The organism is Streptomyces sp. NPDC028722 (assembly GCF_040637655.1).
In the GTDB taxonomy this organism is placed as follows: Bacteria; Actinomycetota; Actinomycetes; order Streptomycetales; family Streptomycetaceae; genus Streptomyces.
In genome coordinates, this window is the sequence record NZ_JBEZWU010000009.1 from 1 (window position 1) to 113149 (window position 113149).

General features: G+C 71.9%; 108 protein-coding genes, 1 pseudogene and 1 riboswitch (1 of these 110 cut by a window edge). Of the genes and pseudogenes, 78 read left to right on the forward strand and 31 right to left on the reverse strand.

The genetic code is table 11. The annotated features are described in order from the left end of the window. Positions 1–118: 118 nt before the first annotated feature. From AB0F03_RS16140 to AB0F03_RS16180, 9 genes are all read left to right on the forward strand, one after another. Entirely contained in the window at positions 119–763 is a 645-nt protein-coding gene (locus AB0F03_RS16140) for an HAD family hydrolase (RefSeq protein ID WP_361991548.1), read from the forward strand. A 93-nt stretch (positions 764–856) separates the two neighbouring features. Then, positions 857–1570 (forward strand): VC0807 family protein, encoded by a 714-nt coding sequence (locus AB0F03_RS16145; RefSeq protein WP_361991551.1) that lies wholly within the window; start codon positions 857–859, stop codon positions 1568–1570. A gap of 89 nt (positions 1571–1659) precedes the next feature. Next, on the forward strand, positions 1660–2898 hold the full coding sequence (locus AB0F03_RS16150) for an MFS transporter (protein WP_361991554.1): 1239 nt from the start codon (positions 1660–1662) through the stop codon (positions 2896–2898). After that, on the forward strand, positions 2849–4021 hold the full coding sequence (locus tag AB0F03_RS16155) for an acetoin utilization protein AcuC (RefSeq protein ID WP_361991557.1): 1173 nt from the start codon (positions 2849–2851) through the stop codon (positions 4019–4021). Before AB0F03_RS16150 ends, AB0F03_RS16155 begins: the two co-directional genes overlap by 50 nt. A 612-nt stretch (positions 4022–4633) precedes the next feature. After that, positions 4634–5449: a phosphatase gene (locus tag AB0F03_RS16160; RefSeq protein ID WP_361991560.1), complete on the forward strand. Its 816-nt coding sequence runs from the start codon at positions 4634–4636 to the stop codon at positions 5447–5449. Positions 5450–5577: 128 nt separating this feature from the next. Then, positions 5578–5790, forward strand: a complete 213-nt coding sequence (locus tag AB0F03_RS16165) for a helix-turn-helix domain-containing protein (protein ID WP_121791081.1) — start codon at positions 5578–5580, stop codon at positions 5788–5790. Between the two features lie 135 nt (positions 5791–5925). Further along, complete coding sequence (locus AB0F03_RS16170) at positions 5926–6024, forward strand: AURKAIP1/COX24 domain-containing protein (RefSeq protein ID WP_003948845.1); 99 nt, start codon at positions 5926–5928, stop codon at positions 6022–6024. Between the two features lie 184 nt (positions 6025–6208). Beyond that, on the forward strand, positions 6209–7270 hold the full coding sequence (locus AB0F03_RS16175) for an NAD-dependent epimerase/dehydratase family protein (protein WP_361991563.1): 1062 nt from the start codon (positions 6209–6211) through the stop codon (positions 7268–7270). A gap of 14 nt (positions 7271–7284) precedes the next feature. Beyond that, positions 7285–8352 carry a lysophospholipid acyltransferase family protein gene (locus AB0F03_RS16180; RefSeq protein ID WP_361991566.1) on the forward strand — a complete coding sequence of 356 codons (1068 nt, stop codon included), beginning with the start codon at positions 7285–7287 and terminating at the stop codon, positions 8350–8352. An 86-nt stretch (positions 8353–8438) separates the two neighbouring features. On the opposite strand, the gene AB0F03_RS16185 is transcribed toward AB0F03_RS16180, so the two are convergent. From AB0F03_RS16185 to AB0F03_RS16195, 3 genes are all read right to left on the reverse strand, one after another. Beyond that, positions 8439–9668, reverse strand: a complete 1230-nt coding sequence (locus AB0F03_RS16185) for a DUF5667 domain-containing protein (RefSeq protein ID WP_361991569.1) — start codon at positions 9666–9668, stop codon at positions 8439–8441. A gap of 234 nt (positions 9669–9902) precedes the next feature. Further along, on the reverse strand, positions 9903–10682 hold the full coding sequence (locus AB0F03_RS16190) for an ECF subfamily RNA polymerase sigma factor, BldN family (RefSeq protein WP_361991572.1): 780 nt from the start codon (positions 10680–10682) through the stop codon (positions 9903–9905). A 399-nt stretch (positions 10683–11081) separates the two neighbouring features. Next, the gene (locus AB0F03_RS16195) at positions 11082–12011 is read right to left on the reverse strand and encodes an HAD-IB family hydrolase (protein WP_361991576.1); all 930 of its coding nucleotides are present in this window, start codon (positions 12009–12011) and stop codon (positions 11082–11084) included. 126 nt (positions 12012–12137) lie between these two features. Between AB0F03_RS16195 and AB0F03_RS16200 the strand changes: the two genes are divergently transcribed. From AB0F03_RS16200 to hemB, 6 genes are all read left to right on the forward strand, one after another. Beyond that, a complete protein-coding gene (locus tag AB0F03_RS16200; protein ID WP_361991579.1) occupies positions 12138–12410 on the forward strand; it encodes a glutaredoxin family protein in 273 nt (90 codons plus the stop codon). 281 nt (positions 12411–12691) lie between these two features. Next, a complete protein-coding gene (locus tag AB0F03_RS16205; protein WP_361991582.1) occupies positions 12692–13456 on the forward strand; it encodes a redox-sensing transcriptional repressor Rex in 765 nt (254 codons plus the stop codon). Further along, positions 13453–15156, forward strand: coding sequence for a glutamyl-tRNA reductase (locus AB0F03_RS16210; RefSeq protein ID WP_361991585.1), 1704 nt, complete (start codon positions 13453–13455; stop codon positions 15154–15156). The genes AB0F03_RS16205 and AB0F03_RS16210 overlap by 4 nt, the downstream gene beginning before the upstream one ends. Beyond that, the gene (gene hemC / locus AB0F03_RS16215) at positions 15153–16160 is read left to right on the forward strand and encodes a hydroxymethylbilane synthase (protein WP_361991588.1); all 1008 of its coding nucleotides are present in this window, start codon (positions 15153–15155) and stop codon (positions 16158–16160) included. The genes AB0F03_RS16210 and hemC overlap by 4 nt, the downstream gene beginning before the upstream one ends. After that, entirely contained in the window at positions 16157–17866 is a 1710-nt protein-coding gene (locus tag AB0F03_RS16220; protein ID WP_361991591.1) for a uroporphyrinogen-III synthase, read from the forward strand. The genes hemC and AB0F03_RS16220 overlap by 4 nt, the downstream gene beginning before the upstream one ends. 129 nt (positions 17867–17995) lie before the next feature. After that, positions 17996–19015, forward strand: coding sequence for a porphobilinogen synthase (gene hemB, locus AB0F03_RS16225; RefSeq protein ID WP_361991594.1), 1020 nt, complete (start codon positions 17996–17998; stop codon positions 19013–19015). On the opposite strand, the gene AB0F03_RS16230 is transcribed toward hemB, so the two are convergent. Further along, entirely contained in the window at positions 19002–19721 is a 720-nt protein-coding gene (locus AB0F03_RS16230) for a DUF4232 domain-containing protein (RefSeq protein WP_361991596.1), read from the reverse strand. The two genes, hemB and AB0F03_RS16230, sit on opposite strands and share 14 nt — an antisense overlap. 196 nt (positions 19722–19917) lie before the next feature. Here AB0F03_RS16230 and AB0F03_RS16235 point away from each other — a divergent pair, with 196 nt between their 5' ends. Beyond that, on the forward strand, positions 19918–21333 hold the full coding sequence (locus AB0F03_RS16235; protein WP_361991599.1) for a helix-turn-helix transcriptional regulator: 1416 nt from the start codon (positions 19918–19920) through the stop codon (positions 21331–21333). Positions 21334–21349: 16 nt separating this feature from the next. Here AB0F03_RS16235 and AB0F03_RS16240 read toward each other — a convergent pair whose 3' ends face one another. Together AB0F03_RS16240 and AB0F03_RS16245 are read right to left on the reverse strand one after the other, a co-directional pair. After that, positions 21350–22174: a DUF4253 domain-containing protein gene (locus AB0F03_RS16240; RefSeq protein ID WP_361991601.1), complete on the reverse strand. Its 825-nt coding sequence runs from the start codon at positions 22172–22174 to the stop codon at positions 21350–21352. A gap of 47 nt (positions 22175–22221) precedes the next feature. After that, positions 22222–22611, reverse strand: coding sequence for a VOC family protein (locus AB0F03_RS16245; RefSeq protein ID WP_361991603.1), 390 nt, complete (start codon positions 22609–22611; stop codon positions 22222–22224). A gap of 72 nt (positions 22612–22683) precedes the next feature. Between AB0F03_RS16245 and AB0F03_RS16250 the strand changes: the two genes are divergently transcribed. Next, positions 22684–23631: a YafY family protein gene (locus tag AB0F03_RS16250; RefSeq protein WP_361991606.1), complete on the forward strand. Its 948-nt coding sequence runs from the start codon at positions 22684–22686 to the stop codon at positions 23629–23631. 10 nt (positions 23632–23641) lie between these two features. Here the strand turns inward: AB0F03_RS16250 and argS are convergent, their stop codons facing one another. Further along, a complete protein-coding gene (gene argS / locus AB0F03_RS16255) occupies positions 23642–25405 on the reverse strand; it encodes an arginine--tRNA ligase (protein ID WP_361991609.1) in 1764 nt (587 codons plus the stop codon). Between the two features lie 126 nt (positions 25406–25531). On the opposite strand from argS, the gene lysS reads away from it, so the two are divergent. Then, entirely contained in the window at positions 25532–27295 is a 1764-nt protein-coding gene (gene lysS / locus AB0F03_RS16260) for a lysine--tRNA ligase (protein ID WP_361991612.1), read from the forward strand. Positions 27296–27393: 98 nt separating this feature from the next. On the opposite strand, the gene AB0F03_RS16265 is transcribed toward lysS, so the two are convergent. The 3 genes from AB0F03_RS16265 to AB0F03_RS16275 form a co-directional block, all read right to left on the reverse strand. Then, positions 27394–28629: a DUF2637 domain-containing protein gene (locus AB0F03_RS16265; RefSeq protein ID WP_361991615.1), complete on the reverse strand. Its 1236-nt coding sequence runs from the start codon at positions 28627–28629 to the stop codon at positions 27394–27396. Positions 28630–28752: 123 nt separating this feature from the next. Next, a complete protein-coding gene (locus AB0F03_RS16270) occupies positions 28753–29715 on the reverse strand; it encodes a DUF3558 family protein (protein ID WP_361991618.1) in 963 nt (320 codons plus the stop codon). 126 nt (positions 29716–29841) lie between these two features. Next, on the reverse strand, positions 29842–30681 hold the full coding sequence (locus AB0F03_RS16275) for a DUF3558 domain-containing protein (RefSeq protein WP_361991621.1): 840 nt from the start codon (positions 30679–30681) through the stop codon (positions 29842–29844). A gap of 211 nt (positions 30682–30892) precedes the next feature. On the opposite strand from AB0F03_RS16275, the gene AB0F03_RS16280 reads away from it, so the two are divergent. Then, positions 30893–32086, forward strand: a complete 1194-nt coding sequence (locus AB0F03_RS16280; protein ID WP_361991623.1) for an RtcB family protein — start codon at positions 30893–30895, stop codon at positions 32084–32086. Here AB0F03_RS16280 and AB0F03_RS16285 read toward each other — a convergent pair whose 3' ends face one another. Continuing rightward, positions 32087–32704, reverse strand: a complete 618-nt coding sequence (locus tag AB0F03_RS16285; RefSeq protein WP_361991626.1) for a TetR/AcrR family transcriptional regulator — start codon at positions 32702–32704, stop codon at positions 32087–32089. A 70-nt stretch (positions 32705–32774) separates the two neighbouring features. Here AB0F03_RS16285 and AB0F03_RS16290 point away from each other — a divergent pair, with 70 nt between their 5' ends. Next, on the forward strand, positions 32775–33620 hold the full coding sequence (locus AB0F03_RS16290; RefSeq protein ID WP_361991628.1) for an NAD(P)H-binding protein: 846 nt from the start codon (positions 32775–32777) through the stop codon (positions 33618–33620). Between the two features lie 21 nt (positions 33621–33641). Here the strand turns inward: AB0F03_RS16290 and AB0F03_RS16295 are convergent, their stop codons facing one another. Genes AB0F03_RS16295 through AB0F03_RS16305 form a run of 3 tightly spaced genes read right to left on the reverse strand, consistent with a single transcriptional unit; the run spans position 33642 to position 34980 of the window. Next, a complete protein-coding gene (locus tag AB0F03_RS16295) occupies positions 33642–33815 on the reverse strand; it encodes a hypothetical protein (RefSeq protein ID WP_361991631.1) in 174 nt (57 codons plus the stop codon). Then, positions 33812–34588: an SDR family NAD(P)-dependent oxidoreductase gene (locus tag AB0F03_RS16300; RefSeq protein WP_361991634.1), complete on the reverse strand. Its 777-nt coding sequence runs from the start codon at positions 34586–34588 to the stop codon at positions 33812–33814. The genes AB0F03_RS16295 and AB0F03_RS16300 overlap by 4 nt, the downstream gene beginning before the upstream one ends. A gap of 53 nt (positions 34589–34641) precedes the next feature. Beyond that, positions 34642–34980, reverse strand: a complete 339-nt coding sequence (locus AB0F03_RS16305; RefSeq protein ID WP_361991637.1) for a YnfA family protein — start codon at positions 34978–34980, stop codon at positions 34642–34644. A 121-nt stretch (positions 34981–35101) separates the two neighbouring features. Here AB0F03_RS16305 and AB0F03_RS16310 point away from each other — a divergent pair, with 121 nt between their 5' ends. The 5 genes from AB0F03_RS16310 to AB0F03_RS16330 all read left to right on the forward strand — a co-directional run bounded on the left by AB0F03_RS16310 (position 35102) and on the right by AB0F03_RS16330 (position 39811). Beyond that, the gene (locus AB0F03_RS16310; RefSeq protein ID WP_361991640.1) at positions 35102–35578 is read left to right on the forward strand and encodes a hypothetical protein; all 477 of its coding nucleotides are present in this window, start codon (positions 35102–35104) and stop codon (positions 35576–35578) included. A gap of 100 nt (positions 35579–35678) precedes the next feature. Continuing rightward, positions 35679–36764, forward strand: a complete 1086-nt coding sequence (locus AB0F03_RS16315; protein ID WP_361991643.1) for an LLM class flavin-dependent oxidoreductase — start codon at positions 35679–35681, stop codon at positions 36762–36764. Continuing rightward, entirely contained in the window at positions 36761–37396 is a 636-nt protein-coding gene (locus tag AB0F03_RS16320) for an FMN reductase (protein ID WP_361991646.1), read from the forward strand. The genes AB0F03_RS16315 and AB0F03_RS16320 overlap by 4 nt, the downstream gene beginning before the upstream one ends. Positions 37397–37585: 189 nt before the next feature. Continuing rightward, positions 37586–38374 carry a response regulator transcription factor gene (locus AB0F03_RS16325; RefSeq protein WP_361991649.1) on the forward strand — a complete coding sequence of 263 codons (789 nt, stop codon included), beginning with the start codon at positions 37586–37588 and terminating at the stop codon, positions 38372–38374. Next, positions 38375–39811 carry a HAMP domain-containing sensor histidine kinase gene (locus AB0F03_RS16330; protein ID WP_361991653.1) on the forward strand — a complete coding sequence of 479 codons (1437 nt, stop codon included), beginning with the start codon at positions 38375–38377 and terminating at the stop codon, positions 39809–39811. A 106-nt stretch (positions 39812–39917) separates the two neighbouring features. Here the strand turns inward: AB0F03_RS16330 and AB0F03_RS16335 are convergent, their stop codons facing one another. Then, complete coding sequence (locus tag AB0F03_RS16335; protein WP_361991655.1) at positions 39918–40190, reverse strand: hypothetical protein; 273 nt, start codon at positions 40188–40190, stop codon at positions 39918–39920. Positions 40191–40279: 89 nt separating this feature from the next. Here AB0F03_RS16335 and AB0F03_RS16340 point away from each other — a divergent pair. Beyond that, positions 40280–40730 (forward strand): annotated as a pseudogene (locus AB0F03_RS16340) (M55 family metallopeptidase). 83 nt (positions 40731–40813) lie between these two features. Here AB0F03_RS16340 and AB0F03_RS16345 read toward each other — a convergent pair. Beyond that, on the reverse strand, positions 40814–42226 hold the full coding sequence (locus tag AB0F03_RS16345) for an MFS transporter (protein WP_361991657.1): 1413 nt from the start codon (positions 42224–42226) through the stop codon (positions 40814–40816). A 227-nt stretch (positions 42227–42453) separates the two neighbouring features. Between AB0F03_RS16345 and AB0F03_RS16350 the strand changes: the two genes are divergently transcribed. Genes AB0F03_RS16350 through AB0F03_RS16365 form a run of 4 tightly spaced genes read left to right on the forward strand, consistent with a single transcriptional unit; the run spans position 42454 to position 46306 of the window. Then, entirely contained in the window at positions 42454–43341 is an 888-nt protein-coding gene (locus AB0F03_RS16350; protein WP_361991660.1) for a helix-turn-helix transcriptional regulator, read from the forward strand. Positions 43342–43393: 52 nt separating this feature from the next. Continuing rightward, positions 43394–43927 (forward strand): hypothetical protein, encoded by a 534-nt coding sequence (locus tag AB0F03_RS16355; protein ID WP_361991663.1) that lies wholly within the window; start codon positions 43394–43396, stop codon positions 43925–43927. A 12-nt stretch (positions 43928–43939) separates the two neighbouring features. Beyond that, on the forward strand, positions 43940–44950 hold the full coding sequence (locus AB0F03_RS16360; protein ID WP_361991664.1) for a hypothetical protein: 1011 nt from the start codon (positions 43940–43942) through the stop codon (positions 44948–44950). Positions 44951–44971: 21 nt separating this feature from the next. Further along, positions 44972–46306 (forward strand): Dyp-type peroxidase, encoded by a 1335-nt coding sequence (locus AB0F03_RS16365; protein WP_361991667.1) that lies wholly within the window; start codon positions 44972–44974, stop codon positions 46304–46306. 208 nt (positions 46307–46514) lie between these two features. Here the strand turns inward: AB0F03_RS16365 and AB0F03_RS16370 are convergent, their stop codons facing one another. Continuing rightward, entirely contained in the window at positions 46515–46952 is a 438-nt protein-coding gene (locus AB0F03_RS16370) for a hypothetical protein (protein WP_003974483.1), read from the reverse strand. A gap of 768 nt (positions 46953–47720) precedes the next feature. On the opposite strand from AB0F03_RS16370, the gene hemL reads away from it, so the two are divergent. The 8 genes from hemL (at position 47721) to AB0F03_RS16410 (ending at position 55973) form a co-directional block, all read left to right on the forward strand. Further along, the gene (gene hemL, locus AB0F03_RS16375; RefSeq protein WP_361992188.1) at positions 47721–49040 is read left to right on the forward strand and encodes a glutamate-1-semialdehyde 2,1-aminomutase; all 1320 of its coding nucleotides are present in this window, start codon (positions 47721–47723) and stop codon (positions 49038–49040) included. After that, a complete protein-coding gene (locus AB0F03_RS16380; RefSeq protein WP_361991670.1) occupies positions 49037–49732 on the forward strand; it encodes a histidine phosphatase family protein in 696 nt (231 codons plus the stop codon). Before hemL ends, AB0F03_RS16380 begins: the two co-directional genes overlap by 4 nt. A gap of 200 nt (positions 49733–49932) precedes the next feature. Continuing rightward, positions 49933–51225, forward strand: coding sequence for a hypothetical protein (locus AB0F03_RS16385; protein ID WP_361991672.1), 1293 nt, complete (start codon positions 49933–49935; stop codon positions 51223–51225). Positions 51226–51342: 117 nt separating this feature from the next. Then, entirely contained in the window at positions 51343–51933 is a 591-nt protein-coding gene (locus AB0F03_RS16390) for a TlpA disulfide reductase family protein (RefSeq protein ID WP_361991675.1), read from the forward strand. Between the two features lies 1 nt (position 51934). Continuing rightward, the gene (locus AB0F03_RS16395) at positions 51935–52714 is read left to right on the forward strand and encodes a cytochrome c biogenesis protein CcdA (RefSeq protein WP_361991678.1); all 780 of its coding nucleotides are present in this window, start codon (positions 51935–51937) and stop codon (positions 52712–52714) included. 3 nt (positions 52715–52717) lie between these two features. Then, positions 52718–54418, forward strand: a complete 1701-nt coding sequence (locus AB0F03_RS16400) for a cytochrome c biogenesis protein ResB (RefSeq protein ID WP_361991681.1) — start codon at positions 52718–52720, stop codon at positions 54416–54418. Beyond that, positions 54415–55494, forward strand: a complete 1080-nt coding sequence (gene ccsB / locus AB0F03_RS16405; RefSeq protein ID WP_361991683.1) for a c-type cytochrome biogenesis protein CcsB — start codon at positions 54415–54417, stop codon at positions 55492–55494. Before AB0F03_RS16400 ends, ccsB begins: the two co-directional genes overlap by 4 nt. 62 nt (positions 55495–55556) lie before the next feature. After that, on the forward strand, positions 55557–55973 hold the full coding sequence (locus tag AB0F03_RS16410; protein WP_361991686.1) for an SRPBCC domain-containing protein: 417 nt from the start codon (positions 55557–55559) through the stop codon (positions 55971–55973). 27 nt (positions 55974–56000) lie between these two features. Here AB0F03_RS16410 and AB0F03_RS16415 read toward each other — a convergent pair whose 3' ends face one another. From AB0F03_RS16415 to AB0F03_RS16430, 4 genes are all read right to left on the reverse strand, one after another. Next, positions 56001–57548: a hypothetical protein gene (locus tag AB0F03_RS16415; RefSeq protein WP_361991688.1), complete on the reverse strand. Its 1548-nt coding sequence runs from the start codon at positions 57546–57548 to the stop codon at positions 56001–56003. Next, on the reverse strand, positions 57548–59713 hold the full coding sequence (locus AB0F03_RS16420) for a hypothetical protein (protein WP_361991690.1): 2166 nt from the start codon (positions 59711–59713) through the stop codon (positions 57548–57550). The genes AB0F03_RS16415 and AB0F03_RS16420 overlap by 1 nt, the downstream gene beginning before the upstream one ends. 71 nt (positions 59714–59784) lie before the next feature. Continuing rightward, positions 59785–61200: a condensation domain-containing protein gene (locus AB0F03_RS16425; protein ID WP_361991693.1), complete on the reverse strand. Its 1416-nt coding sequence runs from the start codon at positions 61198–61200 to the stop codon at positions 59785–59787. A gap of 179 nt (positions 61201–61379) precedes the next feature. Further along, entirely contained in the window at positions 61380–61706 is a 327-nt protein-coding gene (locus tag AB0F03_RS16430; RefSeq protein WP_361991696.1) for a PLD nuclease N-terminal domain-containing protein, read from the reverse strand. A 76-nt stretch (positions 61707–61782) separates the two neighbouring features. Between AB0F03_RS16430 and AB0F03_RS16435 the strand changes: the two genes are divergently transcribed. The 9 genes from AB0F03_RS16435 (at position 61783) to AB0F03_RS16475 (ending at position 68875) form a co-directional block, all read left to right on the forward strand. After that, positions 61783–63234: a menaquinone biosynthesis decarboxylase gene (locus tag AB0F03_RS16435; RefSeq protein ID WP_361991699.1), complete on the forward strand. Its 1452-nt coding sequence runs from the start codon at positions 61783–61785 to the stop codon at positions 63232–63234. After that, positions 63231–64133: a menaquinone biosynthesis prenyltransferase MqnP gene (gene mqnP, locus AB0F03_RS16440; protein ID WP_361991701.1), complete on the forward strand. Its 903-nt coding sequence runs from the start codon at positions 63231–63233 to the stop codon at positions 64131–64133. The genes AB0F03_RS16435 and mqnP overlap by 4 nt, the downstream gene beginning before the upstream one ends. An 80-nt stretch (positions 64134–64213) precedes the next feature. Beyond that, positions 64214–64864, forward strand: coding sequence for a UbiX family flavin prenyltransferase (locus tag AB0F03_RS16445; RefSeq protein ID WP_361991704.1), 651 nt, complete (start codon positions 64214–64216; stop codon positions 64862–64864). 56 nt (positions 64865–64920) lie between these two features. Then, positions 64921–65376, forward strand: a complete 456-nt coding sequence (locus tag AB0F03_RS16450; protein ID WP_356823992.1) for an Lrp/AsnC family transcriptional regulator — start codon at positions 64921–64923, stop codon at positions 65374–65376. A gap of 38 nt (positions 65377–65414) precedes the next feature. Further along, complete coding sequence (gene mqnE / locus AB0F03_RS16455) at positions 65415–66578, forward strand: aminofutalosine synthase MqnE (protein ID WP_361991707.1); 1164 nt, start codon at positions 65415–65417, stop codon at positions 66576–66578. A 46-nt stretch (positions 66579–66624) separates the two neighbouring features. Then, positions 66625–67284 carry a UdgX family uracil-DNA binding protein gene (locus tag AB0F03_RS16460; RefSeq protein ID WP_361991709.1) on the forward strand — a complete coding sequence of 220 codons (660 nt, stop codon included), beginning with the start codon at positions 66625–66627 and terminating at the stop codon, positions 67282–67284. Positions 67285–67300: 16 nt separating this feature from the next. Beyond that, positions 67301–67825, forward strand: coding sequence for a GNAT family N-acetyltransferase (locus AB0F03_RS16465; protein WP_361991712.1), 525 nt, complete (start codon positions 67301–67303; stop codon positions 67823–67825). An 80-nt stretch (positions 67826–67905) separates the two neighbouring features. Next, positions 67906–68214, forward strand: coding sequence for a DUF4229 domain-containing protein (locus tag AB0F03_RS16470; RefSeq protein WP_361992190.1), 309 nt, complete (start codon positions 67906–67908; stop codon positions 68212–68214). A gap of 10 nt (positions 68215–68224) precedes the next feature. After that, a complete protein-coding gene (locus AB0F03_RS16475) occupies positions 68225–68875 on the forward strand; it encodes a TetR/AcrR family transcriptional regulator (protein WP_361991714.1) in 651 nt (216 codons plus the stop codon). Between the two features lie 159 nt (positions 68876–69034). Here AB0F03_RS16475 and AB0F03_RS16480 read toward each other — a convergent pair whose 3' ends face one another. Further along, positions 69035–69898, reverse strand: a complete 864-nt coding sequence (locus tag AB0F03_RS16480; RefSeq protein WP_361992193.1) for a MaoC/PaaZ C-terminal domain-containing protein — start codon at positions 69896–69898, stop codon at positions 69035–69037. Between the two features lie 270 nt (positions 69899–70168). On the opposite strand from AB0F03_RS16480, the gene AB0F03_RS16485 reads away from it, so the two are divergent. Beyond that, complete coding sequence (locus AB0F03_RS16485; protein ID WP_361991717.1) at positions 70169–72109, forward strand: AMP-dependent synthetase/ligase; 1941 nt, start codon at positions 70169–70171, stop codon at positions 72107–72109. Here AB0F03_RS16485 and AB0F03_RS16490 read toward each other — a convergent pair. Then, a complete protein-coding gene (locus AB0F03_RS16490) occupies positions 72030–72524 on the reverse strand; it encodes an ATP-binding protein (protein ID WP_361991720.1) in 495 nt (164 codons plus the stop codon). The two genes, AB0F03_RS16485 and AB0F03_RS16490, sit on opposite strands and share 80 nt — an antisense overlap. Positions 72525–72632: 108 nt before the next feature. On the opposite strand from AB0F03_RS16490, the gene AB0F03_RS16495 reads away from it, so the two are divergent. Together AB0F03_RS16495 and AB0F03_RS16500 are read left to right on the forward strand one after the other, a co-directional pair. Further along, positions 72633–73493, forward strand: a complete 861-nt coding sequence (locus AB0F03_RS16495) for a helix-turn-helix transcriptional regulator (protein WP_361991723.1) — start codon at positions 72633–72635, stop codon at positions 73491–73493. Continuing rightward, entirely contained in the window at positions 73490–73744 is a 255-nt protein-coding gene (locus AB0F03_RS16500; RefSeq protein ID WP_361991726.1) for a DUF397 domain-containing protein, read from the forward strand. Before AB0F03_RS16495 ends, AB0F03_RS16500 begins: the two co-directional genes overlap by 4 nt. Here the strand turns inward: AB0F03_RS16500 and AB0F03_RS16505 are convergent. After that, entirely contained in the window at positions 73703–74350 is a 648-nt protein-coding gene (locus AB0F03_RS16505; protein WP_361991729.1) for a methyltransferase domain-containing protein, read from the reverse strand. The genes AB0F03_RS16500 and AB0F03_RS16505 overlap by 42 nt on opposite strands. Before the next feature lie 129 nt (positions 74351–74479). Continuing rightward, complete coding sequence (locus AB0F03_RS16510; protein ID WP_073499902.1) at positions 74480–74683, reverse strand: cold-shock protein; 204 nt, start codon at positions 74681–74683, stop codon at positions 74480–74482. Positions 74684–74969: 286 nt separating this feature from the next. Here AB0F03_RS16510 and AB0F03_RS16515 point away from each other — a divergent pair, with 286 nt between their 5' ends. From AB0F03_RS16515 to AB0F03_RS16535, 5 genes are all read left to right on the forward strand, one after another. Further along, positions 74970–75818: a menaquinone biosynthesis protein gene (locus tag AB0F03_RS16515; RefSeq protein WP_361991733.1), complete on the forward strand. Its 849-nt coding sequence runs from the start codon at positions 74970–74972 to the stop codon at positions 75816–75818. Between the two features lie 94 nt (positions 75819–75912). Next, positions 75913–76653, forward strand: coding sequence for an A24 family peptidase (locus AB0F03_RS16520; RefSeq protein WP_361992196.1), 741 nt, complete (start codon positions 75913–75915; stop codon positions 76651–76653). A gap of 80 nt (positions 76654–76733) precedes the next feature. Next, positions 76734–77933 carry a cyclic dehypoxanthinyl futalosine synthase gene (mqnC, locus tag AB0F03_RS16525; protein ID WP_361991736.1) on the forward strand — a complete coding sequence of 400 codons (1200 nt, stop codon included), beginning with the start codon at positions 76734–76736 and terminating at the stop codon, positions 77931–77933. 7 nt (positions 77934–77940) lie between these two features. Beyond that, positions 77941–78591 carry a hypothetical protein gene (locus tag AB0F03_RS16530; protein WP_361991739.1) on the forward strand — a complete coding sequence of 217 codons (651 nt, stop codon included), beginning with the start codon at positions 77941–77943 and terminating at the stop codon, positions 78589–78591. A 71-nt stretch (positions 78592–78662) separates the two neighbouring features. Continuing rightward, positions 78663–79358: a demethylmenaquinone methyltransferase gene (locus tag AB0F03_RS16535; protein WP_361991742.1), complete on the forward strand. Its 696-nt coding sequence runs from the start codon at positions 78663–78665 to the stop codon at positions 79356–79358. 16 nt (positions 79359–79374) lie between these two features. Here the strand turns inward: AB0F03_RS16535 and AB0F03_RS16540 are convergent, their stop codons facing one another. Together AB0F03_RS16540 and AB0F03_RS16545 are read right to left on the reverse strand one after the other, a co-directional pair. Continuing rightward, entirely contained in the window at positions 79375–79683 is a 309-nt protein-coding gene (locus AB0F03_RS16540; RefSeq protein WP_361991745.1) for a PASTA domain-containing protein, read from the reverse strand. 109 nt (positions 79684–79792) lie between these two features. Then, complete coding sequence (locus AB0F03_RS16545; protein ID WP_361991748.1) at positions 79793–80311, reverse strand: GNAT family N-acetyltransferase; 519 nt, start codon at positions 80309–80311, stop codon at positions 79793–79795. A 99-nt stretch (positions 80312–80410) separates the two neighbouring features. On the opposite strand from AB0F03_RS16545, the gene AB0F03_RS16550 reads away from it, so the two are divergent. Beyond that, positions 80411–81694: a geranylgeranyl reductase family protein gene (locus tag AB0F03_RS16550; protein ID WP_361991751.1), complete on the forward strand. Its 1284-nt coding sequence runs from the start codon at positions 80411–80413 to the stop codon at positions 81692–81694. A 105-nt stretch (positions 81695–81799) separates the two neighbouring features. Here the strand turns inward: AB0F03_RS16550 and AB0F03_RS16555 are convergent, their stop codons facing one another. Beyond that, the gene (locus AB0F03_RS16555; RefSeq protein WP_361991754.1) at positions 81800–82654 is read right to left on the reverse strand and encodes a C40 family peptidase; all 855 of its coding nucleotides are present in this window, start codon (positions 82652–82654) and stop codon (positions 81800–81802) included. Between the two features lie 745 nt (positions 82655–83399). Between AB0F03_RS16555 and AB0F03_RS16560 the strand changes: the two genes are divergently transcribed. The 15 genes from AB0F03_RS16560 to recQ all read left to right on the forward strand — a co-directional run bounded on the left by AB0F03_RS16560 (position 83400) and on the right by recQ (position 101801). After that, complete coding sequence (locus tag AB0F03_RS16560) at positions 83400–83759, forward strand: NADH-quinone oxidoreductase subunit A (RefSeq protein ID WP_003992243.1); 360 nt, start codon at positions 83400–83402, stop codon at positions 83757–83759. Positions 83760–83774: 15 nt separating this feature from the next. Further along, the gene (locus AB0F03_RS16565; RefSeq protein WP_318201968.1) at positions 83775–84329 is read left to right on the forward strand and encodes an NADH-quinone oxidoreductase subunit B family protein; all 555 of its coding nucleotides are present in this window, start codon (positions 83775–83777) and stop codon (positions 84327–84329) included. Continuing rightward, entirely contained in the window at positions 84326–85117 is a 792-nt protein-coding gene (locus AB0F03_RS16570) for an NADH-quinone oxidoreductase subunit C (RefSeq protein ID WP_361991758.1), read from the forward strand. The genes AB0F03_RS16565 and AB0F03_RS16570 overlap by 4 nt, the downstream gene beginning before the upstream one ends. Continuing rightward, the gene (locus AB0F03_RS16575) at positions 85114–86454 is read left to right on the forward strand and encodes an NADH-quinone oxidoreductase subunit D (RefSeq protein WP_361991760.1); all 1341 of its coding nucleotides are present in this window, start codon (positions 85114–85116) and stop codon (positions 86452–86454) included. Before AB0F03_RS16570 ends, AB0F03_RS16575 begins: the two co-directional genes overlap by 4 nt. After that, positions 86451–87338: an NADH-quinone oxidoreductase subunit NuoE gene (gene nuoE, locus AB0F03_RS16580; RefSeq protein WP_361991762.1), complete on the forward strand. Its 888-nt coding sequence runs from the start codon at positions 86451–86453 to the stop codon at positions 87336–87338. Before AB0F03_RS16575 ends, nuoE begins: the two co-directional genes overlap by 4 nt. Further along, positions 87335–88684 (forward strand): NADH-quinone oxidoreductase subunit NuoF, encoded by a 1350-nt coding sequence (nuoF, locus tag AB0F03_RS16585; RefSeq protein WP_361991765.1) that lies wholly within the window; start codon positions 87335–87337, stop codon positions 88682–88684. Before nuoE ends, nuoF begins: the two co-directional genes overlap by 4 nt. After that, on the forward strand, positions 88681–91185 hold the full coding sequence (locus AB0F03_RS16590) for an NADH-quinone oxidoreductase subunit G (RefSeq protein ID WP_361991768.1): 2505 nt from the start codon (positions 88681–88683) through the stop codon (positions 91183–91185). The genes nuoF and AB0F03_RS16590 overlap by 4 nt, the downstream gene beginning before the upstream one ends. Further along, the gene (gene nuoH / locus AB0F03_RS16595) at positions 91182–92546 is read left to right on the forward strand and encodes an NADH-quinone oxidoreductase subunit NuoH (protein WP_361991770.1); all 1365 of its coding nucleotides are present in this window, start codon (positions 91182–91184) and stop codon (positions 92544–92546) included. The genes AB0F03_RS16590 and nuoH overlap by 4 nt, the downstream gene beginning before the upstream one ends. Beyond that, positions 92539–93189 (forward strand): NADH-quinone oxidoreductase subunit NuoI, encoded by a 651-nt coding sequence (nuoI, locus tag AB0F03_RS16600; RefSeq protein WP_361991773.1) that lies wholly within the window; start codon positions 92539–92541, stop codon positions 93187–93189. The genes nuoH and nuoI overlap by 8 nt, the downstream gene beginning before the upstream one ends. After that, positions 93186–94031, forward strand: a complete 846-nt coding sequence (locus AB0F03_RS16605; RefSeq protein ID WP_361991776.1) for an NADH-quinone oxidoreductase subunit J — start codon at positions 93186–93188, stop codon at positions 94029–94031. The genes nuoI and AB0F03_RS16605 overlap by 4 nt, the downstream gene beginning before the upstream one ends. Then, positions 94028–94327, forward strand: a complete 300-nt coding sequence (gene nuoK, locus AB0F03_RS16610; protein WP_073901863.1) for an NADH-quinone oxidoreductase subunit NuoK — start codon at positions 94028–94030, stop codon at positions 94325–94327. Before AB0F03_RS16605 ends, nuoK begins: the two co-directional genes overlap by 4 nt. 15 nt (positions 94328–94342) lie before the next feature. Further along, positions 94343–96289: an NADH-quinone oxidoreductase subunit L gene (gene nuoL / locus AB0F03_RS16615; protein ID WP_361991779.1), complete on the forward strand. Its 1947-nt coding sequence runs from the start codon at positions 94343–94345 to the stop codon at positions 96287–96289. A 5-nt stretch (positions 96290–96294) separates the two neighbouring features. Then, entirely contained in the window at positions 96295–97866 is a 1572-nt protein-coding gene (locus AB0F03_RS16620) for an NADH-quinone oxidoreductase subunit M (protein ID WP_361991782.1), read from the forward strand. Further along, complete coding sequence (gene nuoN, locus AB0F03_RS16625; RefSeq protein ID WP_361991785.1) at positions 97863–99512, forward strand: NADH-quinone oxidoreductase subunit NuoN; 1650 nt, start codon at positions 97863–97865, stop codon at positions 99510–99512. The genes AB0F03_RS16620 and nuoN overlap by 4 nt, the downstream gene beginning before the upstream one ends. 192 nt (positions 99513–99704) lie before the next feature. Next, positions 99705–101801: a DNA helicase RecQ gene (recQ, locus tag AB0F03_RS16630; RefSeq protein ID WP_361991788.1), complete on the forward strand. Its 2097-nt coding sequence runs from the start codon at positions 99705–99707 to the stop codon at positions 101799–101801. Between the two features lie 120 nt (positions 101802–101921). Here recQ and AB0F03_RS16635 read toward each other — a convergent pair whose 3' ends face one another. After that, positions 101922–102860, reverse strand: coding sequence for a M56 family metallopeptidase (locus AB0F03_RS16635; RefSeq protein WP_361991791.1), 939 nt, complete (start codon positions 102858–102860; stop codon positions 101922–101924). Between the two features lie 280 nt (positions 102861–103140). Then, complete coding sequence (gene fahA, locus AB0F03_RS16640) at positions 103141–104358, reverse strand: fumarylacetoacetase (RefSeq protein ID WP_361991794.1); 1218 nt, start codon at positions 104356–104358, stop codon at positions 103141–103143. 250 nt (positions 104359–104608) lie between these two features. Between fahA and AB0F03_RS16645 the strand changes: the two genes are divergently transcribed. From AB0F03_RS16645 to AB0F03_RS16655, 3 genes are all read left to right on the forward strand, one after another. Then, a complete protein-coding gene (locus tag AB0F03_RS16645) occupies positions 104609–105892 on the forward strand; it encodes an ATP-grasp domain-containing protein (RefSeq protein WP_361992199.1) in 1284 nt (427 codons plus the stop codon). A 96-nt stretch (positions 105893–105988) separates the two neighbouring features. Beyond that, on the forward strand, positions 105989–107191 hold the full coding sequence (locus tag AB0F03_RS16650; protein ID WP_361991797.1) for an FAD-dependent oxidoreductase: 1203 nt from the start codon (positions 105989–105991) through the stop codon (positions 107189–107191). A 184-nt stretch (positions 107192–107375) separates the two neighbouring features. Further along, positions 107376–108188 carry an HAD-IIB family hydrolase gene (locus AB0F03_RS16655; RefSeq protein ID WP_361991799.1) on the forward strand — a complete coding sequence of 271 codons (813 nt, stop codon included), beginning with the start codon at positions 107376–107378 and terminating at the stop codon, positions 108186–108188. A gap of 34 nt (positions 108189–108222) precedes the next feature. On the opposite strand, the gene AB0F03_RS16660 is transcribed toward AB0F03_RS16655, so the two are convergent. Beyond that, the gene (locus tag AB0F03_RS16660) at positions 108223–108711 is read right to left on the reverse strand and encodes a transglycosylase SLT domain-containing protein (RefSeq protein WP_361991801.1); all 489 of its coding nucleotides are present in this window, start codon (positions 108709–108711) and stop codon (positions 108223–108225) included. Between the two features lie 3 nt (positions 108712–108714). After that, a riboswitch (cyclic di-AMP (ydaO/yuaA leader) is annotated at positions 108715–108897 on the reverse strand. Positions 108898–109417: 520 nt separating this feature from the next. On the opposite strand from AB0F03_RS16660, the gene AB0F03_RS16665 reads away from it, so the two are divergent. The 4 genes from AB0F03_RS16665 to AB0F03_RS16680 form a co-directional block, all read left to right on the forward strand. Beyond that, complete coding sequence (locus AB0F03_RS16665) at positions 109418–110428, forward strand: polyprenyl synthetase family protein (protein ID WP_361991804.1); 1011 nt, start codon at positions 109418–109420, stop codon at positions 110426–110428. A 246-nt stretch (positions 110429–110674) separates the two neighbouring features. Beyond that, positions 110675–111925, forward strand: coding sequence for a DUF2092 domain-containing protein (locus AB0F03_RS16670; RefSeq protein WP_361991807.1), 1251 nt, complete (start codon positions 110675–110677; stop codon positions 111923–111925). Positions 111926–111958: 33 nt separating this feature from the next. Next, positions 111959–112957, forward strand: a complete 999-nt coding sequence (locus AB0F03_RS16675; RefSeq protein WP_361991809.1) for an ABC transporter ATP-binding protein — start codon at positions 111959–111961, stop codon at positions 112955–112957. Beyond that, a protein-coding gene (locus AB0F03_RS16680) for an ABC transporter permease (RefSeq protein WP_361991812.1) crosses the window boundary here: on the forward strand, positions 112944–113149 show its start. Its footprint extends 670 nt past the window's final position; 206 of the gene's 876 nt are visible here — the first part of the coding sequence; the start codon lies at positions 112944–112946; the stop codon falls past the right edge of the window. The genes AB0F03_RS16675 and AB0F03_RS16680 overlap by 14 nt, the downstream gene beginning before the upstream one ends.

Below are 113149 nucleotides of genomic sequence, written 5' to 3' on the forward strand. Positions count from 1 at the left end.
ATGGTACTGCAGGGGGGACCCTGTGGGAGAGTAGGACACCGCCGAACAATCTTTGGGAAAACCCCCGCATCTTCGATGCGGGGGTTTTCTGCGTTGTGGGTCCTTTAGTGTCGGTGCCATGCGCTATGAACTCGTCATCTTCGACAACGACGGTGTCCTCGTCGACAGCGAGCCGATATCCAACCGGCACCTGGCCGCCTATCTGACCGAGCTGGGCCATCCCACCTCGTACGCGGACTCCGTCCGGGACTACATGGGGTCGGCGATGCACCGGATCCATGAGCTGGTCCTGGAGCGGACGGGACAGCGGCTGCCGGACGACTTCGACGACGTCTTCCACGCCCGGGTCTTCGCCGCGTTCGAGCGGGAGCTCCAGCCCGTGGCCGGGGTGGCCGACGTGCTGGAGAAGCTGGCCGCGGAGGAGGTGCCGTACTGCGTGGCCTCCTCCGGGAGCCATGCGCGGATCCGGGTGGGGCACCGGGTGACCGGGCTCGACCGGTGGTTCGAGGAGAGCAGGATCTTCAGCTCACAGGACGTGGGGCGCGGGAAACCGGCACCCGACCTGTTTCTGCACGCCGCCGAGCGGATGGGTGTGAACCCCGGGCGGTGTGTGGTCGTGGAGGACTCCCCGCTGGGCGTGCAGGCCGCCGTCGCGGCCGGTATGGACGTGTACGGGTTCACCGCCATGACGCCGGCGGAGCGGCTCGCGGGCGCGCAGCGGCTCTTCACCGACATGGGCGAGCTGGCTGACCTGCTGATATGACCGCCGCCATCGGCCCGCACCTGACATCTGTCATGCGGACCACCGGACGATCGGTTCTACTGCCGGACCCCTCCCGGCGGCGAAGCTGAGGGCATGACGAAGAAGACGGGGAACCAGGTCCAGAACCCGAGCGTGCTGGACAACTTCAAGCCGCTGCTCATCGACGTGGCGGTGCCGCTCGGCTCGTACTACGTCTTCAAGGACGCCTTCGGGATGAGCACGTTCGCGGCGCTCGCCTGGAGCAGCGTGGTGCCGGCGGTGCGGACCGGGTGGAGCCTGGTCAGGGACGGCAGGACCAACGGCCTGGCGGGTCTCATCCTCGTCGTGAACGTGGTCTCGCTGCTGCTGAGTTTCGTCTCGGGCGATCCGCGGCTGATGCTCGCCAAGGACAGCGGTGTCAGCAGCACGGTGGCCATCGGCATCCTGGTCTCCGTGGCCCTGGGGAAGCCCATGATGACCGCGGGGATGAAGCCCTTCCTCGTCAAGGGCGACGCGGTCAAGGAAGCGGCCTGGCAGCGGCTGGCGTCCGGCGCGGCGGCCGGGTCTGCGGACTTCCGCCGTAAGGAGAAGGCGTTCTCGGTCGTCTGGGGTGTGGTGCTGCTCGCGGAGTGCGTCGCGCGGTTCGTGGGCGCCTACACCATCCCGGTGGACACGATGGTGTGGCTCGGCGGTGTCTTCCTGATGGTCGCCATGGTGATCGGCTTCGTGGTCAGCGGTGGGCTGGCGGTCGGGCCGATGGAGCGGATGCTCGCGGACGAGGTGGCCGCCGGCCGAGCCGAGCGTCCCGCGGTGACCGTCGCCGCCTGACCACCGGCCGGGTGGACAGGCGAAGTTGAGGGAAACTCACCTTTGGCTGGATCTACCCACGGGTAGCCCGGGGCCCTACGCTCGCCGCCATGACTGATGTGCTGCGGCGCGGCAGGGCCTCGCTGGCGTTCGGGTTCTTCGCCCAGGGTGTCGCCTTCGCCCTGCTCGTGACGCGCATCCCGGCAGTCCAGGACCGGTACGGCGTCTCCGACGCGCTGCTGCCGCTGTTCCTGGCCGCCGTACCGGTGCTCGCCGGAGCCGGCAGCGTGGCCACCGAGCATCTGGTGAAGCGGGTGCCGCCCAGCCGGCTGTTGCGCTGGTCCCAGCCGGTGGTGCTGCTGGGGCTGCTCGGTGTCGGGGCGGGCGGGGTGGGACAGCTGGCCGCGCTGGCGGTGGCGCTGGGCGTCTTCGGCCTGGCGGTGGGGGCGCTGGACGCTTCCATGAACATGCTCGGGGTCAGCCTCCAGCGCTCGTACGGGCGGAGCATCATGCTCAGCTTCCACGCCGCGTACAGCCTGGGCGGGATCGTCGGGGCGTCGCTGGCGTGGGCGGGCGCGCACTGGCATCTCGCGTTGTGGGTGTCGTACCTGCCGGTCGTGGCCGTCCTGCTGCCGGCGGTGCTGGTGGGGAGCCGCTGGTACGTCGACGCGGGCGACGCGGGTGCCACGGGTGCCGTGCCCGGCGGGGGTGAGGCGGCGGGCGGGGGCGGGACGCTCGTATTCCGGCTGCTGCTGCCGCTGTGTCTGGTGATGACCTTCGCCTATATCGGGGACTCGACGGTCTCCAACTGGAGCGCGAAGTATCTGAAGGACGTGCTGGGCAGCTCCGAGCAGCTGGCGACGGTGCCGTACAACGTGTACATGGTGACGACGCTGCTGGGGCGGACCATCGGGGACTTCGGGGTACGGCGGTTCGGGGCCGCGGCGGTCGTACGGCTCGGGGCGGTGGTGGCGGCCGGCGGGTTCGCGGTGGTGGCCTCGGCGTCCGGGGCGTGGGCCGGGATGCTCGGGTTCACCCTGCTGGGGCTGGGTCTGTGTGTCCTGGTGCCGCAGACGTTCGCGGCGGCCGGGCGGTTGTTCTCGGGGGCCTCGGACGCGGCGGTCGCCCGGCTGAACGTCTTCAACTACGTGGGTTTCCTTGTCGGTTCGCCGTTGGTGGGCGCGCTCGGGGACGCGTGGAGCTACCGGGGTGCCATGCTCGTGCCGATGGTGTTGGTACTGGTGACGCTCGGGTACGCCAGGTCGTTCGCGGCTCAACCGGACCGATACGGTGGCGGGCATGAGCGGCCGCGCACAGCTGATGTGGGACGAGGCAGTAACGGGCTATGACTTCGGCCCGGGTCATCCGATGGATCCGGTCCGGCTGGCGCTGACCCGGAAACTGGTCGGCGCCTTCGGGCTCGACCGGGAGCTGGAGATCGTCGCGGCCAAGCCGGCCGGCGAGTCGACGCTCCGGCTGGTCCACCGGGAGGACTACATCGAGGCCGTGAAGGCCGTGTCCGCGGATCCGGACGGGGCCGACGGGTCGTACGGGCTCGGTACGCCCGACGATCCCGCGTTCGCCGGGATGCACGAGGTCTCCGCGCTGATCGCCGGGCAGTCGGTCGGGGCGGCGGAGGCGGTGTGGCGCGGCGACGCCGACCACGCCGTGAACTTCGCGGGCGGCCTGCACCACGCGATGCCGGGCGGCGCGTCCGGGTTCTGCATCTACAACGACGCCTCGCTGGCGATCGCGCGGCTGCTGGAACTGGGCGCCGAGCGGGTCGCCTACGTGGACGTGGACGTGCATCACGGGGACGGGGTGCAGGCCGCGTTCTGGGAGGACCCGCGGGTGCTGACCATCTCGCTGCACGAGCATCCCCGGACGCTGTTCCCGCAGACCGGGTGGCCCGAGGAGACCGGGGCGGGCGCGGGCGAGGGGACCGCGGTGAACGTGGCGCTGCCGGCCGGGACCGGGGACGCGGGGTGGGTGCGCGCGTTCCACGCGGTGGTGCCGGAGCTGGTGGCCGGGTTCCGGCCGCAGGTGATCGTCTCCCAGCACGGGGCCGACACGCACTTCGAGGATCCGCTGGCGCACCTCGCCGTCTCGCTGGACGCCCAGCGGGCCGTGCAGACGGCGTGTCACGAGCTGGCGCACCGTCACGCGGACGGCAAGTGGGTCGCGCTCGGTGGGGGCGGGTACGCGGTGGTGGACGTCGTACCGCGGTCGTGGACGCACCTGGTGGGGATCGCCGCCGGCAAGCCGGTGGCCCCGGAGGCGATGATTCCCGAGGAATGGCGGCAGGACGTGTTCGCGCGGACGCGGCAGTCGGGGCCGCGGCGGATGACGGACGGGCTGTGGCCGGTGGGATACGGCGACTGGGAGGCGGGCTACGACCCCGCCGACCGCGTCGACCAGGCGGTACTGGCGACCCGGCGAGCGGTCTTCCCCCTCCGGGGCCTCCTGCCCTGACCGGACCGCCGGAGTGCCGCCCCGGCGCCCCTGAGGGCCCCCGGCCAACGCCCCGACAGGCCCCCGGAGGGGGCGCCTGCCGCTTCGGGAAGGCGCGGGGAGTGAGCCGGCCCGCCACCCCTGAGAGGGCCCGGCACCTCCGCCCGGCCGCCGTCCCCGGGACGGCGCCGGAGACTGTGCCTGCCCGCCGTTCCTGGAAGCGCCCTGGGGTGCGCCCGCCCGCCTCGCCGGGGAGCGCGCGCCGCGCGGTTCGCTCGGTTGCCCGCCCCCTGGGAGGGCCCGGAGTTCCGCCCGGCCACCGCTCCTCCGGGAGAGCCCGGAGGCTCCGCCTTCCTGCTCCCTCCCTGGAAGGCCGCTGCCCGGGTCGCCCGGTCGGTCGCCGGAGCTGTGGCCGGGCGTCGCCCCCTCTGACGGACCCGGCGGCTTCGCCCGGTCGCCGCTGCCGGGAGGACCCGGGGGCTTCGCTCGGCCGTCCCCCTGCGCGGGTGGCGCGGGGTTCGCCTGCTCCCTCGTCACGGGGAGGCGGCGGAGGTCGGCTCCGGCTTGGGCCGAGTGTGCGGAGTTCGTCGGTTCTCGTCCGCGCCGGGTCCCCGATGCGTCACCATCGCACCCGTGTCGACCTCTGCCCGCCTCCGTGCGCATCTGCTGGCCGTCCGGCTGGCCGGGGTGGTGGCCACCTCGCGGGAGAACAGCCTGCGGAGCTACCGGTTGTTCGCCGCCCGGGACCCGCGGGTGCTGATCGGACTCGTCCCCGAGGGGGCCTGGGGGCAGCGGGACGTGCTCGCGCTGATGGCGGAGAAGTGCGGGGTGTGCGCCGACCCCCGGCACACGTCCGGGCCGGACGTGATCGACCCGGAGCGGACGCTGGCCGCGCTGGACGCCTTCGCGGGCCGGCTCGGGGAGGCGGCCCGGCGGGGCGCGCCCGTGCTGTTCGGCACCGGGCACCCGCAGCGGCTGCTCGGTTTCTACGCCGCGCTGGCGGACGCTCTCTCGGCGGCGGGATGTGAGGTACTCACCCCGGCGCAGGGTCGCTGTGTCGACATATTGACCCGGTTCGGTCTACGCACCCATCGTCTCGACTACGTACGAGGGGTTGCCCTGGTGCGGGAACCGGCGGGCGAGCGCCCCGGTGGTGAGCCGGGTGTCCACAGCCACTCCCCGCTCCCGGTTCGGGTCGCGCTGGAGGCCGCCGCGGAGGCCGGCGGGCCGCTGCCCGAACTGGTCGTCGGGGACCACGGATGGGTCTGCGGCGCTGGTCAACTGGGGTTCGAGGCCATCGGACTGGCCGACACCGACGATCCCGCGCTGTTCGTGGGGGAGGCCGAGGGGCGGGTGTCCGTCGCCGTTCCGGTTGACGACGCCGTACGGTCTGCTCACTACCGGCCGCTGACCCGCTACGTACTCAATCGGGCATGTCTGTCACAGTAGCCGCCGATGGGTGCACCTCTTCCCCACTCGCATCACCCGCCCCTAGTCTGGGGAGTGAGCACGCAGCGACGAAGAGTCACCGGAAGGGGAAGCCGGTGACCGTCGAGTGCGGAAGGTGCAGGTGTGTCATGGCCGCAGCTGGCGAGAGGCCTCTGAACGAGGTCCAGTTCCTTACCGTGGCGGAGGTCGCCTCGGTGATGCGAGTGTCGAAGATGACCGTGTACCGTCTGGTGCACAGTGGTCATCTGCCCGCGATCAGGGTGGGGCGGTCCTTCCGCGTCCCCGAACAAGCGGTACACGAGTACCTCCGCGACAGCTACGTGGGGGTGGAGACGGCCTGACGGCGACGCCCGGGTGTGATGCCCGGGAACCCTCGATTACGACCTCGGCGCTCGGTTGGGTAGGCTGGCCCCTCGTAGGTCGTGTGGGCCCATGGCGCCCAACAACCGAGTCATGAGAAGTGAGCGAGGGTAGTCGTGGGCTCTGTTATCAAGAAGCGGCGCAAGCGGATGGCCAAGAAGAAGCACCGCAAGCTGCTGAAGCGCACGCGTGTGCAGCGTCGCAACAAGAAGTAGGCGACGCGCGAGAGCGTGACTCTGTGGCCCCCCATCAGTCCTGGTGGGGGGCCACAGGCGTCCGCGGACGGGGGAAAATCCGTCACCTCGCGCATCGGGGGTCGTCACAGCGCGACCATGACCCGCTAGGTTGGCCGCACGGGGGAACGCGGGATACCGGTACGCGGGAAGGAAGGCGCTGATCTTGGGAAAGGTCGTGCTCGTCACCGGAGTCGCCCGGCAACTGGGCGGCCGGTTCGTGCGGCGCGTCCAGCGGGACCCGGAGGTCGACCGGGTGATCGCCGTGGACGCGGTACCGCCGGCGCACCATCTGGGCGGAGCCGACTTCATCCAGGCCGACATCCGGCAGCCGACCATCGCCCGCGTGCTCGCCGAGACGGGCGCCGACACGGTCGTCCATCTGGACGTGACCGGCACGGCCCTGGGCGGCGGCAACCGGGCCACGGTCAAGGAGACCAACGTCATCGGCACCATGCAGCTGCTCGGCGCCTGCCAGAAGTCGCCGGCCGTGCAGCGCCTGGTGGTGAAGTCCAGTACGAACGTGTACGGGTCCGCGCCCCGGGACCCGGCCGTCTCCACCGAGACGACTCCGCCCAAGTCGCTGCCCAGCGGCGGCTTCGCCAAGGACGCCGTCGAGGTCGAGGGGTACGTGCGCGGGTTCGCGCGGCGGCGGCCGGACGTCGCCGTGTGCGTGCTGCGGTTCGCCAACATCCTCGGGCCGGCCGCGGACACCCCGCTCGCCTCGTACTTCGGACTGCCGGTGCTGCCGACGGTGTTCGGCTACGACCCGCGGCTCCAGTTCGCGCACGAGGACGACGTCATCGAGGTGCTGCGGATGGCCTCGCACGAACCGCGCCGGGGCACCCTCAACAGCGGCACGTTCAACATCGCCGGGGACGGCGTGCTGCTGCTCTCGCAGTGTTCGCGGCGGCTCGGGCGGCCCACCGTGCCGCTGCTGCTGCCCGCGGTCACCTGGGCCGGCTCCCTCGTCCGTACGCTGGGCATGACGGACTTCTCGCCGGAGCAGATCCGGCTGCTCACCCACGGGCGGGTGGTCGACACCGTCCAGATGCGCGAGACGCTGGGCTTCACGCCCCGGTACACGACGGCCGAGACGTTCGCGGACTTCGCGCGCGGCCAGGGCTCCGGGCTGCTGCCGCCGGAGGCCCTCGCGGGAGCGGTCGACCGGATCGCCGCGCTGACCGTGAGGGCGGGCGGCCACCTCCAGACGCACAGCGCCAACTGAGGAGCGCGACAACGATGGCGGACGCCAAGGTCATTCCGTTCGACGACGACCGGTCCCGCGGGGGCGCCGCGCAACGCCCGGCGCGGCGCCGCAGCGGGGCCGGCCGGCGCGGCACGCTCGGCGAGGCGGGCGGCGAGATCGGTGAGGTCCAGCCGCTGCCGGGCCGGGCACGGAAGCGGGACGACGGCCCTGTGAGCCCCGTGGAGGAGCCGGCCGAGCCGTCGGTCGGCGAGGGGCGGGACGGCGGCCTGGAGCGGCGTGTGGCGGCCGGACTGGCCTTTCTGCGGCGCCGGCTGACGGGGGAGTACGAGGTCGACGACTTCGGCTACGACGAGGAGCTGACCGACCAGGTCCTGATGTCGCTGCTGCGGCCCGTGTACGACAAGTACTTCCGGGTCGAGGTGAAGGGCATCGAGAACATCCCGGCCGAGGGCGGGGCGCTGATCGTCGCCAACCACTCCGGGACGCTGCCGCTCGACGGGCTGATGATGCAGGTCGCCGTGCACGACCACCACCCGGCCAACCGTCATCTGCGGCTCCTCGCCGCGGATCTGGTGTTCGTCCTGCCGGTGGTCAACGAGCTGGCCCGCAAGCTGGGGCACACGCTCGCCTGCGCGGAGGACGCGGAGCGGCTGCTGACGCAGGGCGAGCTGGTCGGGGTGATGCCGGAGGGCTTCAAGGGCATCGGCAAGCCGTTCAGCGAGCGGTACAAGCTCCAGCGGTTCGGCCGCGGCGGCTTCGTCTCCACCGCGCTGCGCCAGGGCGCGCCGATCATCCCCTGCTCGATCGTCGGGGCCGAGGAGATCTACCCGATGATCGGCAACGCCAGGACCCTGGCCAGGCTGCTGGGCATCCCGTACTTCCCGCTGACGCCGACGTTCCCCTGGCTGGGCCCGCTGGGCGCGGTCCCGCTCCCCACCAAGTGGACGATCCAGTTCGGCGAGCCGATCCCTACGGACGGCTATCCGCCGGAGGCCGCCGAGGACCCGATGCTGATGTTCAACCTGACCGACCAGGTCCGCGAACAGATCCAGCACACGCTCTACAAGCTTCTGGTGCAGCGCCGGTCGGTCTTCTTCTGACGGCGTTCTTCCGACATGCGGGTGGCCACGGTGGCGAGGGCGTCCCGCTCGGGAGGGACGCCCCCGCCACCGTGGCCGGGGAGGGGCTAGTCGGCGTTGCCGTTCTCGATGCCCAGGTCGGGCAGGAGACCCGGCAGGAGCGGGGGGATGGTGACGTCGGGGGCGCTGGTCGGCGGGGTGACGCTGGGCAGGGTGGTGCCGCCGGTCCCGGTCCTCGGCGGGTCGAGCAGTCCGCCCGTGTCGCCACCGATGAGGCCGTCGCCGCTGCTGCTGGCGGAGCCGCTCGGGGTGCCGGTGCGGGCGTGCTTGCCGGTGGACGGGGTGGTGCCGGTGGAGCTGGGCGCCGTCGACCGGTGACTGCCGGAGGAGCCGGTGGCTGCCGGGCCGGAGCCGTGCCGCCGCTTGCCGGTGCCGGGCTCGGCGGGCGGCTGCGGAAGCAGGGACTGGAGCGGCGCGACTTCCTGGTCTATGGCGTCGAAGACCGACGACACCTCCTGTTTGACGTCCCCGAGCTGCACGGGCAGCCTGTCGCTGAGCGCGGTCCAGACCTCGCGGTGGGACCGGGAGAACGTGGACAGTGCCTGGATCGGGCCGAGGGATCCGGGATCGGCCTCGTACGCCGCGTGGAGCAGGCGATGCCCCTCGGTGACGTCGTGCCGCATCCCGGACAGGGTGCGCCGGATCTCGCCGATGGACTCGTGGTCGAGATGGCCGCCCCGGCCGCGCTCCAGCAGCCGTCTGGCTTCGCCGAGCCGCGTGGAGGCCTGGTCGAGGTAGGTCTGGCCGCGCTGGTCGTTGCCGTCGGCCAGATAGTTGAGCTGGAAGTCCTCGATGCCGCGTTTCAGGCCGTACAGCGAGTCGCCGGGCAGGGCGTCGGAGCTGGCGGCGGCGACGCCGCCGAAGGCCCCGGCGGCCACGCCGACGCTCAGTCCGCCCGCCGCGAGGCCCTTGGTCAGTCTCGTACGCGGGCGGAGCTTGCCCAGTGGGCTCGCCCGGTGGGCGCCCTGGGCCCGGTGGGAGCGCTGTTCCGGTACCGACGCGTCCGCCCCGGTGCCCTCCTGGAGCATGGCCTCCATCGCGGCCACCAACTGGGCCCGTTGGACGACCTTGACCTCGGGGTCGAGCTGGGGCTTGGGCAGCGCGCCGAGACCCGCCGCCAGGGCCAGCAGCCGGCCCTGGTCGGTCTGTTCCTCGGCGGCCGGCGGTGTTTCCGCCGGTGCTGCGGACTGCTCGGCCGCCGTGTCCTGGTCGGACTGCTCCTCCACGGCCTGGGCGAAGGCGTTCGCCCGCCGGTGCGCCGATACGTTCGCGATCACTGGCGGCACCTCCTCTCGTCATGACGGTCGACTCCCCAGGGGGTCCTGAGGGTGCACGTCCGCGACCACATTCACGCGATCGAGCGATCAGGTGGGCCAGGACGTGACCACAGGGAGCCTGTATCCCGCACAACGACTGGCGCGGCACTTGGGTTACGGACGGCGGATGATCGGATCAGAAAGGCAACGCTCCTTCACGGACCGTGAGTTGAGCATCGCCCGGCCTGGCACGGCTCAGCGGGCGTCGTCCGGCAGCAGCCGGGCGAGGGTGCGGACGGCGCGGTACTGGAGGGTCTTGATCGCGCCCTCGTTCTTGCCCATGACGCGGGCGGTCTCGGCGACCGACAGGCCCTGGAGGAAGCGGAGCGTCACGCACTCCTGCTGCTGGGGGTTGAGCCGCCGTACGGCGTCGAGCAGGGCGGCATTGGACAGGGACTCCAGGACGGAGTCCTCCGGGGAGCGCTCGACCTCGTTGGCGTCGAGCATCTCGCCGGTGGTGATCTCCAGCCGGAAGCGGCTGGACTTGAAGTGGTCGGCGACGAGGTTCCGGGCGATCGTGACCAGCCAGGCGCCGAAGTCGCGGCCCTGCCAGGTGAACGTGCCGATCCTGCGCAGCGCCCGCAGAAAGGTCTCACTGGTGAGGTCCTCCGCGGTCGCCCGGCCGCCGACGCGGTAGTAGATGTACCGGTAGACGGTGTCGCTGTACTGGTCGTACAGCCGTCCGAAGGCCTCGGCCTCCCCGGCCTGGGCGCGTTCGACCAGGTCCATCATCCGGGCGCTGTCGCTGTCGGCGGCAGGGCGGCGGGCGGTGGCCGCGCCGGTGGCACGCCCTCGTCTGCCGACGGCGGCGCCGCCGTCGGCCAGTGCGTAGCACGGGCCCAGGGGCGCGGCGGCGGCGAAGGCGGGGACGGCGTACGCGGTGGGGACATGGCCGCGCAGCGTCTCTTTGACCGTCGCGATCATTGCGCGCAGCGTAGCCAGGCCCGAGGCGTCAACCCCGACGTGTGGGTACACGGGACTCCCAGAGGCAGAGCTTCCATCACGTGCAGTGCGGGACCGTTCACCCGTCGTAGCGACGGAGGGGTACCGGATTGCGTCTGAGGAGAATAACGCTTCGTACAGGCCCTGCTACACCGAGTTGCTCAAACTATCGATTGCGTTGCTTCCGTAACCGATTGACGCCCTATCGCGTGCCACAGAGTGATCGGTTCATGAACGGATCGGGGTGCATTCTGGTGAAGTACGGGACGAGTTGAAGTGGCCGCGGCATAATCCTGGGCGCGCGGGACCGCGGCTCGCGGGGCCCTCGGACGGGGCGGCATGGCGTGACCGGCCTGGTGGGGACCGTGGCCGGGGCGGGCGGCGCTGCTGCCGCGGCGCCGTGGAGGTGCCGTGCGCCCCGCGGGGGCGTGGTTATCGGCGCCGTCGGCTCAGAGCGATCGCGGCGGCGGTACCGCCGGCGACCGCGCCGACGCCGGCCGCGGCCGGGATGCCGACCTTGGCCGCCTTGCGGCCCGTGCGGTAGTCGCGCAGGCGCCAGTCCTGCTCGCGGGCGTGCCTGCGGAGCTTGGCGTCCGGGTTGATGGCGTAGGGGTGGCCCACCAGGGACAGCATCGGGATGTCGTTGTGGCTGTCGCTGTAGGCGGCGCAGCGGGTGAGGTCCAGGCCCTCCGCCGAGGCCAGCGCGCGCACCGCCTCCGCCTTGGCCGGGCCGTGCAGCGGCTCGCCGACCAGCTTGCCGGTGTAGACGCCGTCGACCGACTCCGCGACCGTGCCGAGCGCGCCGGTCAGGCCGAGGCGCCGGGCGATGACCTGGGCGATCTCGACGGGGGCCGCGGTGACCAGCCACACCTTCTGGCCGGCGTCCAGGTGGGCCTGGGCGAGGGCGCGGGTGCCGGGCCAGATGCGGTCGGCCATGTACTCGTCGTAGATCTCCTCGCCGATCGTCTCCAGCTCGGCGACCCGGTGGCCCTTGACGATGGACAGGGCCGAGTCGCGGGCCTCCTGCATGTGCTCGGGGTCCTCGACGCCGGCCAGCCGGAACCACGCCTGCTGCCAGGCGAACCTGGCCAGGTCGCGGGTCTCGAAGAACTTCCGCTTGTACAGCCCCCGGCCGAAGTGGAACAGGGCGGCGCCCTGCATCACCGTGTTGTCGAGGTCGAAGAAGGCGGCGGCCTTGTCGTCGCCGATGACCGGGAACACCGGTTCCTCCGGCGCGGCCCGCGCGATCCCCTGGGCTTCCTGCGTGGACTTGCGGGCAGCCTCCGCCGAGGCCTCGCCTGCCAACACGCTCCGCGCCGTGGCGGAGCGCCTACGGGAAGTGAGCCATCCGAGAGCGGCCATGACGTGAGCATAGCCAGTCCGTTCGGCGGTTCCGGAGCGGAGCGGGTGGGGGCGGGTGAACTCTGCGCGACCGGGCCGTGCGCCGGGCGATCCGGAACGGGCGCGGAGCGAGCGAGAATGGCCCGTATGAGCGCCCTTTTCCGACGTAGGACAGAACCCCGTGAGCGGCGGGTGACCCTCGTCCGCAAGCCCGGCTGCCATCTGTGCGACGACGCGCAGCTGGTGGTCGAGAAGGTGTGCGGCGAGCTGGGCGTGCCGTGGGAGTCCAGGGACATCACCGGGGACGCGGAGCTGCACGCCCGGTACTGGGAGCAGATCCCGGTCGTCCTGATCGACGGTGAACAGCACACCTTCTGGCGGGTGGACGAGGAGCGGCTGCGCCGGGCACTGACCGGGTAGTCCGAAGTGGCCGAAAAGTTCGCTTAGGATCGATGGCGGTCTGGTCTCGGGGGCGGGATTCGTGAGGAGAGTGTGCGGTTTTGCCCCCAGTAACGAAGGAACGTCGGTGCGTGTGCGCCGGTTCCCGGCGAGGGCGTGAGGGGCGCGTGACCCCGGTCACTTCTGCCGGGCAAATCGGACACCATCTTTGTGCACGCGTTCACAAAGACATAGCCTGCTGTCGACGGGGCGGTCTGGTGACGTATGACCGCCTACAGCCCCGCTCTACCCGCAGGAGCACCGTGGCAACTGGCCGAACACACCGACCGGCGACCCGTAGCCGAGGGATTCCCGAGGCCACCGTCGCCCGGCTTCCGCTGTACCTCCGAGCGCTGACCGGACTGTCGGAGCGCTCGGTCCCCACGGTCTCCTCCGAGGAGCTGGCCGCGGCGGCGGGGGTCAACTCCGCCAAGCTGCGCAAGGACTTCTCGTACCTGGGCTCCTACGGAACGCGCGGTGTCGGTTACGACGTGGAGTATCTCGTCTACCAGATCTCCCGCGAACTCGGCCTCACCCAGGACTGGCCGGTTGTCATCGTCGGCATCGGTAACCTCGGCGCCGCCCTCGCCAACTACGGCGGCTTCGCCTCCCGCGGCTTCCGGGTGGCCGCGCTCATCGACGCCGACCCGGCGATGGCCGGAAAGCCGGTGGCGGGCATCCCGGTGCAGCACACCGACGAGCTCGAGAAGATCATCAAGGACAACGGGGTCTCCATCGGCGTCATCGCCACCCCGGCCGGCGCCGCCCAGCAGGTCTGCGACCGGCTCGTGGCCGCCGGCGTCACGTCCATCCTGAACTTCGCGCCGACCGTGCTGTCCGTCCCGGACGGCGTCGACGTGCGCAAGGTCGACCTCTCCATCGAGCTTCAGATCCTCGCCTTCCACGAGCAGCGCAAGGCCGGCGAGGAGACCGCCGCCGGCGACGGCGCCCGGCCCGCCGCCACCACCCGTGACGCTTCCGCCGACCAGGGGCCCGACGGGGACGTACCCGCCGTGATGCCGGCATGAGTCTGCTCGTCGTCGGGCTGAGCCACCGCAGCGCCCCGGTCAGCGTCCTCGAACGGGCCGCGCTGAGCACGGACGCCCAGGTGAAGCTCTTGCAGGACACGGTGGCCGCCGAACCGGCCACCGAGGCCGCGGTGCTCGCCACCTGCAACCGCATCGAGCTGTACGCCGACGTGGACAAGTTCCACGCCGGTGTCGCCGAGCTGTCCACGCTGCTCGCCCAGCACAGCGGCGTCGGCCTGGAGGAACTGACCCCCTACCTCTACGTGCACTACGAGGACCGGGCCGTCCACCACCTGTTCTCGGTGGCCTGCGGCCTGGACTCGATGGTCGTCGGCGAGGGGCAGATCCTCGGCCAGATCAAGGACTCCCTGGCCCGCGCCCAGGACCTGCACACCGCCGGCAGGCTGCTGAACGACCTGTTCCAGCAGGCCCTGCGGGTCGGCAAGCGCGCCCACTCCGAGACCGGCATCGACCGCGCCGGGCAGTCCCTGGTCACCTTCGGCCTGGAGCAGCTGGCCGCGGGCGGTGCCGTGCCGGACTGGGCGGCGGGCCGCAGGGCGCTGGTCATCGGCGCCGGGTCGATGTCCTCGCTGGCCGCCGCCACGCTCGCGCGCGCCGGAGTCGCCGAGATCGTCGTCGCCAACCGCACCCTCGAGCGCGCCGAGCGGCTCGCGCTCCTGCTCGCGGAGCACCACGGACAGCGCCCCAGCGGGGGCGAGGCCGCCGTGACGACGCGCGCGGTGCCGATGGAGGCCGTACGGGACGAGCTGACACGTGCCGACGTCGTCGTCTCCTGTACCGGGGCGACGGGTCTGGTGCTCACGGCGGAGACGGTCGCGCAGGCGGTCGAGGGACGCACCGGGCAGCCGGCCGTCGCCCACACCGCCCACCCGGCCGGGAAGGCCGGCAACGCCAGGGTCTCGCCGTCCGCCGGCGCCGACGACAACTGCCCGCTCGACCTGGCCGCCGTGCAGCCCGGCTTCTCCGTCATGGGCGAGGCCGCCGTGGCCGGCCTGGACGCGGCCACCCTGGAGCAGCACGCGGCCTGGGTGGACAACGGGGTCCTGGACCGCCGGGAGCGCCGTACGCCCGAGGCGGACGCCGAGCTGATCACCGCGCTCGCCGCGACCGTCGCCACCGGCGCCCGGATCCCCGAGCGGCGCAGGCCCGAGCCGCCCGCCGAGCGGCCGGCCCCCTTCCTCTTCCTCCTCGACCTGGCCATGCCCCGCGACATCGACGCGGCCGTGCACCGGCTGGCCGGGGTGCGCCTGGTGGACATCGAGTCGCTGGCGGAGGCGTCCGCCGACGCGCCGATGGCGGCTGACGTCGACCAGGTACGGCGTATCGTCTCCGACGAGGTGGCGGCCTTCGGTGCGGCCCAGCGGGCGGCGCACATCACGCCGACCGTGGTGGCACTGCGCACCATGGCCGCCGACGTCGTCGCCGGCGAGATCGCGCGGCTCGACGGCCGCCTGCCCGACCTGGACGAACGCCAGCGCGGAGAGATCCGGCAGGCCGTGCACCGGGTCGTCGACAAGCTGCTGCACGCGCCGACGGTACGGGTCAAGCAGCTCGCGGCCGAGCCCGGCGGCGCCGGGTACGCGGACGCGCTGCGCACCCTGTTCGACCTCGACCCCGAGACGGTCGCCGCCGTCTCCCGGGCCGGGGACAGCACAGACACGAAGGGCCGACCGGCATGACTGAGAAGGCTTTGCGGCTGGGGACGAGGCGGAGCAAGCTCGCCATGGCCCAGTCCGGGCAGGTGGCTCAGGCCGTCCGCCAGGTGACCGGGCGGCCCGTCGAACTGGTCGAGATCACCACGTACGGCGACACCTCCCGTGAGCACCTGGCGCAGATAGGCGGCACGGGCGTCTTCGTGACGGCGCTGCGCGACGCGCTGCTGCGGGGTGAGGTCGACTTCGCGGTGCACTCGCTGAAGGACCTGCCGACCACGCAGCCCGAGGACCTGGTCCTGGCCGCCGTACCGGTGCGCGAGGACCCCCGGGACGTGATCGTGGCGCGTGACGCCCTCAAGTTCACCGACCTCCCGCGCGGTGCGCGCATCGGCACCGGTGCGCCGCGCCGCATGGCGCAGCTCAACGCGTACGCCCGAGCCCACGGCCTGGACATCGAGACCGTCCCGATCCGCGGCAACGTCGACACGCGGATCGGATACGTCCACGCCGGTGAGCTGGACGCGGTCGTGCTGGCCGCCGCCGGACTGAACCGGATCGGCCGGATCGACGAGGTGACCGACTTCCTGTCGGTCGACACGATTCTGCCCGCCCCCGGCCAGGGGGCACTGGCGATCGAGTGCAGGGCGGGGACCACCGCCCACGACGCCGCACTCGTCGCCGCGCTCGGCGAGCTGGACGACCCGTTCACGCGGGCCGCCGTCACCGCCGAACGCTCACTGCTCGCCGCCCTGGAGGCCGGCTGCAGCGCCCCTGTGGGCGCGCTGGCCGACCTTCCCCCACTCTCGGCTCCGCTCGAGCGGGGGGACCCCAAGGCCGACGGGCGGATTGTCAACGAAATGCGCCTGCGCGGTGTGGTCGGCACGACCGACGGCACTCGCATGGTGCAGCTGTCCACCACCGGTCCCGTGCCCCAGACGCACGACCGGGCGACGGCACTCGGGCGCGAACTCGCCACCGAGATGCTCGCCCAGGGTGCGGCCGGTCTGATGGGGGAGCGAGCACGATGAGCCCCACGACCCTTCCCGCCGGCCTGGAACACGGTCACGTCACCTTCCTCGGTGCCGGACCCGGGGATCCGGGACTGCTGACTCTGCGCGCCGTGGAGGCGCTGTCGCACGCGGATGTCCTGGTCGCCGAGCACGAGGTGCTCGATGTGATCCGGACGCACGCGCGGCAGGGCGTCTCGGTGGTGGAAACGAACGCGGAACCCTCCTCGGTCTCACCGCCGGGCACGGGCACGCCGCAGCTCACGGTCGTTGACGGCACGTCAACAGCGGCCACGGTCCCGTCTCCTGCCCGGGATGCCGTCCATCTTGTCATGGAGGCCGCACGGGGCGGCAGGCGGGTCGTCCGTGCGGTGCCCGGGGACCCGGGACTTGATACGTACGCCGCGGAGGAAATGCTCGCCTGCGCCGCCGCCGGGGTGCCCTTCGAGGTCGTCCCCGGTGTCGCCGCCGTGGTCGGTGTGCCCGCGTACGCCGGTGTGCCGCTGCGGGACGCCGACGGCGCGGACGTCCGGTTCGTGGACGCCCGGACCGCCTCCGACCGCTGCTGGACGGAGGTGGGTGCCTCGGACGGCACGGTGGTCGTCTCGACGACCCTGGACTCCGTGTCCGTGGCGGCCGGCGAGCTGGTCGCGGCGGGCCGCAAGCCGGACACCCCGCTGACGGTGACGATCGCGGGTACGACGACCCGTCAGCGGACGTGGACGGCGACGCTCGGCACGGTCGCGCAGACGCTGAAGCAGGCGAAGGTGCTGCCGTCGCCGGACGGCGGCCGGCCGGTGATAGCCGTGGTCGGTGAGCGTTCCGCCGCCGCCCGGCGCGACCAGCTGTCGTGGTTCGAGTCCAAGCCGCTGTTCGGCTGGAAGGTGCTCGTGCCGCGGACGAAGGAACAGGCGGCGTCGCTCTCCGACCAGCTGCGGTCCTACGGTGCCGTGCCGCACGAGGTGCCGACGATCGCCGTCGAGCCGCCGCGCACGCCCCAGCAGATGGAACGTGCCGTCAAGGGTCTGGTGACCGGACGGTACGAATGGATCGCCTTCACGAGCGTGAACGCCGTCAAGGCCGTCCGGGAGAAGTTCGAGGAGTACGGGCTCGACGCGCGGGCCTTCGCGGGCATCAAGGTGGCCGCGGTGGGCGAGCAGACCGCCAGGGCGCTGGTCGCCTTCGGCGTGAAGCCGGACCTGGTGCCGAGCGGGGAGCAGTCGGCGGCGGGTCTGCTGGAGGACTGGCCGCCGTACGACCCGGTGTTCGACCCGATCGACCGGGTGTTCCTGCCGCGGGCGGACATCGCCACGGAGACGCTGGTGGCCGGGCTGATCGAGCTGGGCTGGGAGGTGGACGACGTCACGGCCTACCGGACCGTGCGCGCGTCGCCGCCGCCGGCGGAGACCCGGGAGGCGATCAAGGGCGGCGGCTTCGACGCGGTGCTGTTCACCTCGTCGTCCACCGTGCGGAACCTGGTCGGCATCGCCGGCAAGCCCCACAACGTCACCGTGATCGCGTGCATCGGCCCGGCCACGGCCAAGACCGCCGAGGAGCACGGGCTGCGGGTGGACGTGATGGCTCCGGAGCCGTCCGTGCACAAGCTGGCCGAGGCGCTGGCCGAGTTCGGCATGCGCCGTCGCGCGGCGGCCCTGGAGGCCGGGGACCCGGTGACCCGGCCGAGCGAGCGCCGGCCCGGTGCGCGCAGGCGCCGCTCGACCACCTGAGGCACGGCCTGTCGCCCCCGTTCCCCTGTCTCCTGCCGGCCCGGTCGGCAGGAGACAGGGGAACGGGGGCCTTCCCGTCCGACGCCCCGTCGGCAAAGGCACGGGTCCGGCGGGCGTAGCGTAGAAGTCATGTCGAAGTACGGATCGTTCCCCGGTACGCGTCCCCGGCGGCTGCGGACCTCGCCCGTCATGCGGCGGATGGTCGCCGAGACGCGGCTGCACCCCGCCGACTTCATCCTTCCGGCGTTCGTCCGGGAGGGCGTCAGCGAGCCGGTGCCGATCGCGGCGATGCCCGGGGTCGTGCAGCACACCCGGGACAGCCTGAAGAAGGCCGCGCTGGAGGCCGTGGAGGCCGGGATCTCCGGGATCATGCTGTTCGGCGTGCCGGAGGAGAGCAAGAAGGACGCCCTGGGCACGGTCGGGACCGACCCGGACGGCATCCTCCAGGTGGCGCTGCGCGACGTGCGCGCCGAGGTCGGCGACGACCTGCTGGTGATGGCGGACCTGTGCCTGGACGAGTTCACCGACCACGGGCACTGCGGGGTGCTGGACGCCGAGGGGCGGGTCGACAACGACGCCACCCTGGAGCGGTACGCCGAGATGGCACAGGTGCAGGCCGACGCCGGCGCCCATGTCGTGGGCCCCAGCGGGATGATGGACGGACAGATCGGCGTCGTCCGCGACGCGCTCGACCAGATCGGCCGCGAGGACGTCGCCGTCCTCGCCTACACCGCCAAGTACACCTCGGCCTTCTACGGCCCCTTCCGCGAGGCCGTCGGGTCCTCGCTCCAGGGCGACCGCAAGACCTACCAGCAGGACCCGGCCAACTGGCGCGAGTCCCTGCGGGAGGTGGAACTGGACCTGGCCGAGGGCGCCGACATGGTGATGGTCAAGCCGGCCGGCCCCTACCTCGACATCCTCGCCCGGGTCGCCGACAGCGTGGACGTACCCGTCGCCGCCTACCAGATCTCCGGCGAGTACTCCATGATCGAGGCCGCCGCCGAGAAGGGCTGGGTGGACCGGGACCGGGCCATCCTCGAGACCCTGACCGGCATCAAGCGGGCCGGGGCGCGCACCATCCTCACCTACTGGGCCACCGAGGCGGCCCGGAAGCTGCGCCAGCCCGCGCAGGCGTTCACCAGCCGCTGATCGCGTCCAGGTCCTGCTGCCAGTACGTCACCTTCAGCGCGCTGTCGTAGTGGACGCCCTTGGCGGGCAGGGCCGGGCTCGCGGACGGGCCGCCGCTGCTGCCCGGGGCGAGGCCCTGGAAGGCCACCGTCAGCTGGTGACCGGTCGTCCCGCCGGTGCCGCTGCCGTCGGCGGCCGACAGCAGCACGCCCGCGTAGCCCGACTCGCCGGGCGCGAGGCTGACCACGGCCTGCGGCTGGGTCGACTCGTCCGCCTGCGGCACCCACTGCATCCGGTCGAAGCGCAGGACGGGGTGGTAGGGCAGCTCGCAGGTCTTGCCGCCCGTGTTCCTCACCGTGAGCAGCATGTGGTTGAGGGGCCGGGCGAGCGGCTGGGCGGTGACGGTCGTGTTCGCGCCGTTGCACAGTACGACCGAGCCGCGGGTGCCGGTGCCCTGGCCGGCGTGGGCGGCCGGCTGTGTGGTGCTCGGCTGCGCGCCGGGCGCGTGGGTGCGGGCCGCGGGCGTGACCGCCGTCGCACCGCCGCCGGTGTGGCCGGCGGTGTCGCCGGTGGCCCGCGGTGTGCCGGGCGCGGCCTGTTCCGCCGCCACCGTCGGCCGGGCGGCGCCCTCGTCGTCGGTGCCCGTCCCGCTGCCGCACGCCGTGAGCGCGAGGGCGGTGACGGCGGTGCCGGTGGCGGCGATCAGACGGATATGGCGCAAACGCATGGCAAGTCCTCTTTCGGGGCGGGCCTGTTGACGTGCTTGGATGACCACAGCCTGGGGGCGGTCGCGCACCGGGGGCCAGCGCCTGGGGATCATCCGGGACGCTGGAACGCCCACACAGGCATTGACCTGCTGAAACGATCCCTGCCTGGAATGCCGGGGTGGGACGCGGGGGGACGGAGAAACGGTGTCGGAGGGCATGTCCGGGAGCGATTTCGCCGAGTTGCTGCGGGAGTTGAAGGACCGCTCCGGGCACAGCTACGGCACGCTCGCCAAGCGGCTCCACATGAGTACGTCGACGCTCCACCGGTACTGCAACGGCGACGTCGTACCGGTGGACTACGCGCCCGTCGAGCGCCTCGCCCGGCTGTGCGGAGCCGCGCCCGGGGAACTCGTGGAACTGCACCGGCGGTGGGTACTGGCCGACGCGTGGCGCGGCCGGAAGGAACCGGTCCAGAGCGAGCGGGCCCGGGCGGAGCGGGCGGCCTCGGCGGGGGAGCGGGCGCCGGTCGAGGAGGCGCCGGAGCCGGAACCCGCACCGGCACCCGCACCGGCACCGGCACCCGTCCCGGAGGAGTCACCCGAGCCGGTGCCTGCGTCCGAGTCGGTACCGGGGTCCGGATCCGGGCCGGTGCCGGAGGCCTCGGTGGCCGGGGCCCGGCGTCGGACCCGGACCGTCCTCCTCGCCGCGCTCGCCGTCACCGCGGTGCTCGGCACGGTGGCGGTCGGCCTCGGCATGCCCTTCGGTGCCGGGTCCGAGGACGGCAAGCGGGCCACGGCGGCCACCGTGGAGGCCGCCGACCGGGACGGCGTGTCACCCGCCCCGACGACCGGCAGGGCGACACCGCGCAGGTCCGCCACCCGCTCGGCGTCTCCTTCCGCCCCCGCCAAGGCCCCCGCCGCCACCCGCAGTGACACCCCCGAGGCCGCGCCGAGCGCCTCCGCGACCCGGCGGACGGTCTCGGCGGCCCCGCCGCTCACGGTCAGCACCGACGCCGACGCCTGGCTCGACCCCTGCTCCCAGCACTATCTGATCGACCGGCCGCCGTCCGCCGTGGCCCCGCCGCCCCTGGAGCAGGACGCGCCGGCCTGGATGAGCGTGCACAAGGCGGTGGCGGCGGGGGAGCAGTACGTCACCTTCACCGTGCAGGGCACCGGCGAGGAGACCGTCGTCCTGGAGAAGCTGTCCGTGCGCATGGCGGGCAAGCGCTCCCCCCTGGCCTGGAACGACTACGCGATGGGGTATCCCGGCGTGGGCTGCGGCGGTGCCGTGCCCACCCGTTCCTTCACCGTCGCCCTGGACGCGATGCGCCCCGCGCCCGTGCCGGAGGCGGGGAGCCGCGGCTTCCCCTTCAAGGTGAGCCGGTCGGACCCCGAGGTCTTCCACGTCACGGCCGACGCCTCCGCGTACGACGTCAGCTGGTACCTGGAGCTGTCCTGGTCCAGCGGCGGCCGGCACGGCACGCTGCTGATCGACGACGACGGCCGCCCGTTCCGCACCAGCGGCAACAACGGACGGCCGAAGTACGCCTATCCGCTCGGGGGCGACACGTGGCGGCCGGCGGCGGAGGCGGAGGCGGAAGCGGAGCCGGGGGTGGCGCAGGGGACGCGCTGAGGCCGTCCCCGCCGGGTCAGTCCCACCAGAACGGCCAACTGGTGGCGCCGGCCAGCTCCTTGGCGTACGCGCCGACGCTTCCCGGCCCGCTCCGGGCCACGATGTCCGGGCACAGCGCGTAGTGTTCGGCGGCCAGGGCCTTGGTGTCCTCTGTCCCGGTGGGCGGCGCCGCGACCGACACGATCAGCGTGTCCCGGCCGAGGGCGACGACGCGGGCGCCGAACCGGTCCTCCCACGACCGCAGCACCGCGCAGACCCGGGCCACGTCCTCGTCGTAGTCGAGCGGGCCGGTCCAGCCGATCGCCGCCGGTATGTCGGCGGACCGGCGCGCCGGGACGAGCGCGAGGTGGGGTTCCTCGATCCACTCGCTCCATGTGTCCCGGTCGCTGTGCAGCGCGTCCGCCACCTGGGCGGCACGGGTCTCCGGGTCGGCGGCGAGGACACCGGCGGGGGCGAGCCCCGGCCAGCGGTGCCCGAACGGCTGTGCTTCGTCGGTCTCCTGACCCTCCGTCTCCTCCGCCCAGTACTCCCCGAGGACCTCCTCGGCGTCGTGGTCCCCCGGGTAGGACGCCTCCGCCGGCAGCAGCGGCCAGTCCTGGATACCGGCCCGGCAGCCGGCCAGGTCCACCAGCACCGGCAGCAGCCCCGCCCGGGCCGCGGGCGCGCCCAGCGCCTTCCAGGTGCCGGGCGCGGACCCCTTCTCCGCGTGCCACAGCAGCGGTTCGTGCCAGGGGCCGTCGGCTGTCGCGTCCACCAGCCTGCCGGGCGGGAGTTGCAGCCCCAGAGAACGCCCGCTGGGGTCGGTGGCCAGCCTGGGCAGCGGGTTCGGAAGAGTCGCCATGCCGGTGACTGTAGGGGCACCCACTGACAACGGCCGGTGCGCCGGGGTCAGACCAGGGTCGTGATGCAGAACGGGTGCCCGGCGGGGTCGAGCAGCACCCGCCAGCGGTCCGGCTGCGGCTGGGTCTCCGGCTTGGTCGCGCCCAGCGCCAGCAGGTGGGCCTCGGCCGCCTCCAGGTCGTCCACGCCCACCTCGATGTGGGCCTGCTTCTGCTCGGCCGGGTCCGGCCAGGTGGGCCGGCGGTAATCGGCTACCCGGCTGAAGCCCAGGCCCGGCCCGCCGTCCTTGCCGGCGAGGAAGACGAAGTCGTCGGAGGTGTAGGCGACGGGCAGGCCGAACATCTCCGCGTAGAAGCGGGACAGTTCGGCGGTGTCGGCGCAGTCGAGGGTGACGGCGGCGTAGCGGAACGCGGGTGCGGGTGTGCTCGGTGTGGTCATGGGAGCGACCGTAGGCCATGACCCGGACAGTTCCGGTCCTGGTCATGTGGCCCGCGTGCGAGACTTCCGCACGTGATCAGTGCGTCGGCCCGTCTGCTGCGCCTGCTCGCGCTGCTCGCCGCCCGGCCCGCCTGGACCTGCGCCGAACTGGCCGAGCGCATGACTGTCACCGACCGCACCGTCCGGCGGGACATCGCGCGGCTGCGGGAACTGGGGTACACCGTCGACTCCGACGCCGGGCCCTGGGGCGGCTACCGGCTCCGTGCGGGGGTGCGTGTGCCGCCGCTGATCCTGGACGACGAGGAGGCGCTGGCCGTGGCGGTCGGACTGCGGGAGGCGGCGCTGAGCGGCGCCCTCGGCGGGGACCAGGCCGCGCTGTCAGCGCTGCTGAAGCTGCGTCAGGTGCTGCCGGCGCGGATCGCCGGGCGGCTGGGGGAGTGGGACGACGCGCTGGTGCGGCTGCCCGGGACCGAGGGGCCGCGGCTGCGGCCCGGCATGCTGCTGGAGCTGGCCGCCGCGTGCCGGCGCGGTGAGCGGGCCCGGCTGTCCTACCGCGACGGGGAGGGCCGGAACACGGTCCGGGAGGTCGATCCGTACCGGCTCGTCCACACCGGGCGGCGCTGGTACTTCGTCGCGCGGGACGTGGCCCGGGGCTGGCGGACCTTCCGCGCCGACCGCGTCGAGCGGCTGACCCTGACGGGGCGGCCGGTGGAGATCACCGACCCGCCCGACCCGGCGCAGCTCGTCTCCCACAACACGGCGAACGGCCCGTACCCCTTGTCCGCGACCGTCCGCCTGCCCCTTCCCCTGGACCGGGCGCTGCGCCTCGTCCCGGCGACGGTCGGCACCCATCGCCCCGACGGACCCGACGCCACCCTCGTGGACATCGGCGGCCCGGACGCGGACGGCCTCGCCCGCTACCTCCTCGCCCTGGCGACACCCCTGCGCGTCCTGGCCCCGGACGAGGTACGCGAAGCCCTCGTCCGCCGCACCCGGGAACTCCTCGACGCGCAGGGGTGAGGGCCGCGGATCAGAGCTTCTCGGGGGTGCGGATGCCCAGCAGGGCCATGCCGCGGTGCAGGGTGCGGGCCGTCACGTCGCACAGGAAGAGACGGTTCTGGACCTGCTCCGGCGTCTCGGCCCGCAGGACCGGGCACTTGTCGTAGAACGTCGTGTACAGCGACGCCAGCTGGTAGAGGTACGACGCCAGCTTGTGCGGGGCGTACTCCCCGGCCGCCTCCGCCACGGCCTCCGCGAAGGAGTCCAGGTGCAGGCCGAGGGCGCGCTCGGCGTCGGCCAGGGCCAGTTCCGGGTGGGCCGCCGGGCGGACCTCGCCGGCCTTGCGCAGGATCGAGCGGATACGGGCGTACGCGTACTGGAGGTAGACGGACGTGTCGCCGTTCAGCGAGACCATCTGGTCCAGGTCGAACTTGTAGTCCCGGTTGGCCGACGTCGACAGGTCGGCGTACTTCACCGCGCCGATGCCCACCTGGGTGCCCCGCTCGGCGATCTCCTCCTCGGAGAGGTCCTGGGCCTTCTCACGGACCACGGCCGACGCGCGCTCGATCGCCTCGTCGAGCAGGTCGACCAGGCGGACCGTCTCGCCCGCACGCGTCTTGAACGGCTTGCCGTCCTTGCCGAGGACCGTGCCGAAGGCCAGCTGGACCGCGGTGACGTCGTCGTTCAGCCAGCCGGCCTTGCGGGCGGTCTCGAAGACCATCCGGAAGTGCAGCGCCTGGCGGGCGTCGACCACGTACAGCAGGGTGCTGGCCTTCAGCTGGAAGACGCGGTCGCGGATCGCGGAGAGGTCGGTGGCCGCGTATCCGTAGCCGCCGTCGGACTTCTGCACGATCAGCGGGACCGGGTTGCCGTCCGGGCCCTTGATGTCGTCGAAGAAGACGCACAGGGCGCCCTCGGAGCGGACCGCCACGCCCGACTCCTCCAGCAGGCGGCAGGTCTCGGCCAGCATGTCGTTGTAGCCGGACTCGCCGACGATGTCGGCGTCCCGGACCTCCATGTCCAGCTTCTCGAAGACGGAGAAGAAGTAGATCTTCGACTCGTCCACGAACCGCTGCCACACGGCGAGCGTGTGCGGGTCGCCGGCCTGGAGGTCGACCACCCGGCGGCGGGCCCGCGTCTTGAACTCCTCGTCGGAGTCGAACAGCCTGCGCGCGGCCTTGTAGAGGCGGTCGAGGTTCGACATCGCCTCCTCGCCGGAGACCTGGGCGTCCTTGTGGTCCAGCTCGTGCGGGTGCTCGTCCAGGTACTGGATGAGCATGCCGAACTGGGTGCCCCAGTCACCGATGTGGTGGCGCCGGACCACGTTCTCGCCGGTGAACTCCAGCAGCTGCACCACCGCGTCGCCGATCACCGCGCTCCGCAGGTGGCCGACGTGCATCTCCTTCGCCACGTTCGGCTGGGCGTAGTCGATCACCGTCGTACCGGGCGCGGCGGCGTACGGCACGCCGAGGCGGCCGGTGTCGTCCGCGTACCGCTCCGCCAGCGTGGCGGTGATGGCGCTGTCGCTGATGGTGATGTTCAGGAAGCCGGGCCCCGAGACCTCGATGTCCTTGATCAGGTCACCGGACTCGACGCGGGCGACGACCTGGGCGGCCAGCTCCCGCGGGTTGGCCTTGGCCTTCTTGGCTAGCGCGAGGATGCCGTTGGCCTGGTAGTCCGCCCGGTCGCTTCGTCGCAGCAGCGGGTCGGCGTCCACGGCCTCCGGCAGGGTGGCCGAGAGGGCGGACGCGAGGCGCTGCTGGACGGAATCGGTGAGGGACGTGACCGAGGCCATAGGAAGGGGTGCCGTTCTCCTCGTCGGATGGATAGACCCGGCCAGTATCCCATGGGGGGCAAAGTGATTTTCCTGGTCGCGAGCGGGTCTGTGACAATGGGGTGTCACCCGTTCAGAAAGAAGGACGTGCCGATCGTGGCTCAGAGCACCGAGACCACCGACTGGGTCTCCCGTTTCGCGGATGAGGTCATCGAGGAGTCGGAGCGCCGTGCCCCCGGCAAAGTGACGCCGGACGCCACCGCCGCGGCGATCGTCGTCGCGTCCGGCCTGTCCCCCTCCGGCCCGATCCACCTCGGCAACCTGCGCGAGGTCATGACCCCGCACCTGGTCGCCGACGAGATCCGCCGCCGCGGGTACCCGGTGCGGCACCTGATCTCCTGGGACGACTACGACCGCTACCGCAAGGTGCCGGCCGGCGTCGCGGGCGTCGACGACTCGTGGGCCGAGCACATCGGCAAGCCGCTGACCTCGGTCCCGGCGCCGAAGGGTTCCGAGCACCCGAACTGGGCGGAGCACTTCAAGGCCGCGATGACCGAGTCGCTGGCCCAGCTGGGCGTCGAGTTCGACGGGATCAGCCAGACCGCGCAGTACACCTCGGGCGCCTACCGCGAGCAGATCCTGCACGCCATGAGGCACCGCGGCGACATCGACGCGATCCTCGACCAGTACCGCACGAAGAAGGCCCCCGCCAAGAAGCAGCAGAAGCCGCTGGACGAGGCCGAGCTGGAGGCCGCGGAGGGCTCCGGCGCCGCGGCCGAGGACGACGGCAGCTCCGGCTCCGCCGGGTACTTCCCGTACAAGCCGTACTGCGGCAACTGCGAGAAGGACCTGACGACGGTCACCTCCTACGACGACGACAGCACCGAGCTGGCGTACACGTGCACCGTGTGCGGTTTCTCGGAGACCGTCCGGCTCAGCGAGTTCGACCGCGGCAAGCTGGTCTGGAAGGTCGACTGGCCGATGCGCTGGGCGTACGAGGGCGTCGTCTTCGAGCCCAGCGGCGTCGACCACTCCTCCCCGGGATCGTCGTTCCAGGTCGGCGGGCAGATCGTCGGCATCTTCGGCGGCAAGCAGCCGATCGGGCCCATGTACGCCTTCGTCGGCATCAGCGGCATGGCCAAGATGTCGTCCTCGCGCGGCGGGGTGCCGACCCCGGCGGACGCGCTGAAGATCATGGAGCCCCAGCTGCTGCGCTGGCTCTACGCCCGGCGCCGGCCCAACCAGTCCTTCAAGATCGCCTTCGACCAGGAGATCCAGCGGCTGTACGACGAGTGGGACAAGCTGGCGGGCAAGGTCGCCGACGGCTCCGCCCTGCCCGCGGACGTCGCCGCCCACACGCGGGCCGTCGGCACCGCCGCCGGTGACCTGCCGAGGACGCCGCGTCCGCTGCCGTACCGCACGCTCGCGTCCGTCGCCGACATCACGGCCGGGCACGAGGACCAGGCGCTGCGGATCCTGTCCGAGCTGGACCCGGAGCAGCCGCTGGCCTCGCTGGACGAGGTCCGGCCGCGGTTCGACCGGGCCGAGGCGTGGATCAACACGCAGGTGCCCGCCGACCAGCGGACCGTCGTCCGGGACGAGCCGGACGCCGAGCTGCTGAAGTCCCTCGACGACGCGTCCCGGGAGTCGCTGCGGCTGCTGCTCGACGGCCTCGCCGCGCACTGGTCGCTCGACGGGCTGACGCACCTCGTGTACGGCGTGCCGAAGGTGCAGGCCGGCTTCCCTGCCGACGCCACGCCCAAGGAGCTGCCGGCCGAGATCAAGACGGCTCAGCGGGCCTTCTTCGCCCTGCTGTACCACCTGCTGGTCGGCCGGGACACCGGCCCCCGGCTGCCCACGCTGCTGCTCGCCGTCGGACAGGAGCGGGTGCGGGAGCTGCTCGGGGCGTGACCGCGCGCGAGTGACGACGTACGTGTGACGGCGCACGTGTGACGGCGCATGAGGAAGGGGCCCTCCGCGGAGGGCCCCTTCTCCTGTGGCGTCGTCCCTCAGGCGATGTGGTCGTCCTGGAGTTCCGCCGTGTGCCGGTTGGTGAAACGGTTCACCATGCGGTTGGCCTCCTGCGGGGGCAGCGCGACGGCGAACGTCGCCTCCACGTCGTCCCGGAACTGGGCGGCCGTGGGATAGCTGCCGTCGATCGACTTGCGGAAGACCTGGTAGTAGTCCTCCTCGGTCGGCTCCGGCTCCGGGATGCCGCCGCCCTCGCCCAGTTCGCGGGTGCGGTGCGGGCCCACCGGGATGGGGAAGCTGCCGGTCTCCTCCGGGGAGGGCTGCTGGAACTGCTCCGGGGGCTGCTCGTCGTACCAGTCCTCGTACTGTTCCTCGGGTTCGTACTGGGGCTCGGGGGGCGGCTCGTAGGCGGGGTCGTAGCCGCCCTGGTACTCGATCTCCCGGGGCGCCTGGAACCAGGGGCTCTCCTCGTCCACGGGCGGCTCGGGACGCTGCTCGCCGGACGGTTCCGCCCGCTGCGGGACGGGCGCCGGCCCGGCGGCGCGGGCGCCCGTGAGGGCGGCGGGGCCGGCTGCCGCGGCCGGCTGCGGGGCCGGCGGCAGGAGCGCCGGGTCGATGCCCGCCGCCGCCAGGCCCGCCGGGGCCGTCTCCGCCAGGGGAACGCCGTAGCGGGCCAGGCGCAGGGGCATCAGCGACTCCACCGGGGCCTTGCGGCGCCAGGCCCGGCCGAACCGGGAACGCAGGCGGGCCTGGTAGACGAGACGTTCCTGCTCCAGCTTGATGACCTGCTCGTAGGAGCGCAGCTCCCACAGCTTCATACGGCGCCACAGCAGGAACGTGGGCAGCGGGGAGAGGAGCCAGCGGGTGAGGCGGACTCCCTCCATGTGCTTGTCCGCCGTGATGTCGGCGATGCGGCCGGCCGCGTGGCGGGCGGCTTCCACGGACACGACGAACAGGATGGGGATCACCGCGTGCATGCCTACGCCCAGCGGGTCCGGCCAGGCGGCGGCGCCGTTGAAGGCGATCGTCGCCGCCGTCAGGAGCCACGCCGTCTGGCGCAGGAGCGGGAAGGGGATGCGGATCCAGGTCAGCAGCAGGTCGAGGGAGAGCAGGACACAGATGCCCGCGTCGATACCCACCGGGAACACATAGGAGAAATTCCCGAAGCCCTTCTTGACGGCCAGCTCACGGACGGCCGCGTACGAGCCGGCGAAGCCGATCCCGGCGATGATCAAAGCGCCGGTCACGACCACGCCGATGAGTACGCGGTGCATCCGAGTCAGCTGCGGCGGTGGCGCGGCCACTCGTACTCCCCTCCCCTTGCGTGTTGTTGCGCGCAACAGAGTGGCACACGTGTGCGGCGAACGCGCCGCCGGTAGGCCGTCACGGCCCTCCGGTCAGCTCTTCGCGACGGCCGCCTTGGCCGCGGACGCGCTCGCCGAGGGCGACTTAGCCGGCGCCTCGGAGGCGGACTTCGACGGCGATCCGGAGGGCGACTTCGACGCCGAACCGGACGGCGACGCGGGGGACTTGGTGCCCGAACCCGGCGCGGAACCTGCACCGTTGGCCGCGGAGACGGACGCGACCGCCTCCTTCAGAGCCTTCTCGGCGGCCTTCGCCAGGTCGTCGGCGTCCGGGGTCTTCTCACCCGCGAGACCGGCCCCGTTGTAGTCCACGGTGACGACGACGTTCTCGACCCGGGCGACGGCCGTCTGCTGCCGGAAGAGGCCTTCCTTCTTCTTCAGGTCGTAGCGCACCGCCGTGGCCTCCGCGCCCGTGCCGCTCAGCGGGACGACCCTGACGTTCTTCGCGCCGTCCACCGCCTTCGCGTCCTCGGACTGCCGGCCGAAGTACGTGTGGGCCTGGTCGTCGCCGGAGCCGCGCGTGGCGTCCGAGTCGAAGCGCAGCAGGGAGACGTGCAGCCAGCGGAACTGGGAGCCCTTGACGCCGTTGTTGTCCAGGCTGTCCCAGGAGCAGGAGGAACGCGCCGACGGATCGTCCGAGCTGCCGTCCTTGCCCGACTTCGCACCCTTGGGCACCAGTTCGGTCAGGGTGCTCTTCGGCAGCACACCGCAGGGCTCGGGAAGCTTGTGGTAGGCGGCGGGCCGCACCGTCGGGGACGCGCTCGCCGAGGGCGTGGTGCTGCCGGCCGCGGACTGCGGCGCGCTCTCGCTGCCGGCCTTGGCCTTGGAGTCCCCGGAGTCGGAGGAGCACGCGGCCGTGATCAGCACCGCGGGGACGGCGGCCGCGCAGACAAGGGCACGGCGCAGGCGTCTGGCCCGCCGGTCGCTCCCCGACCGCCTCGACGGCGTGGGAGGTACCTCCAGGGCGCGGTCGTCTCGCTGGGCTGCTCGCTGCATGGTTCCTTCACTCATGACGCTCGGTGTTCGTGCGGGTTCCTGCGGGCCCACGGTACGCGGTGAGGAAGCCGTGCGGTCCGCGTCCGACTCCTTTGCGGGCGGCCGGTGGTGAGGCCGCGGCGGCCGTCAACCGGTGAACGCGTCGGCCAGTTGAGAGGCCAGATCACCGGCCCTGTCCTGCATTTCCTTGCTGTCCGGGACCGTTCCGGTGGCCGTCGGCTGCTCCTCGTACTGGACGGTGACGACGACGTTGGACGTGCGGAACACCACAGTCACCGTCCGCTGTTCGGCCGTCGAGCCGGACGTGCTGAGCCGGTCGTCCAGATACGCCTCGTCACCGAGGTCGGAGAGGGCGCGCGGCTGGAGATCGGCGGGCGGCGCACCGGCGGACGACGCCGAGGGCGCCGACGACGCCGAGGAGGGCTGGGTCGCGGACGGGGAGGCGTCGTCGCCCGCGGAGCCCGTGGGGGACGGGGTGGCCGTGGGGACGGCGGCCGTCGCCGAGGCGCCGCTCGGCTCGGGGAGGTCGGCGGCCGTCTCCTTCTCCTGGAACACCTTCTGCGCCTGGTCGTCGTCGCTGACCGCGTTGTCGTACGACACCACGCGCTCGAAGTCGACGGACAGACGGTCCGTGGCGCCGGCCGACTCGACCTTCCAGCGGCAGCCGACCTTGCGTTCGGTGTCGTACGTGAGCGTGGCCTCGCCCCGGTAGGCCTTGTCCCGCTGGTCGGGGTCGGTGATCTGCTGGATGCCGGGCAGCAGCGCGGCCAGGTTGTCGCGGCCGACCGCGCCGCACGGTTCGGGCAGCGTGCGGTACTTGCCGGGCTGGGCGGCGACCGCGGTCGTGCCGGGGTCGCCCGGGTTGGCGTTGTCCGCCTGCCCGGCGTCCCCGGAGCCGCTCGTGCAGCCGGCCAGCAGCGCCGCGAGGAGTGCGGCGGTGCCGGATACGTACGCCTTCCGCTGCACGGTCGGGCTCCTCTCGACGGTCTGTGATCGCTGGCGTTCCAGTGTCCCCGCCGGATATTCGTTTGCCGCGGCGGGGCGCCCCCTGGAGACAATGTGTATCGCACGCACTGCCGTGGACGCCGGTCCCCTGTCTCCTTTCACCGACCTTGGCGCCGCTTTTGCGTTCTGCCGCTTATAGCCTTTTTGTGAATTCCGGGGGAATGAGGAACGTATGTCGTACGTGGAGATGCCGGGCGCGAAGACGCCGATCCGGATGTGGACGGACCCGGCGACGGTCGAGGACGTCGCCCTGCGCCAGCTCCAGAACGTGGCGACCCTGCCGTGGATCAAGGGCCTGGCCGTGATGCCGGACGTGCACTACGGCAAGGGCGCGACGGTCGGCTCGGTCATCGCGATGCGGGACGCGGTGTGCCCGGCGGCGGTCGGCGTGGACATCGGCTGCGGCATGTCCGCGGTGCGGACGTCACTGACCGCGAACGACCTCCCCGGGGACCTGTCGCGACTGCGGTCGAAGATCGAGCAGGCCATCCCGGTCGGCCGCGGGATGCACGAGGACGCGGTCGGGCCGGGGGACTTCCACGGGCTCGCCACGTCCGGGTGGGAGGACTTCTGGGGGCGGTTCGACGGGGTCGCGGACGCGGTGCACTTCCGCCGGAGCCGGGCGGTCGCCCAGATGGGGACGCTCGGTTCGGGCAACCACTTCGTCGAGGTCTGCGTGGCCGACGACGACTCGGTCTGGCTCATGCTCCACTCCGGTTCCCGCAACATCGGCAAGGAACTCGCCGAGCACCACATCGGCGTCGCCCGGAAACTCCCGCACAACCAGGGCCTGGTCGACCGCGACCTCGCCGTCTTCGTGGCGGACACCCCGCAGATGGCGGCCTACCGCAACGACCTCTTCTGGGCGCAGGAGTACGCCAGGCACAACCGCACGCTCATGATGGCGCTCCTGAAGGACGTGGTCCGCAAGGAGTTCAAGAAGGCCCGGCCCGTCTTCGAGCCGGAGATCTCCTGCCACCACAACTACGTGGCGGAGGAGCGCTACGACGGCATGGACCTGCTCGTGACCCGCAAGGGCGCGATCCGGGCCGGCTCCGGCGAGTACGGGATCATCCCCGGCTCGATGGGCACGGGGTCGTACATCGTGCGCGGGCTCGGCAACGAGCTGGCCTTCAACTCCGCGTCCCACGGCGCCGGCCGGCGCATGAGCCGCACCGCGGCCAAGCGGCGCTTCTCGGCGCAGGACCTGGCGGAGCAGACCCGGGGCGTGGAGTGCCGCAAGGACTCCGGCGTCGTGGACGAGATCCCGGCCGCCTACAAGTCGATCGACCAGGTCATCGACCAGCAGCGGGACCTGGTCCAGGTCGTGGCGAAGCTCAAGCAGGTCGTCTGCGTGAAGGGCTGATCACCGCGGGCCGGGGCGGTCGGCTCCGTCCGGCCCCCCGAGGGAGTCCAGCCAGCGCAGCAGGCGGGTGCCCTCGCGGGTCATCACCGCCGGGTCGCGCAGGGCGTTGGCCAGCAGGGACATGCCCTGGTAGGCCGAGACCAGGGTGAGGGCGAGGTCGTCCGGGGCGGGCAGGGCCAGTGCGCGGAACTGCGCGGCGGCCCAGTCCAGCAGGTACCGGATCACCGCGCCGGCCTCCGCGTCCAGGGTGCCGTCGGCGCGTTTGTCGAGTTCGACGGCCAGGGTGCCGGTGGGGCAGCCGTGGCGGGCGGCGGTCTCGCGCTGGTCGACCCAGGCCCTGACCAGGCCCTTGAGGCGGTCGCGCGGGTCCGTCAACTCCTCCAGGGTCGCGGTGAGTTCGTCCAGGTGGGCACGGTGTTCCGAGAGCGCGGCCCGGACCAGCTCGTCCTTGGTCTTGAAGTAGTAGTAGACGTTCCCGACCGGGACGCCGGCCTCGCGCGCGATGTCGGCGAGGGTGGTGCGCTCGACGCCCTGCTCGTGCAGGACCCGGGCCGCCGCCGCCGTGAGCCGCCGTCGCTTCTGGGACGCCCGTACCCGCCGGTCCACTGAGTTCGTCACCTGACTGACTATAGGGTAGCCTCTCAGTTAGTCAGCTGGCTGACTAACAACTCGAGCAGCAGGGGGCGTTGTGATCACAGTGACGGGTGCCACCGGGAACATCGGGCGGACACTGGTGGAGATGCTGGCCGCGGCCGGTGAGGAGGTCGTCGCCGTGTCCCGGCGGGACCGGCCCGCCGCCCCCGCGACCGGAGTGCGGTGGGTGCGGGGGAGCGCCGGGGACGCCGCGGGCATGCGGACGGCACTCGACGGGTCGCGGGCGGTGTTCCTGCTGCTGGGCGGTGAGCTGAACAGCCGGGGGGAGAGCCCCGACGCGCTGCTGGACGTGATCGCGGACGCCGGTGTCGAGCGGATCGTCCTCGTGTCGTCGCAGGCCGGCGCCACCCGCCCCGAGGCGCCCGCGTACGCCCGGCTGCGGGCGTTCGAGACGGCGGTACGGGGGTCCGGGCGGGAGTTCACCGTCCTGCGGCCCGGCGGATTCGCCTCCAACGCCTTCGCCTGGGCCGAGTCGGTACGCACCCGGCGTACCGTCCTCGCGCCCTTCGGTGACGTGGCGCTGCCCGTGGTCGACCCGGCGGACGTCGCCGCGGTCGCCGCCGCCGCGCTGCGCGAGGACGGCCACGCGGGCCGTGTGTACGAGCTGACCGGCCCCGCGCCGATCAGTCCGCGCGGGCAGGCCGCGGTGCTCTCCGACGCGCTGGGCGAGGAGGTGGCCTTCGTGGAACTGTCCCGCGAGGAGGCGCACGCGGGGATGGCCCGGTTCATGCCGGAGGAGGCCGTGGCCGGCACGCTGGACGTCCTCGGTGAGCCGCTGCCGGCCGAGCGGCGGGTCAGCCCCCACGTGGCGGCTGTCCTGCACCGCCCGGCCGCCCCCTTCGCGGCCTGGGCCGCCCGCAACCTGCCGGCGTTCGCCTGACTCCCGAGCCGGTCCGGCGGGCTACTTCGCGTGCCGGACCGCGTAGATCATGACGAACGCCACGAAGTGGATGCCGAAGAGGAAGTAGGCCAGGAAGTACCAGACCTGGCGCTCGTCCTTGGTCTCCTGCGCGAGGCGGCGCTTCTCGGCGGAGTCGGCGGAGGCGTCGGTGGCGGGGTCCTCGTCGGGTGTCACAGTTCCCGGTGCACCTTGGTGTTCGAAGCCTGGGCGCGCGGGCGCAGGACCAGCAGGTCGACGTTGACGTGGCTGGGGCGGGTCACCGCCCAGGCGATCGTCTCGGCCACGTCGTCCGCGGTGAGGGGCTCGGCGACGCCCTCGTACACCTTCGCCGCCTTCTCCGTGTCCCCGCCGAAGCGGGTCAGGGCGAACTCGTCCGTGCGGACCATGCCGGGCGCGATCTCGACGACCCGGACCGGCCGGCCGACGATCTCCAGGCGGAGCGTCTCGGCGAGGACGTGGGCGCCGTGCTTGGCGGCCACGTAGCCACCGCCGCCCTCGTAGGTGCCGTGGCCGGCGGTGGAGGACACGACCACCACCACGCCGTCGCCGCTCGCCTCCAGCTTGGGCAGCAGCGCCTGGGTGAGGTTCAGGGTGCCGAGGACGTTCGTCTCGTACATCGTGCGCCAGTCGGCGGGGTCGCTGGTGGCCACCGGGTCCGCGCCCAGCGCGCCGCCCGCGTTGTTGACGAGGACGCCGATCGTCCGGAACGCCGTGGCGAACTCGTCCACGGCCGCGCGGTCCGTGACGTCCAGCTGGTACGCCACCGCAGAGTGGCCCGCCGCCGTCAGCTCCGCCGCCAGTGCCTCGATCCGGTCCTTGCGGCGGGCGGTGAGGACGACGCGGTGACCGGCGGCGGCGAGCTGCCGGGCGGTGGCGGCGCCGATCCCGCTGCTCGCACCGGTGACGACGGCGATGCGGGAGGCGGCGGACGGGGCGGCGGTGGCCATGGCTGCTCCTGGGACTGCGTCGGGGTCGGTCGCGTCCCAGCGTAAGTGAGGCCTCAGCCGCCGTTCCGCGGCGCCCACATGATGACCGCGGTCCCGGCGAGGCAGATCAGCGCCCCGGTGATGTCCCAGCGGTCGGGGCGGTAGCCGTCGGCGACGACGCCCCACAGCAGGGAGCCGGCCACGAAGATCCCGCCGTAGGCGGCGAGGACACGGCCGAAGTGGGCGTCGGGCTGGAAGGTGGCGGCGAAGCCGTACGCCCCGAGGGCGAGCACACCGCCGGTGATCCACAGCCAGCCGCGGTGTTCCCGCAGGCCCTGCCAGATCAGCCAGGCGCCACCGATCTCGAGCAGCGCGGCGACGGCGAACAGGGCGGCGGAGCGCAGGACGGGCATGCGGGCAGCTTCCCACGCCGTGGGCGTGTCACCTGTTGGAGGGCGCCTGGCCGGCGGCGGGCGTGGCATACATCCGTACGGCGGACCGGGTGCGAGCGGGAAGTGGTGAGGGACCGTGCGGATGCGGACGTGGGTGCTGTCCTGGCTGTGTGCCGGTGCCGCCCTGGTCCCGGGGACGGCGGTGGCCCTCCCCCCGTCGCCGGCCGCTCCCGCGCCGGAGGCCGATCTTTCCCTGCACGGGAGCGTGGTGCTGGACGCGGACCGGGTGGATCTGTTGCTGACCCCGCGCAACGAGGGACCCGGCGCCGTCTCGGACGTCACGGTCCGGCTGCGCTGGTCGGTGCCGCCGGCCGGCCGGCAGGAGCTGCCCGCCGGGTGCCTGCGCGCGGACGAGCGGACCGTGCTGTGCCGGACCGGGGCGCTGGCCGCGGACGCGGCGGGGGAGCAGCTGCACGTGCCGGTACGGCTCGCGGAGCCGGTGGCGGAGGTGACGCTGGACATCGACACCGTCTGGCTGGGCAGCGCGGTGGACGCGAACCCGTCGAACGACCGGCTGACGGTGCTGGTGCTGGCCACGGGGGACTCGTACGCCTTCTGAACCGCGGGGCCGGGCGGGGATCCCGGACCGGAATAACCGGGGGAGGGGAACCGTTGGCCAGGTATAGTTGAATGGTCAACAAACTGGAGGGTGAGCGACCATGCAGTTCGGGATCTTCACGGTCGGCGACGTCACGCCGGACCCCACCACGGGGCGCAACCCGACCGAGCGCGAGCGGATCAAGGCCATGGTCGCCATCGCGCTGAAGGCCGAGGAGGTCGGCCTCGACGTCTTCGCGACCGGCGAGCACCACAACCCGCCGTTCGTGCCCTCGTCCCCGACCACCATGCTCGGCTACATAGCCGCGCGGACGGAGCGGCTCCTCCTCTCCACCTCCACCACCCTGATCACCACCAACGACCCGGTGAAGATCGCCGAGGATTTCGCGATGCTCCAGCACCTGGCCGACGGGCGCGTCGACCTGATGACGGGCCGTGGCAACACCGGGCCGGTCTACCCGTGGTTCGGCAAGGACATCCGGGACGGCATCGACCTCGCCATCGAGAACTACGCCCTGCTGCGCCGGCTGTGGCACGAGGACGTCGTCGACTGGGAGGGCAAGTTCCGCACGCCGCTCCAGGGGTTCACCTCGACGCCCCGCCCGCTGGACGGCGTGGCGCCGTTCGTCTGGCACGGCTCCATCCGCTCCCCGGAGATCGCCGAGCAGGCCGCCTACTACGGGGACGGCTTCTTCCACAACAACATCTTCTGGCCCGCCGACCACACCAGGCGGATGGTCGAGTTCTACCGGACCCGCTACGCCCACTACGGGCACGGCACCCCGGAGCAGGCGATCGTCGGCCTCGGCGGCCAGGTGTTCATGCGGCACAACTCCCAGGACGCGGTGCGGGAGTTCCGGCCGTACTTCGACAACGCGCCGGTGTACGGCCACGGGCCCTCGCTGGAGGACTTCACCGAGCAGACCCCGCTGACCGTGGGCTCGCCGCAGCAGGTGATCGAGAAGACCCTGTCGTTCCGCGAGTACGCCGGTGACTACCAGCGCCAGCTGTTCCTCATGGACCACGCCGGCCTGCCCCTGAAGACCGTGCTGGAGCAGCTCGACCTGCTCGGCGAGGAGGTCGTACCGGTGCTGCGCGAGGAGTTCGCCAAGGGGCGTCCGGCGGACGTGCCGGACGCGCCGACCCACCGGTCCCTGCTCGCCACGAAGGAGGCGGCCACCGTATGAAGCTCGTCGTCGTCTCGGCAGGACTGAGCGTGCCGTCGTCCACCCGGCTGCTGGCCGACCGGCTGGCCGCCGCGGTGGACCGGCACACGCCGGCGGACATCGAGGTGGTCGAGCTGCGGGACCTCGCGGTCGAGATCGCGCACGCCTTCACCAACGGGTTCGCCGGGAAGGGGCTCGCCGCCGCCCAGGAGGCGGTGGCGGCGGCGGACGGGCTGATCGTCGTCACACCGGTGTTCAGCGCCTCGTACAGCGGACTGTTCAAGTCGTTCTTCGACGTGCTGGACAAGGACGCGTTGGCCGGCAGGCCCGTGCTGATCGCCGCGACCGGTGGTACGGCCCGGCACTCGCTGGTGCTGGACCACGCGCTGCGGCCGTTGTTCGCGTACCTGCGGGCCGTGGTCGTGCCGACCGGCGTGTACGCGGCGTCGGAGGACTGGGGGGCCGAGGGCCTGCCGGAGCGGATCGAACGGGCCGCGGGGGAACTGGCGGCGCTGATGACGGGCCTGTCCGCGGGCTCCGGACGGCAGCCCGCGGGGCCCTGGCGGGGCGAGGCGGAGGAGACCGGGCGGACGGACACGGCCGGCTTCGAGGTCGTCCCCTTCGCGGACCAGCTCTCCCGGCTCAGCGCCTGACCGCAGGCGGGGCCGGGGGGCCGGACGGAACGGCCGGGAGGTCCGGAACCTTCGCCACCTTCGGGACGGGACGGTCGCTGTGCCACCAGGGCGCCGGCAACGGCTGCGACGGTGAGAGGCCGGTAAAAAGGGTGATCGTGGGGCCGCCGCCCCCGGCTGAACCGGCGGCGGCCTTGGCAGACTGGGGGCGTGCCCCCGACTGTGCTGCTCGCCGAAGACGACCGCGCCATCCGCCACGCCCTGGAGCGGGCCCTGACCCTGGAGGGGTACGAGGTGACGGCGGTCGCCGACGGCGTGGAAGCACTGGCCCAGGCCCACCGGAACCCGCCGGACGTCCTCGTCCTCGACGTGATGATGCCCGGGATCGACGGCCTCCAGGTCTGCCGCGTGCTGCGCACGGAGGGCAACCGCACCCCGATCCTGATGCTGACCGCCCTCGTGGAGACCGCCGACCGCATCGCCGGCCTGGACGCCGGCGCCGACGACTACGTGGTCAAGCCGTTCGACGTGGAGGAGGTCTTCGCCCGGCTGCGCGCCCTGCTGCGCCGCACCAGCCCGGTGCCCACCGCCGACGGCACCCCAGAAGGCGCCGTACGCGAAGGCGCCGTACGCGAAGGCGCCACGCGCGAAGGTGCCGTACGGGACGGGGCCGGACGGGAGGCGTCCGCCCCCTCCGACCGGCAGGTGGAGGCCGCTGGTCTCCGTATGGACCTCCAGGCCCGCCGGGCCTGGCGCGGCCGGCGCGAGCTGGAACTGACCCGCACCGAGTTCGAACTGCTCGAACTGCTCGTGCGCAACGCGGGCATCGTGCTCGACCACTCCACGATCTACGACCGGATCTGGGGGTACGACTTCGGGCCCGGCTCCAAGAACCTCGCCGTGTACGTGGGCTACCTGCGCCGCAAACTGGACGAGCCCGGTGCCCCGCAGCTGATCCACACCGTGCGCGGCGTGGGTTACGTGCTCCGGGAGGACTAGGTGGGACGCCGCTTGCGGCTGCCGGCCCGGCCCCGGCCGAAGCTGGTCTCCCTGCGCACCACCTTCGCGGTCTCCTTCGCGGCCGTCACCGCCGCCGTCACGATCCTCGTCGGCATCCTGTCGTACAACTCCGCCGCGCGGCTCGTCCGCGTCGACCAGCAGTCGGTGTTCACCCAGGTCGTCCGGGACGTCCAGGACGAGGTACGGCAGCACGAGATGGTCCCCGGGGACTTCTCCTCCTCCCGCCCCGGGCACGACCTGGTCCGCCCCGCCCGCACCGACGTCCAGGTGCTCGGCGCGCGGGGGCAGATCATGGACCACGGCAACCCGGTGCTGCCGGTCACCTCCCGGGACCGGGCCATGGCCCTCGCCCGGACGGCCGGACGAGTGGTCCAGCACAAGGACGTACGGGTGGACGAGGACCTGTTCCGCATCGCCACCGTCTCGCTCGGCGACGGGCGCGGCGCGGTCCAGGTCGCGCAGGAGTTCAGCGACACCGAGGACCTGCTGCGGGCGTTGCAGCAGCGGACGCTGATCCTGATGGCGGCGGTCGTGGTGGCGGCGGGGCTGTTCGGCTGGTGGCTGGCCCGGCGCATCACCCGGCGCCTGGTGATCCTCACCTCGGCCGCGGAGGACGTGGCCCGCACCCGCCAGCTCGGCATCCAGGTGCCGGTGGCCGGTCTGGACGAGGTGGGACGGCTCGGCCGGGCCTTCGACCGCATGCTGGGGCGGCTGGCCCAGTCCGAGGAGGACCAGCGGCGCCTGGTGCAGGACGCCGGCCACGAGCTGCGCACCCCTCTCACCTCGCTGCGGACGAACATCTCACTGCTGCGGCGGATCGACGAACTGCCGCCCGACGCGCGGGAGGAACTGGTCGCCGACCTCGGGCAGGAGGCCCGCGAGCTCACCGACCTCGTCAACGAGCTGGTCGACCTCGCCGCCGGGCAGTCCGACGGCGAGCCGCCCCAGCGGGTGGACCTCGCCGACCTGGCCGAGGACGTGGTCGGGCTGGCCCGGCGCCGTACCGGCCGGGACATCCTGCTGCACACCAGCGGTGACACGACGACCGACGGCCGGCCCGGGATGCTCCAGCGGGCCATTTCCAACCTGGTCGAGAACGCGGCCAAGTTCGACCGGGGCGGCAGGGCGCCGATCGAGGTCGCCGTCACCGGGCCGGCGCGGCCGGGCACGGTCCGGGTAGAGGTGCGGGACCGGGGGCCGGGGATCGCCGAGGGCGACCTCGTCCGCATCTTCGACCGCTTCTACCGCGCCGCCGACGCGCGCGCCCTGCCGGGTTCGGGTCTCGGCCTGTCCATCGTGCGTGAGGTCGCGACGGCACACGGGGGAGCGCCGTTCGCCTTCCGGCGGGAGGGCGGCGGGGCCGTCATCGGCTTCACGACCGGAGGCGGGTTCACGCACAGCGGGGGCGGTGCCTGACAGGGGATCGACGGGGCGTACGGGGCTCACGGGGCTGACAGGACCGTCAGTGCGTGTGGGGCTCGGGGGCTGAGGGGGCTGACAGGTTGCGACGCGCGGGCCGCTGTCAGCCGCCGCCGTCGCGCCGGGCCGCCGTCAGCAGCCAGGCCAGGTTGCCCACCGCCGCCCCGGCGGCCACCGTCGCGACGATCACCCCGCCGGTCGCCAGGCCGTCGCTGAACAGGTGCGGGCGCCGGTCCAGGCTGTGCAGGCCGAAGCCGCACAACTCGTACACGCCGATGGCGGCGATCGCGAGGCTGATGACGAGAACGGTCAGCGTCGGCGCGAGACTGCGCACACAGACCTCCCCGGCGGGCTCCGCTTCCGTGATGTCCTGCATGGATCCCCCGATGAACGAACGTGTGAAGAGCCCGGTGGTCGCTGGCGGTTGGGAAACTACAATACGTAGCGCGCGTCAGGGTCGACGCCGTGCTGACCTACCTGAGCGTGGACATGGAAGGCATCACCGGGCTCGTCGACGCCGACGACGTCCAGCCGGGCGGCCGGGACTACGAGCGGGGCCGCTCCATGATGGCCGAGGACGTGAACGCCGCCGTACGGGGCGCGCTGGCGGCCGGCGCCACCGGCATCCTCGTCAACGACGCCCACGGACCGATGCGCAACCTGCTGCCCGAGGCCCCGCACCCGGCGGCCCGGCTGGTGCGCGGCAGGCCCAAGCGGCTCGGCATGCTGGAGGGTCTGACCGGGGAGTACGACGCCGCGCTGTGCGTCGGCCACCACCTTGCTCGGCATCCCCGGCGTGACGGCCGACGACGCGCGGACGGTCCGCGCGACGGACCGGCTGCCCGCGCTGTACCGGCAGTTCGGGGTGTGGATGCGGGTGGCGACGTCACTGACCAATCAGCCGCCGTACTGCTGACCGCCCGGCCGCCCGGTACGACACCGCACTGCCCCGCGCCCCGCCCCGCATCTCCCGCGCCGCAGCCGGCCCGACCGGGAGTGTCACCGCGTCCCGCGCCGCAGGACGAGACCGCCGGCGAGCGTGCCGACGAGGACGACGGCCGCGTTCACCGCGATCGCGGTCCGCAGCCCGCCGAGGACAGCCACCGCGCCCGTACCCGACATCGCGGCGGTGGCCACGGTGCTCATCACCGGGGTGCCCATCGTGATGCCGATCTGCTGGGTCATCGTCGCCAGGCCGGTGGCCAGTCCCTGCTCGTGGTCGGCGAGCCCGGACGTGGCGGTGACCATGAAGCCGACGATGACCAGCATGTTGCCCACCCCGCCCGCGAACGTCGCCCCCAGGAAGAGCCAGAGCGAGGCGTGGCCGGTGCCGAGCCCGAGCAGGGCCGCCGTGAACAGGGCCTGCACGAGACCGCCGGCCAGGATCGTCCGGGGCGCGCCGAACCGGCCGATCACCCGGGGGGCGACGGCCCCGCCGACGACGGTTCCCGCGCCCAGCACGCCGAACGACAGCCCGGCGGCCAGCGGGGAGAAGCCGAGCACCTCCTGGAGGTAGAGGGTCAGCAGGAACACCAGCGACGTCTCGGTCAGGAACGCGATCAGCCCCACGACGTTGCCCCACGCCACCGACCGCTTCCCGAGCACGCCCCACGGCACCAGCGGCGCGGGCACCCGGCGTTCGACGGCCCGGAACGTCAGCAGCAGGGCGGCCCCGGCCACCAGCGGGACCAGCGTGGCCGGTGCGCCCCAGCCCTGTTCGCCGGCCCTCGTCAGACCGAGGACGACGGCGAGCAGCCCGAACGTGACCGTCACCGCACCCGGCACGTCCAGCTTCGGGCGTTCCCCGGGCCGTGACTCGGCGATGACCGCGGGCGCGACGAGGAGGACGGCCAGCGCGACCGGCACGTTGACGAAGAAGGACCAGCGCCACGACAGCAGATCCGTCAGCAGGCCGCCGAGGACCGCCCCGGTGGTGAAACCGGCCGACATCAGCGCCCCGTTGAGCCCGAGCGCCCTCTCCCGCAGCGGACCCTCCGGGAACGACGTCGTCAGCAGCGACAGCCCCGCCGGGGTCACCGCGGCGGTGGCCAGCCCCTGGCACACCCGGGCCGCGATCAGCATCCCGGGGCTCTGCGCCAGCCCACCCGCCAGTGAGGCCGCGGCGAGGACGACGAGACCGCCCAGGAACAGCCTGCGGCGGCCGAAGAGGTCGGCGACCCGGCCGAACAGCAGGGTGAACCCGGCGGCGCACAGGGCGAACGACGTGCCGATCCACTGGAGGTGGGCGAGGGAGAAGCCCAGGCCGGCGCCGATCACCGGCAGGGCCACGTTCAGGATGGAGAAGTCCACGGCCAGCATGAACTGGGCCGCGAGCAGCAGCACGAGCACCAGGCGGAGCCGTGGGGTGAGAACCGTGGGCGAACCCGCGGACGGTGTGACGGTGACGGACATGACGAGGAGATCCCCTCTGTGCTGCGGAGTCGCGCGGTACGAACTCGTCCGTCCCGGCCGGGGCGGAGCCGCGCGGTACGAGGCTGGTCCGCTCCGGCCGCCCCAGCCAGCACCGTCTCCTGACCACCCGCCGCGAGGGTGGTCATCACAGGACCACCCACGGGCGTCCCCTGCCCGTGCCCCGGCGGGCAGGATGGACCTCGACCGCCCGACACCCGGAGGCACGCATGGGCGCCCTGTCCGAGCTGGGAGACTTCCTCAGGTCCCGCCGTGGCGCGCTGCGGCCGGAGGACGTCGGCATCGCGACCGCGCCGGCCCGCCGCCGGGTCGCCGGCCTGCGCCGCGAGGAACTGGCCCTGCTCGCGGGCGTCAGCATCACCCACTACACCCGCCTCGAACAGGGCCGCGCGGCCGGCGTCTCCGACTCCGTGCTGGAGGCGATCGCCCGCACCCTGCGGCTCACCGAGGACGAGACCGCCCACCTCAAGGACCTGGCCCGCCCGGCCACCGGGCACCGCCCCGGCGGATCCCGCGCCGAGCACGCCACCCCGTCGGCCCGGCAGCTGCTCGCCGCCATGACGGACGTACCGGCGCTCGTCCTCGACCGGCGCGGCGACGTCCTCGCCTGGAACCCGCTCGGCCACGCGCTGCTCGCCGCCCACCTGCCCCGCGAGGCCCCGCACACCCCGGCGGACCGGCCCAACCTGGTACGGATGCTGTTCCTGGACGACCGGTACCGGAACCTGTATCCCGATCACAGGGAGGAGGCCCACCTCGCGGTCGCCTCCCTGCGCCTGGTCGCGGGCCGCCACCCCGACGACCGCGCCCTGGCCGAGCTGATCGGCCGGCTCTCCATCCACAGCGACGAGTTCGCCGCGCTCTGGGCCCGGCACCCGGTCCGCACCTGCACCTCGGGCGGCAAGTCCCTGCACCACCCGGCGGTCGGCGCGCTGCACCTGAGCTTCGAGAACCTGTGCCTGCCCGGCCCGGCGGGCCAGCGCCTCATCACCTACACGGCCGAACCCGGCACCCCGTCCGACGCGGCCCTGCGCCTGCTGGCCGGCACACCACGATCAGGGTCCGATCTCCTCCCGCTCAGCGGGCGCGTCCGGTGAGGGGGCGGGAAGATGAATGCGTCCCGGCTGCGGAACGGCGGGAGGAACAGGCATGGAGATCAAACCGCAGGCAGTCGTTCTCCCCAAGGAGACCGATCATCTCGAGCAGGGGAAGTACGGGCCCGTCTTCCCGAAGACTCCGGCGTGTTACGGGTTCACCATCGTCGCGAAGGTCAAGCCCGGCCACGCCGACGCGATGCGCGAGTACGGCCGGACACTGGCCGAGGCGCTGGAGAAGGATCCCTATCTGCTCGCGCCGTTGAAGCTGCACTACCTCCGCTGGGTCCTCTTCGATGACGACACGCGTTTCATGTACCAGGGAATCTTCGACACCGACTTCGACAAGTACACCGAGGATGCCGTCGCCCTCTTCTCCAAAGCGGGTGTGAGCACGGCGTTCGAGCATCTGGAGGGGTTCCCCGAGGACTGGCGGACCAACCCGGAGGCATTCGCCGGATTCGTCCGCGAACACCACTGTCCGAGCTTCATCGAGTACGGGGAGTACCCGTATGTGACGGCGGACGAGATCAAGAAGGCTCTGCGGGTCAAGGGCGCGCTGTCCGAGATGCTCGACCAGTTGCAGTGAGGGCTGCCAGAGATGAACAGAGCCGAGACCGCGCGGACCTACAACCAGAAGCACGTCCCACGGGAGTTCACCCGTGGCGGGAGACGGGTGAGTGTCTACGTCTCGTGGAGCTATCCGGCGGAGGCAGGACGGAAGGCGGCCGAGCTGGACAACCGCTTCTCCACCATGACCGAGGTCAGGAGGGCGGCATGGCCGGCCTACGAGGCCCCGAAATGGTCGGACCCGAATCAGTTCCAGCAGGGCATCGCCGGCTCCCTCGAACTCTTCTTCTGGGCCTGGCTGCCGTTCCAGGAGTTCGTCGAGGAGGTGACCGGGCATCCCGTCCCGGTGTATCAGCGCATCGACCAGGCGGGCTTTCACACACCCCTCGATGAGCGCGTGCTGGCCGACACGGACGTCTTGTTCGTGTTCGGACTGGATCACATGGTCACAGGACAGGATGCCCGGGCCGGGGAGATCGAGGCCCTCACGGCCTTTCTCGCCCGGGACGACGCCCGTCTCGTCCTCGGGCCTCATCACGATGTCGGCGCGTCGGACGATCTGTCCGTGCGCGAGATGGAGCACCGGCATCACGGCGATCCCCTGGTGCCGCGCCAGCAGCGGTTCGCCACCTACGTCAGGGATCTGATGAAGGGCCTGGGCGTGCCGGTCGTCAACCGGTACGGGCTGCGCCCCGCGACGGATGCGGACCGACGGATCGCCCCGCTGTCCACGGTCGGAGATCTGGACGAGAGGGGATGGCTGCGCGGAGTCACGAACCTCAACTTCCACCCGCACCTGCCGCACTACGCGGTGACGACCGATGAGCCGAACGACATCCATGTGCTGGCCCGGCAGCGGATCGACACGTCCCGGCCCCATCCCTTCACCGAGGCCGGGAACACCGAGTTCAACATGTTCCTGTGGATGCCCCCCGGCGGGGACCGGGCGGCGGATGTGCTGCTGGCCGATTCGACGATCTTCAGCACGCTCTTCGGCGCCGACGACAGCCTGCGGAACTTCTGGCGCAACCTCGTCTCGTAGCGATGCCGCAGGGAGGCGGACGTGAGCGCACCCATGGACACCACACTGGAACTCGACGACATTCAGCGCGGGGTGCTCAGCCCGCGGCCGACCCCTTACGCCGCGACGTACCTGGCCTTCCGCATCGACGATCGGACCCAGGGCCGGGAGCTGATGCGGCGGGCGGGTTCGGCGGTGACCTCCGCCGCCGACTCGTCCAGCCCCCTCGGGGACACCTGGGTCAGTGTCGCTGTCACCCGCTGGGGCCTGGAGGCCCTGGGGGTGCCACGCGCCTCGCTCGACACGTTCGCGTGGGAGTTCCGGCAGGGAATGGCCGCCCGCGCCGGAGCGCTGGGCGATGTGGGTGCGAGCAGCCCGGAGAACTGGGAAACACCGCTCGGCACGACCGACGTCCATGTGGTCATCACGGCGGTCGCACCCGACTCCCCGCGTCTGGAGGCGGCCATGGACCGGGCCCGGCCCGTCCACGACCGGCTGCCTGGCGTGACGGCGATCTGGCGGCAGGACTGCTATGCGCTGCCCACCGAGACGGAGCACTTCGGCTACCGCGACGGCGTCAGCCATCCGGCCGTCGAAGGCAGCGGCGTTCCGGGGTCCAATCAGTTGGAAGTCCCCTTGAAGAGCGGTGAGTTCGTCCTCGGCTATCCGGATGAGCTGGGCGGTGTCCAGGCGCCGCAGCCGACCGTGCTGGGGCGCAACGGCAGTTACGCGGCCTTCCGTAAACTCCACCAGAAGGTCGCCGAGTTCCGGGCCTACCTGAAAGACAACTCCACCGGGCCCGAGGACGAGGAACTGATCGCGGCGAAGATCCTGGGCCGCTGGCGCAGTGGGGCCCCTCTGGCGCTCGCCCCGCAGCGCGACGATCCGGCACTCGGTGCCGACCCGCACCGCCGTAACTCCTTCCTGTACGAGGAGGTCGATCCGGCGGGATTCATCACCCCCGGCGGCTGCCACATCCGCCGGGCCAACCCCCGCGACGCCTCGGTGGCCGGAGCGGTGCGGCTGCACCGCATGATCCGGCGCGGCGCCGTCTACGGCCCGCCGCTGCCCGAGGGAGCGTTGGCGGACGACGGAACGGACCGCGGCCTGATGTTCGCGTTCATCGGCGCCCACCCGGGACGGCAGTTCGAGTTCGTCCAGTCGGAGTGGATGAACGACGGAGTCTTCTTCGGGTCGAGCGACATGCGGGACCCCGTCGTCGGATCCGCCGACGGAGAGTTCGCCTTCACCATTCCCCGGCGGCCGCTGAGACGACGCCTTGCACCGCTGCCCCGGTTCGTGGTCACCCGGGGAGGCGAGTACTGCTTCCTGCCGAGCCTGAGCGCTCTGCGCTGGCTCGGGGACCTTCGCGACTGACCGGGAGGCGGCGTGCGGGGTGCCCCGCCCGTGACGTGCTCCGCCGTCGGAGGGGAGGCACCATGGACACCCTGCATCTCGTCCTCGACGCGGTCACCCCGCCGTCCTGGGCGCACGCGCCGCGATCCTCCTCAGCGGTCTGGCGATCGACGACGCCTTCACCAGGGCGAGGCCCGAGGACCCCGCCCGATCCGTAAGAAACCCCAGGTCACGGCCACACAAGGCAGTACGGCTGATGCCCCGCCTCGTGCAGCCGGTGGCTGAAGTCCTGCCACTCGTGCAGCAGCTGGTACACGTTGAACGCGTCGCGTGGGCCGCCTCGGTCCGGGACCGTCGACCAGATGAACGCCGCCGCGCCCACCGCTTCCTCGCCGATGCCCCGCAGGGGGTCCACGACCGTCATGGGGAGTTTGACCACCGCGTAGTCGGGGTGCAGGACGACCAGTTCGAGGGGTGGCACCTTGTGCAGGGGGACGCCCTCGATGCCGGTCAGGACCATCGCGGCCATCGTCTCCGGCTTGATCTTGGTGAACATGCCGTTCATGCCCAGCTCGTCGCCGCCGAGTTCCTCGGGACGCATCGAGATGGGAACGCGGGCCGCGGTCGCACCGTCCGGCGCGCCGAAGTATTTGTACGTCACCCCCACCCGACCACCATTCCTGCTCTCCGCCCGGAGGCGGTCGACCCGGTGGTCGAGCCGGCGGTCGGCCGGCCCACCCGGCCTGCCGTCCCGCCGCTGCTCCGGCTCGCGGTCCAGTTCACGCTCCAGTTCGCGGTCCAGGTCGCGGTCCGGTTCGCGGCCGGGTCCACGGTCCGGACCTCGGTCCCGTCCGCGGTCCGGCTCCCGGTCGATCCGCTCCCGGTCGACCTGCCGGTCGTACCGCTCGGGCTCGCTCGGTACACCCTGTGCCTGCCGTGCGTCAGCCTGCCACGTGTCGGACGGCCGTGCCTCGGACTGCCGTGCGTCGGCCTGGCGTGTTTCCTGTCGTCTTTCGGTCGTTTCCTCCGCGTCGCGCCGGTGCCTTCCCCGCCGGGCACGTCGAGGACCCAGGTCGTCAGTCCCCTCGCCCAGTCCGCCACCGCGATGCATATCTCCACCCGACTGCTTTTCTAGGACGCGTGGCCCCCGCCGCGCAACCCGATCATCGTGTCAGTGACCTCCCCCACGGCCGCCCGCCGAAACGTGCGGTGGAACAACAGTCCACGGGATCCGTCCGGCCCCTGATCACCCGGCTTCTGATGATTACGTGCGCAGGAGCTGTGTGTATCAGGTGCCAGTCTCGCAGATGCCCGCCGGATGGCGGCGCTGCGATCCCGAGGCCGCCCGCGGTCCGGCCGGGGCGCGGCCTACCCTGAGGAGGTCCCCCCGCAACCGGAGTCCGAGAAGCCGGAGAAGACGCACGTCATGAGTGCCCTGAGCGAAACGCCCTATCCCTACGACGCGCCCGCCTCACAGGCGCTCTTCGACCGTGCCTCCGTCGTCACCCCGGGCGGGGTGAACTCCCCGGTGCGCGCCTTCCGCGCCGTCGGCGGCACTCCCCGCTTCATGGTGTCGGGCAAGGGGGCCTGGCTGACCGACGCCGACGGGCGCGAGTACGTCGACCTCGTGTGTTCCTGGGGGCCGATGATCCTCGGGCACTCCCACCCCGAGGTGATCGCCGCCGTCCAGGAGGCCGTGGCCCGCGGTACGTCCTTCGGCACGCCCGGCGAGGGTGAGGTCGCGCTCGCCGAGGAGATCGTCGCCCGCGTCGAGCCCGTCGAGCAGGTCCGGCTCGTGAGCAGCGGGACCGAGGCCACCATGTCCGCCATCCGGCTCGCCCGCGGGTTCACCCGGCGGTCGAAGGTGATCAAGTTCGCCGGGTGCTACCACGGGCACGTCGACTCGCTGCTCGCCGCCGCCGGGTCCGGGGTGGCCACCTTCGCCCTGCCCGACACGCCCGGTGTCACCGGTGCGCAGGCGGGCGACACGATCGTGCTGCCGTACAACGACCTGGAGGCCGTGCAGGAGGCCTTCCACCGGCACCCGGGTGAGATCGCCTGCGTGATCACGGAGGCCTCGCCGGGCAACATGGGCGTCGTGCCGCCGGGCCCCGGGTTCAACCAGGGGCTCCGGGACGCCTGCCGGGAGAACGGCGCCCTGTACATCTCCGACGAGGTCATGACCGGGTTCCGCACCAGCCGCGCCGGGTGGTACGGAATCGACGGGGTCAGGCCGGACCTCATGACGTTCGGGAAGGTCATGGGCGGCGGGTTCCCCGCCGCGGCGTTCGGCGGCCGGGCCGACGTCATGGCCCACCTCGCCCCCGCGGGGCCCGTCTACCAGGCCGGCACCCTCTCCGGTAACCCGGTCGCCACCGCCGCCGGGCTCGCCCAGCTGCGGCTGCTGGACGACGCGGCGTACGAGACCGTGGACGCCGTCTCGGCGCAGATCCGGTCCCTCGTCGGCGAGGCGCTCACCAAGGAGGGGGTCGCGCACCGGCTCCAGACCGCCTCCAACATGTTCTCGGTGTTCTTCACGGACCGGCAGGTGCGCACCTACGAGGACGCCAAGCGCCAGGAGTCGTTCCGCTTCACCGCGTTCTTCCACTCGCTGCTGGCGAACGGCGTCTACCTGCCGCCGTCGTCCTTCGAGTCCTGGTTCGTGTCCACGGCCCACGACGAGCGGGCCATCCAGAGAATCGCCGACGCCCTTCCGGCGGCGGCCCGGGCGGCTGCGGAGGCCACAGCGGCATGAGCAACAGCAAGGACATCACCGTCGTCCACGTCATGCGGCACGGCGAGGTCGAGAACCCGGACGGCATCCTGTACGGGCGGCTGCCCGGGTACCACCTCTCGGAGCTGGGGCGGCAGATGGCCGACCGGGTCGCCGAGCACCTCGCCCCGCGGGACGTGACCCATGTCTGTGCCTCGCCGCTGGAGCGGGCGCAGGAGACGGCCACGCCGATCGCGAAGGCGCACGGTCTGGACCTGGACACCGACGAGCGGCTGATCGAGGCCGAGAACGTCTTCCAGGGCAAGACCTTCGGTGTCGGGGACGGCGCGCTGCGCAACCCGGACAACTGGAAGCACCTCGTCAATCCGTTCCGGCCGTCCTGGGGCGAGCCGTACGTCGACCAGGTCGTGCGGATGATGGGCGCCCTGAACGCGGCCAAGGACCGGGCGCGCGGACACGAGGCGGTGCTGGTCAGCCATCAGCTGCCGATCTGGATCGTGCGGTCGTACGTCGAGCGGCGGCGGCTGTGGCACGATCCGCGCAAGCGGCAGTGCACGCTCGCGTCCCTGACGACGTTCACCTACCAGGGCGACAGGATCGTGTCGGTCGGATACAGCGAGCCCGCCATCGATCTCGTGCCGGTCCATCTGCGCGCCGGTGCCAAGCCCCAGAAGGGCGGGGGCACGGCCCAGGGCAAGGCCTTCGGCGCCTGACCGCACGGACTCCCGCACGGACCTCCCGGGAGAGTTCCGGGGGACTCCCGCGCGGACGACCGGAACACAGAGTCCGATTGATGTGACTTAGGGTATTCCGCCGGAGATATTGCGAAAAACATAAGAATCACAGGAACCTCCCCGATCTTCGCGCCCTCTGACTGGGTGACCACCAGCAGGCGTGACGATCGGGGATCTCCATGCGCACCTTCTCCCGCACCCTCTCCCGGAGGGGAGCACTCGGCCTCGGCGCCGGCGCGGCGGCCGCCGCCTCGCTGGCCGGGTGCGGGAGCTCCACGTCCTCGGACGGCGCCGGGCACCCGAACGGTTCCGGCAAGGGGCGGCAGGAGCAGGGCAGCAACGGCGGCGCGCGTCCGGCGCGCCCCATCGGCGACGGCTCGACCTCCTTCACCGGCCGCCAGCCTCACCAGCCGGCCAAGCCCGAGCCGCTGGAGCCGGGCCAGACCCCGCCGCAGTTCGTGGTCTTCTCCTGGGACGGCGCCGGCGAGGTCGGCAACGGTCTCTTCCCCCGCTTCCTGGACCTGGCCAAGGAGCACGGCGCGAGCATGACCTTCTTCCTCTCGGGGCTGTATCTGCTGCCCGAGGCGAAGCGGCGGCTGTACGAGCCCCCGAACAATCCGCGCGGCGCCTCCGACATCGGCTACCTCACCGACCCGCACATCAAGGCCACGCTGGCCAACGTGCGCCGGGCCTGGCTGGAGGGCCACGAGATCGGCACGCACTTCAACGGGCACTTCTGCGCCGGTCACGGCACGGTCGGCAACTGGACCCCGCAGCAGTGGGGGAGCGAGATCCGGCAGGCCAAGGCGTTCGTGAAGGAGTGGCGGACCAACACCGGGTGGACCGATCTGCCGTCGCTGCCCTTCGACTACGACAAGGAGCTGACCGGCGGCCGTACGCCCTGTCTGCTCGGCCAGGACAATCTGCTGCCCACCGCCCGTGAGCTGGGCTGGCGCTACGACGCCTCCTCGCCGGGCGGCCGTCAGGTGTGGCCGGTGAAGAAGCTGGGGATCTGGGACCTGCCCCTCCAGCAGATACCTTTCCCCGGACGTTCGTTCGAGGTCCTGTCCATGGACTACAACATGCTCGCCAACCAGTCCGTGAACTCGACCAAGGCGCCCGCCTACAACTACCCGGCCTGGCGCAAGCAGTCCGCGCAGGCGTACATCCAGGGGTTCCAGCGGGCGTACGAGACGAACCGGGCGCCGTTCTTCGTCGGCAACCACTTCGAGCAGTGGAACGGCGGCATCTACATGGACTCCGTCGAGGAGGCCTTCCTGCACATCGCGCGGGAGAAGGAGAAGGGCGCCGACGTCCGGCTGGTCTCCTTCCGGCAGTACGTGGACTGGATGGACGCACAGAAGCCCGAGGTGCTCGCCCGGCTGCGGACGCTGGAGGTCGGGCAGCGGCCCGCCGGGGGATGGAAGGAATTCCTGCGGGGCGGCAAGGCGGCCTCCTCCGACGCCGCCTGATGGGGCCGGTGTCGGCTGTTGTCTGGAATATCCCTTGTAAATACGCCCTGAAATGCGGTTTTCCGCCCGGCAGGGGGGCGCGCGAGATGCGCGGAACAGGCATGCGAAACTTTTCACATGAGTACCCGTAGCCGCGCCGTCCTGCTCAGCGCTGTGGCCGCCGTCGCGGCCCTGACCGCGTCCGCGTGCGGTAAGGGCGGTATCTCCGGTGGCGGCGGCGACACCAACTTCGTCACCGGCAACAACGGCATCGACACCGTCCCGTCCGGCAAGCGCACCGCCGTCCCCGAGCTCTCCGGCAAGACCGTCGACGGCAAGACCCTCGACGTCGCCGACTACCAGGGCAAGGTCGTCGTCCTCAACGTGTGGGGCTCCTGGTGCGGGCCGTGCCGGGAGGAGGCGAAGTACTTCGCCCAGGTCTCGAAACGGTACGAGGGCAAGGGTGTCCAGTTCGTCGGCATCAACACCCGGGACGCCAGCACCATCCCCGCGCTCGCCTTCGAGAAGGCGCGCGGCATCACGTACCCGAGCCTGTACGACCCCACCGGCCGGCTGATGCTCCGCTTCAAGAAGGGCACCCTCAACCCGCAGCTCGTGCCCTCCACGCTCATCATCGACCGGCACGGCAAGATCGCCGCGCGCGCCCTGGAGCCGCTCGACGACACGACCCTGCTGAAGATGGTCAAGCCGGTCCTGGCGGAGAAGTGACGTGAGCGCACTGCTGACGCTGGCCGCGGAGACGGGCCCGGGCCGCAACCAGACCGTCCTGCACGGCGCCCTGCTGGTCTCGTTGCCGATCGCGCTGCTCGCCGGGCTGGTCTCCTTCTTCTCGCCCTGCGTGCTGCCGCTGGTCCCCGGCTACCTCTCCTATGTGACCGGTGTCGCGGGGACCGACCTGGCGGAGGCCAGGCGGGGGCGGATGGTGGCCGGTGCCTCCCTGTTCGTGCTCGGTTTCAGTGCCGTGTTCGTCTCCAGCGGCGCGCTCTTCGGTTACTTCGGCGCCAGCCTGATCGACTACCAGGGCACCCTGTCCAAGGTGCTCGGCGGGCTCATGATCGTCATGGGCGTCTTCTTCATGGGGCTGCTGCCCTGGTTCACCATGCGCGAGTTCCGCTTCCACAAGCGGCCGACCGGCAGCCTGCTGGGCGCGCCCCTCCTCGGCGCCCTCTTCGGTGTCGGCTGGACGCCCTGCATGGGCCCGACCCTCTCCGCGGTGAACTCCCTGTCCTTCCAGGAGTCGAGCGCCGCGCGCGGCTCGCTGCTGATGCTGGTCTACTGCCTCGGCCTCGGTGTCCCCTTCGTGCTCACCGCGATCGCCTTCCGCAAGGCGCTCGGCGCCTTCGCCTGGGTCAAACGCCACTATGTGTGGGTGATGCGCATCGGAGGCTCGATGATGATCCTGACCGGTGTGCTGCTGCTGACCGGCGCATGGAGCGGTCTGATCCAGCAGATGCAGACCTGGTCCGACGGCTTCGATGTGGGGATCTGACCGATGAGCAAGACCGACACCGGCACGAGTGCGGAGCAGGAGGACCTGGGGGCCGCCGGCTCCCGGCTGTCCACCGCGCCGCAGGAGGAGCAGGCAGCCCCGGCCGGCTTCGGGGCCGTCGGCTGGGTGCGCTGGTTCTGGCGGCAGCTGACCTCCATGCGCGTCGCGCTGCTGCTGCTCCTGCTGCTCTCGCTCGGCGCGATCCCCGGCTCGCTGATCCCGCAGACCGGCGCCGACGTGAGCAAGGTCGACGACTTCCGCGCCGCCCACCGGACGCTGGCCCCGGTCTACGACAAGCTGGGCCTGTTCCACGTCTACAGCTCGGTGTGGTTCTCCGCGATCTACATCCTGCTCTTCGTCTCCCTCGTCGGCTGCATCATCCCGCGCACCTGGCAGTTCGTCGGCCAGCTGCGCGGCCGTCCGCCGGGCGCGCCCAAGCGGCTGAACCGGCTGCCCGCCTACACGACGTGGCGTACGCAGGCCGACCCCGAGCAGGTCCGCGAGGCCGCGCTCGCCCTGCTGAGGAAGCGCCGCTTCCGCGCCGATGCCGCCGGTGACGCCGTCGCCGCCGAGAAGGGCTATCTGCGCGAGGTGGGCAACCTGGTCTTCCACGTCGCGCTGATCGTGCTGCTGGTCGCCTTCGCCTCGGGCCAGATGTTCAAGTCCGACGGCACCAAGCTGATGGTGGAGGGCGACGGTTTCTCCAACACGCTGCCGATGTACGACGACTTCAAGTCCGGCAGCCTGTTCCGCAACGACGATCTCGTGCCGTTCAGCTTCGACCTGAAGGACTTCAAGGGCACCTACGAGCTGACCGGCCCCAACCGCGGCACGCCGCGGACCTTCCAGGCGCGGATCCGCTACAGCGAGGGCGTGAGCGGCAAGGAGCGGACGACGACCGTCAAGGTCAACGAGCCGCTGAAGATCGACGATGCCAAGGTCTACCTCGTCAGCCACGGCTACGCCCCCGTCATCACCGTCCGCGACAGCAAGGGCGAGGTCGTCTACCGCGCCCCCGTCCCGCTGCTGCCCCTCGACGGGAACGTCACCTCGCAGGGCGTCATCAAGGTCATGGACGGCTACCGTGACGCCAGGGGCGTCAAGGAGCAGCTCGGCATCAAGGCCTTCTTCCTGCCGACCTACGGCGGGGCCGGCATGGAGATCGCCTCGGCGTTCCCCGCACTGCTGAACCCGGTGCTGAACCTGGAGCCGTACCACGGCGACCTCGGTGTCGACTCGGGTATCCCGCAGAGCGTGTACCAGCTCGACAAGACGCACATGAAGGACTACAAGGACGCCAAGGGCGCGCAGCTCCGGATGAACCTGAGGCCCGGCCAGACCATGAAGCTGCCGAACGGCGCCGGGTCGGTCACCTTCGAGAAGGACGTCAAGGAGTGGGCCGGCTTCGAGATCGTCCAGGAGCCGGGCGGCGGCTGGGCGCTCGGTGGTGCCCTCGCCGCGATCTTCGGTCTGGCCGCCTCCCTGTTCATCCAGCGCCGCCGCGTGTGGGTGCGTGCGGTGCGCGGCGCCGACGGCGTCACGGTGGTGGAGATGGCCGGGCTCGGCCGCAGCGAGTCCGCGAAGGTGCCCGAGGAACTGGGCGCCCTCGCCGGCGTCCTCTACGACCAGGCGCCGGGGGCACCCGACCCCGGCGACGACTCCGCACAATCCCCAGTCGTACCTGCCGAAGGGGCTGAGAAGTGACTCTCGCCGCCGCAACCAACGAACACCTCGCGAGTATCAGCAACACGCTGATCTACTCGTCGATGGCCGTCTACACCCTGGCGTTCTTCGCGTACATCGCGGAGTGGCTGCTGGGCAGCCGCAGCAAGGTGGCCCGGACGGCCGCCGCGCTGACAGCGCCGGCCCGGGCCGCGCAGGCCCCGGCCGTCACCGTGCGGCAGGCCGGCGGGACCGCCGTGCTGGAGCGGCCGAAGGTCGTCGTGCGCTCGGCGTCCGGCGCGCGGGACGTGCCGGACGGGCCGGGCGCGCACGGCGGGGACGTCCAGGGCGACCTGTACGGCCGGATCGCCGTCTCGCTCACCGCGCTGGCCTTCCTCGTGGAGCTGGTCGGCGTCGTCGCCCGCGCGGCCTCCGTGCAGCGGGCGCCGTGGGGCAACATGTACGAGTTCAACATCACCTTCTCCACGGTCGCCGTCGGCGTGTACCTCGCGCTGCTGGCACTGCGGAAGAACGTGCGCTGGCTCGGCCTGTTCCTCATCACGACGGTCCTGCTCGACCTGGGCCTCGCGGTCACCGTCCTGTACACGGCCAGCGACCAGCTGGTGCCCGCCCTGCACTCGTACTGGCTGTACATCCACGTCTCCACCGCGATCTTCTGCGGCGCGGTGTTCTACGTCGGCGCGGTCGCCACGATCCTGTACCTGTTCAAGGACTCGTACGAGAACAAGCTCGAGAGCGGCGGCCGGCCCGGCCGGTTCGCGACCTCGGTGCTGGAGCGGCTGCCCGCCTCCGCGTCCCTGGACAAGTTCGCCTACCGGGTGAACGCGGCCGTCTTCCCGCTGTGGACGTTCACGATCATCGCGGGCGCGATCTGGGCGGGCGACGCCTGGGGCCGGTACTGGAACTGGGACCCGAAGGAGACCTGGTCCTTCATCACCTGGATCGGCTACGCCTGCTACCTGCACGCGCGGGCCACGGCCGGCTGGAAGGGCCGCAAGGCCGCCTACCTGGCGATGATCGCCTTCGGCTGCTGGCTGTTCAACTACTACGGCGTCAACATCTTCGTCACCGGCAAGCACTCGTACGCCGGCGTGTGACGCGGCCGGCCCCGCGCCCGTAACCGCGTGCGCATCCCCGGCGCCGGGGGCAGGCTGGTGTCATGAGCGGTTCCATCGCACAGGGCATCAGCCAGACCCACGGGAACACGCACATCCTGCACTTCACGGTGCGGCTCCCGCGGCGCATGGAGGACGTCTGGGCCGCGCTGGCCACGCCCGAGGGGCTCGGGGCCTGGCTCACCCCCGCCGATGTGCTCGAACCCCGGCTCGGGGGCGCCGTCACCCTGCGCGACCTGGGCAGCGGGGAGATCACCGCGTGGGACGTGGACCGGGTCGCGGAGTACACCGTCGGGGGCGGTGGCCGGATCCGGTTCCATCTGGAGCGGGACGGGGAGGACGGCACCGCCCTGCGGTTCACGCACGAGTTCCAGGGCGAGGAGGCGTCGGAACGGGGCTGGCGAGCCCATTTCGAACGGTTGATCGACAATCTGGAGTCCTCCCGTCCCGCGCAGCCGTAGTCGTCCCGCCGGCCGGGCCGGGCGCGCCTACGACGGCGGCAGGCACTCCTTCCCCGGCGGCTTCCCCTCCGGCCAGGCGATCCGGACGAACCGCGAGCCGCCCGCGGGGGTCAGCTCCACGATCGGCACCGCCTTGTCGTACGGATTGCCGTGCACGTCCAGGCAGATCCAGCCACTCGCCCCGTCCACCCGCAGCGAACCCTTGACCTGCGGCCACTGCAACCCGACGTCCGCGAGCGCCGGGACGGTCCGGCCGTCCGGCACCGCCTCGCGGACGCCGTGCACGGCGAGCCGCAGGGTGTCGTAACCGATGATCAGCTGCCCGTCGTCCAGCGCGACCTGGCCGACCGGGCCCACCGGCCCGCGGTCCGCGGCCGTCAGCAGCTTGCGCAGCGCCGCCAGGTCGGCCGCCGAGCCGCCCGTCCGCGCCGGGTCCTTCGCCCAGGCGTCCGGGTGGGCGAGGGAGGTGTAGCGGACGGCGAGGCTGCGTCCCAGCACACTGCGGTCCAGGTCCTTCTCGTGGGTCAGGTACGACGCCTCGTCGCCGGTCAGCACCGTGAACCTCCGGTCCTGGCAGCCGCGCCCGCCCAGGGCGTTGATGAACTGCCGCAACTGGGTGTGCCGGCCCGCGAACAGCAGCGTGTCCGTCTCCCGCGGGGTGTCGCACACCAGGTGGGTGATCTGCCGGAACGTGTTCGCGGTCGTGCCCTCCTCGCTGCGGTCGGCGGGCGGGGTGAACGGCTGCGACTCGAACGGCGAGCCCTTGATCAGCGCCGCGAAGGACTGCTGGAGGGTGCGCGTGTAGGGGTCGCCGGGCCGGTCGTACACCAGCAGCGCCTTGCCCGCGCTGACCTTCGCGAAGGAGGCGAGCGCGCGGGCCTCGTCGGTGTTGGTCGGCGCCACCCGGGCCAGCCCGGGGTAGGGGTCCGCGCCCCGCTGCCCGTTGGCGAGGTCGTCGGCGGTGATGGAGGAACCGATCACCGGGATGTGGTGCCGGGTCAGCTCCCTGACGGCCTGTTTGTTGGGGTCGGTGCTCTGCCCGATGCCGGCGACCACCCGCAGCCGGTCCGTGCTCGTCGTCATCGCGACCAGCCGGTCGACGGTCTGCCGCCAGTGCGTGCCGGTCGCGCCCGGGTTGGCGAGGACCAGCCGGATCAGCGGACGCTCGCCGTTGGCGTCGTGGTTGGCCTGGTACTGCGCCAGGTAGGCGCCCTGGAGCTGGTGGCGGATGTCGTTCTGGTTGGTCGGCGACGTCGAGGTGTACGGCAGCATCAGCGCCACCGTCACATAACCGCCGGGGCGCAGGCGGTCGTTCTCCCGGCCGATGGCCCGGACCACGTCCCGCAGCCGGGGCTGCCCGAAGTCGTACGGCCCGGTCGCCACCCCCACGCACTCGTCACCGCCGGCCGGCCGGGACACCCCGGGCGCGCAGGACAGGTCCTCGTGCAGCAGGGCCCGCACCGCGAAGCCCAGGCCGGCCAGCAGGGCCAGCGTCACCAGCAGGGCCGTGTAGCGGCGCAGCGGGATCTCCCACACGCCCTCCCGCAGCCATGTGCCCGCACCTCTGCGCGCCATCACGCCTCCCCGCGTCGGTGGTCCGGGCCGTCGTCCGCGGTGTCCGGGTCGTCCGCGCCGTCCGGGTCGTTCGCGCCGTCGGTGTCCTCCGGGCCGTCTCCGCCGGGCCCGGGGCCGGGGCCGTCCAGCGGGCGTCCGGCCAGCGCCGCCGCCGGCCAGTCCCGGGAGGCCCGCCACAGCAGCGCGTTGGCCGCCGGCCGCAGGTTGGACAGCTGCTCCAGCTCGAAGCGGAGCCGGTCGCACACCTGCGGGTCGGGCAGGACCAGCGGGTCCGCCAGCAGCCACACGGCGTGCAGCAGCCGCCGTATCCGCAGGTGCAGTACGGCGTCCGCGCCCTGAGGCACGGTGTGCCCGGCGTCCGTGCGGCCGAGCGCGACCGCGGCCCGCCGGTCGTCGCGGCCGGTGAAGTCGCGGCCCTCGGCGTCGTGCGCGTGGAAGTAGGGCGCGGACGCGATGAAGCGCAGGGCGCGCAGCCACGCCCGGGGGTCGGCGGTGGCGAAGGTGTCCCGCAGGTGGGCGACCGCCGGCCCGGTGTCCCCGAGGGCGAGTTCGTGGTGCAGCCGGTACCGGGCGTGCTCGGGGCCGGGGTAGTGGGCGGCCAGCGTCTCGTGGGCGGTACGCCAGGACGCGTGGTCGGCGTCGCGCAGGTGCAGCCGGAGCAGCAGCAGGGTGCGCACGAACGGGTCGCCGACGAAGCGGCCCGGCACGGCGGGCAGCCCCTCCTCGACGAGCAGCGTCTGGAGCGCCCGCACGCTCGCCGGTCCGAAGGTGTCCGGCAGCAGCGCCGCGGCCAGCGCGCAGGCCGAGCCGTGGTCGTGGGCGGCGGCCAGCACGGTCAGCTCGTCCAGGTGCTCGGCCGGCACCAGCCGGTCCAGCAGCGCCTCGTAGGCGGGTACGGCGGGCAGGTCCTCGGCGGGCCGCAGGCCGGCCGTGAGGAGGCCGCCCAGCGAGTTCACGCCGGGCAGGGCCTGCGCGGCGGACTCGGCGAGCAGCGTGATGCCCAGCGGGTTCCCGCCGGTCAGCCGGTGCACGGCGGGCGGCAGCTGCGGCGGGACGGTGAGGTCGGCACGGACCGCGCCGACGATGTGCAGGGTGTCGTCCTGGCTCAGCGGCCCCAGCGCGAGCAGCAGCGCCCGCGAGGAGGGGGCGGCGTCGGGCGCCCAGTCGCAGCGCCGGGCCGCCTCCGCCAGCTCCCGCCGCGCCGCGCCCGGCAGTTCCTCGCGGGCCTCGCCGCGCCGGGCCGCGACGAACGCCACCCGGTCCCTGATGCCCTCGGTACGGTCCCGCAGCACGGCCGCCACCAGCCCGGGGCCCGGCGCCGACTGCGCGTTGTCCAGCAGCACCAGCGGCCGGCCCAGCCGCTGCATCCGCGGCAGCATCCCCGCGTACGCCTCCGTCAGGTCGGCCAGCAGCGCCCGCACCAGATACCGCTCGGCGTGCTCCCGCGAGCCGCCGCCGTCCCGGAAGTGCCCGGACAGCAGCATCAGGCCGCGCTGGGCGTTGCCGCCCGCGTTGGGATACGTCCGGTACCACACCGACGCCTTCTGCTGCCGGCGGCTGGTGAACCCCTCGGCGACGGACTCCAGGGTCGCCTCGATGGCGCCCGACACCAGCGGCCCGGTGCCGGTGGCCGCGGCGACCACCTTGGCCGCCACCTTCCCGGCCCAGCGCCCGGCCAGCCCGCTGATCCACGTGCCGCTCTCGTTCAGCAGCAGGATCCGCTCGACCTCGCGGCGGATCCGCTCCGAGTCGGCGTCGCCCCAGCCGCCCGCGGCCACCGCGACCAGGCCCGGCATCAGCCGCGGGAACGTGATCCGGCCGGCGCCCGTCACCGGCGCCGCGAGCTGCTCGGCGATCACCAGCAGCCCCTGCGCGAGCGGCGACCAGGACGCGGCGGGCCGGTCCGCGGGCGGCGCCGCGAACTGGGCCTCCGCGCAGTCGGCCAGCGCGACCGGTGTGTGCCCCCGGTAGGCGTCCCGCAGTTCGGCGAGGACCGCGCTCTTGCCGAGCCCGCGCGCCCCGGTGAGCACCACGAACGGCGGTTCGTCCGGGTGCTCGTACGGATGGCCCCGGTGCTGGTGCGGGCGCAGGCCCACGAGCCGCGGCGCTAGGCCGGCCGGATCCACATCGAACAGCGCCCCGCGCCCGTGCAACCGTCTGTGCACCGCATCTCCCCCTCAACACCAGTGTAGAAAGGGATAGTTGATCCACACCAGGGCCCGTGATGACCGTTGGGTCACGAAACCGCCGGGAGGCGTCCGCGGGCCACCGAGGCGATCCGGTCCCGCAGCCGCTCGACGTAGAGCCGCATGTTCTTGGCCGCGATGTCCGTGTCCGGGTAGCGGCTCGCCAGCCACAGCCCCTCGTGCAGCCGGCTCACCCACACGCACACCTGGTCCCCGTACGACACCCGCAGCAGTGCGTGCGCCCGCTGCTCGGCCCACCGCTCGGCGCCCGCGATGGTGCGCGCGTCGAGGTAGGAGACGATCGAGTACAGGTCGGGGGAGGTCGGCCGGAAGTCCGTGCCGAGCAGGGCCAGTACCCGGGCCAGCGGCATCCGGGCCAGCGGCCGGTTCGCCTGGAGTTCGGCCCGCACCGCCCGCACGGTCTCCGGGAAGCCGCGGGTAGGGCTCACGGGCACTTCGATGGGGGCGCCGCCCACGTACCAGCCCACCGAGTCGCTCCACCGCGTCTTCACCCGGGTGTGGAACGGCACCACCGTCCGGTACACCGGCTGCCCGCCCAGCTCGTGGACGATGAGCCCGGTCGCGGCCAGCAGCCCGACCATGCTGCCGCCGTAGGGCCGGCAGTACGCCTCGAACGCCGCCGCGTCGTCCGCGTCCGCCAGCGGCTCGCACAGCATCTGCTGCGTCGGCAGCGGGCCGTCCGGGTCCAGGCCGAGGTCGACGGGGAAGCCGGGCAGCGTCCCGTCGCAGCGGCGGATGAACTCCCGCCAGCGCGTGACGATGTCGTGTCCGCCGTCGAGCCGGTCGGCGTCCGCCCGTTCGATCTCGCAGAAGTCGACGTAGCTCGCGACGGGGGCCGGGGTCTCCGGGGTGGCGCCCGTGGCGCCGGCTGTGTAGAGCTCGTGGATCTCGGCGGCGATCCGGTGCACGGAATAGGCGTCGACGTTGCTGTGGTCGAAGGCCATGTACACGCTGGCGCCGTCGGCCCGCAGGACCGCCGTGTAGATGAGGTTCGGCCAGCGCAGCGCGTCCGCGACGCTGTCGAAGCGGTCCTGGAGGTGCCGCACGAGCCGGCCGGGGTCGGGGAAGTCGCCGACCACCTCCCGGCGCAGGGTCACGTCGGCCGCGTCGAGCGTGAACCGGCGCAGCTCGTCGCCCGTGCCGCCGGCCCAGCGGAAGCCGCTGCGCAGCGTCTCGTGCCGCACGGTCCAGGCGCGCAGCGCCTCTTGGAGCACGTCCAGGTCGACCGGGCCCGGCAGGTCGAAGGCGGTGCCGAGCCAGGTCGGCACGAACAGCCCGTCGTCCCGTACGCACTTGGCCGTTCTGATGTGTGACTCCTGGATGTAGGCGGCCGGCCGGGAGTCGTCCGGGAGTGCCGTCGCCGCCTCGACGGTCGCCGGGCTCAGCGTCCACTCGACGAGCCGTCCCGGCCGGACCTCGCAGCGCTGGATGTCAGTGATTCGCACGCGTCTCCCCTCGCACAGGGACCCCTGGGTGCGGGCTCCCCGTCAAGGCAATGCCGTGGGACGCGGCCGGGACATGCCCGGCGGGTTCGTTTCAGCGGAACGGGTGGCAGGCCGAACGCGGAAGTGAATAACCGACGGTGACCGGCGCGGCGGATCCGGCCGGCCGGCGCCGTCTTCCGCTAGTCGTGCCGGGGATCGTCGTCCTTGTCCAGCTTGCCCCGTTCGTCCAGGGACTTGAGGAACTCGGGGTTGTCGTCCGGGGCGACCCAGCGCGCGGCGGTGCCGTCGTGCCGTGCCGGGGCGGGGCCGTCGGCGGTCCCCGGTCGCACCCGGCCGGTCAGCAGCCAGGCGACCGGTCCGACCAGTACCTCCCCGAACACCAGGACGATGACCAGCCAGGCCGACTTCGGCAGGTGGCGGACCTCGTCGTCGGGGGTGTTCAGACAGTCCACGAAGGCGTAGATCCACAGGGCGAGGACCAGCAGGAACGGCAGATACCTGAGCATGGCCGCGCGTACTCCCCACGCCGTGAGACGACCCTGGTGACCCGGCCAGAGTAGCGGGTGGCCGATACTGGGACGCATGGCTTACGACGATCTTCGCTCCCTGCTGCGGGCACTGGAGCGCGAGGGAGACCTCAGGCGCATCAAGGCCGAGGTCGATCCTCATCTGGAAGTCGGGGAGATCGTCGACCGGGTGCAGAAGTCCGGCGGCCCGGCGCTGCTCTTCGAGAACGTGCGCGGCTCGGACATGCCTCTCGCCATGAACGTGTACGGCACCGACCGCCGCCTGCTGAAGGCACTGGGCCTCACGTCGTACGCCGAGATCTCCGAGCGGATCGGCGGCCTGCTGCGGCCGGAGCTGCCGCACGGCTTCGTCGGGGTGCGCGAGGCGTTCGGCAAGCTCGGCGCGATGGCGCACGTGCCGCCGAAGAAGGTGAAGGACGCCCCGGTGCAGGAGGTCGTCCTGCACGGCGACGACGTCGACCTCGACCGGTTGCCGGCGCTGTTCACCTGGCCCGAGGACGGCGGTTCCTTCTTCAACCTGGGCCTGACGCACACCAAGGACCCGGAGACGGGCATCCGCAACCTCGGGCTCTACCGCCTCCAGCGCCACGACAAGCGCACCATCGGCATGCACTGGCAGATCCACAAGGACAGCCGCAACCACTACCAGGTGGCGGCCCGCCGGGGCGAGCGCCTCCCGGTGGCCATCGCCTTCGGCTGCCCCCCGGCCGTCACCTACGCCTCGACCGCCCCGCTCCCCGGCGACATCGACGAGTACCTGTTCGCCGGGTTCCTCGCCGGCAAGCGGATCGAGATGACGGACTGCAAGACGGTCCCGCTCCAGGTGCCCGCGCAGGCCGAGGTGGTCCTGGAAGGGTGGCTGGAGCCGGGTGAGATGCTCCCCGAGGGCCCGTTCGGCGACCACACCGGTTTCTACACCCCGCAGGAGCCCTTCCCGGCGCTGACGATCGACACGGTGACGATGCGCAGGCGCCCCCTGCTCCAGTCGATCGTGGTCGGCCGCCCCCCGACGGAGGACGGCCCCCTCGGCCGGGCCACGGAACGCTTCTTCCTGCCCCTGCTGAAGATCATCGTCCCGGACATCGTGGACTACCACCTGCCGGAGGCCGGCGGCTTCCACAACTGCGCGATCGTCTCGATCGACAAGAAGTACCCGAAGCACGCGCAGAAGGTGATGCACGCCGTCTGGGGGGCGCACATGATGTCCCTCACCAAGCTGATCGTGGTCGTGGACGCCGACTGCGACGTCCACGACCTGCACGAGGTCGCCTGGCGGGCGCTCGGCAACACGGACTACGGCCGTGACCTCACGGTCGTCGAAGGCCCCGTCGACCATCTCGACCACGCCTCCTACCAGCAGTTCTGGGGCGGCAAGGCGGGCATCGACGCCACGCGGAAGTGGCCGGAGGAGGGCTACACCCGTGACGGCGGGTGGCCGGAGATGGTCCTGTCGGACCCGGGAACGGCGGCCCTGGTGGACCGCCGCTGGAAGGAGTACGGACTGTGACGTCGATGTCCGCCGCCATGCCCCGGCCGGGGCGCACCAAGGCGTTCCTGCGTCTGGTGATGATCGAGCACTCGGTCTTCGCGCTGCCCTTCGCCTACATCGCCACCCTGACGGCGATGTACGCGTGGGACCGGAACATCCACTGGGCCCGGCTGCTCCTGGTCACGGTCTGCATGGTCGGCCTGCGCACCTTCGCCATGGCCGTCAACCGGATCATCGACCGCGAGATCGACGCCCGTAACCCGCGCACGGCCCACCGCGAGCTGGTGACCGGCGCGATGTCGGTGAAGCACGCCTGGACGGGCGCCCTGATCGCCCTGGTGGTCTTCCTCGGCGCGGCGGCCCTGCTCAACCCGCTCTGCCTGGCCCTGGCGCCGGTCGCGGTGATCCCGATGGTGGTCTACCCCTACGGCAAGCGGTTCACCGACTTCCCGCAGGCCATCCTGGGCCTCGCCCAGGCCATGGGCCCCATCGGCGGCTGGCTGGCCGTCTCCGGTACGTGGTCCTGGGACGCGGTCGTCCTCGGTCTCGCGGTGGGCGTCTGGATCGGCGGCTTCGACCTGATCTACGCCTGCCAGGACGTCGAGACCGACCGGGAGGTAGGCGTCCGGTCGGTGCCGGCCCGCTTCGGTGTCCCGGCCGCGATCTGGGGCGCGCGCGCCTGCCACACGGTGACGACGGCCCTGTTCGCCTGGTACGGCGTCGCCACCCACGCCGGTGCCTTCTTCTGGCTGGGCCTGCTGATCGTCGCCGCCGCGTTCGTCTACGAGCACCGCATCGTGCGCCCCCACGACCTGTCCCGGCTGAACCGGGCGTTCTTCTCGGTCAACGGCTTCATCGGCATTGCCCTGTTCGTGTGCGCGCTGCTGGATCTGCTGGTGCGCGGGCTCACCGTCTGAGGGGCCTGGGGACCACCGGTCCTGAGCCCTTTCGCGTCCGCCGGTACGCTCAAGGTGTGAACGCAGGAGAAACGCAGCGCGTGCCTTGGATCGTGGGGGTGTCCGGAGCTTCGGGGACGCCGTACGCGGCGGCCGTGCTGCGCGCGCTGCTGGCGGCGGGGGAAGCGGTGGACCTGGTGGTCAGCCGGGCCTCGCGGCTGACCCTGCTGGACGAGACGGGGATCTCGTTCCGGGACGCGCACTGGCGGGACGACCTGCGCGCCTGGCTGGCGCGGGGCGCCGACGGCAAGCCCGGGACCTTCGACGTGGACGTCAGCGGGGTGCGGTACTGGAACGCGGGTGATCTCGCCGCCGGCCCGTCCTCGGGGTCGTACCCGGCGAAGGGGATGCTCATCGTGCCCGCCTCCACCGCCTGTGTGGCGGGTGTGGCGCTCGGGCTGTCCAAGGATCTGCTCCAGCGCGCGGCGAGCGTCACGCTGAAGGAGCGCCGGACGCTCGTCGTTGCCGTACGGGAGACCCCGCTGAACGGGCAGACGCTGCGGCACCTGGTGGCCCTGGACGACGCCGGCGCCGTGGTCGTCCCGGCCTCGCCCGCCTTCTACGCGGGCGCCACCCACATCCAGGACCTGGTGGACTTCGTCGGCGGCCGGGTGCTGGACGCGGCGGGAGTGGGACACGGCCTGTACCGGCGCTGGCGGGGCGAACTGGGCGGCGGCACGGCGGACAAGTAGCAGTACGTACGTATCTCTCATCACTTCAGGAACATTCACCGGAAGGCTTCGATCGCATGGACGCGGTGGACAGGCAGCTCATCCAGGCTCTGCGGGAGAACGGCCGGGCCTCCTACGCGGAGCTGGGCCGCCTCGTGGGCCTGTCGGGCCCCAGCGTCACCGACCGCATCAACCGGCTGGAGGCTGCCGGTGTCATCACCGGTTACCGCGCGACGGTGGACTCGGCCTCGCTGGGTCTCGGCGTGACCGCCCTGATCGGCATCTCGCTGTCGGACGCCGCCGACCACGAGGACGTGGCGCAGCGGCTGCGGGACCTGCCGGAGATCGAGGACTGCTGGTTCATCGCCGGTGACGACTCCTTCATGCTCAAGGTGCGTTCGCCGGACGTGGACGGCCTGGAGAAGACGATCCGGCGGCTGAGCGGCACCAGGGGCGTGTCCCGCACCCGCACCACCATCGTGCTCTCCACGAAGTGGGAGAACCGGGTCGGCGAGCTGCCGGAAGAGGTCTAGGGATACCGTTGGCCGGGTTGTCGGAGAAAGGTGTGGGCATGGACGTCGGGCTCAAGCGCGAGCTGGAGGAGAAGGTCCGTTCCGGGGAGCGGCTGACCCGCGAGGACGGCATCGCGCTGTACGAGTCGGACGACCTGGCCTGGCTGGGCGGGCTCGCGCACGAGGTGCGGACCCGCAAGAACGGTGACGTGGTGCACTTCAACGTCAACCGGCACCTGAACATGACGAACGTGTGCACGGCGTCCTGCGCCTACTGCTCGTTCCAGCGCAAGCCGGGCGAGAAGGACGCGTACACGATGCGCATCGAGGAGGCCGTCCGGCTGGCCAAGTCGATGGAGTCGGAGAACCTCACCGAGCTGCACATCGTCAACGGCCTGCACCCCAACCTGCCGTGGCGGTACTACCCGCGGTCGCTGCGGGAGCTGAAGGCGGCCCTTCCGCACGTCTCGCTGAAGGCGTTCACGGCCACCGAGATCCACCACTTCGAGACGATCTCCGGGCTGTCGGCGTCGGAGATCCTCGACGAGCTGATCGACGCGGGCCTGGAGTCCCTCACCGGTGGCGGCGCCGAGATCTTCGACTGGGAGGTCCGGCAGCACATCGTGGACCACCGCACCCACTGGGAGGACTGGTCCCGCATCCACCGCCTGGCGCACGAGAAGGGTCTGAAGACCCCGTGCACCATGCTGTACGGCCACATCGAGGAGCCCCGCCACCGCGTCGACCACGTACTGCGGCTGCGTGAACTCCAGGACGAGACCGGCGGCTTCCAGGTCTTCATCCCGCTGCGCTACCAGCACGACTTCGTGGACGTGAAGGACGGCAAGGTCAGGAACACCCTCCAGGCCCGCACCCAGATGGCGACGGGCGCGGAGGCCCTGAAGACGTTCGCGGTCTCCCGGCTGCTCTTCGACAACGTCCCGCACGTGAAGGTGTTCTGGGTCATGCACGGGGTGCAGACCGCGCAGCTCGCCCTCCAGCACGGCGCCGACGACATGGACGGCTCGGTCGTCGAGTACAAGATCACGCACGACGCGGACAACTACGGCACGCCGAACAAGCTGACCCGCGAGGACCTCCTGGACCTGATCCGGGACGCGGGATTCCGCCCGGTGGAGCGCAACACCCGCTACGAGATCATCCGCGAGTACGAGGGCCCGGACCCGGCGCGCCGCGAGTCCCCCCAGCCGATGCGGGTCTGACCCCCGCGGCACGGGTCCCCGTCCCCGTGGCGGGTACCCGTACCGCATGGCCGGCACCCCTGCCCCCGAGGACGCGTACACGGCGGAGCCCTTCGTGCCGCAGGGCGGCAGTCTCGCCGCCCTCCGCGAGGCCGCGGCCGGCTGCCGGGGCTGCCCCCTGCACCGGGCGGCCACGCAGACCGTGTTCGGCACCGGGCCGGCGCCCGCCCGCCTGATGCTCGTGGGCGAACAGCCCGGTGACCAGGAGGACCGCCAGGGCAAGCCGTTCGTGGGCCCGGCCGGCAAGCTCCTGGACCGGGCCCTGGCGCAGGCCGGCCTCGACCCGGCGCAGGCGTACGTCACCAACGCGGTCAAGCACTTCAAGTTCACGCGGGCGGAACCCCGCAAGCGCCGCATCCACAAGGCCCCGAGCCTGCGGGAGGCGACGGCGTGCGGACCCTGGCTGGCGGCCGAGCTGGCGCTGGTGGAGCCCGAGCTGATCGTGGTGCTGGGCGCCACGGCCGGCAAGGCGCTGCTGGGGTCGTCGTTCCGGGTGAACCAGGTGCGCGGGACCGTGCTGGAGGAGGAGATCCACGGCCGGCCGGAGCGGCTGGTGCCGACCGTGCATCCGTCGGCCGTGCTGCGCGCGGACGACCGGGAGCAGGCGTACGAGGGCCTGGTGGCCGACCTGAAAGTGGCGGTGAGCGCCCTCGGCCCCCTCAAGTAATGGCTACTATTGCCTCATGCCCCTTACCTTCACGTTGGATCCGCCGGTCACCCCCGCCCTCCGTGACGGCATCCTCGGCCTGTGGGCGGACGTCACGAACGCGGGCGGAGCCGTCGGCTTCGTCGCCCCGGTGACCCGCGAGGAGGTACGGCCGGAGCTGGTACGGCACTTCGTGCAGATGGCCGAGGGACGCACCCGGCTGCTCGTCGGCCACGACGAGGCCGGCGAGGTGGCCGCGACCGCCTTCCTCACCCGCAACACGCACCGGCTGATGACCCACTGGCTGTGGCTGTACACGGTGATGGTCCACCCCCGGCACCAGGGCCGGGGCCACGGTCGCGACCTGCTGGCCGCCGCCGCGGACGCGGCCCGGGACACGGAGGGCATCGAGGCGGTACGGCTGACCTGCCGGGGCGGGCTGGGCCTGGAGCGGTTCTACGCCTCCTGCGGCTACAAGGAGGTCGGCCGCGTACCCGACGCCGTCCGGGTCGCGCCCGGCGACGACCGGGACGACATCGTCATGCTGCTGCCGCTCGGCTGACAACCACCCCCCTGCGCCGCCGCCCACCGCTCGTGCTTCACTGGACGCTGACCCTTTTGGAATCGGACGAGTGGATTGAGATGCTCCGCTACACGCTGATGCGCCTCGGTATCTTCGCGGGCTGCCTCCTGGTCGTCTGGGGAGCCGTCTACTCGGGCATCTTCCCGCGCGGCTTCGGCGACTCCAACGTCCTCTGGGTCCTGCTGCTCGCCCTCGTCGTCTCCGCGCCGGTCAGCTGGGTCGCGCTGCGCAAGGAGCGGGAGCGGGCCTCGGTGCAGATCGTGCACAAGGTCGACCGGATGAAGGCCAACCTGGACGCCAACCGCAGCCAGGAGGATCTGGCCGACGACGCGTCCCGGGCACCGGGCGGGGCGGCCGCGCCCAACTAGTCTTGCCCCCATGGGTGGCGTCAAGACCAAACGGATGCCGAGGGCGGTGCGGGAGCAGCAGATGCTCGACGCGGCCGTACGGATCTTCGGGCAACGCGGGTACATGGCCGCCTCGATGGACGAGATCGCCGAACTCGCGGGCGTGTCCAAGCCGTTGGTCTATCTGTACCTGACCTCGAAGGAATGCCTCTTCACCGCCTGCATCCGCCGTGAGGCCGCCGCGCTCACGGCGGCCGTCCGGGCGGGGGTCCGGCCGGACCTGCCCGTCGACCGGCAGCTCTGGGACGGGCTGCGGGCGTTCTTCGCGTACACCGCCGAGCATCCCGACGGCTGGTCCGTGCTGCACCTCCAGGCCCGCACGCACGGTGAGCCCTTCGCGGCCGAGGTCGCCGCGATGCGCGCGGAGATCGTCGCGTTCGTGACCCGGCTGGTCGTGGTCGCGGCGCGGGAGGCGCACCGGGATCCGGACCTGCCCGAGCGGGAGGTGGCCGGGATCGCGGAGGCGCTGGTCGGCGCGGCGGAGTCGCTCGCCGCGTGGGCGAACGCGACACCCGGGGTGACCGCGCGGCAGTCGGCGGCGACCCTGATGAACTTCGCCTGGGCGGGCCTGTCCAACCTGATGACCGGCCACCCCTGGGCTCCGCCCCCGGCCGACTCCTGAGAACGACCCGTTGTTCTTCGGGTGCGGGCCCGTCGCGGCTTGTCGCGCAGTTCCCCGCGCCCCTCGGGTGGGGCGGGTGCGGCGTGCCTCAGGGGCGCGGGGAACTGCGCGAACGGCCACGACGCTCCCGCGCCCGGCGATGGTGGTGCGCCCCCGGGATCAGGGGAGGGGCTGGACCTCGCCGGTGAGGTGGAGGGTGCCGCTCGGGGCCCTGAGGGCGAAGCGACCGGTGCCGTCGGCGCCGTAGGCCACCGTGCCCGGCAACGGCACCGGCGCCCGGAAGCGGACCCGCACGACGGCCGCGTCGGGCGTGCCGTGGGCGGCCAGGCACCGCGCGGCGGTCCACATGCCGTGGGCGATGGCGCGCGGGAAGCCGAAGAGCCGGGCGGTGAGGGGGTGGAGGTGGATGGGGTTGCGGTCACCGGACGCGGCGCCGTACCGCCGTCCCACGTCCCCGGCGAGCCGCCACTCGGCGAGGACGGGCAGCGCGCCGCCCTCGGGGAGGGAAGCCGGGTGAGCGGCATCGGAGGGGAGGCCCGGCCGGGCCGGATGCCGGGCGAGGTACGTGCTGCGGGACTCCCAGAGCAGGGCCCCGCCGGACCGCAGCGCGGTCACCACGGTCGCCTCGGTGCCACGCCGGTGCGGAGCCAGCCCCTGGATCCACACGGCGAGTTCGTACTCCCCGCCGGCCGGCAGCTCACCGGTGCGGACGATCTCGATCGAGGTGTGGACCAGCCCCAGCAGCGGCAGCGGAAAGTCCCGGCCGCTCATCAGCCGCATGGCCAGCGGGAAGCCCAGGACGTGCGGGTAGGTGACCGGGAGGTCGGGCTCGCCGGTGGGGAAGCCGCAGACCCGCTCGTACGCGGCCAGCCTGACCAGGTCCACGCGCAGGCCGGGCAGGACGAGCCGGGTGCGCGGGAAGGCCGCGTCGGCGGCGGGGCGCTTGAAGGGGGAGTGCAGGGCGCCGCGGGCGAGCAGCGGGCCGAGTGCGGGGGCGGCGGTGAGGGTGACGGCGCTCAACAGGCCTCCAGCGGGCTCCGTCTCGGTCCTGATGCTTACTCGGGAGTAAAGTTACCGGAGGTAAGGCGAGCTGGGCCACCTGCGCTCCCGGCCACGCACGCGCGAAGGTGAACGCCTCTCACATAACCCCCGAGGCTGCACATTCCCGGCCCCGGATGCTCCCCGTACCCGCACAACCCCCTCACAGCAGGCCCGTACGATCACCTGCCTAACCAGCGGTAACAGCCCCTTGTCGGGGCCACCGCAGGTGCACGCATGCCAGAGGAGCCGCCCGTGTCCACGCCGTACCCGCACGCCCTCGCCTCCTCCGGCAATCCCGTCCACGCCGTCGACTACGACGGCCGCCCGGTCCTCGTCGCACCGCAGATACGCCGGCTGGACGGCGCCGTACGGGAGGCGTCCGTCCCCCCGTTCGCACCCCCGGTCACCCACGGCTCCCTCGCCGACCTTCCGTACGACAACGCGGAAGCGGCCCCCGCCGTGACCGTCCTCAGCCGCAGACAGGCCGACGGCGGCTGGACGGACGTGACGGCGGCCCGGTTCGCCGCCGAGGTCCAGGCGGTCGCCCGGGGCCTGATCGCCCAGGGCCTCGTGCCGGGCGACCGGATAGCGGTCATGGCACGGACCACCTACGACTGGACCCTGCTGGACTTCGCCGCCTGGGCGGCCGGCCTGGTCACGGTCCCGGTGTACCCCACCTCCTCCGTCTTCCAGACCCGCTGGATCCTGCACGACTCCGGCGCGGTCGCGCTGGTCACGGAGACCGCCGCGCAGGCCGCCGCCCTCGGCCCCGAACGCCCGCACCTGCCCGACCTGCGCCACGTGTGGGTGATGGAACGGGACGACGTGGCCCGGCTCGCCGGGACGGGCGAGCCGGTGCCGGACGGTGAGGTGGCCGTGCGCCGGGGCATGCTCGGCCCCGACACGCTCGCCACGCTCATCTACACCTCCGGCACCACCGGCCGCCCCAAGGGCTGCGCCCTCTCCCACGGCAACTTCCTCGCCGAGGTCGACAACGCGATCGAACTCCTCCACCCGGTCTTCAAGTCCCCGGACGAGGAGCCCTCGGTCCTGCTCTTCCTGCCCATGTCGCACGTCTTCGGCCGGATGGTGGCCGTCGCCTGCGTCCGCGCCCGCGTCCGCCTCGGCCACAGCCCCAGCCTGGACCCGCGCGACCTCCTGCCGGACCTGGCCGCGTTCCGGCCGACGTGCCTGCTGACCATCCCGTACATGCTGGAGAAGGTCTACAACTCCGCGCGGGCCAAGTCGGAGGCCGGCGGCCGGGCGGCGGTGTTCGACCGGGCGGCGGACGTGGCCCGGCGCTACGGGGAGGCGCTGGAGGCCCGCCAGACCGGTACCGGTGGCGGCACGAGCCGCTCTCTGAAGACGCAACGCGCCTTCTACGACCCGCTCGTCTACCGCCGTATCCGCGCCGCCATGGGAGGCCGTGTCCGGTACGCCATCTGCGGCGGCTCCCCGCTCGGCCGGCGCCTGGCCGCGTTCTACGCGGGCGCCGGCATCGAGATCTTCGAGGGGTATGGCCTGACGGAGACCACCGGCGCCTCCACGGTCACCCCGCCCCTCAAACCCCGGCTGGGCACGGTCGGCTGGCCGCTGCCCGGCACCCGGGTGCGGATCGCGGCCGACGGCGAGATCCTCCTCGCCGGCGACCACGTGCTGCGCGGCTACTGGGACCCGCAGGCGGGCGGCGTGGTCCCCGCGACCCGCGACGGCTGGCTGGCCACGGGCGACATCGGCGAGCTGGACGACGAGGGCTACCTCACCATCACCGGCCGCAAGAAGGAACTCCTCATCACCGCGGGCGGCAAGTCGGTGGCCCCGGCCCCGCTGGAGAACTGGCTGCGCCAGCACCCGCTGATCTCCCAGGTGATGCTGGTCGGCGACGCCCGCCCGTACGTGGCCGCCCTGATCACCCTCGACCCGGTCGGCATCACGCACTGGCGCCAGATGATCGGCAAACACCCGGTCCCCCCGGAACTCCTCGTCGGCGACCCGGAGCTGACCGAGGTCCTCCAGCGGGCGGTCGACGAGGCGAACCGCATGGTCTCCCGTCCCGAGTCCATCCGCCGCTTCGCCATTCTGCCGGTGGACTTCACCGAGGAGGCGGGCCACCTCACCCCGTCGATGAAACTCCGCCGGGACCGCGTCCTGTCCGACTTCGCGGACGAGGTGGAGGGGCTGTACGCGCACTGAGCGCCAGCTCCACCCAGACCGTCTTGCCCACCTCCCGCTCCGTGACGCCCCAGAGCGTCGCCAGGACCTGGACGACGACCAGTCCCCGCCCGGACTCGTCCAGCAGGCCCCCGTCCAGGAACCGCAGGGTGCGGTCGCCCCGGGTGTCGCTCACCTCGATACGCAGGGTGTGCCTCCCGGGCAGCAGTTTCAGCCGCAGTTCGAAGTCCCGTCCCGGGACGCGACCGTGGGTGACGGCGTTGGCGGCGAGCTCGGCCACGACGAGCTGGGCGGCGTGGTTCAGGTCGCCGTCGTACGGATATCCCCAGGCGGCGAGCTGACCACCGGTCAGCCGCCGCGCGAGCCGGGCCCCTCGCGGGGTCGCGCTGAGCCGTTGCGCGAGTTCGGTCGTGGGGGTGGAGATTTCTGCGTTCACCTCACCGAGCGTGTCCGGTTCTCTCTGCGCTGACCAGGGGCAACGTGGCGACTGTGCGTAGTCGTACGGGTGCGGCTTGTTGGTGTACGGCTCGTCGGAGGTGGCGCGTTGGAAGAACAGGAGCGGAGGCCGGAGACACCCGCGGAGGAGAACGGGTCGACTGCGGTGTTCGTCGTACTGGGCAAACAGTTGCGGCTGATGAGGGAGCGGGCGGGCCTCAGCCAACGGGAGTTCGGCAGCCTGGTGAACTTCGGCCCCGACCAGATCTCGGCCATGGAGAGAGGGGTGCGGACCCCGAGGCCGGAGTTCTTGCAGAGGGCGGACGAGATCCTGGGTGCCGGGGGACTGCTGAAGGAGGTCATCCCGCAGGTCGAGGAGGCGATGACCAAGGCGCGCACGCGGCATCCCGAGTGGTATCGGGGGTATGCCGAGCTGGAGGCTCAGGCAGTGTCCTTGCACGACTACAGCACCATGGGCGTGCTGGGCCTCCTACAGACCGAGGACTATTCACGCGCGGTCTTCACCCAGCGCCACCCGCCTCTGGACGAGCAGACGATCGAGAAACGGGTAGCAGACCGGCTGTCACGGCAACAGATCTTCGAGCAGTGGCCACCCATGGAGCTCAGCTTCGTCATGGAGCAGGCCGTGCTAGAGCGGCCGATCGGTAGTCCGGAGGTACACGCCGAGCAGCTCCGTCAGTTACTGCGGATCAGCCGGATGCGTAACGTGCAGCTACAGGTGATGCCGACGGGTCGACACGAACACCCCTGTCTGGACAACTCGTTCACCTTGCTGACGCCGAAGGGGAAGGAGCAAGTGGGCTACATGGAGAGTCACGGTTACCCGCGTTTGATCACCGACAGGGAAGAAGTCCGCGTCCTCGCCGCTCGCTATGGGATCATCCGGGCGCAGGCTCTCAACCCGCACGAGTCCCTAGAGTTGATCGAGAAGATGCTGGAAGAGCGATGACCATAGAGCAGTTGAGCTGGTTCAAGTCGAGCTACAGCGACGGCGAGGGCGGGCAGTGCGTCGAAACGGCCTACAACTGGCGCAAGTCAAGCTACAGCAGTGGTGAAGGCGGCCAGTGCCTGGAGATCGCCCCCCACCCCACCGCCATCCACATCCGTGACTCGAAGCGTCCCGCCGCCCCCCACCTCACCGTCACGCCCGCCGCATGGTCAGCCTTTCTTCTGGGCGAGCAGGAACGCCTGCGGGGCTGACTCGCCGTACGCCTCGTCCCGCTCGCGGACGGTGGTGGAGCGGACGGTGAGGCCCGCGTCGGTGAGCAGCTCGGCCATCCGGTCGGGCCGGCGCCGGAGGAAGTCGAGGACCACGGGCCGGCCCCAGGGGCGGTCGAGGCGGAGCGGTGCCTCGCCGGTCTGGAAGGCGAGGAGGAGCCGGCCGCCGGGGGCGAGGACACGGTGGAACTCGGCGAGGAGCGCGGGGAGCCGGTCGTCCGGGGTGTGGATGCTGGAGTACCAGGAGACGGCCCCGGCCAGCGTGCCGTCGGCCAGGTCGAGGTCCAGCATGGAGCCCCGCTCGAACCGCAGCCCGGGGAAGTCGCGGCGGGCGATGGCGACCATGGACGCGGACAGGTCCACGCCGTGGACGGACAGGCCGAGACCGGCGAGGTGGGCGGTGACCGCGCCGGGACCGCAGCCGAGGTCGGCGACCGTGCCGCCGGGGCCGACCAGTTCGGCGAACGCGCCGAGCAGCGCCCGTTCCAGCGGCCTGTCGGCGAGCGGGTCGGCGAAGTGCCCGGCGTAATCCTCGGCGATGGTGTCGTAGAAGGTGCGGGTGGCGGAGAGGAAGTCGGTACCGGTCATGGGGAGGGACCGTAGCGGGGCCCACTGACAGAGGTGAACCGGAAATGAACGGGAAAAGGCAGGAGCCCCGTTGCCGGAAGGCGCGGGGCTCCTTGGGTACTGCACTCAGGTTCTGCGATCAGGGAGCGATCAGACGGGGGTGACGTTCTCCGCCTGCGGACCCTTCGGGCCCTGCGTCACGTCGAAGGAGACCGCCTGGTTCTCCTCCAGCGAACGGAAACCCTGCGCGTTGATCGCGGAGTAGTGGACGAAGACGTCGGGGCCGCCGCCCTCCTGGGCGATGAAGCCAAAGCCCTTTTCGGCGTTGAACCACTTCACGGTTCCGGTAGCCATAAGCCCTCCCTGGGCTCAAAAGGGTTGCCCTGCTCCAGAACCTGCACGTGCGAAACGGTGCTGCACAACTGCATTCGTCTGAAAACGACGAGAGCCCGCGGTCACATGCTCCGCAGGCTCTGTACTGCAAGGGAAACCAAACTGCAACTTGCGGCGAGCCTAGCACGCGGGCTGCCGAAAGCAATAGAGGTCAAGATCACGTCACCCGGAGGTTTGAACATGGGGTCCGCCGTTCGGCGGTGGGGCCGGTTCCGGCACCGTGACGCACGGGGTCTAGTGTCGCGATGTGGACAATTCTCGCACCCGGCCGCGCGTCGGCCACATCCAGTTCCTGAACTGCCTGCCCCTCTACTGGGGGCTCGCGAGAACCGGCACGCTCCTCGACTTCGACCTGACGAAGGACACGCCGGAGAAGCTCAGTGAACGCCTCGTGCGCGGCGACCTCGACATCGGCCCCGTCACCCTGGTCGAGTTCCTCAAGCACGCCGACCAACTGGTCGCCTTCCCCGACATCGCCGTCGGCTGCGACGGCCCGGTGATGTCCTGCGTGATCGTCTCCCAGGTCCCGCTGGACCGGCTGGACGGCGCCCGCGTCGCCCTCGGCTCGACCTCGCGCACCTCCGTCCGGCTGGCGCAGCTGCTGCTCGCGGAGCGGTACGGCGTCGAGCCCGAGTACTACACCTGCCCGCCGGACCTGAGCCTGATGATGCAGGAGGCCGAGGCCGCCGTCCTCATCGGCGACGCCGCGCTGCGCGCCAACCTCCTCGACGGCCCCCGCTACGGCCTGGAGGTCCACGACCTCGGCGCGCTGTGGAAGGAGTGGACCGGCCTGCCGTTCGTCTTCGCGGTGTGGGCGGCCCGCCGGGACTACCTGGAGCGCGAGCCGTTCATCACCCACCGGGTCCACGAGGCCTTCCTCGACTCCCGCAACCTCTCCCTGGAAGAGGTCGGCAAGGTCGCCGAACAGGCCGCCCGCTGGGAGGCCTTCGACGAGGAGACCCTGGCCCAGTACTTCACCACCCTCGACTTCAGCTTCGGCGCCCCGCAGCTGGCGGCCGTCGCCGAGTTCGCCCGCCGGGTCGGCCCCACGACGGGCTTCCCCGCCGACGTGAAGGTCGAGCTGCTCCAGCCGTAGGGCACACGGGGTCCCCGGCCGCGCGAGCGGTGCCGGCCGCCCGAGCCGGGTAGGGACCGGGGCAGGCAGGGCGACGGGGGAGGGTGACGTGGAGCTGGCCACGGGGGCGCTGGTGTTCGGCGCCGGGGTGTGGGGCGCGCTGGCGGGCACGCTGCTGCCCCGCGCGGCCTACCGCTTCGCCGTCCCGCCCGGCGACCCCTGGCGCACCCACTGCCCCGCCGGCCACCCCCTCCGCGGCTGGCTGGGCCGCGCGAGGTGCGCCGAACACGGCGCGGACGGCGGGCCGTACGCCGGTGCCCCCGCCGCGCCGCGCCTCGCCGCCGCCGGCGCCCTCGTCTGCGCCGCGCTCGCCGCCGCCACCGGCACCCGGCCCGAACTGGCGGTCTGGCTGCTGCTGGCGCCCGTCGGCGTCCTGCTGACCGCCGTCGACCTGCGGGTGCGGCGGCTGCCCGACCCGCTGACCCTGCCGCTCGCCGCCGCCGCGCTCGCCCTGCTGGGCCTCGCCGCCCTGCTCCCCGAACACGCGGGCCACTGGCCCACCGCCCTCTACGGCGCCCTCGCCCTCGGCGCCGGCTACTGCGCGCTGTACCTGGTCAACCCCGCCGGCATGGGCTTCGGCGACGTGAAACTGGCCGTGGGCGCGGGCGCCGTACTCGGCTGGTACGGCTGGCCCACCGTGCTGCTCGGCACCTTCGCCGGCTTCCTGCTCGGCGCCCTCTACGGCGGCGCGCTCGTCCTGGCCCGGCGCGCGGACCGCAGGACGGCCGTACCGTTCGGCCCGTTCCTCCTGGCCGGCGTCCTCGCCGGGGTGCTGATCGGTGCGTACGCGGCCTGAGGTCAGCGCGGGAAACCCGCTGGCGTAGGCTGGTTCGGTCCGTCCACAACCCTGACGAAAACCTTGCGAAAGGGACGCCGGTGACCGAGAAGGCCGACCTCCAGTCCGTCCTCGACCGTGCCGCCGCCGGTGGGCGGATCACCCCCGAAGAGGCGCTGGAGCTGTACCGCGACGCGCCCCTGCACGCCCTCGGCGCCGCCGCCGACGCCGTCCGCCGCCGCATGTACGCCGGCATCGAGCACATCGCCACGTACATCATCGAGCGGAACATCAACTACACGAACGTGTGCGTCACGGCGTGCAAGTTCTGCGCCTTCTACGCGGCCCCCAAGGACACCGCCAAGGGCTGGACCCGCGACCTCGACGACATCCTGCGCCGCTGCGCGGAGACCGTCGAACTCGGCGGCACCCAGATCATGTTCCAGGGCGGCCACCACCCGGACTACGGCGTCGAGTACTACGAGCAGCACTTCAAGGCCATCAAGGACGCCTTCCCGCAGCTGGTGATCCACTCGCTGGGCGCGTCCGAGGTCGAGCACATGGCCCGGATCTCCGGTGTCTCCGTCGAGGAGGCCATCACCCGGATCCACGAGGCCGGTCTCGACTCCTTCGCGGGCGCCGGCGCGGAACTCCTGCCCGCACGGCCGCGCAAGGCCATCGCCCCGCTCAAGGAGAGCGGCGAACGCTGGCTGGAGATCATGGAGACCGCGCACCGGCTGGGCGTGGAGTCGACGTCGACGATGCTCATGGGCACCGGCGAGACCAACGCCGAGCGCATCGAGCACCTGCGGATGATCCGTGACGTGCAGGACCGCACCGGCGGCTTCCGCGCGTTCATCCCGTACACCTACCAGCCCGAGAACAACCACCTGAAGGGCCGCACCCAGGCGACCCTCTTCGAGTACCTGCGGATGATCGCGATCGCCCGCCTCTTCCTGGACAACGTCCGCCACATCCAGGGCTCCTGGCTCACCACCGGCAAGGAGGTCGGCCAGCTGTCCCTGCACTACGGTGCGGACGACCTCGGCTCGATCATGCTGGAGGAGAACGTGGTCTCCTCGGCCGGCGCCAGGCACCGCTCCAACCGGCTGGAGATCATCGACCTGATCCGCAAGGCCGGGCGGGTGCCGGCCCAGCGCGCCACCACCTACGAGCACCTCGTCGTCCACGACGACCCGGCGAACGACCCCGCCGACGACCGCGTGGCCTCCCACATCTCCTCCACGGCCATCGAGGGCGGCACCGCCCACCCCGAGCTGAAGCTGCTGGCGTCCAACTGAGCCTGCCGTGCTGACCCTCCACACCGCGGACCTCCTCGTCACCGGCGACCCGCACCGCGCCCTGCTGCCCCGAGGCGCGATCCTCGCCGACGGCCGGACGATCGCGGCCGTCGGCCCGTACGACGAGCTGGCCGCCGCACACCCGGCCGCGCGCGTACGCCGCTGGCCGGGCCTGATCACGCCCGGCCTGCTCAACCCGTACGGGCCCGAACTGCTGGAGCGGGCCTACCACCCCGACCCGCGCGAGGCCGGCACGCTCGGCACCGAGCCGCTCACCGGCGAAGCGGCCCTGGCCGCCCTCGGCATGACCGACGCGCGGTGGGGCGCGAGCGCCCGGCGCGGGGTGCAGCGGATGCTCGCCCACGGGACCGTGGCCGTGGCCGGGCCGCCGCGGCGCCCGGCCGTGGCGGACGCCGTGCGCCGGGCGGGGCTGGCGAGCCGGGAGCGGACCGCCGAGCCGCCGGGGCCGCCGTCCCTCGACCCGCTGGCCGGGCGCCCCCTCGGTGAGGCCGTCCTCACGCCCCTCCTGCCGTACGAGGGCAGGGCCGCGACCTTCGCCGTGTTCGACGTGCCGGACGAGAGCGCCCTCGCCGCCCGCGGGGCCGCCACCTGCGTGGCGACCGTCATCGAGGGCCGGCTGCTGTACCGCCGCCGCTGACCCGGGACCGTCGCCGGCCCGCGGCGCGAGCCGGGGCTCCCGCCGCGGGACCGGGCTGCAAGAATGGACGGGTGACCCGCGCCTCCCTGAACAAGCAGCCGCACGAAGTCGCCTCGATGTTCGACGACGTGGCGGAACGGTACGACCTGACGAACGACGTGCTGTCGCTCGGCCAGGACCGGCGCTGGCGCAGGGAGGTCGCGAAGGCGGTCGACGCGCGCCCCGCGCAGAAGGTCCTGGACCTCGCCGCCGGCACGGCCACCTCCTCGCTGCCCTTCGCGCGGACCGGCGCGTACGTCGTCCCCTGCGACTTCTCGACCGGCATGCTCCAGGTCGGCAAGCGCCGGCACGCCTGGCTGCCGTTCACCGCGGGCGACGCGACGAGGCTGCCCTTCAAGGACGACACCTTCGACGCCGTGACGATCTCCTTCGGCCTGCGCAACGTCCAGGACACGGACGCCGCCCTGCGGGAGATGTACCGGGTGACCCGGCCCGGCGGACGCGTCGTCATCTGCGAGTTCTCGCACCCGACCTGGGCGCCCTTCCGGACCGTCTACACCGAGTACCTGATGCGGGCGCTGCCGCCGGCCGCGCGCGCGGTGTCCTCCAGCCCGGACGCCTACGTCTACCTCGCCGAGTCCATCCGCGCCTGGCCCGACCAGCCCGCCCTCGCCGGACGGCTGCGCGACGCCGGCTGGTCGAAGGTGGCGTGGCGCAACCTCACCGGCGGTGTCGTCGCGCTGCACCGGGGCTTCAAGGAGGCCTGAGCCGCTCCCGGGCGGCTCAGCGCCCGATCATCTCGAACGCGTCCCCCCGCTCGCCGAGTTCGCGGGGCAGACCGCCCGCCGGAGGCCGCGGAACGCGCGGTTCCCGCACCCCGCCGCCGCCCTCGCCCTCCGCGAAGTCGAAGTACACGTACACCGTCGAGTCCGGCGGGACCTCGGCACCGGGCTGCGGATACTGGCGTACGACGTAGTCGACGACGGCGCGGTGGAAGTCCGGGCGGTCCGGCGCGGTGAGGAACAGGCCGTGCGCCCGAGCCGCTTCACGCGCGTCCACGGCCATCAGACCGACCAGACGCGGGACGCGCACGTCGGGTGTTTCGGGTGGTATACGCACAGATGTCACCCCCAGCGGTACTGGAAGGGTAACTCCCGCCCGGCCCACCCGGAAGGGTTTCGTGTCTTTCCGTGACAGACAACTACGGTGTGTCACCGAAGTGGAGGCGGAAGCAGAGCGCCGGCTCGTCCCGCACCGGATGCGTGCAGGTCTCCGCCGGCTCCATGCCGAGCCGCCGAGTCACCGCGATCGACCGCTCGTTGCCCGGCCGGACCACCGCCACCACACCCGGCACCCCGGCCGCCCGAACCCGAGCGAGCGTCTCCCGCGCCGCCGCGGTGACATACCCCCGGCCCCAGTGCGCCCGGCCCAGCCGCCAGCCGATCTCCGTCTCGCCCACGGGACCCCAGTCCGGCCGCCACGGCTGGGCGCCGGTGAACCCGATCACCTCGCCGCTCTCGTCCAGCAGGGTCCACAGGCAGAAGCCCAGCTCCGCGTCGTGCCGCCGCTGGCGCGCGGTCAGTTCCTCGTAGACCGACAGTGCCGCCGGCCTGCCGCCGTGGAACTCCATGACCTCCGGGTCGTCGAACACCCGGTGCCAGGCGACCGCGTCCTCGTGCGTGGGGACGCGCAGCCGTACCGCGGGGAGAGGTCGGTTCACGAGGCAGCCCTTCAGCCGGGTGATCAATTCTGCTGAATAGACTGCCCATGTCCAGTGCCGGTCGGCACGCAGATTCCGAACCTCTGGGGAGATCCCGCCGTGACCGAGCCCCTCTCCGACCACACCGCCGATGTGATCGTCGTGGGCGCGGGGCCAGCCGGCTCCACGACCGCGTACCACCTCGCCAAGGCCGGCCTCGACGTCCTGCTGCTGGAGAAGACCGCGTTCCCGCGCGAGAAGGTGTGCGGCGACGGCCTCACCCCGCGCGCGGTCAAGCAGCTCGTCACCATGGGGATCGACATCTCCGAGGAGGCCGGCTGGATGCGCAACAAGGGCCTGCGCATCATCGGCGGCGGCTCCCGCCTCCAGCTCGACTGGCCGGATCTCGCCTCCTTCCCGGACTACGGACTCGTCCGCAAGCGCGACGACTTCGACGAGCAGCTCGCCCGCAACGCCCAGAAGGCCGGCGCCCGCCTGTACGAGCGCTGCAACGTGGGCGAGCCGGTCCTCGACGAGCGCACCGGCCGCATCACCGGTGTCACCGCCAGGCTCGGCGAGGAGAAGCGCGAGGTCACCTTCCGCGCGCCGCTCGTCGTCGCCGCCGACGGCAACTCCACCCGCCTGTCCCTCGCGATGGGCCTGCACCGCCGCGAGGACCGCCCCATGGGCGTCGCCGTGCGCACGTACTTCACCTCGCCGCGCCACGACGACGACTACCTGGAGTCCTGGCTGGAGCTGTGGGACCGGCGCGGCGCCCAGGACCGCCTGCTGCCCGGTTACGGCTGGATCTTCGGCATGGGCGACGGCACCTCCAACGTCGGCCTCGGCGTCCTGAACACCTCCGCCTCCTTCAAGGAGCTGGACTGGCGCGAGGTCCTCAAGGCGTGGTGCGCCTCCATGCCGCAGGACTGGGGGTACACCCCCGAGAACATGACCGGCCCGATCCGCGGCGCGGCCCTCCCCATGGCCTTCAACCGCCAGCCGCACTACACGCGCGGGCTGCTGCTCGTGGGCGACGCCGGCGGCCTGGTGAACCCCTTCAACGGCGAGGGCATCGCCTACGCCATGGAATCCGGCCAGATCGCCGCCGACGTCATCGTCCAGGCCCACGCGCGGGCCACGCCCGCCCAGCGCGAGATCGCCCTGACCCGCTACCCGCGCGTCCTGAAGGACACCTACGGCGGCTACTACACCCTGGGCCGCGCCTTCGTGAAGCTCATCGGCAACCCGAAGGTCATGCAGATCGCCGCCCAGCGCGGCCTGACGCACCCGATGCTGATGAAGTTCACCCTGAAGCTCCTCGCGAACCTCACCGACCCGACGGGCGGCGACGCGATGGACCGCATCATCAACGGCCTGAGCAGGGTGGCCCCGAAGGCGTGAGCCGTCCCTGAGCCGGCCCCGGGCGCACCCGGGGACGACGTGAGGGCCGCAGCCCCCGAGAAGGGGCTGCGGCCCTCACGCGCGTGTGAGAGGTGCCGGAGGCGCTCAGAGCACCCGCACGGCGCCGGTGGGCGGGTCGTACGACAGGGGGCGCTCCACGACGCCGGTGGAGGGGTTCTGCGCGCCGACGAACATGCCGCCGCCGACGTACACCCCGACGTGGTACGCGCTGCCCGCGCTGCCCCAGTACAGGATGTCGCCCGGCTGAAGGCTGTCCAGCGAGACCTGGGTGCCGGCGGTCGACTGGTCCTGGGAGACGCGCGGCAGGCTGATGCCGACCTGCCGGAAGGCCGTCTGGACCAGGCCGGAGCAGTCGTAGGCGGACGGGCCGGTGGCGCCGGAGACGTACGCCTTGCCGACCTGCGCCTTGACGAAGTCGATGACGGACGCGGCCGAACCGGTGGCCGTGGACGTGCCGGTGGAGGTCGAGGTGCCGGTGGACGTGGACGTGGAGGTGTTCGTGGTGCCGGTGCCGCTGCCCGCCGTGGTGGACAGCGTCGTCCGCACCGCGGTGCGCGAGGCGCGTGCGGCGGCCTCCTTGCGGGCGGTCTCGTCGGCCTTCTTCTTGGCCTCGGCCGCCTTCTGCCTGGCATCGGCGAGGTCCGCCTTGGCCTGCTTCGCGGCCTTTGCGGCAGCCGCGTCACGCTCGGCCTGCAACTGGTAGTTCGCGGCGGCCTGCTGGGTGGCGTCCGCGGACTGGGCGGCCTGGACGGCCAGGTCGGCCGTCAGGGTGGGCAGTTCGAGCGTCTGCGTCACCGGCTCGGCCGCGTTCGCCGAGCCGGACGCCCCGGCGACCGCCAGGGTGCCGAGGACACCACCGGCGACTCCGGCCCGCATCGCGAGGGTCGACGCGCTGCGGCGGGGCTTCCGGTGGCTGCGTATGTGAGCGGTGTGGGACATGGGAACAACCGGTACCAGGGGCTCCTTCATATCTTCAAAAAACGTGTGGTGCGCCACAGTTGCTCAATCGAACCCCGTAATGCCGGGCGTGTCGCTCTTTATTGACGCCCTAACGGACATTGCGGACTGTCACGATCAAGCCCTTGATCACGGTCTTTGATCATTAAGTCCGGATTGCCCCGCACCTACCACCGGTGAGGGTCGTTGGCCAAGCCCGGTTCTTACGGCCCCTTCATCGGTGTGGCGGAGGTCACGGAACGGTCACCGGAACCGCGGCGTCCCGTACGCGTGCGACTGGTGAACGCGCGCACACGCTCCGGCCCCGCGTCCACACCCCGCCCCTCCTCTCCCTCTGACGTGTGAACGGGGCCCCCTATCAGCCCCCGCCCGTCCAGCACCAATTTGCATGCATCGGAAGCCTCTTGATATGGAGACGACCCCTCCGGCCTGCGATGACGAGCGGAAATGTCACTTCTGGTGATCAACTGAACGCTTCGCGTACGAAGATCACCCATCATCCGGCTTCATGATCCTTCGTCAGGTGGTGGAGATCACAAAGCTTGTGGAATACCCCGTGTCGCAGATCACAGAGCGGCAGGCATAAGATGCGAGGCAGTTGGGCTTGTGACCTGCTTCACATGTTCTCGATCTTCGCCCGGGACGAGCGGGGCTCGTGGGACCGGTGAGACGGACGTGAGCCCGGTAACCGCCAGCAGTCAGCGCCGACTGAGAGGAGCGAGGAGCGGTGAACGCGTATGCGCCCATCCTCGTACTGGGAGCCCTCGGGGCAGGCTTTGCGATCTTCTCCGTGGTCATGGCCACGCTGATCGGTCCGAAGCGGTACAACCGCGCCAAGCTCGAAGCCTACGAGTGCGGCATCGAGCCGACCCCCACGCCGGCCGGCGGCGGGCGCTTCCCCATCAAGTACTACCTGACGGCGATGCTCTTCATCGTCTTCGACATCGAGATCGTCTTCCTCTACCCCTGGGCCGTCACCTTCGACGCCCTGGGGATCTTCGGGCTCGTGGAGATGCTGCTCTTCGTGCTCACCGTCTTCGTCGCGTACGCGTACGTATGGCGGCGCGGCGGCCTGGAATGGGACTGAGGGGCCTTTAAAGACATGGGACTCGAAGAAAAGCTGCCGAGCGGATTCCTGCTCACCACCGTCGAGCAGGCCGCGGGCTGGGTGCGCAAGGCGTCCGTCTTCCCGGCCACCTTCGGCCTCGCCTGCTGCGCCATCGAGATGATGACCACCGGCGCCGGCCGCTACGACCTGGCCCGCTTCGGCATGGAGGTCTTCCGCGGCTCACCGCGCCAGGCCGACCTGATGATCGTCGCCGGCCGGGTCAGCCAGAAGATGGCGCCGGTCCTGAGGCAGGTCTACGACCAGATGCCCAACCCCAAGTGGGTGATCTCCATGGGCGTCTGCGCCTCCTCGGGCGGCATGTTCAACAACTACGCGATCGTCCAGGGCGTCGACCACATCGTGCCGGTCGACATCTACCTGCCGGGCTGCCCGCCCCGCCCCGAGATGCTGATGGACGCGATCCTCAAGCTCCACCAGAAGATCCGGTCCGCCAAGCTCGGCGTGAACGCCGAGGAAGCGGCCCGCGAGGCGGAGGAGGCGGCCCTCAAGGCCCTGCCCACGATCGAGATGAAGGGGCTGCTGCGGTGAGCGACGCGAACGGCACCCACGGCGCCGCCGCGAACGGCGGCACCGGCGGGGCGAACGGGACGGGGAACGGGGCCAACCCCGAGAACGACCTCTCCGCCGCCAACCTCCCCGGCCGGCGCGGCCAGGGCGGCGAGGAGATCCGCGTCCAGCGCGGCATGTTCGGCGCCGACAACGGCGGCGACACCTCCGGCTACGGCGGCCTGGTCCGCTCGGTCCGACTCCCGGGACCGACGGCCCGCCCCTACGGCGGCTGGTTCGACGAGGTCGCCGACGAACTGGAAGGCGCCCTGGAGGAACAGGGACTCCTCCCGGACAACGCCATCGACAGGACGGTCGTCGACCGCGGCGAGCTGACCTTCCACATCGAACGCGAGCACCTGCTCCTCGTCGCCCGCACCCTGCGCGACGACCCGGCGCTGCGCTTCGAACTGTGCACCGGCGTCAGCGGCGTCCACTACCCCGAGGACAAGGGCCGCGAACTCCACGCCGTCTACCACCTGCGCTCGATCACCCACAACCGGCTGATCCGCCTCGAAGCCGCCGCCCCCGACAGCGACCCGCGCATCCCGTCCCTGGTCTCCGTCTACCCGACGAACGACTGGCACGAGCGCGAGACCTACGACTTCTTCGGGATCGTCTTCGACGGTCACCCGGCCCTCACCCGGATCATGATGCCGGACGACTGGCAGGGCCACCCCCAGCGCAAGGACTACCCCCTCGGCGGCATCGCCGTCGAGTACAAGGGCGCCCAGATCCCGTCTCCGGACCAGCGGAGGTCGTACTCGTGAGCACGCAGTCAGCATCGGCGGCCTCCGCCGCCTCGGCGCGCGAGACCACCGAGGGCACCGTCTACACGGTCACCGGTGGCGACTGGGACGAGGTCGTCCAGTCCGCGGCCCGCGCCGACGACGAACGCATCGTCGTCAACATGGGTCCCCAGCACCCCTCCACCCACGGAGTGCTCCGCCTCATCCTCGAGATCGACGGCGAGACGGTCACCGAGGCCCGCTGCGGCATCGGCTACCTGCACACCGGCATCGAGAAGAACCTCGAGTACCGCACGTGGACGCAGGGCACCACCTTCGTCACGCGCATGGACTACCTGACGTCCTTCTTCAACGAGACCGCCTACTGCCTCGCCGTCGAGAAGCTCCTCGGCATCGAGGACCGGATCACCGCACGCGCCACGATCATCCGGGTGCTGCTGATGGAGCTGAACCGGCTCTCCTCCCACCTGGTGTGCATCGCCACCGGCGGCATGGAGCTGGGCGCCACCACGATCATGATCTACGGCTTCCGTGATCGTGAAATGATTCTCGACCTCTACGAGCTGATCACGGGCCTGCGCATGAACCACGCGTACATCCGGCCCGGCGGACTCGCCCAGGACCTCCCGCCCGGCGCGGTGGACCAGATCCGCGAGTTCGTGAAGAAGATGACCAAGAACCTCCCGGAGTACGACAAGCTCGCCACCGGGAACCCCATCTTCAAGGCCCGTATGCAGGACGTCGGCTACCTCGACCTGGCCGGCTGCATGGCCCTCGGCGCCACCGGCCCGATCCTGCGCTCCACCGGCCTGCCCCACGACCTGCGCAAGGCCCAGCCGTACTGCGGTTACGAGACGTACGACTTCGACGTCCCCACCACCGACAGCTGCGACGCCTACGGCCGCTTCCTCATCCGCCTGGAGGAGATGCGCCAGTCGCTGAGGATCATCGAGCAGTGCCTGGACCGGCTCGAGCCCGGCCCCGTCATGGTCGCCGACAAGAAGATCGCCTGGCCCGCCCAGCTCGCCCTGGGACCGGACGGACTCGGCAACTCCCTCGACCACATCAAAAAGATCATGGGCACCTCCATGGAGGCCCTGATCCACCACTTCAAGCTGGTCACCGAGGGCTTCCGCGTCCCGCCGGGACAGACGTACGCGGCCGTGGAATCACCCAAGGGCGAACTCGGCGTGCACGCCGTGTCCGACGGCGGCACCCGCCCCTACCGGGTCCACTTCCGCGACCCGTCCTTCACCAACCTTCAGGCCATGGCGGCGATGTGCGAAGGCGGCCAGGTCGCCGACGTCATCGTCGCCGTGGCATCCATCGACCCCGTGATGGGAGGCGTCGACCGGTGACCACCTCTTCCTCGGAGCGGGGCGTCAGCCTGGGCATGCCCGCACTGCCCGCCCCCGCGTACCCGGACGACGTCCGGACCCGGCTGGAGGCGGACGCGCGCGAGCTGATCGCCCGCTACCCCGACTCCCGGTCCGCCCTGCTGCCGCTGCTCCACCTCGTGCAGTCGGAGGAGGGCCACGTCACGCGCACCGGCATGCACTTCTGCGCGGACATGCTCGGCCTGACCACCGCCGAGGTCACCGCCGTCGCCACCTTCTACACCATGTACCGGCGCCGGCCGTCCGGCGACTACCAGGTCGGCGTGTGCACCAACACGCTCTGCGCGGTCATGGGCGGCGACACCATCTTCGAGACCCTCCAGGAGCACCTGGGCGTCGGCAACGGCGAGACCACCGACGACGGCAAGGTCACCCTGGAGCACATCGAGTGCAACGCGGCCTGCGACTTCGCGCCGGTCGTGATGGTCAACTGGGAGTTCTTCGACAACCAGACCCCCGACAGCGCCCGGCGCCTGGTCGACGACCTCCGCGCGGGACGGCCCGTACAGCCCACGCGCGGCGCCCGGCTGTGCACCTTCAAGGAGACCGCCCGGATCCTGGCCGGCTTCCCCGACGAGCGGCCCGGTGCCGTCGAGGAGGGCGGCAGCGCGGGACCCGCGTCGCTGGTGGGCCTCCGCCTGGCCAGGGGAGAGGCCGAACCGGCGCGCGTGGTGCATCCGCGGGACGGCGGCCCGCACCGGACGGGAGCGTCCGGGGAACCGCACGACCGGGCGGCGCACGGGCCGTCGCCGGCCGAGCACCTCAGTTCCCACGACGCGCCGCAGGACACATCGGCCTCCGACCCCGCCCACCCGGCAGGGCCCACCGCCGAGGAGGGGGAGTGATGACCGTGCAATCCGAGGTGAAGGACACCAGCCCGGAGAAGCTGCTCGCACCCGTGCTGTCGGCCTTCTGGGACGAGGACCGGTCCTGGACCCTGGACGTCTACCGCAGGCACGACGGGTACGAGGGGCTCCGCAAGGGGCTCGCCATGTCCCCCGACGACCTCATCGCGTACGTCAAGGACTCCGGGCTGCGCGGCCGCGGCGGCGCGGGATTCCCGACCGGGATGAAATGGCAGTTCATCCCGCAGGGTGACGGGAAACCGCACTATCTGGTGGTCAACGCCGACGAGTCGGAGCCGGGCACCTGCAAGGACATCCCGCTCCTGTTCGCGAACCCGCACAGCCTCATCGAGGGCATCGTGATCGCGTGCTACGCCATCAGGTCGTCGCACGCCTTCATCTATCTGCGGGGCGAGGTCGTCCCCGTGCTGCGGCGGCTGCACGAGGCCGTGCGCGAGGCCCGCGAGGCCGGCTACCTCGGAGAGAACATCCTGGGCAGCGGACTCGACCTCGAACTCACCGTGCACGCGGGCGCCGGCGCGTACATCTGCGGTGAGGAGACCGCGCTGCTCGACTCGCTCGAAGGCCGCCGCGGCCAGCCCCGACTCCGTCCCCCTTTCCCCGCGGTCGAAGGCCTCTACGCCTGTCCCACCGTGGTGAACAACGTCGAGTCGATCGCGTCGGTTCCCGCCATCCTCCAGAACGGCAAGGAATGGTTCAGGTCGATGGGCAGTGAGAAGTCCCCGGGCTTCACGCTCTACTCGCTCAGCGGCCACGTCGCGAGCCCCGGCCAGTACGAGGCCCCGCTCGGCATCACCCTGCGCCAGCTCCTCGACATGAGCGGCGGCATGCGGCCCGGGCACCGCCTGAAGTTCTGGACACCGGGCGGCTCCTCGACACCCATGTTCACCGACGAGCACCTCGACGTCCCCCTCGACTACGAAGGGGTGGGCGCCGCGGGCTCCATGCTCGGCACGAAGGCCTTGCAGTGCTTCGACGAGACGACCTGCGTGGTGCGGGCGGTGACCCGCTGGACGGAGTTCTACGCCCACGAGTCCTGCGGCAAGTGCACCCCCTGCCGCGAGGGGACGTACTGGCTGGTGCAGCTGCTGCGGGACATCGAGGCCGGCAAGGGCGGCATGTCCGACCTCGACAAGCTCGCCGACATCGCCGACAACATCAACGGCAAGTCCTTCTGCGCCCTCGGTGACGGCGCCGCATCCCCGATCTTCTCCTCGCTCAAGTACTTCCGCGAGGAGTACGAGCAGCACATCACGGGCCGGGGCTGCCCCTTCGACCCGGCCAAGTCGACGGCCTGGGCGGACCGCCCGGAGGTGAACGCATGACCGTGACCACCAGCGCCTCCACCCCGGGGGGCCGGCCGGCGGTTCCACCGGAGGACCTCGTCACGCTGACGATCGACGGCGCCGAGATCAGCGTGCCCAAGGGCACCCTGGTCATCCGGGCCGCCGAGCAGCTCGGCATCGAGATCCCGCGGTTCTGCGACCACCCCCTGCTGGACCCGGCCGGCGCCTGCCGCCAGTGCATCGTCGAGGTCGAGGGCCAGCGCAAACCGATGGCGTCCTGCACGATCACGTGCACCGACGGCATGGTCGTCAAGACCCACCTCACCTCACCGGTCGCCGAGAAGGCCCAGCACGGGGTGATGGAGCTGCTGCTCATCAACCACCCGCTGGACTGCCCGGTCTGCGACAAGGGCGGCGAGTGCCCGCTCCAGAACCAGGCCATGTCGCACGGCAACGCCGAGTCCCGCTTCGAGGGCAGGAAGCGCACCTACGAGAAGCCCGTAGCGATCTCCGCCCAGGTCCTGCTCGACCGCGAGCGGTGCGTGCTGTGCGCCCGCTGCACCCGCTTCTCCAACCAGGTCGCGGGCGACCCGATGATCGAACTGGTCGAGCGGGGCGCGCTCCAGCAGGTCGGCACCGGTGAGGGCGACCCGTTCGAGTCGTACTTCTCCGGCAACACCATCCAGATCTGCCCCGTCGGCGCCCTCACCTCGGCCGCCTACCGCTTCCGCTCCCGCCCCTTCGACCTCATCTCCTCCCCCTCGGTCTGCGAGCACTGCTCCGGCGGCTGCGCCACCCGCACCGACCACCGGCGCGGCAAGGTCATGCGGCGGCTCGCCGCCGACGACCCCGAGGTCAACGAGGAGTGGATCTGCGACAAGGGACGCTTCGCGTTCCGGTACGCCCAGCAGCGCGACCGGCTCGACACCCCGCTGGTCCGCAACGCCGACGGCGTCCTGGAACCCGCCTCCTGGCCCGAGGCGCTCCAGGCGGCCGCACAGGGTCTGAGCGCCGCCCGCTCCCGGGCCGGCGTCCTCACCGGCGGCCGGCTCACCGTCGAGGACGCCTACGCGTACAGCAAGTTCGCGCGCGTGGCGCTCGACACGAACGACATCGACTTCCGCGCGCGCGTGCACAGCGGCGAGGAGGCCGACTTCCTGGCGGCCCGGGTGGCCGGCCGCGGCCGTGACCTCGACGGTACGGGCGTCACGTACACCTCCCTGGAGAACGCGCCCGCCGTCCTGCTCGTCGGCTTCGAGTCGGAGGAGGAGGCGCCCGGCGTCTTCCTGCGGCTGCGCAAGGCCTGGCGCACACGCAAGCAGCGGGTGTTCTCGCTGGCCACCCACGCCACCCGGGGCCTTCAGAAGGCGGGCGGCCTGCTGTTGCCGGCCGCGCCCGGCACCGAGCCCGAGTGGCTGGACGCCCTCGCGAGCGGCACCGGCCTGGAGGAGCCCGGCTCCCACGCCGCCGAGGCACTGCGCACGCAGGGCGCGGTCATCATCGTGGGCGAGCGGCTGGCCGGCGTCGCGGGCGGCCTCACCGCCGCGCTGCGCGCCGCCACCGCGACCGGCGCCGAACTGGTGTGGATCCCGCGCCGGGCCGGCGAGCGCGGCGCCGTCGAGGCCGGTGCCCTGCCGTCGCTGCTGCCGGGAGGCCGCCCCTCGACCGACCCGCGCGCGCGGGAGGAGGTCGCCGCCGTCTGGGGCCTCGCCGAACTCCCGTCCCGCTACGGCCGCGACACCCACCAGATGGTGGAGGCCGCCGCCAGCGGTGAACTGTCCGCACTCCTGGTCGCCGGTGTGGAGGTGGCCGACCTTCCCGACCCGGCAGGCGCGCGTGAGGCCTTCGCGAACGTCGGCTTCCTGGTGTCGCTCGAACTGCGGCCCAGCGAGGTCACCGAGCACGCCGACGTCGTCCTGCCGGTCGCCGCGGTCCCCGAGAAGGCGGGCACCTTCCTCAACTGGGAGGGCAGGGTGCGCTTCTTCGAGGCCGCGCTCAAGCCCGACCAGATGACCCGCCGGCTCGCGCCGGCCGACACGCGCGTGCTGCACATGCTCGCCGACGCCATGGACGTCCACCTGGGGCTGCCCGACCTGCGCACCACGCGCGCGGAGATCGACCGGCTCGGCCCCTGGAACGGCCCCGGCGCCGCCGCACCCACGGAGTCCGCGGGCGTACTGCCCCGCCCGGCCGCCGGTGAAGCGGTGCTCGCCGGGCACCGGCTGCTGCTCGACCAAGGCGTCCTCCAGCAGGGCGACGAGGCGCTCGCCGGCACCCGGCACGCCGCCCACGCGCGCGTGTCCGCCGCGACGGCCGCCGAGGCCGGCGTCGTGAACGGCGGCCTACTGGCCGTCACCGGCCCCACCGGCTCCCTGGAACTCCCCCTCCAGGTCACCGACATGCCCGACCGGGTGGTCTGGCTCCCGCTGAACTCCACCGGCCCCGGCGTGGCCTCCGGCACCGGGGCCCGGCCCGGCTCCCTCGTCCGCATCGGCCCGGCGGCACTCGCCGGCGAGGCCCCCAAGGAGGTGGAGGCATGAGCGGGTACCTGGCCGCTGAAGACCTCTCGATGTTCGGCCGCGACCCCTGGTGGCTGGTCGTCGTCAAAGCGGTGTTCTGCTTCGCGTTCCTGATGGTGACCGTGCTGTTCTCCATCGTCTGGGAACGCAAGGTCGTCGCCTGGATGCAGCTGCGCATCGGCCCCAACCGGCACGGCCCCTGGGGCATGCTCCAGTCGCTCGCCGACGGCGTGAAGCTGATGCTCAAGGAAGACCTCATCGTCAAACGCGCGGACAAGGTCGTCTACGTCCTCGCGCCGGTCGTCGCGGCCATCCCGGCCTTCATGGCGATCGCGGTGATCCCCTTCGGACCGGCCGGAAACGAGATCTCGATCTTCGGCCACCGCACCACGATGCAGCTGACCGATCTGCCGATCGCGATGCTCTACATCCTCGCGATCGCCTCCGTCGGCATCTACGGCATCGTCCTGGCGGGCTGGAGCTCCGGCTCCACCTACCCGCTGCTGGGCGGCCTGCGCGCCTGCGCGCAGATGATCTCCTACGAGATCGCCATGGGCGCCGCGTTCGCCTCCGTGTTCCTGTACTCGGGCTCGATGTCGACGTCCACGATCGTGGCGCAGCAGCACGACCGCTGGTACATCGCGCTGCTGCCGGTCTCCTTCATCCTCTACATCGTCACGATGGTCGGCGAGACCAACCGCGCCCCCTTCGACATGCCGGAGTCCGAGGGCGACCTGGTCGGCGGCTTCAACACCGAGTACTCGTCCATCAAGTTCGCGATGTTCATGCTCGCCGAGTACGTCAACATGGTGACCGTCTCGGCCGTGTCGGCCACCCTGTTCCTCGGCGGCTGGCGCGCCCCCTGGCCGATCAGCGGCTTCTGGACGGGCGCGAACCACGGCTGGTGGCCGCTGCTCTGGTTCGTCATCAAGGTGCAGCTGCTGCTGTTCTTCTTCATCTGGCTGCGCGGCACGCTGCCCCGCGTCCGCTACGACCAGCTGATGAAGCTCGGCTGGAAGGTCCTCATCCCGGTCTCCGTGACCTGGCTGATGCTGGTCGCGACCGTACGGGCCCTGCACAACGAGAACTACGACTTCGCCGACATCGCCCTGTACGTGGGCGGCGGCGTCCTGGCCCTGCTGCTGCTCTCCTTCATCGCCGACATGTTCCGCGACAAGGCGAAGAGCGGCGGACAGGCCGCCGAGGAGCAGCCGGCCTTCGACCCGATGGCGGGCGGGTTCCCCGTACCGCCGCTGCCCGGACAGGAGCTGCCGCCGGTGCCCAGGCGCCGCCCGCACCGCGAGCGGGAGCTGATTGTCAGTGGTGGACCGGACACTGTCAGTGACGGATCTACGGATGGAAAGGAGGCGTCCGATGGCTGAGGAGCCTCAGGAGGCCGGGCACACCACGCCCGGCTTCCAGAACCCCGTCGCCGGCTTCGGCGTGACCTTCAAGGCCATGTTCAAGAAGCGGCTGACCGAGCAGTACCCGGAGCAGAAGAAGACCACGGCTCCGCGGTTCCACGGGCGGCACCAGCTCAACCGCCATCCGGACGGCCTGGAGAAGTGCGTCGGCTGCGAGCTGTGCGCCTGGGCCTGCCCCGCCGACGCCATCTACGTGGAGGGCGCCGACAACACCGACGAGGAGCGTTACTCGCCGGGCGAGCGGTACGGCCGCGTCTACCAGATCAACTACGCCCGCTGCATCCTGTGCGGGCTGTGCATCGAGGCGTGCCCCACGCGCGCGCTGACGATGACCAACGAGTTCGAACTGGCCGACTCCAGCCGCGCCGACCTCATCTACACCAAGGAGCAGCTGCTCGCCGGTCTGGAGGAGGGCATGGTGGAGACGCCCCACTCGATCTTCCCGGGGACGGACGAACAGGACTACTACCGGGGCCTGGTGACGCAGGCCGCGCCCGGCACGGTCCGGCAGACCGCCGTCTCCAGGGGCGAGGTCCCGCAGGAGGCCACGTCCACCTTCGGCGAGGAGGAGCCGGCCTCGGAGAAGGTGATCGGCGGATGAACGCGCAGCACCTCGCCGCCTACGCGACCTCCACCGGTGAGGCGTTCCAGTTCTGGGTCCTCGGCACGGTCGCGGTGATCGGCGCCCTGTGCACCGTCTTCATGAGGAAGGCCGTGCACAGCGCGCTCTGTCTCGCCGGCACGATGATCGTCCTGGCGGTCTTCTACCTCGCCAACGGCGCCTACTTCCTCGGGATCGTGCAGATCGTCGTCTACACCGGCGCGATCATGATGCTGTTCCTGTTCGTGGTGATGCTCGTCGGCGTCACGGCCGCGGACTCGCTGAAGGAGACCATCAAGGGCCAGCGCTGGCTGGCCCTCGTGTGCGGGGCCGGCTTCGGCGTCCTGCTGTTCGCCGGCATCGCGAACGCCTCCCTGAAGGAGTTCGCCGGCACCGGTCCGGCGAACGCGAACGGCAACGTGGAGGGCCTCGCGAGCCTCATCTTCACCAAGTACGTCTTCGCCTTCGAGATCACCGGCGCCCTGCTGATCACGGCCGCCGTCGGCGCCATGGTGCTCACCCACCGCGAGCGCACCGAACCCGCCAGGACCCAGCGCGAGCTGTCCGAACAGCGCATCCGCGAGGGTGTCCACATCCCGCCGCTGCCGGCTCCCGGTGTCTACGCCCGGCACAACGCCGTGGACGTCGCGGGCCTGCTCCCCGACGGCACCCCCTCCGAGCTGACCGTCAGCAAGACGCTGCGTGAGCGCGGCCAGGTCCGGGACGTCTCCGCGGAGGCGCTGAACGACCTGCGGGCGCTGGAACAGCGGTCCGAGGAGCGCCTGGAGCGCAGGGCGGTCGCACCGGCGACGTTCAAGCGGCCCGAGGAGGCGTCCAAGTGAACCCGGTCAACTACCTCTACCTCGCCGCCCTGCTGTTCACGATCGGCGCGACCGGCGTACTGATCCGGCGCAACGCCATCGTGGTCTTCATGTGCATCGAGCTGATGCTGAACGCCTGCAACCTCGCGTTCGTCGTCTTCTCCCGGATGCACGGCAACCTCGACGGCCAGATCATCGCCTTCTTCACGATGGTCGTCGCCGCCGCGGAGGTCGTGGTGGGCCTCGCGATCATCGTGTCGCTGTTCCGTACCCGCCACTCGGCCTCGGTCGACGACGCCAGCCTGATGAAGCTGTAAGGGGTCGGAAGAATCGTGGAGAACCTGATCGCGCTGCTCATCGCGGCGCCCCTGCTCGGAGCGGCCGTCCTCCTGGTCGGCGGCCGGCGCCTGGACCGCGCCGGCCACTGGATCGGCACGCTGCTGTCGACCGCCTCCTTCGTGTGCGGTGCCGTCCTCTTCGCCGACCTGCTCGGCAGGGGCGCCGAACACCGCACGCTGACCCAGCACCTGTTCAGCTGGGTCCCGGTGGCCGGCTTCCAGGCGGACGTCACCTTCCGCCTCGACCAGCTGTCGATGACGTTCGTCCTGCTCATCACGGGCGTCGGCTCCCTGATCCACCTGTACTCGGTCGGCTACATGGAGCACGACGAGCGCCGCCGCCGCTTCTTCGGGTACCTCAACCTGTTCCTGGCGGCGATGCTGCTGCTCGTCCTCGCCGACAACTACCTGCTGCTCTACGTCGGCTGGGAGGGGGTGGGCCTGGCCTCGTACCTGCTGATCGGCTTCTGGCAGCACAAGCCCAGCGCGGCCACCGCAGCGAAGAAGGCCTTCCTGGTCAACCGCGTCGGCGACATGGGGCTGTCGATCGCGATCATGCTGATGTTCACCACCTTCGGCAGCTTCGCCTTCGGCCCGGTCCTCAGCCACACCGGTGACGCCTCCCAGGGCAAGCTCACCGCGATCGGCCTGATGCTGCTGCTCGCCGCCTGCGGCAAGTCCGCCCAGGTGCCGCTCCAGTCATGGCTCGGGGACGCCATGGAGGGCCCGACGCCGGTCTCGGCCCTGATCCACGCGGCGACCATGGTGACCGCGGGCGTCTACCTGATCGTCCGCTCCGGTGCCCTCTTCGACGCCGCCCCCGACGCCCAGCTGGCCGTTACCGTCGTCGGCGCGGTCACGCTGCTGTTCGGTGCGATCGTCGGTTGCGCCAAGGACGACATCAAGAAGGCACTGGCCGGTTCGACCATGTCGCAGATCGGCTACATGGTCCTCGCGGCCGGCCTCGGCCCCATCGGCTACGTCTTCGCGATCATGCACCTGGTGACGCACGGCTTCTTCAAGGCCGGCCTGTTCCTCGGCGCCGGCTCGGTCATGCACGGCATGAACGACGAGGTGGACATGCGCAAGTACGGCGGCCTGCGCAAGTACATGCCGGTCACCTTCATCACCTTCGGCCTCGGCTACCTCGCCATCATCGGCTTCCCGGGCCTGTCCGGTTTCTTCTCCAAGGACAAGATCATCGAGGCGGCCTTCGCCAAGGGCGGCACCGAGGGCTGGATCCTCGGCGGCACGGCCCTGCTCGGCGCGGCCATCACCGCCTTCTACATGACGCGCGTGATGCTGATGACCTTCTTCGGGGAGGAGCGCTGGAAGAACCGGCCCACCCGCTCCCCCGAGGCGCCGAGCGCCGAGCCCGTCGCCGAGCACCGCGGCGAGCACGCGGAGCCGCACCCGCACGAGTCCCCGAAGGTCATGACGATCCCGATGATCGCGCTGGCCTTCGGCTCGGTCTTCGCCGGCGGCTTCTTCAGCATCGGCGACCGGTTCCTGCACTGGCTGGAGCCGGTCACCGGCCACCAGGAGGGCGACTCGCCGGTCAGCGCGGGCACGGTCACCGGCGCCACCATGGTCTGCCTGGTCATCGGCGTCGCCATCGCCTGGGCTCGGTACGGCCGCAAGCCCGTCCCGGCCGTCGCCCCGCGCGGCTCCCTGCTCACCCGCGCGGCCCGCCGCGACCTGCTCCAGGACGACTTCAACCACGTGGTCCTCGTGCGCGGCGGCGAACACCTGACGCGCTCCCTGGTCTACGTCGACCACACCCTGGTCGACGGCGTCGTCAACGGCACAGCGGCCGGCTTCGGCGGTTTGTCCGGCCGGCTGCGCCGGCTCCAGAACGGCTTCGCCCGCTCCTACGCGGTGTCGATGTTCGGCGGCGCGGCACTCCTGGTCGCCGCGACCCTGCTGATGAGGGCGGTCTGATACCGATGTCCTTTCCTCTACTGACAGCGACGGCGGTGCTCCCTGCGCTCGGGGCCGTCGCCACGGCCGCCGTACCGGCCACCCGGCGCACCGCCGCCAAGTGGCTCGCGCTGGTCGTCTCGCTCGCCACGCTCGCCCTGGCCGTCACCGTCCTGGTCCGCTTCGACCCGGGCGGCGCCCGCTACCAGCTCATCGAGTCCCACGCCTGGATCAAGGACTTCGGGGTCAGGTACGAGCTGGGTGTCGACGGCATCGCGGTCGCGCTGCTCGCGCTGACCGCCGTCCTGATGCCGTTTATCATCCTGGCCGGCTGGCACGACGCCGACCCGCTGGAGACCGGCAACCGCCGCTGGCGGCCCACCCAGGGCTTCTTCGCGCTGATCCTGGCGGTCGAGGCGATGGTGATCATCTCCTTCGAGGCCACCGACGTCTTCCTCTTCTACATCTTCTTCGAAGCCATGCTCATCCCGATGTACTTCCTCATCGGCGGCTTCGGGGACCGTGCCCACGCGCACGGGGAGGAGACGGCCGCCACGCAGCGGTCGTACGCGGCGGTGAAGTTCCTGCTCTACAACCTGGTCGGCGGCCTGATCATGCTGGCCGCGGTGATCGGCCTCTACGTGGTGGCCGGGAACTTCAGCCTCCAGCAGATCGCCGAGGCCCGCGCGAACGGCTCGCTGCACATGGCGACCGGTACGGAACGCTGGCTGTTCCTCGGCTTCTTCTTCGCCTTCGCGGTGAAGGCGCCGCTGTGGCCGCTGCACACCTGGCTGCCCAACGCCATGCAGGAGTCCACCGCCCCGGTCGCCGTCCTCATCACCGCGGTCGTCGACAAGGTGGGCACCTTCGCGATGCTCCGCTTCTGCCTCCAGCTGTTCCCGCAGGCCAGCAAGTGGGCGACGCCCGTCATCCTCGTACTGGCGCTCATCAGCATCCTCTACGGCGCGCTGCTCGCCGTCGGCCAGCGGGACATCAAGCGCCTGGTGGCGTACGCGTCGATCTCGCACTTCGGCTTCATCGTCCTCGGCATCTTCGCGATGACCAGCCAGGGCCAGTCCGGCGCCACCCTCTACATGGTCAACCACGGCATCTCCACGGCCGCGTTGATGCTGGTCGCCGGATTCCTGATCTCCCGGCGCGGCTCGCGGCTCATCGCCGACTACGGAGGCGTGCAGAAGGTCGCCCCGGTACTCGCCGGCACCTTCCTGATCGGCGGCCTCGCCACCCTCTCGCTGCCCGGCCTCGCACCGTTCGTGAGCGAGTTCCTGGTCCTGGTCGGCACGTTCACCCGCTACCCGGTGATCGGCATCATCGCCACCCTCGGCATCGTCCTCGCCGCGCTCTACACCCTCGTCCTGTACCAGCGGACGATGACGGGCCCGGTGAAACCCTCGGTGGCGGCGATGCCCGACCTCCGCGTGCGCGAGCTGGTGGTCGTCGCACCGCTGATCGCGCTGCTGATCGTGCTGGGCGTCTACCCGAAGCCCGTCACGGACATCGTCAACCCGGCGGTCAAGCACACCATGTCCGACGTCCAGAAGAAGGACCCCAAGCCCGAGGTGGAGGCGGCCAAGTGAGCGCAGCAGCCGTCCACAGCCTGTGGACAACCGCGGCCGACCCGATCTCGAAGATCGACGCGCCGAAGATCGAATACGCACAGCTGTCACCGACCCTGATCGTCATCGGCGCGGCGCTGGCCGGGGTGCTCGTCGAGGCGTTCGTCCCGCGCAGGTTCCGCTACCACGCCCAGCTGATCCTGTCCGCCGCGGCCCTGTGCGCCGCGTTCGCCGCGGTCGTCGGGCTCGCGTCCGGCGGATACGGCACCACCAAGGCGCACATCGCGGCCATGGGCGCCATCGCGGTCGACGGCCCGGCCCTCTTCCTCCAGGGCACGATCCTGCTGGCCGGACTGGTCGGCCTGTTCACCTTCGCCGAGCGGCGCCTGGACCCGGCCGCACACGGCAACCGCGTCGACTCCTTCGCCGCGCAGGCCGCCGCCGTACCCGGCAGCGACAGCGAGAAGGCGGCGGTGAAGGCCGGCTTCGCCACCACGGAGGTCTTCCCGCTCCTCCTCTTCGCGATCGGCGGCATGCTGGTCTTCCCGTCGGCCAACGACCTGCTGACCCTCTTCGTGGCCCTGGAGGTCCTCTCCCTGCCGCTGTACCTGCTGTGCGCACTGGCCCGCCGCAAGCGGCTGATGTCACAGGAGGCCGCGGTCAAGTACTTCCTGCTCGGCGCGTTCGCCTCCGCGTTCACCCTGTTCGGCATCGCCCTGCTGTACGGCTACGCCGGCTCGGTGTCGTACGCGCGCATCGCCCAGGTCGTCGACGGCACCGCCACCAACGTCGACCCGGCCCTCGCCGGCACCATGGGCAACGACGCGCTGCTGCTGATCGGCGCCGCCATGATCATGATGGGCCTGCTGTTCAAGGTGGGCGCGGTGCCGTTCCACATGTGGACGCCCGACGTCTACCAGGGCGCGCCCACCCCGGTGACCGGCTTCATGGCGGCGGCGACGAAGGTGGCCGCGTTCGGCGCGCTCCTGCGTCTGCTGTACGTCGTCCTGCCCGGGCTGCGCTGGGACTGGCGGCCGGTCATGTGGGCCGTGGCCGTCATCACCATGCTGGGCGGTGCGATCGTCGCCATCACCCAGACCGACATCAAGCGGCTGCTGGCGTACTCGTCCATCGCGCACGCCGGCTTCATCCTCGCGGGCGTCATCGCCACGTCGAAGGACGGGGTGTCGTCCGTCCTCTTCTACCTGGCCGGCTACTCCTTCGTGACGATCGGCGCGTTCGCCGTGGTCACGCTGGTCCGCGACGCGGGCGGCGAGGCGACCCACCTGTCCAAGTGGGCCGGGCTCGGCCGCCGCTCACCACTGGTGGCGGCCGTCTTCGCGGTGTTCCTGCTGGCCTTCGCCGGCATTCCGCTCACCTCGGGCTTCGCCGGAAAGTTCGCCGTGTTCAAGGCGGCGGCGGACGGCGGAGCGGCCCCGCTGGTCGTGGTCGGTGTGATCTCCTCGGCGATCGCCGCCTTCTTCTACATCCGGGTGATCGTCCTGATGTTCTTCAGCGAGCCGCGGCCCGACGGCCCCACCGTCGCCGTGCCGTCACCGCTGACCATGGTCGCGATCGGCATGGGCGTGGCGGTGACCCTGGTCCTCGGTGTGGCACCGCAGTACTTCCTGGACCTGGCCGGCCAGGCCGGAGTCTTCGTCCGCTGACCCCTCGATCCCGTCCCCGCCGCTGCCCGGCACCCCCGCTCCGAGGGCGCCGGGCAGCGGCGCGTCCGGGTCACCGGGGATCACCATTCCGGGGCCGAGCCTGTGGATAACTCCGGCGCTGTCGGTCCGGCCCCCTATGGTGGAGGCAGCGGTCGAGAGACGACACACGGGGGACCGACGGGGGACACGACGATGGGCGCGACGGGCGGGATCAGCGAGATGCCACAGGTGACCGAGGGGCCGGGCACGGCCGACAGCGAGGCACTGGCCACCGACAGCGAGGCACTGGCCACCGACAGCGAGGCGCTGGCCACGCTGCACCGGGTCTTCGGATACGGCGCCTTCCGGGGCGAGCAGCAGGCCGTCATCGAGCATGTGGTCGCGGGCGGCGACGCCCTCGTCCTCATGCCGACCGGCGGCGGCAAGTCGCTGTGCTACCAGATCCCGGCCCTGGTCCGGCCCGGCACCGGCGTGGTGGTCTCCCCGCTGATCGCCCTCATGCAGGACCAGGTGGACGCCCTGCGCGCCCTCGGCGTCCGCGCCGGCTTCATGAACTCCACCCAGGACTTCGACGAGCGGCGCACGGTCGAGGCCGAGTTCCTGGCCGGCGAGCTGGACCTGCTGTACCTGGCGCCGGAGCGGCTGCGCCTGAACTCCACGCTGGAGCTGCTCTCCCGCGGCAAGATCTCCGTCTTCGCGATCGACGAGGCACACTGCGTGGCCCAGTGGGGCCACGACTTCCGCCCCGACTATCTCTCCCTGTCCCTGCTCGGCGAGCGCTGGCCGGACGTCCCGCGGATCGCCCTCACCGCCACGGCCACCCGCGCCACCCACCAGGAGATCACCGAGCGGCTGAACCTGCCGACGGCCCGCCACTTCGTCGCCAGCTTCGACCGGCCGAACATCCAGTACCGGATCGTGCCCAAGGCCGACCCCAAGAAGCAGCTGCTGGCCTTCCTCCGGGAGGAGCACGCGGGGGATGCCGGCATCGTGTACTGCCTCTCGCGCAACTCGGTCGAGCGCACGGCGGAGTTCCTGACCGCCAACGGCATCGCGGCGGTGCCGTACCACGCGGGCCTGGACGCGCGCGTCCGCGCCGCCCACCAGTCCCGGTTCCTGCGCGAGGAGGGGCTGGTCGTCGTGGCGACCATCGCCTTCGGCATGGGCATCGACAAGCCGGACGTCCGCTTCGTCGCGCACCTGGACCTGCCCAAGTCCATCGAGGGTTACTACCAGGAGACCGGCCGCGCGGGCCGCGACGGCCTGCCGTCCACGGCCTGGATGGCATACGGCCTCAACGACGTCATACAGCAGCGCAAGCTCATCCAGTCCGGTGAGGGCGACGAGGCGTTCCGCCGCCGTGCCGCCGCCCACCTCGACGCCATGCTCGCCCTGTGCGAGACGGCCCGGTGCCGCCGCGGCCAGCTGCTCGCCTACTTCGGCCAGGACCCCGAGCCGGTGGCCTGCGGCAACTGCGACACCTGTCTGACCCCGCCGGAGACCTGGGACGGCACCGTCGCCGCGCAGAAGGTGCTGTCCACGGTCGTGCGGCTACAGCGGGAGCGCGGGCAGAAGTTCGGCGCGGTCCAGATCATCGACATCCTGCTCGGCAAGCGCAGCGCCAAGGTGATCCAGTTCGACCACGACCAGCTGTCCGTCTTCGGCATCGGCCAGGACCTCACCGAGGGCGAATGGCGGGGCGTCATCCGGCAGCTGCTGGCCCAGGGCCTGCTCGCGGTCGAGGGGGAGTACGGCACCCTGACGCTCACCGAGGCGAGCGGCTCGGTCCTGCGGCGGGAGCGCGAGGTGCCGCTGCGCAAGGAGCCGAAGAAACCGGCCGCCGCCCGGTCGCGGTCGGGCAGCGGCTCCGGAGGCGACCGCAAGGCCAGGACCGCCGCGGCCGAACTGCCCGGAGAACTGCTCCCCGCCTTCGAGGCCCTGCGGGCCTGGCGGGCCGAACAGGCCCGGGAACAGGGCGTCCCGGCCTACGTCATCTTCCACGACGCCACCCTGCGGGAGATCGTCACCCAGCGGCCCGGTTCGGTGCGCGAACTGGGCGCGGTGAACGGCGTCGGCGAGAAGAAGCTGGTGACGTACGGGGAAGGCGTGCTGGAGGTACTGGCCTCCCTGGACGGACCGGCCCCGGACACCGCCCCGGCCGACACCGCCCAAGCCGCCAGCACCTCGGCCGACACCGCCCCGGCCGTCACCGCCCTGGCGGGCGCCGCGGCCCCGGACGACGACTGGCCCGAGCCGCAGGACGAGCCGGAGCCCGACGACTGGATGTAGCCGGTACGGGGGCCCGGGCCCGGCGAACCCGCGCCGGACCGCGGCCCTGACCGGGCCCCGGCCCTGACCGGACTCCGGCCCTGACCGGACGCCGGGCGGGAGTTGCCGCCCGGCGGGCCGTCAGGACAGTGCCGTCAGACCCGGCGCGAAGGTGATCAGCAGCGGTACCAGCGGCACCAGCGCGGCCACCGTCGTCGTCAGGGCCCGGTGCCGGCGCAGCAGCCGAGGGGGCGGCTCCAGCAGGCGGTCCACGCGTTCGCCGAGCAAGCGGCGGCTGGAGTCGCAGGACAGGACACCCCGGTGCTGGTTCAGCTCGATCAGTGCGAGGGCCGTGGTGAGGTGCCCGCAGCGCCGGGAGGCGGTGTCGTCGGCGGCCAGTTCGACCAGGCGGTGCGTCTGGTCGCAGAAGTGGGCGAAGAGCGGCACGCGCGGGAAGCCCGTGGCCAGTGCGGTGGACAGGTGCAGCAGCCAGTTGTGGTGGGCGCGGGCGTGGCCGCGCTCGTGGGTGAGGACGGCGTCCAGCTGGTGGTCGGTGAGGCGGTGCAGCGCCCCGGTGGTGACGACCAGCTGCGGCGGGTGCCCGGGCAGCCACCAGGCGTCCGGGTACTCGTCCTCCAGCACCAGCATCGGCCCGCGCGCCGGCGGCAGACCGGCCGGCAGGTCGGGGGCGCGTTCCCGCAGCTGCGCCCTGGCCTGGCCGCGGCTGCGGTGGGCCTCGACGAGTTCCCGGCCCAGCATGGCCGTCGTCCAGGCGGCCCCGCAGGCCAGCAGCACGGTGAGCGCGGCGGCCCACACCGGCGCGGCGGACAGGTCGTACGCGGCGGTGACGGCGGGCGGCGCGGGCGCGAACACGCGGTCGCGGACGGTGTGGAAGACGGCCGCCGTGCCGAGGACGAGCGCGGTCAGGCAGCACAGCAGGACGGTGGCGACCAGGCACTGCCACACCCACAACGCGACCACGGGGTCCCGTTCGGGCCAGGCGGCACGGGTCAGCGCGCGCGGTGCCGGCACGGCGGCCGTCAGGGCGACGACGCTCAGCAGGAGCAGGCAGACGGTCATGCCGGGGCTCCGGTTCCTGGTCGGAGAGGCGTGCGGGTCTCGGTGGTGCAGGGCGCGCGGCGGGCGGCTGCGCGCCGCGTGTGGTGCGTGTCCCTGTCAGTATGACGAAGACCGGCGTCCGGAGGCAGGTGTCGGCGCCGATCCGGGCGGACCGCGGCACGCGCGGGGCCGACTCGCGGGGCCCGGGGTGCCGGACCCCGCTGCCGGACGCCGTGGCGATGGCGCTCGGCGGCGGGGTCGGCCGGACCGGGGCGGCGGTCGGGAACCGCCGGCCGGTGGCTCAGCCCGTCACGACCCGTCCGGTGACCTCGCCCAGTCCCACCCGGCGTCCGTCCGCGCCGGGCGCCCAGGCCGTGAGCGTCACCACGTCGCCGTCCTCCAGGAACGTCCGCTTGCCGTCGGGTAGTTCGAGGGGGTCGCGGCCGTTCCAGGTCAGCTCCAGCAGCGAACCGCGCTGGTGCTCGGCGGGGCCGCTGACCGTGCCGGAGCCGTACAGGTCGCCGGTGCGCAGCGAGGCGCCGTTGACCGTCATGTGGGCGAGCTGCTGGGCGCCGGTCCAGTACATGGTGGAGAACGGCGGCTCCGCGACCACATGGCCGTTGATCGCGACGGAGATGCGCAGGTCGTACCCGGCGGGCTCCACGCCGGGCGCCGTGTCGTCCAGGTAGGGCAGCAGGGGGTGCGTGCGCTGAGGGGGTGCCACGCGCGCGTGCTCCAGTGCCTCCAGCGGGGTGATCCACGCCGACACCGAGGTGGCGAAGGACTTGGCGAGGAAGGGGCCGAGGGGCACGTACTCCCAGGCCTGGATGTCCCGTGCGGACCAGTCGTTCAGCAGGCACAGCCCGAAGACGTGGCTCCGGAAGTCGCCGAGCCCTACCGGGCGGCCCGGCTGAGAGGGAGCGCCCACGACGAAGCCGACCTCGGCCTCGATGTCCAGCCGGACCGACGGGCCGAAGACGGGCGCGGGGTCACCCGGGCCCTTGCGCTGTCCGGAGGGCCGTACGACGTCCGTGCCCGAGACCACCACCGTGCCGGCCCGCCCGTGGTAACCGACCGGGAGGTGCTTCCAGTTGGGCATGAGGGAGTCCGCGGCGTCCGGTCGGAAGATCCGGCCGGCGTTGCGGGCGTGGTGCTCCGAGGCGTAGAAGTCGACGTAGTCCGCGACCTCGAAGGGCAGGTGCAGGGTCACCTCGGACAGCGGGTGGAACAGCGGCTCGACCGTCGCGCGGTGCGCGGGGTCCGTGACCCAGGAGACGAGGTCGCGCCGTACGTTCGACCAGGTGCCGGGGCCGGCGGCCAGCAGGGGGTTGAGGGTGGGCCGGCCGAGCAGCGAGTGGTGGGGCGAGCCGAGTGCCGCGGCGGCGCCGCCCGCGTCGAGGACGTGGTCCCCGAGCCGGACTCCGACCCTCCGCTCGGTGCTGCCGGAGGGCGAGAACACGCCGTAGGGAAGGTTGTGCGGGCCGAAGGGGTCGCCCTCGGGGACGTCGAAGGGGGGCATGGGGTGCTGCCTCGCTCTCATCCAGGCCATGCATGGCGCTGCGTTCCATGTGGTCGCGCCACACGTTACGGCTGATCCACGTGTCTTGGGCAGTGCCTTCCGGGGCGTCCGGGAGGTTGCCCGCACAGTGTCTAAAGAGTTCGCCATGTCCGGATAAGCCTTGTCGGAGGCGGTAGTTCCGGCTTAGCGTCCTTTCGGGACACGGACGGGGCGGATCCGTTCCATCTGGAGGGGACACGTGGGGAGACCCGTGGCCGAGGACGCCGCCGGCGCGCCGTGGACAGCCGACCGCGACGTGCCGGGCCTGATCGTCAAGTTCGGCCACTACCCGCTGCACCACGGAGGCGTCGGCGCGATCCGCAGCCTGGGCCGTCTGGGGGTGCCCATGTACGCGATCACCGAGGATCCGTACACACCGGCGGCCTCCTCCCGGTATCTGCGCAAGGCGTTCGTGTGGCCGACGACCGGTGCGGAGGACCCGGACCACCTGGTGGAGGGCCTGCTGCGGATCGGCCGCCGGATCGGCCGCCCGGCCGTGCTGATCCCGACGGACGAGGAGGCCGCCGTCCTGATCGCCGAGCACCAGGACCACCTGGCCGGCTCCTTCCTCTTCCCGCGCGTGGACCCGGTGCTGCCGCGCCGGCTGGCCAGCAAGCAGGGGCTGCACGAACTGTGCGCGGAGCACGGCGTCGCGAGTCCCACGGCCGCGTTCCCGCGGTCGTACGACGACGTCGTCGCCTTCGCGGACCGGACCCGTTTCCCGGTGGTGGCCAAGAACCGTGAGGCGTTCGTGCGGCGCAGGCGGCCCGCGGTGAACGGCACCACGAGGATCGGCACGCGCGAGGGACTGCTCAGCCTGGCCCGCGGCTGGGGCGGGGAACCCGGCGTCATCCTCCAGGAGTACCTGCCGCGCGAGGACGCCGAGGACTGGATCGTGCACGCCTGCTTCGACCAGGACTCCAGCCCGCTCGCGCTGTTCACCGGCGTCAAGGTGCGCTCCTGGCCGCCGCACGCCGGCATGACGGCGAACGCGTACGTCGTCGACAACCCGGAACTCGCCGGGCTCGCCGCGCGTTTCGTCAAGCGGATCGGCTTCAGCGGTGTCCTCGACCTCGACCTGCGCTTCGACCGGCGCGACGGACGGTACAAACTCCTCGACTTCAACCCGCGGGTGGGCGCCCAGTTCCGGCTCTTCGAGAACGAGTCGGGCGTGGACGTCGTACGCGCGCTGCACCTGCACCTGACCGGCCGCGCGGTTCCGCGGGGCGAACAGCGCGCCGGCCACCGCTACATCGTGGAGAACATCGACCTGCCCGCCCTGCTCGCCTACCGCCGCAGCGGTTACACGACACCGCACGCGCCGGTGCGGGCGAGCGGGACCGAGCTGGCCTGGTTCGCGGGTGACGACCCGCTGCCGTTCCTCACGATGCTGGCCCGCTTCGTGCGCCCGGGCGCCAAGCACCTCTGCCAGCTGTGGCGGGCCCGCCACAGCGGCAGCGGCACCGCGCGAAGCGGCCGGCAGAGCACGAAGTAGGCAGGGCACGAAGCAGAGGCAGGGCACGAAGCAGGCAAGGCACGAAGCAGGCAAGGCCACCACGGTGTGGCGTACCGCGTCCTGGGGAGGGACTTCGTGAACCGACCGGTTGCAGTCATCGGGGCGGGGCCGTTCGGCCTGTCCACCGCCGCGCATCTGCGGGCGCGCGGCATCCCGGTCCGCGTCTTCGGCGAGCCCATGGTCAGCTGGCGTGACCACATGCCCGAGGGCATGCTCCTGAAGTCGACACCCGCCGCCTCGAACCTCGACTGCCCCCAGCCCGGCCACACCCTCGCCGACTACTGCGACGCGGCCGGCGTCCGCCGGCTGGTGACCGACGAGGACATCATCCCGGTGGAGACGTTCACCGCCTACGGCGAGTGGTTCCAGCGGAAGCTGGTCCCCGGCCTGGAGCGGGTGCGTGTCGTCTCGGCCGACGGCGGCCCGGGCGGCGGCTTCGCGCTCGGGCTGGACTCCGGGGAGCTGTTCACCGCGCGCGCGGTCGTCGTCGCCACCGGCCTGGCGGGGCTCGCCCATCTGCCGCCGGAGCTGGCGGGAGCGGCGCCCGACGGGCCTTCCCCGTCCGGTCCCGTCTCGCACAGTTCCCAGCACCACGACCTCGGCCGGTTCGCCGGCCGGGAGCTGATCGTCATCGGCGCCGGCCAGTCCGCGCTGGAGACGGCGACACTCGCCGCCGAGGCGGGCGCAAGCGTGCGCGTGGTCGCGCGCGGGCGGGGGCGGGTCGCCTTCGGCAGCCCGCCCTGGCAGCAGCCGGCGTTCCGGCCGCGGTCCCCGTTCGGCCGCGCCTGGTCGCTGTGGGCGCTCAGCCATCACCCGCACCCCTACCGCTTCCTGCCCGAGCCCACCCGCCACTACCTGGTCCGCCGGGTCCTCGGTCCGCTCGGCGCCTGGTGGCTGCGCGAGCGCTTCGAGAAGGGTGTGCGGGTGCGGGACGTCGAGCGGGTGGTGGGCGCCGAGGCCCGGGACGGCAGCCCCGTGGTCACCGTCCGCACCCACGCCGGGCGGACCGAGCGGCTCACCGCCGACCACGTCATCGCCGCCACCGGCTACCGCGTCGACGTAGCGGCGATGGACTTCCTCGGCCACGGACTGCGCACCCGGCTCGCGGTGAGCCGCGGCACTCCGAGGCTCGGCCCCGGTTACGTCTCCTCCGTGCCGGGCCTGTACTTCACCGGCCTGCCGGCGGCGTCCTCGTACGGCCCGGTGATGCGCTTCGTCTGCGGTACGGAGTTCGCCTCCCCGCGGCTGGCGAGGCACCTGGCGGCGGCTCACGGGTGAGGCGTTCCGTCCGGTTCCGTCACCCGTTCCGCCGCCGTCCGGGCAGGCCGTGCCGGAGCCGCCGGGGAGCACGGTCGAAGGGCCCGCGGGGACCGGCCGGAACCGGCCGGTCGGGGCCGGTCAGCACGTAAGTGCCAGGAGAACGAGGTGAGTCGGCGGGGTGCGGGATCCGTATTCTCTGATCATGGCACCCACCCCCGCGTACGCCCTGATCGCCACCGACCTGGACGGGACGCTGCTGCGCGGCGACGACACCGTCTCCGACCGGTCGCTCGCCGCGCTCGCGCGGGTGGCGCGGGCCGGAGCCAGCCACCTCGTGGTGACGGGCCGCCCGGCCCCGCGGGTACGGCCGCTCCTGGCGGGCCTGGGCTGCACGGGGCTCGCGGTGTGCGGGCAGGGCGCGCAGCTCTACGACGCCGGGGCCGGCCGCCTGCTGTGGTCGGTCCGGCTGGACCGGGAGCTGGCGGAGACCGCGCTCGGCAAGATCGAGGCGGAGGTGGGGCAGGTCTTCGCGGCGGTCGACCAGGACGGCGTGGACGGGCTCACGCTCATCGAGCCCGGCTACCGGATGCCGCATCCGACGCTGCCCGCGCTGCGGGTCGGCCGGCGGGACGACCTGTGGCGCGCGCCCATCAGCAAGGTGCTGCTGCGTCATGCCGAGCTGTCGGACGACGAGCTGGCGGCCGTGGCGCGCGCGGTGGTGGGCTCGCTGGCGACGGTCACGATGTCGGGGCCGGGGACCGTGGAGCTCCAGCCGAGCGGGGTGACCAAGGCGACGGGGCTCGCGCTGGCCGCGGAGCGGCTGGGGATCGGCGCCGGACGGGCCGTCGCCTTCGGTGACATGCCCAACGACATCCCGATGTTCGACTGGGCGGCCCACGGCGTCGCGATGGCCGACGCCCACGCCGAGCTCAGGGCGGTCGCGGACGAGGTCACCTCGTCCAACGAGGACGACGGCGTCGCCGTCGTCCTCGAGAGACTGTTCCCGGCCGACTGACCGGGACGTCAGCAGCGCCCGCCGCCGGTGCCGGTCAGTACGCGCCGAACACGTTGTCGATCGAGCCGTACCGCGCGGCCGCGTAGTTGCAGGCGGCGGTGATGTTCGCGACCGGGTCGTAGATGTCGAACGACGTCCCGGCCACGTGGTAGGCCTTGAAGGTGGGGTCGATGACCTGGAGCAGGCCCTTGGACGGGATGCCCGCGGCCGCGTTGGAGTCCCACAGGTTGATGGCCGCCGGGTTGCCCGACGACTCGCGGATGATGTTGCGGTAGATGCCGTTGTAGGTGCCCGGGATGCCCTTCTGGGCCATGATCGCGAGCGACTCGCGGATCCAGCCGTCGAGGGTGTTCGGGTAGCCGGCGGGGGTGGCGGCGGCCGTCGCGGCGGTGGCGGGGGCCGCGGCGGCGCTCGTGGCGCCGATGAGCGGCAGGGCGAGGACGGCGGCGCCGGTGCCCACGGCGGTGAGGGCGCGGACGAGGCGGCTGTTGCGGGAACGGCGGTGCTGAACGGCGGCAGACATGGGGAAGTTCCTCTCCTACGCCTGCGAGGTGAGCTGTCGGGTTCGGGCGGGGAGGCGCCCGGCCGTGCCCTGGAGGAGGCACGGCTTCACCCCTAGCCGTTCCGGCGCGGCGTGTGCCGTTCCGGCCCGGCGGCTTACCTGGGTCCCCCGCTCCTGCCGTACGAATGGGTTCGTCGATGGGTGGTGCGGGCGGCGGCAGGATTAGGCGTCCGCCCGACGGCCGGGAACGTATGCGAGAGCACATGTCGGGAACAAGTGCCAGATTCACACAACGCACTATTTGACCTTGATCGACGCCGTATGGGGTGCTTGATCCTTTGCGGCTGCCAATCCTCAACTCACCCACGGGGCAAGGGTTCGGGAGGGCGCGGGAGCGGGGACCGGCCGGGACGCCGCGTGACCCAACTCACGAAAAGGCAAAACACTGCAAAACAGACAAGAGGGAATTGACGCATTCCCGCCCCGGGGTCCGGCGGAAGGAGTGGAGGGGTCACGGAACGATATATGAATAGCCGTTAAGTCGATAAATGTCCGTTGTTACCACCCGATCAGACTCATGTCTGGTCTGATCCGATACCGCCCAGGCTGGACCGGTGGGCGCTATCGGTGATCGAAAGAGGACCGGATACGCTGAGTTGAGTGAGGGCAGCGACCTATCGACAAACCGTGTGATCGCCAGCAGACAGCAGCAGACAGGAGACCCCTCGTGACCGTCGTCGGGCCGTTCGGGCTGAGCGTGCGGGACCAGGCTCTGGAAGCCGATGTCCAGGCCGGATTGACGGCTGTCGAGGAAGGCTTGCTCGAGGCCACCAAGAGCGAGGTCCCGTTCATCACGGAGGCCGCGCAGCACCTCGTACGGGCCGGTGGGAAGCGGTTCAGGCCGCTGCTCGTGATGCTCGCGGCACAGTTCGGCGACCCCTACGCGCCGGGTGTCGTCCCGTCCGCCGTGGTCGTGGAGCTGACCCATCTGGCCACGCTGTACCACGACGACGTCATGGACGAGGCGGCCGTGCGGCGCGGCGTGGCCAGCGCCAACACGCGCTGGGGCAACTCCGTCGCGGTCCTCACCGGTGACTTCCTCTTCGCCCGCGCCTCCCAGATCCTCGCCGACCTCGGCCCCGAGGCGGTCCGGGTGCAGGCCCTCGCGTTCGAACGGCTGGTCACCGGCCAGATCCTGGAGACCGCGGGTCCCTCGGACGGCCGCGATCCGGTCGAGCACTACCTGGACGTGCTCGGCGGCAAGACCGGCTCCCTGGTGGCGGTGTCGTGCCGGTTCGGCGCGATGATGTCCGGCGCCGACGAAAGGGTCGTCGACGTGCTCACCCAGTACGGCGAACGGCTCGGCGTCGCCTTCCAGCTCGCCGACGACGTCCTGGACATCGCCTCCGACTCCCACGAGTCCGGCAAGACCCCGGGCACCGACCTGCGCGAGGGCATCCCCACCCTCCCCGTGCTCCGGCTGCGCGAACGGGCCGCCCGGCTGGGCCGGTCCGAGGACCTCGCGCTGTGCGAGCTGCTGGACTCCGACCTCAGCGACGACGCCCGGCACGCCGAGGCACTGACCGCGCTGCGCGCGCACCCCGCACTGGAGCAGGCCCGCCGGGACACCGTGCGGTACGCGGAGGAGGCGCGGGCCGCGCTGGCGCCGCTGCGGGAGTGCGACGCCAAGGCGGCGCTGCTGGAGCTGTGCGACGCGGTGGTGCACCGCGCCGGCTGAACCGGCCGGACACCTCTTCGGGCGGCGTCTTCCCGCACGACCCCTACGGGTCGGGGGAGATGCCGCCTTCGTATGTCATACCGCAGGCGTACACGGAGTTGGCCCCGAGGGCTGACGCTTCCGCGTGGCCGATTTGGTCAGATGGTCACTACGCACATCACCACTCCTCACCGATTCGGGTGAGAATGGCGGCTCAGGTGGACCAGCGCGAGGACAGCCGCCGCCGACGACGGAGGTAAGGCACACATGGCACCGTACGCATCCGACGACGCAGTGGGCGCCGCGCACGACGAGGACCCGCGATCCGGCCGGCGCAAGGCCGCCCGGTACGCCGTCCCGGTCGCGGTGGTGGGGGTGGCCGCGGCCACGATCGGGCTCGTCCCGGCGCTCGCCGACTCCGGTGACCCCGATCTGCCGAGGATCAGCGCACAACAGCTCGTCGAGAAGATCGCCAGGTCGGACGTGCAGCAGCTGTCGGGCACCGTGAAGATCAGCACCGACCTCGGGCTGCCCGAACTCGGCGGCCTGGAGAACAACCTGCTCTCCGGGGCGGACAAGGGCTCCGGCGACGGCTCCTCCGCCGACCCGCGGACCCGGCTCACCGAACTGGTCTCCGGAACGCACACCCTGCGCGTCGCCGCCGACGGCCCCGACCGGCAGAAACTGTCGCTGCTGGAGAGCGGCGCCGAGTACAGCCTGATCCACGACGGCAAGGACGTCTGGGGCTACGACAGCAAGAGCAACGAGGTCCACCACTCCACCGCGGCCGGCTCCGGCGGGGACCGCGGGACCCGGCCGCCGGCCACGCCGAAGGACTTCGCCGACCAGGCCCTGAAGTCGGTCGACGCCACCACGTCCGTCACCGTCGACGGCACCGCCCAGGTCGCCGGGCGCGACGCCTACAAGCTGCTCATCAAGCCCAGGCAGTCCGGCACCACCGTCGGCGCGATCAGCATCGCCGTGGACGCGCGGACGGGCCTGCCGCTGAAGTTCACGCTCACCCCGAGCGGCGGCGGCGCCGCCGTGGTCGACGCCGGCTTCACCCGGGTCTCCTTCGCCGAACCGGCCGCCTCCACCTTCCGGTTCACCCCGCCCAAGGGCGCGAAGGTCACCGAGGGCAAGGACGGGGCCGCGGGTCCCGGGCACGCCCCGAGGCCGGACGGTAAGCCGAGGGGCGGGTCCCCGGCGCCGGAGCACGGCCCGCGGGGCGGCGGGGAGTTCGCCGAGGGGCTGGGCGGGGCCACGGTCCTCGGCAAGGGCTGGACGTCCGTCGCCGCCTTCGACACGGGCTCCAAGGGCGGCCTGCCCACCGGTTCCAAGGGCGGTGACCTCAGCGGTTTCCTCGGCTCGCTCGGCGAGCCGGTCTCCGGCGCCTTCGGCAAGGGCACGGTCTTCTCCACCCGCCTGGTCAACGCACTGATCACCGACGACGGCAAGGTCTACGCCGGTGCGGTCACCAAGGACGCCCTGGTGAAGGCGGCCGACACGGCGAAGTGACCCGTCCGGGCACGACGAAGCGAGGGGGAGCCGATGGACGAGCCGTCCGCCGCGGAGCCCGGCCGGGGGCCCACGCCGGAGCCCGGGCCCGCGGTGGCGCGGGCGAGTGTCATCGCCACGCGCGGGCTCACCAAGCGCTACCGCGGCGGACAGCTCGCCGTCGACGGTCTCGACCTGACCGTCCCGGCGGGCAGCGTCTTCGGCTTCCTCGGCCCCAACGGCTCCGGCAAGACCACCACCATCCGCATGCTCATGGGCCTGATCGAACCGACCGCGGGCACGGTCCGGCTCCTGGGCCGGTCCATGCCCCGGGCCGCCCGCACGGTCCTTCCGCAGGTCGGCGCGCTCATCGAGGGCCCCGCCCTGTACGGCTTCCTCTCCGGCCGGGACAACCTGCTGCGCTACGACGCCGCCGACCCGGCCGCCGACCCCCGCACCCGGCGCGCCCGCGTCGCCGCCGCACTGGACCGGGTCGGTCTCACGGCCGCCGCCGGCAAGAAGGCGAAGGCGTACTCGCTGGGCATGAAGCAGCGCCTCGTTCTGGCCGCCGCACTGCTCCGGCCCCGCGCACTGCTGGTCCTGGACGAGCCCACCAACGGCCTCGACCCGCAGGGCATGCGGGAGATCCGCACCCTGATCAGGGAGCTGGCCGCCGATGGCACGACCGTCTTCCTCTCCTCCCATCTCCTCGACGAGATCGAGCAGGTGTGCACGCACGCGGCGGTCATGACGCGGGGCCGGCTCGTCACCCAGGGGCCGGTGGCCGACCTGGCGGCCGGGGCGCGCGGCCGGCTGGTGGTGACCACCCCGGACACGGCCGAGGCGGCCCGGGTGCTCAAGGAGCAGGGCGTCGGCGACGTGGCCGCCGACGGCGACCGGGTCACCGGTGAACCGCCCGACCGGGACCTCGCCGAGGTGACCGCGGCCCTGGTCACCGCGGGCGTCCGGGTCCGGGGCCTCACCGTCGAACGGGCCTCGCTGGAGGACGCGTTCGTCGCGCTGACGGGCGAGGGATTCGATGTCGCGCGCTGACCCGGCGGGCGCCGTGCGCAAGCCGAACCCGCTGTGGACGCTCGGACTGCTGCGCAGCGAACTGGTCACCGCCGTCCGCCGCTGGCGCACGCTCGCCCTGCTCGGGGTGCTGGCCGCGGTGCCGGTGCTGATCGGGATCGCGGTGCGGATCGAGACGCGGGACGGCGCCCCGGCGGGCGGGAACGGCGCGGG

Coding starts and splice junctions, on each gene's coding strand:
- AB0F03_RS16140 (WP_361991548.1), top strand. CDS start 119: ATGCGCTATGAACTCGTCATCTTCGACAACGACGGTGTCCTCGTCGAC.
- AB0F03_RS16145 (WP_361991551.1), top strand. CDS start 857: ATGACGAAGAAGACGGGGAACCAGGTCCAGAACCCGAGCGTGCTGGAC.
- AB0F03_RS16150 (WP_361991554.1), top strand. CDS start 1,660: ATGACTGATGTGCTGCGGCGCGGCAGGGCCTCGCTGGCGTTCGGGTTC.
- AB0F03_RS16155 (WP_361991557.1), top strand. CDS start 2,849: ATGAGCGGCCGCGCACAGCTGATGTGGGACGAGGCAGTAACGGGCTAT.
- AB0F03_RS16165 (WP_121791081.1), top strand. CDS start 5,578: ATGGCCGCAGCTGGCGAGAGGCCTCTGAACGAGGTCCAGTTCCTTACC.
- AB0F03_RS16180 (WP_361991566.1), top strand. CDS start 7,285: ATGGCGGACGCCAAGGTCATTCCGTTCGACGACGACCGGTCCCGCGGG.
- AB0F03_RS16195 (WP_361991576.1), bottom strand. CDS start 12,011: ATGGCCGCTCTCGGATGGCTCACTTCCCGTAGGCGCTCCGCCACGGCG.
- AB0F03_RS16200 (WP_361991579.1), top strand. CDS start 12,138: ATGAGCGCCCTTTTCCGACGTAGGACAGAACCCCGTGAGCGGCGGGTG.
- AB0F03_RS16210 (WP_361991585.1), top strand. CDS start 13,453: ATGAGTCTGCTCGTCGTCGGGCTGAGCCACCGCAGCGCCCCGGTCAGC.
- hemC (WP_361991588.1), top strand. CDS start 15,153: ATGACTGAGAAGGCTTTGCGGCTGGGGACGAGGCGGAGCAAGCTCGCC.
- AB0F03_RS16220 (WP_361991591.1), top strand. CDS start 16,157: ATGAGCCCCACGACCCTTCCCGCCGGCCTGGAACACGGTCACGTCACC.
- hemB (WP_361991594.1), top strand. CDS start 17,996: ATGTCGAAGTACGGATCGTTCCCCGGTACGCGTCCCCGGCGGCTGCGG.
- AB0F03_RS16230 (WP_361991596.1), bottom strand. CDS start 19,721: ATGCGTTTGCGCCATATCCGTCTGATCGCCGCCACCGGCACCGCCGTC.
- AB0F03_RS16235 (WP_361991599.1), top strand. CDS start 19,918: ATGTCCGGGAGCGATTTCGCCGAGTTGCTGCGGGAGTTGAAGGACCGC.
- AB0F03_RS16240 (WP_361991601.1), bottom strand. CDS start 22,174: ATGGCGACTCTTCCGAACCCGCTGCCCAGGCTGGCCACCGACCCCAGC.
- AB0F03_RS16245 (WP_361991603.1), bottom strand. CDS start 22,611: ATGACCACACCGAGCACACCCGCACCCGCGTTCCGCTACGCCGCCGTC.
- argS (WP_361991609.1), bottom strand. CDS start 25,405: ATGGCCTCGGTCACGTCCCTCACCGATTCCGTCCAGCAGCGCCTCGCG.
- AB0F03_RS16265 (WP_361991615.1), bottom strand. CDS start 28,629: ATGCACCGCGTACTCATCGGCGTGGTCGTGACCGGCGCTTTGATCATC.
- AB0F03_RS16270 (WP_361991618.1), bottom strand. CDS start 29,715: ATGCAGCGAGCAGCCCAGCGAGACGACCGCGCCCTGGAGGTACCTCCC.
- AB0F03_RS16280 (WP_361991623.1), top strand. CDS start 30,893: ATGTCGTACGTGGAGATGCCGGGCGCGAAGACGCCGATCCGGATGTGG.
- AB0F03_RS16300 (WP_361991634.1), bottom strand. CDS start 34,588: ATGGCCACCGCCGCCCCGTCCGCCGCCTCCCGCATCGCCGTCGTCACC.
- AB0F03_RS16305 (WP_361991637.1), bottom strand. CDS start 34,980: ATGCCCGTCCTGCGCTCCGCCGCCCTGTTCGCCGTCGCCGCGCTGCTC.
- AB0F03_RS16310 (WP_361991640.1), top strand. CDS start 35,102: ATGCGGACGTGGGTGCTGTCCTGGCTGTGTGCCGGTGCCGCCCTGGTC.
- AB0F03_RS16315 (WP_361991643.1), top strand. CDS start 35,679: ATGCAGTTCGGGATCTTCACGGTCGGCGACGTCACGCCGGACCCCACC.
- AB0F03_RS16320 (WP_361991646.1), top strand. CDS start 36,761: ATGAAGCTCGTCGTCGTCTCGGCAGGACTGAGCGTGCCGTCGTCCACC.
- AB0F03_RS16335 (WP_361991655.1), bottom strand. CDS start 40,190: ATGCAGGACATCACGGAAGCGGAGCCCGCCGGGGAGGTCTGTGTGCGC.
- AB0F03_RS16345 (WP_361991657.1), bottom strand. CDS start 42,226: ATGTCCGTCACCGTCACACCGTCCGCGGGTTCGCCCACGGTTCTCACC.
- AB0F03_RS16350 (WP_361991660.1), top strand. CDS start 42,454: ATGGGCGCCCTGTCCGAGCTGGGAGACTTCCTCAGGTCCCGCCGTGGC.
- AB0F03_RS16355 (WP_361991663.1), top strand. CDS start 43,394: ATGGAGATCAAACCGCAGGCAGTCGTTCTCCCCAAGGAGACCGATCAT.
- AB0F03_RS16360 (WP_361991664.1), top strand. CDS start 43,940: ATGAACAGAGCCGAGACCGCGCGGACCTACAACCAGAAGCACGTCCCA.
- AB0F03_RS16380 (WP_361991670.1), top strand. CDS start 49,037: ATGAGCAACAGCAAGGACATCACCGTCGTCCACGTCATGCGGCACGGC.
- AB0F03_RS16385 (WP_361991672.1), top strand. CDS start 49,933: ATGCGCACCTTCTCCCGCACCCTCTCCCGGAGGGGAGCACTCGGCCTC.
- AB0F03_RS16390 (WP_361991675.1), top strand. CDS start 51,343: ATGAGTACCCGTAGCCGCGCCGTCCTGCTCAGCGCTGTGGCCGCCGTC.
- AB0F03_RS16400 (WP_361991681.1), top strand. CDS start 52,718: ATGAGCAAGACCGACACCGGCACGAGTGCGGAGCAGGAGGACCTGGGG.
- AB0F03_RS16410 (WP_361991686.1), top strand. CDS start 55,557: ATGAGCGGTTCCATCGCACAGGGCATCAGCCAGACCCACGGGAACACG.
- AB0F03_RS16415 (WP_361991688.1), bottom strand. CDS start 57,548: ATGGCGCGCAGAGGTGCGGGCACATGGCTGCGGGAGGGCGTGTGGGAG.
- AB0F03_RS16430 (WP_361991696.1), bottom strand. CDS start 61,706: ATGCTCAGGTATCTGCCGTTCCTGCTGGTCCTCGCCCTGTGGATCTAC.
- AB0F03_RS16435 (WP_361991699.1), top strand. CDS start 61,783: ATGGCTTACGACGATCTTCGCTCCCTGCTGCGGGCACTGGAGCGCGAG.
- AB0F03_RS16450 (WP_356823992.1), top strand. CDS start 64,921: ATGGACGCGGTGGACAGGCAGCTCATCCAGGCTCTGCGGGAGAACGGC.
- mqnE (WP_361991707.1), top strand. CDS start 65,415: ATGGACGTCGGGCTCAAGCGCGAGCTGGAGGAGAAGGTCCGTTCCGGG.
- AB0F03_RS16460 (WP_361991709.1), top strand. CDS start 66,625: ATGGCCGGCACCCCTGCCCCCGAGGACGCGTACACGGCGGAGCCCTTC.
- AB0F03_RS16465 (WP_361991712.1), top strand. CDS start 67,301: ATGCCCCTTACCTTCACGTTGGATCCGCCGGTCACCCCCGCCCTCCGT.
- AB0F03_RS16470 (WP_361992190.1), top strand. CDS start 67,906: ATGCTCCGCTACACGCTGATGCGCCTCGGTATCTTCGCGGGCTGCCTC.
- AB0F03_RS16475 (WP_361991714.1), top strand. CDS start 68,225: ATGGGTGGCGTCAAGACCAAACGGATGCCGAGGGCGGTGCGGGAGCAG.
- AB0F03_RS16500 (WP_361991726.1), top strand. CDS start 73,490: ATGACCATAGAGCAGTTGAGCTGGTTCAAGTCGAGCTACAGCGACGGC.
- AB0F03_RS16505 (WP_361991729.1), bottom strand. CDS start 74,350: ATGACCGGTACCGACTTCCTCTCCGCCACCCGCACCTTCTACGACACC.
- AB0F03_RS16510 (WP_073499902.1), bottom strand. CDS start 74,683: ATGGCTACCGGAACCGTGAAGTGGTTCAACGCCGAAAAGGGCTTTGGC.
- AB0F03_RS16555 (WP_361991754.1), bottom strand. CDS start 82,654: ATGTCCCACACCGCTCACATACGCAGCCACCGGAAGCCCCGCCGCAGC.
- AB0F03_RS16565 (WP_318201968.1), top strand. CDS start 83,775: ATGGGACTCGAAGAAAAGCTGCCGAGCGGATTCCTGCTCACCACCGTC.
- AB0F03_RS16590 (WP_361991768.1), top strand. CDS start 88,681: ATGACCGTGACCACCAGCGCCTCCACCCCGGGGGGCCGGCCGGCGGTT.
- nuoH (WP_361991770.1), top strand. CDS start 91,182: ATGAGCGGGTACCTGGCCGCTGAAGACCTCTCGATGTTCGGCCGCGAC.
- nuoI (WP_361991773.1), top strand. CDS start 92,539: ATGGCTGAGGAGCCTCAGGAGGCCGGGCACACCACGCCCGGCTTCCAG.
- AB0F03_RS16605 (WP_361991776.1), top strand. CDS start 93,186: ATGAACGCGCAGCACCTCGCCGCCTACGCGACCTCCACCGGTGAGGCG.
- AB0F03_RS16620 (WP_361991782.1), top strand. CDS start 96,295: ATGTCCTTTCCTCTACTGACAGCGACGGCGGTGCTCCCTGCGCTCGGG.
- recQ (WP_361991788.1), top strand. CDS start 99,705: ATGGGCGCGACGGGCGGGATCAGCGAGATGCCACAGGTGACCGAGGGG.
- AB0F03_RS16635 (WP_361991791.1), bottom strand. CDS start 102,860: ATGACCGTCTGCCTGCTCCTGCTGAGCGTCGTCGCCCTGACGGCCGCC.
- fahA (WP_361991794.1), bottom strand. CDS start 104,358: ATGCCCCCCTTCGACGTCCCCGAGGGCGACCCCTTCGGCCCGCACAAC.
- AB0F03_RS16655 (WP_361991799.1), top strand. CDS start 107,376: ATGGCACCCACCCCCGCGTACGCCCTGATCGCCACCGACCTGGACGGG.
- AB0F03_RS16660 (WP_361991801.1), bottom strand. CDS start 108,711: ATGTCTGCCGCCGTTCAGCACCGCCGTTCCCGCAACAGCCGCCTCGTC.
- AB0F03_RS16670 (WP_361991807.1), top strand. CDS start 110,675: ATGGCACCGTACGCATCCGACGACGCAGTGGGCGCCGCGCACGACGAG.
- AB0F03_RS16675 (WP_361991809.1), top strand. CDS start 111,959: ATGGACGAGCCGTCCGCCGCGGAGCCCGGCCGGGGGCCCACGCCGGAG.